This window comes from Jeotgalibaca sp. A127 (assembly GCF_052266745.1).
Classification (GTDB): domain Bacteria; phylum Bacillota; class Bacilli; order Lactobacillales; family Aerococcaceae; genus Jeotgalibaca.
On sequence record NZ_JBQPRC010000003.1, the window covers coordinates 1 to 115,343 of the forward strand.

General features: G+C 41.2%; 98 protein-coding genes, 3 pseudogenes and 1 CRISPR repeat array (1 of these 102 running past the window's edge). Of the genes and pseudogenes, 29 read left to right on the forward strand and 72 right to left on the reverse strand.

What is annotated here, in order from left to right; genetic code table 11:
- The 4 genes and pseudogenes from tnpA (ACTVAI_RS04075) to ACTVAI_RS04090 form a co-directional block, all read right to left on the reverse strand.
- Positions 1–263 (reverse strand): annotated as a pseudogene (gene tnpA / locus ACTVAI_RS04075) (IS200/IS605 family transposase); the annotation flags it as partial.
- 170 nt (positions 264–433) lie between these two features.
- Positions 434–952 (reverse strand): type 1 glutamine amidotransferase domain-containing protein, encoded by a 519-nt coding sequence (locus ACTVAI_RS04080; protein ID WP_443472902.1) that lies wholly within the window; start codon positions 950–952, stop codon positions 434–436.
- Positions 953–1,014: 62 nt separating this feature from the next.
- Positions 1,015–3,177 carry a Tex family protein gene (locus ACTVAI_RS04085; RefSeq protein ID WP_443472901.1) on the reverse strand — a complete coding sequence of 721 codons (2,163 nt, stop codon included), beginning with the start codon at positions 3,175–3,177 and terminating at the stop codon, positions 1,015–1,017.
- A gap of 17 nt (positions 3,178–3,194) precedes the next feature.
- Positions 3,195–3,935 (reverse strand): metallophosphoesterase family protein, encoded by a 741-nt coding sequence (locus ACTVAI_RS04090; protein WP_443485947.1) that lies wholly within the window; start codon positions 3,933–3,935, stop codon positions 3,195–3,197.
- A 237-nt stretch (positions 3,936–4,172) separates the two neighbouring features.
- Here ACTVAI_RS04090 and ACTVAI_RS04095 point away from each other — a divergent pair, with 237 nt between their 5' ends.
- Together ACTVAI_RS04095 and ACTVAI_RS04100 are read left to right on the forward strand one after the other, a co-directional pair.
- Complete coding sequence (locus tag ACTVAI_RS04095) at positions 4,173–5,636, forward strand: NCS2 family permease (RefSeq protein WP_443485948.1); 1,464 nt, start codon at positions 4,173–4,175, stop codon at positions 5,634–5,636.
- A gap of 275 nt (positions 5,637–5,911) precedes the next feature.
- Positions 5,912–8,575 carry a cation-translocating P-type ATPase gene (locus ACTVAI_RS04100; protein ID WP_443473129.1) on the forward strand — a complete coding sequence of 888 codons (2,664 nt, stop codon included), beginning with the start codon at positions 5,912–5,914 and terminating at the stop codon, positions 8,573–8,575.
- A 176-nt stretch (positions 8,576–8,751) separates the two neighbouring features.
- Here ACTVAI_RS04100 and srtB read toward each other — a convergent pair whose 3' ends face one another.
- Entirely contained in the window at positions 8,752–9,516 is a 765-nt protein-coding gene (srtB, locus tag ACTVAI_RS04105) for a class B sortase (RefSeq protein ID WP_443485949.1), read from the reverse strand.
- A gap of 117 nt (positions 9,517–9,633) precedes the next feature.
- Between srtB and ACTVAI_RS04110 the strand changes: the two genes are divergently transcribed.
- Entirely contained in the window at positions 9,634–10,275 is a 642-nt protein-coding gene (locus ACTVAI_RS04110) for a fasciclin domain-containing protein (RefSeq protein ID WP_443485950.1), read from the forward strand.
- Between the two features lie 135 nt (positions 10,276–10,410).
- Here ACTVAI_RS04110 and gorA read toward each other — a convergent pair whose 3' ends face one another.
- Genes gorA through ACTVAI_RS04130 form a run of 4 tightly spaced genes read right to left on the reverse strand, consistent with a single transcriptional unit; the run spans position 10,411 to position 13,453 of the window.
- Positions 10,411–11,760 carry a glutathione-disulfide reductase gene (gene gorA / locus ACTVAI_RS04115; RefSeq protein WP_443472897.1) on the reverse strand — a complete coding sequence of 450 codons (1,350 nt, stop codon included), beginning with the start codon at positions 11,758–11,760 and terminating at the stop codon, positions 10,411–10,413.
- 11 nt (positions 11,761–11,771) lie between these two features.
- Positions 11,772–12,305, reverse strand: a complete 534-nt coding sequence (locus ACTVAI_RS04120) for a dihydrolipoamide dehydrogenase (protein ID WP_443472896.1) — start codon at positions 12,303–12,305, stop codon at positions 11,772–11,774.
- Positions 12,306–12,315: 10 nt separating this feature from the next.
- The gene (locus tag ACTVAI_RS04125) at positions 12,316–12,885 is read right to left on the reverse strand and encodes a chromate transporter (RefSeq protein WP_443472895.1); all 570 of its coding nucleotides are present in this window, start codon (positions 12,883–12,885) and stop codon (positions 12,316–12,318) included.
- Between the two features lies 1 nt (position 12,886).
- Positions 12,887–13,453: a chromate transporter gene (locus ACTVAI_RS04130; RefSeq protein WP_443472894.1), complete on the reverse strand. Its 567-nt coding sequence runs from the start codon at positions 13,451–13,453 to the stop codon at positions 12,887–12,889.
- Positions 13,454–13,632: 179 nt separating this feature from the next.
- Here ACTVAI_RS04130 and dhaK point away from each other — a divergent pair, with 179 nt between their 5' ends.
- The 3 genes from dhaK to dhaM are packed head-to-tail and all read left to right on the forward strand — an operon-like array spanning position 13,633 to position 15,591.
- Positions 13,633–14,625 (forward strand): dihydroxyacetone kinase subunit DhaK, encoded by a 993-nt coding sequence (gene dhaK / locus ACTVAI_RS04135; RefSeq protein ID WP_443472893.1) that lies wholly within the window; start codon positions 13,633–13,635, stop codon positions 14,623–14,625.
- Between the two features lie 11 nt (positions 14,626–14,636).
- Positions 14,637–15,224: a dihydroxyacetone kinase subunit DhaL gene (gene dhaL / locus ACTVAI_RS04140; protein ID WP_443485951.1), complete on the forward strand. Its 588-nt coding sequence runs from the start codon at positions 14,637–14,639 to the stop codon at positions 15,222–15,224.
- A complete protein-coding gene (gene dhaM / locus ACTVAI_RS04145; RefSeq protein WP_443472891.1) occupies positions 15,217–15,591 on the forward strand; it encodes a dihydroxyacetone kinase phosphoryl donor subunit DhaM in 375 nt (124 codons plus the stop codon). The genes dhaL and dhaM overlap by 8 nt, the downstream gene beginning before the upstream one ends.
- Positions 15,592–15,645: 54 nt before the next feature.
- On the opposite strand, the gene ACTVAI_RS04150 is transcribed toward dhaM, so the two are convergent.
- The 10 genes from ACTVAI_RS04150 to gcvT form a co-directional block, all read right to left on the reverse strand.
- Positions 15,646–16,365: an MIP/aquaporin family protein gene (locus tag ACTVAI_RS04150; RefSeq protein ID WP_443472890.1), complete on the reverse strand. Its 720-nt coding sequence runs from the start codon at positions 16,363–16,365 to the stop codon at positions 15,646–15,648.
- Positions 16,366–16,379: 14 nt separating this feature from the next.
- On the reverse strand, positions 16,380–18,032 hold the full coding sequence (locus ACTVAI_RS04155; protein ID WP_443472889.1) for an FAD-dependent oxidoreductase: 1,653 nt from the start codon (positions 18,030–18,032) through the stop codon (positions 16,380–16,382).
- Positions 18,032–19,546, reverse strand: a complete 1,515-nt coding sequence (glpK, locus tag ACTVAI_RS04160) for a glycerol kinase GlpK (RefSeq protein ID WP_443485952.1) — start codon at positions 19,544–19,546, stop codon at positions 18,032–18,034. The genes ACTVAI_RS04155 and glpK overlap by 1 nt, the downstream gene beginning before the upstream one ends.
- 140 nt (positions 19,547–19,686) lie before the next feature.
- Positions 19,687–20,067 carry an SMU1112c/YaeR family gloxylase I-like metalloprotein gene (gene gloA2 / locus ACTVAI_RS04165; protein WP_443472887.1) on the reverse strand — a complete coding sequence of 127 codons (381 nt, stop codon included), beginning with the start codon at positions 20,065–20,067 and terminating at the stop codon, positions 19,687–19,689.
- Between the two features lie 41 nt (positions 20,068–20,108).
- A complete protein-coding gene (locus ACTVAI_RS04170; RefSeq protein ID WP_443472886.1) occupies positions 20,109–20,465 on the reverse strand; it encodes an iron chaperone in 357 nt (118 codons plus the stop codon).
- An 18-nt stretch (positions 20,466–20,483) separates the two neighbouring features.
- On the reverse strand, positions 20,484–21,167 hold the full coding sequence (locus ACTVAI_RS04175) for a hydrolase (RefSeq protein ID WP_443472885.1): 684 nt from the start codon (positions 21,165–21,167) through the stop codon (positions 20,484–20,486).
- A gap of 137 nt (positions 21,168–21,304) precedes the next feature.
- Complete coding sequence (gene gcvPB / locus ACTVAI_RS04180) at positions 21,305–22,750, reverse strand: aminomethyl-transferring glycine dehydrogenase subunit GcvPB (RefSeq protein WP_443485953.1); 1,446 nt, start codon at positions 22,748–22,750, stop codon at positions 21,305–21,307.
- A complete protein-coding gene (gcvPA, locus tag ACTVAI_RS04185) occupies positions 22,747–24,099 on the reverse strand; it encodes an aminomethyl-transferring glycine dehydrogenase subunit GcvPA (protein ID WP_443472883.1) in 1,353 nt (450 codons plus the stop codon). The genes gcvPB and gcvPA overlap by 4 nt, the downstream gene beginning before the upstream one ends.
- Positions 24,099–24,488, reverse strand: a complete 390-nt coding sequence (gene gcvH, locus ACTVAI_RS04190; protein ID WP_443472882.1) for a glycine cleavage system protein GcvH — start codon at positions 24,486–24,488, stop codon at positions 24,099–24,101. Before gcvH ends, gcvPA begins: the two co-directional genes overlap by 1 nt.
- A gap of 12 nt (positions 24,489–24,500) precedes the next feature.
- Positions 24,501–25,595 (reverse strand): glycine cleavage system aminomethyltransferase GcvT, encoded by a 1,095-nt coding sequence (gene gcvT, locus ACTVAI_RS04195; RefSeq protein ID WP_443472881.1) that lies wholly within the window; start codon positions 25,593–25,595, stop codon positions 24,501–24,503.
- 285 nt (positions 25,596–25,880) lie between these two features.
- Here gcvT and ACTVAI_RS04200 point away from each other — a divergent pair, with 285 nt between their 5' ends.
- Positions 25,881–29,312 (forward strand): pyruvate carboxylase, encoded by a 3,432-nt coding sequence (locus tag ACTVAI_RS04200; RefSeq protein WP_443472880.1) that lies wholly within the window; start codon positions 25,881–25,883, stop codon positions 29,310–29,312.
- Between the two features lie 45 nt (positions 29,313–29,357).
- Here ACTVAI_RS04200 and ACTVAI_RS04205 read toward each other — a convergent pair whose 3' ends face one another.
- The 15 genes and pseudogenes from ACTVAI_RS04205 to cas3 all read right to left on the reverse strand — a co-directional run bounded on the left by ACTVAI_RS04205 (position 29,358) and on the right by cas3 (position 52,735).
- Positions 29,358–29,882 carry an acyl-CoA thioesterase gene (locus ACTVAI_RS04205; RefSeq protein ID WP_443472879.1) on the reverse strand — a complete coding sequence of 175 codons (525 nt, stop codon included), beginning with the start codon at positions 29,880–29,882 and terminating at the stop codon, positions 29,358–29,360.
- Positions 29,883–29,927: 45 nt separating this feature from the next.
- The gene (locus ACTVAI_RS04210; RefSeq protein WP_443472878.1) at positions 29,928–30,542 is read right to left on the reverse strand and encodes an NUDIX hydrolase; all 615 of its coding nucleotides are present in this window, start codon (positions 30,540–30,542) and stop codon (positions 29,928–29,930) included.
- 73 nt (positions 30,543–30,615) lie between these two features.
- On the reverse strand, positions 30,616–33,141 hold the full coding sequence (gene mgtA, locus ACTVAI_RS04215; RefSeq protein ID WP_443485954.1) for a magnesium-translocating P-type ATPase: 2,526 nt from the start codon (positions 33,139–33,141) through the stop codon (positions 30,616–30,618).
- A 146-nt stretch (positions 33,142–33,287) separates the two neighbouring features.
- Positions 33,288–34,868 (reverse strand): hypothetical protein, encoded by a 1,581-nt coding sequence (locus ACTVAI_RS04220; RefSeq protein ID WP_443472876.1) that lies wholly within the window; start codon positions 34,866–34,868, stop codon positions 33,288–33,290.
- Positions 34,869–35,304: 436 nt separating this feature from the next.
- Complete coding sequence (locus ACTVAI_RS04225; RefSeq protein ID WP_443485955.1) at positions 35,305–36,561, reverse strand: dicarboxylate/amino acid:cation symporter; 1,257 nt, start codon at positions 36,559–36,561, stop codon at positions 35,305–35,307.
- Between the two features lie 119 nt (positions 36,562–36,680).
- Positions 36,681–37,640 (reverse strand): DNA-methyltransferase, encoded by a 960-nt coding sequence (locus ACTVAI_RS04230; RefSeq protein ID WP_443485956.1) that lies wholly within the window; start codon positions 37,638–37,640, stop codon positions 36,681–36,683.
- 114 nt (positions 37,641–37,754) lie between these two features.
- Positions 37,755–38,579, reverse strand: a complete 825-nt coding sequence (locus tag ACTVAI_RS04235) for a metallophosphoesterase (protein WP_443485957.1) — start codon at positions 38,577–38,579, stop codon at positions 37,755–37,757.
- Positions 38,579–40,351, reverse strand: coding sequence for a DNA helicase RecQ (gene recQ / locus ACTVAI_RS04240; protein ID WP_443485958.1), 1,773 nt, complete (start codon positions 40,349–40,351; stop codon positions 38,579–38,581). Before recQ ends, ACTVAI_RS04235 begins: the two co-directional genes overlap by 1 nt.
- Before the next feature lie 324 nt (positions 40,352–40,675).
- Positions 40,676–44,482: direct repeats of the CRISPR family, unit length 32 nt; unit sequence ATTTCAATCCACGCACTCACGAGGAGTGCGAC.
- A gap of 157 nt (positions 44,483–44,639) precedes the next feature.
- On the reverse strand, positions 44,640–44,930 hold the full coding sequence (cas2, locus tag ACTVAI_RS04245) for a CRISPR-associated endonuclease Cas2 (RefSeq protein ID WP_443485959.1): 291 nt from the start codon (positions 44,928–44,930) through the stop codon (positions 44,640–44,642).
- A gap of 9 nt (positions 44,931–44,939) precedes the next feature.
- A pseudogene (gene cas1c, locus ACTVAI_RS04250) lies at positions 44,940–45,970 on the reverse strand (type I-C CRISPR-associated endonuclease Cas1c).
- Entirely contained in the window at positions 45,954–46,622 is a 669-nt protein-coding gene (gene cas4, locus ACTVAI_RS04255) for a CRISPR-associated protein Cas4 (protein ID WP_443485960.1), read from the reverse strand. Before cas4 ends, cas1c begins: the two are co-directional and overlap by 17 nt.
- Entirely contained in the window at positions 46,612–47,469 is an 858-nt protein-coding gene (gene cas7c, locus ACTVAI_RS04260; RefSeq protein WP_443485961.1) for a type I-C CRISPR-associated protein Cas7/Csd2, read from the reverse strand. Before cas7c ends, cas4 begins: the two co-directional genes overlap by 11 nt.
- A 19-nt stretch (positions 47,470–47,488) precedes the next feature.
- Complete coding sequence (gene cas8c / locus ACTVAI_RS04265; protein ID WP_443485962.1) at positions 47,489–49,336, reverse strand: type I-C CRISPR-associated protein Cas8c/Csd1; 1,848 nt, start codon at positions 49,334–49,336, stop codon at positions 47,489–47,491.
- Positions 49,337–49,351: 15 nt separating this feature from the next.
- A complete protein-coding gene (cas5c, locus tag ACTVAI_RS04270) occupies positions 49,352–50,047 on the reverse strand; it encodes a type I-C CRISPR-associated protein Cas5c (protein ID WP_443485963.1) in 696 nt (231 codons plus the stop codon).
- Between the two features lie 237 nt (positions 50,048–50,284).
- Positions 50,285–52,735, reverse strand: coding sequence for a CRISPR-associated helicase Cas3' (gene cas3 / locus ACTVAI_RS04275; RefSeq protein WP_443485964.1), 2,451 nt, complete (start codon positions 52,733–52,735; stop codon positions 50,285–50,287).
- A 1,024-nt stretch (positions 52,736–53,759) separates the two neighbouring features.
- Between cas3 and ACTVAI_RS04280 the strand changes: the two are divergent.
- Positions 53,760–53,965 (forward strand): annotated as a pseudogene (locus tag ACTVAI_RS04280) (IS30 family transposase); the annotation flags it as partial.
- A 46-nt stretch (positions 53,966–54,011) separates the two neighbouring features.
- Here ACTVAI_RS04280 and ACTVAI_RS04285 read toward each other — a convergent pair.
- The 9 genes from ACTVAI_RS04285 to coaA all read right to left on the reverse strand — a co-directional run bounded on the left by ACTVAI_RS04285 (position 54,012) and on the right by coaA (position 64,376).
- Positions 54,012–54,968, reverse strand: coding sequence for an NAD(P)-dependent oxidoreductase (locus ACTVAI_RS04285; RefSeq protein WP_443485965.1), 957 nt, complete (start codon positions 54,966–54,968; stop codon positions 54,012–54,014).
- A 159-nt stretch (positions 54,969–55,127) separates the two neighbouring features.
- On the reverse strand, positions 55,128–56,264 hold the full coding sequence (nspC, locus tag ACTVAI_RS04290) for a carboxynorspermidine decarboxylase (protein WP_443485966.1): 1,137 nt from the start codon (positions 56,262–56,264) through the stop codon (positions 55,128–55,130).
- A complete protein-coding gene (locus ACTVAI_RS04295) occupies positions 56,264–57,466 on the reverse strand; it encodes a saccharopine dehydrogenase family protein (protein WP_443485967.1) in 1,203 nt (400 codons plus the stop codon). The genes nspC and ACTVAI_RS04295 overlap by 1 nt, the downstream gene beginning before the upstream one ends.
- Complete coding sequence (gene speB, locus ACTVAI_RS04300; protein ID WP_443485968.1) at positions 57,466–58,332, reverse strand: agmatinase; 867 nt, start codon at positions 58,330–58,332, stop codon at positions 57,466–57,468. Before speB ends, ACTVAI_RS04295 begins: the two co-directional genes overlap by 1 nt.
- Positions 58,322–59,173, reverse strand: coding sequence for a polyamine aminopropyltransferase (gene speE / locus ACTVAI_RS04305; protein ID WP_443485969.1), 852 nt, complete (start codon positions 59,171–59,173; stop codon positions 58,322–58,324). The genes speB and speE overlap by 11 nt, the downstream gene beginning before the upstream one ends.
- 2 nt (positions 59,174–59,175) lie before the next feature.
- Positions 59,176–60,633, reverse strand: a complete 1,458-nt coding sequence (locus tag ACTVAI_RS04310) for an aminotransferase class I/II-fold pyridoxal phosphate-dependent enzyme (RefSeq protein WP_443472866.1) — start codon at positions 60,631–60,633, stop codon at positions 59,176–59,178.
- A gap of 1 nt (position 60,634) precedes the next feature.
- Positions 60,635–61,408, reverse strand: a complete 774-nt coding sequence (gene speD / locus ACTVAI_RS04315) for an adenosylmethionine decarboxylase (protein WP_443485970.1) — start codon at positions 61,406–61,408, stop codon at positions 60,635–60,637.
- Positions 61,409–61,880: 472 nt separating this feature from the next.
- A complete protein-coding gene (gene guaA / locus ACTVAI_RS04320; protein WP_443472864.1) occupies positions 61,881–63,434 on the reverse strand; it encodes a glutamine-hydrolyzing GMP synthase in 1,554 nt (517 codons plus the stop codon).
- Positions 63,435–63,452: 18 nt separating this feature from the next.
- A complete protein-coding gene (gene coaA / locus ACTVAI_RS04325; RefSeq protein WP_443472863.1) occupies positions 63,453–64,376 on the reverse strand; it encodes a type I pantothenate kinase in 924 nt (307 codons plus the stop codon).
- Positions 64,377–64,608: 232 nt separating this feature from the next.
- Here coaA and ACTVAI_RS04330 point away from each other — a divergent pair, with 232 nt between their 5' ends.
- Genes ACTVAI_RS04330 through fni form a run of 6 tightly spaced genes read left to right on the forward strand, consistent with a single transcriptional unit; the run spans position 64,609 to position 70,349 of the window.
- On the forward strand, positions 64,609–64,851 hold the full coding sequence (locus tag ACTVAI_RS04330; protein ID WP_443472862.1) for a hypothetical protein: 243 nt from the start codon (positions 64,609–64,611) through the stop codon (positions 64,849–64,851).
- Position 64,852: 1 nt separating this feature from the next.
- Complete coding sequence (locus ACTVAI_RS04335; protein ID WP_443472861.1) at positions 64,853–66,208, forward strand: tripartite tricarboxylate transporter permease; 1,356 nt, start codon at positions 64,853–64,855, stop codon at positions 66,206–66,208.
- Between the two features lie 28 nt (positions 66,209–66,236).
- Positions 66,237–67,187, forward strand: coding sequence for a mevalonate kinase (mvk, locus tag ACTVAI_RS04340; protein WP_443472860.1), 951 nt, complete (start codon positions 66,237–66,239; stop codon positions 67,185–67,187).
- Positions 67,184–68,191: a diphosphomevalonate decarboxylase gene (gene mvaD, locus ACTVAI_RS04345; protein WP_443485971.1), complete on the forward strand. Its 1,008-nt coding sequence runs from the start codon at positions 67,184–67,186 to the stop codon at positions 68,189–68,191. The genes mvk and mvaD overlap by 4 nt, the downstream gene beginning before the upstream one ends.
- 14 nt (positions 68,192–68,205) lie before the next feature.
- Positions 68,206–69,276, forward strand: coding sequence for a phosphomevalonate kinase (locus ACTVAI_RS04350; RefSeq protein ID WP_443472858.1), 1,071 nt, complete (start codon positions 68,206–68,208; stop codon positions 69,274–69,276).
- A gap of 11 nt (positions 69,277–69,287) precedes the next feature.
- The gene (gene fni / locus ACTVAI_RS04355; RefSeq protein WP_443485972.1) at positions 69,288–70,349 is read left to right on the forward strand and encodes a type 2 isopentenyl-diphosphate Delta-isomerase; all 1,062 of its coding nucleotides are present in this window, start codon (positions 69,288–69,290) and stop codon (positions 70,347–70,349) included.
- Between the two features lie 41 nt (positions 70,350–70,390).
- Here fni and ACTVAI_RS04360 read toward each other — a convergent pair whose 3' ends face one another.
- Together ACTVAI_RS04360 and ACTVAI_RS04365 are read right to left on the reverse strand one after the other, a co-directional pair.
- Positions 70,391–70,714 (reverse strand): AzlD domain-containing protein, encoded by a 324-nt coding sequence (locus ACTVAI_RS04360; RefSeq protein WP_443485973.1) that lies wholly within the window; start codon positions 70,712–70,714, stop codon positions 70,391–70,393.
- Positions 70,704–71,450: an AzlC family ABC transporter permease gene (locus ACTVAI_RS04365; RefSeq protein WP_443485974.1), complete on the reverse strand. Its 747-nt coding sequence runs from the start codon at positions 71,448–71,450 to the stop codon at positions 70,704–70,706. Before ACTVAI_RS04365 ends, ACTVAI_RS04360 begins: the two co-directional genes overlap by 11 nt.
- Positions 71,451–71,536: 86 nt before the next feature.
- Here ACTVAI_RS04365 and ACTVAI_RS04370 point away from each other — a divergent pair, with 86 nt between their 5' ends.
- Positions 71,537–72,238: an MgtC/SapB family protein gene (locus ACTVAI_RS04370; protein WP_443485975.1), complete on the forward strand. Its 702-nt coding sequence runs from the start codon at positions 71,537–71,539 to the stop codon at positions 72,236–72,238.
- 41 nt (positions 72,239–72,279) lie between these two features.
- Here the strand turns inward: ACTVAI_RS04370 and ACTVAI_RS04375 are convergent, their stop codons facing one another.
- Entirely contained in the window at positions 72,280–73,581 is a 1,302-nt protein-coding gene (locus ACTVAI_RS04375; protein ID WP_443485976.1) for a pyrimidine-nucleoside phosphorylase, read from the reverse strand.
- Positions 73,582–73,606: 25 nt separating this feature from the next.
- Positions 73,607–74,293 carry a ribose-5-phosphate isomerase RpiA gene (rpiA, locus tag ACTVAI_RS04380; protein WP_443485977.1) on the reverse strand — a complete coding sequence of 229 codons (687 nt, stop codon included), beginning with the start codon at positions 74,291–74,293 and terminating at the stop codon, positions 73,607–73,609.
- Positions 74,294–74,428: 135 nt separating this feature from the next.
- Between rpiA and ACTVAI_RS04385 the strand changes: the two genes are divergently transcribed.
- Positions 74,429–75,109, forward strand: a complete 681-nt coding sequence (locus ACTVAI_RS04385; protein WP_443485978.1) for a serine dehydratase beta chain — start codon at positions 74,429–74,431, stop codon at positions 75,107–75,109.
- Positions 75,110–75,119: 10 nt separating this feature from the next.
- Positions 75,120–76,028, forward strand: coding sequence for an L-serine ammonia-lyase, iron-sulfur-dependent, subunit alpha (gene sdaAA, locus ACTVAI_RS04390; RefSeq protein WP_443485979.1), 909 nt, complete (start codon positions 75,120–75,122; stop codon positions 76,026–76,028).
- Between the two features lie 183 nt (positions 76,029–76,211).
- Here sdaAA and ACTVAI_RS04395 read toward each other — a convergent pair whose 3' ends face one another.
- The 7 genes from ACTVAI_RS04395 to murB all read right to left on the reverse strand — a co-directional run bounded on the left by ACTVAI_RS04395 (position 76,212) and on the right by murB (position 83,426).
- Positions 76,212–77,282 carry an ABC transporter substrate-binding protein gene (locus ACTVAI_RS04395; protein WP_443472848.1) on the reverse strand — a complete coding sequence of 357 codons (1,071 nt, stop codon included), beginning with the start codon at positions 77,280–77,282 and terminating at the stop codon, positions 76,212–76,214.
- Positions 77,279–78,121, reverse strand: coding sequence for an ABC transporter permease (locus ACTVAI_RS04400; protein ID WP_443472847.1), 843 nt, complete (start codon positions 78,119–78,121; stop codon positions 77,279–77,281). The genes ACTVAI_RS04395 and ACTVAI_RS04400 overlap by 4 nt, the downstream gene beginning before the upstream one ends.
- Positions 78,121–78,933, reverse strand: a complete 813-nt coding sequence (locus tag ACTVAI_RS04405; protein ID WP_443485980.1) for an ABC transporter permease — start codon at positions 78,931–78,933, stop codon at positions 78,121–78,123. The genes ACTVAI_RS04400 and ACTVAI_RS04405 overlap by 1 nt, the downstream gene beginning before the upstream one ends.
- Before the next feature lie 11 nt (positions 78,934–78,944).
- Complete coding sequence (locus ACTVAI_RS04410; protein WP_443472845.1) at positions 78,945–80,033, reverse strand: ABC transporter ATP-binding protein; 1,089 nt, start codon at positions 80,031–80,033, stop codon at positions 78,945–78,947.
- 24 nt (positions 80,034–80,057) lie between these two features.
- Positions 80,058–80,600, reverse strand: coding sequence for a helix-turn-helix domain-containing protein (locus tag ACTVAI_RS04415; protein ID WP_443472844.1), 543 nt, complete (start codon positions 80,598–80,600; stop codon positions 80,058–80,060).
- 143 nt (positions 80,601–80,743) lie between these two features.
- A complete protein-coding gene (locus ACTVAI_RS04420) occupies positions 80,744–82,447 on the reverse strand; it encodes an ABC transporter ATP-binding protein (protein ID WP_443472843.1) in 1,704 nt (567 codons plus the stop codon).
- A 34-nt stretch (positions 82,448–82,481) separates the two neighbouring features.
- Positions 82,482–83,426, reverse strand: coding sequence for a UDP-N-acetylmuramate dehydrogenase (gene murB, locus ACTVAI_RS04425; RefSeq protein ID WP_443472842.1), 945 nt, complete (start codon positions 83,424–83,426; stop codon positions 82,482–82,484).
- A gap of 220 nt (positions 83,427–83,646) precedes the next feature.
- On the opposite strand from murB, the gene ACTVAI_RS04430 reads away from it, so the two are divergent.
- Together ACTVAI_RS04430 and ACTVAI_RS04435 are read left to right on the forward strand one after the other, a co-directional pair.
- Positions 83,647–83,898, forward strand: coding sequence for a hypothetical protein (locus tag ACTVAI_RS04430; protein ID WP_443485981.1), 252 nt, complete (start codon positions 83,647–83,649; stop codon positions 83,896–83,898).
- A gap of 12 nt (positions 83,899–83,910) precedes the next feature.
- Positions 83,911–84,672 carry an exodeoxyribonuclease III gene (locus ACTVAI_RS04435; protein WP_443485982.1) on the forward strand — a complete coding sequence of 254 codons (762 nt, stop codon included), beginning with the start codon at positions 83,911–83,913 and terminating at the stop codon, positions 84,670–84,672.
- A 35-nt stretch (positions 84,673–84,707) separates the two neighbouring features.
- On the opposite strand, the gene ACTVAI_RS04440 is transcribed toward ACTVAI_RS04435, so the two are convergent.
- The 8 genes from ACTVAI_RS04440 to ACTVAI_RS04475 form a co-directional block, all read right to left on the reverse strand.
- Positions 84,708–85,235 carry a GNAT family N-acetyltransferase gene (locus ACTVAI_RS04440; protein ID WP_443472839.1) on the reverse strand — a complete coding sequence of 176 codons (528 nt, stop codon included), beginning with the start codon at positions 85,233–85,235 and terminating at the stop codon, positions 84,708–84,710.
- Positions 85,225–85,698, reverse strand: coding sequence for a tRNA (adenosine(37)-N6)-threonylcarbamoyltransferase complex ATPase subunit type 1 TsaE (gene tsaE, locus ACTVAI_RS04445; RefSeq protein WP_443486123.1), 474 nt, complete (start codon positions 85,696–85,698; stop codon positions 85,225–85,227). The genes ACTVAI_RS04440 and tsaE overlap by 11 nt, the downstream gene beginning before the upstream one ends.
- Positions 85,699–85,797: 99 nt before the next feature.
- Positions 85,798–86,778, reverse strand: a complete 981-nt coding sequence (pta, locus tag ACTVAI_RS04450) for a phosphate acetyltransferase (RefSeq protein ID WP_443485983.1) — start codon at positions 86,776–86,778, stop codon at positions 85,798–85,800.
- A 278-nt stretch (positions 86,779–87,056) separates the two neighbouring features.
- The gene (locus tag ACTVAI_RS04455; RefSeq protein ID WP_443472836.1) at positions 87,057–87,746 is read right to left on the reverse strand and encodes a hypothetical protein; all 690 of its coding nucleotides are present in this window, start codon (positions 87,744–87,746) and stop codon (positions 87,057–87,059) included.
- On the reverse strand, positions 87,743–88,756 hold the full coding sequence (locus ACTVAI_RS04460; protein WP_443472835.1) for an LLM class flavin-dependent oxidoreductase: 1,014 nt from the start codon (positions 88,754–88,756) through the stop codon (positions 87,743–87,745). The genes ACTVAI_RS04455 and ACTVAI_RS04460 overlap by 4 nt, the downstream gene beginning before the upstream one ends.
- Positions 88,757–88,848: 92 nt before the next feature.
- A complete protein-coding gene (locus tag ACTVAI_RS04465; RefSeq protein WP_443472834.1) occupies positions 88,849–89,715 on the reverse strand; it encodes a prephenate dehydrogenase in 867 nt (288 codons plus the stop codon).
- 319 nt (positions 89,716–90,034) lie between these two features.
- Entirely contained in the window at positions 90,035–90,757 is a 723-nt protein-coding gene (locus ACTVAI_RS04470; RefSeq protein ID WP_443472833.1) for an alpha/beta fold hydrolase, read from the reverse strand.
- Positions 90,754–91,440, reverse strand: a complete 687-nt coding sequence (locus tag ACTVAI_RS04475; RefSeq protein ID WP_443485984.1) for a uracil-DNA glycosylase — start codon at positions 91,438–91,440, stop codon at positions 90,754–90,756. The genes ACTVAI_RS04470 and ACTVAI_RS04475 overlap by 4 nt, the downstream gene beginning before the upstream one ends.
- A 94-nt stretch (positions 91,441–91,534) precedes the next feature.
- On the opposite strand from ACTVAI_RS04475, the gene ACTVAI_RS04480 reads away from it, so the two are divergent.
- From ACTVAI_RS04480 to ACTVAI_RS04490, 3 genes are all read left to right on the forward strand, one after another.
- Positions 91,535–92,401, forward strand: coding sequence for a Cof-type HAD-IIB family hydrolase (locus tag ACTVAI_RS04480; RefSeq protein WP_443485985.1), 867 nt, complete (start codon positions 91,535–91,537; stop codon positions 92,399–92,401).
- 49 nt (positions 92,402–92,450) lie between these two features.
- Positions 92,451–92,591, forward strand: coding sequence for a YvrJ family protein (locus tag ACTVAI_RS04485; RefSeq protein ID WP_443472830.1), 141 nt, complete (start codon positions 92,451–92,453; stop codon positions 92,589–92,591).
- A gap of 126 nt (positions 92,592–92,717) precedes the next feature.
- The gene (locus ACTVAI_RS04490; protein ID WP_443472829.1) at positions 92,718–93,452 is read left to right on the forward strand and encodes an amino acid ABC transporter ATP-binding protein; all 735 of its coding nucleotides are present in this window, start codon (positions 92,718–92,720) and stop codon (positions 93,450–93,452) included.
- A gap of 146 nt (positions 93,453–93,598) precedes the next feature.
- On the opposite strand, the gene ACTVAI_RS04495 is transcribed toward ACTVAI_RS04490, so the two are convergent.
- Positions 93,599–94,792, reverse strand: coding sequence for a 3D domain-containing protein (locus tag ACTVAI_RS04495; protein WP_443485986.1), 1,194 nt, complete (start codon positions 94,790–94,792; stop codon positions 93,599–93,601).
- 214 nt (positions 94,793–95,006) lie between these two features.
- Here ACTVAI_RS04495 and ACTVAI_RS04500 point away from each other — a divergent pair, with 214 nt between their 5' ends.
- The 3 genes from ACTVAI_RS04500 (at position 95,007) to ACTVAI_RS04510 (ending at position 99,352) form a co-directional block, all read left to right on the forward strand.
- A complete protein-coding gene (locus ACTVAI_RS04500; RefSeq protein WP_443472827.1) occupies positions 95,007–95,492 on the forward strand; it encodes a nucleoside 2-deoxyribosyltransferase in 486 nt (161 codons plus the stop codon).
- 111 nt (positions 95,493–95,603) lie between these two features.
- Entirely contained in the window at positions 95,604–97,178 is a 1,575-nt protein-coding gene (locus ACTVAI_RS04505) for a Ppx/GppA family phosphatase (RefSeq protein WP_443472826.1), read from the forward strand.
- 29 nt (positions 97,179–97,207) lie between these two features.
- Complete coding sequence (locus tag ACTVAI_RS04510; RefSeq protein WP_443472825.1) at positions 97,208–99,352, forward strand: RNA degradosome polyphosphate kinase; 2,145 nt, start codon at positions 97,208–97,210, stop codon at positions 99,350–99,352.
- Positions 99,353–99,539: 187 nt separating this feature from the next.
- On the opposite strand, the gene ACTVAI_RS04515 is transcribed toward ACTVAI_RS04510, so the two are convergent.
- Positions 99,540–100,718 (reverse strand): RNA-guided endonuclease InsQ/TnpB family protein, encoded by a 1,179-nt coding sequence (locus ACTVAI_RS04515; protein ID WP_443485987.1) that lies wholly within the window; start codon positions 100,716–100,718, stop codon positions 99,540–99,542.
- 475 nt (positions 100,719–101,193) lie between these two features.
- Positions 101,194–102,534: a branched-chain amino acid transport system II carrier protein gene (gene brnQ, locus ACTVAI_RS04520; protein ID WP_443473948.1), complete on the reverse strand. Its 1,341-nt coding sequence runs from the start codon at positions 102,532–102,534 to the stop codon at positions 101,194–101,196.
- Between the two features lie 105 nt (positions 102,535–102,639).
- Here brnQ and ACTVAI_RS04525 point away from each other — a divergent pair, with 105 nt between their 5' ends.
- Together ACTVAI_RS04525 and ACTVAI_RS04530 are read left to right on the forward strand one after the other, a co-directional pair.
- Positions 102,640–103,614 (forward strand): hypothetical protein, encoded by a 975-nt coding sequence (locus ACTVAI_RS04525; RefSeq protein ID WP_443473947.1) that lies wholly within the window; start codon positions 102,640–102,642, stop codon positions 103,612–103,614.
- Between the two features lie 83 nt (positions 103,615–103,697).
- A complete protein-coding gene (locus ACTVAI_RS04530; protein WP_443485988.1) occupies positions 103,698–105,323 on the forward strand; it encodes an ABC-F family ATP-binding cassette domain-containing protein in 1,626 nt (541 codons plus the stop codon).
- Positions 105,324–105,375: 52 nt separating this feature from the next.
- Here the strand turns inward: ACTVAI_RS04530 and ACTVAI_RS04535 are convergent, their stop codons facing one another.
- The 3 genes from ACTVAI_RS04535 to ACTVAI_RS04545 form a co-directional block, all read right to left on the reverse strand.
- The gene (locus tag ACTVAI_RS04535; protein ID WP_443485989.1) at positions 105,376–106,053 is read right to left on the reverse strand and encodes a chloride channel protein; all 678 of its coding nucleotides are present in this window, start codon (positions 106,051–106,053) and stop codon (positions 105,376–105,378) included.
- A 372-nt stretch (positions 106,054–106,425) separates the two neighbouring features.
- Positions 106,426–107,175: an acyl-[acyl-carrier-protein] thioesterase gene (locus ACTVAI_RS04540; protein ID WP_443485990.1), complete on the reverse strand. Its 750-nt coding sequence runs from the start codon at positions 107,173–107,175 to the stop codon at positions 106,426–106,428.
- A gap of 25 nt (positions 107,176–107,200) precedes the next feature.
- Positions 107,201–107,989 carry an SDR family oxidoreductase gene (locus ACTVAI_RS04545; RefSeq protein ID WP_443485991.1) on the reverse strand — a complete coding sequence of 263 codons (789 nt, stop codon included), beginning with the start codon at positions 107,987–107,989 and terminating at the stop codon, positions 107,201–107,203.
- Between the two features lie 83 nt (positions 107,990–108,072).
- Here ACTVAI_RS04545 and ACTVAI_RS04550 point away from each other — a divergent pair, with 83 nt between their 5' ends.
- Both ACTVAI_RS04550 and ACTVAI_RS04555 read left to right on the forward strand, forming a co-directional pair.
- Positions 108,073–109,215, forward strand: coding sequence for an exonuclease SbcCD subunit D (locus ACTVAI_RS04550; RefSeq protein WP_443485992.1), 1,143 nt, complete (start codon positions 108,073–108,075; stop codon positions 109,213–109,215).
- A gap of 7 nt (positions 109,216–109,222) precedes the next feature.
- Positions 109,223–112,261: an AAA family ATPase gene (locus ACTVAI_RS04555; protein WP_443486124.1), complete on the forward strand. Its 3,039-nt coding sequence runs from the start codon at positions 109,223–109,225 to the stop codon at positions 112,259–112,261.
- A 216-nt stretch (positions 112,262–112,477) separates the two neighbouring features.
- Here the strand turns inward: ACTVAI_RS04555 and ACTVAI_RS04560 are convergent, their stop codons facing one another.
- The 4 genes from ACTVAI_RS04560 to ACTVAI_RS04575 form a co-directional block, all read right to left on the reverse strand.
- Positions 112,478–113,992, reverse strand: coding sequence for a hypothetical protein (locus ACTVAI_RS04560; protein WP_443485993.1), 1,515 nt, complete (start codon positions 113,990–113,992; stop codon positions 112,478–112,480).
- A gap of 37 nt (positions 113,993–114,029) precedes the next feature.
- A complete protein-coding gene (tnpA, locus tag ACTVAI_RS04565; protein ID WP_443485994.1) occupies positions 114,030–114,455 on the reverse strand; it encodes an IS200/IS605 family transposase in 426 nt (141 codons plus the stop codon).
- A 142-nt stretch (positions 114,456–114,597) separates the two neighbouring features.
- Positions 114,598–115,008 carry a universal stress protein gene (locus ACTVAI_RS04570; protein ID WP_443485995.1) on the reverse strand — a complete coding sequence of 137 codons (411 nt, stop codon included), beginning with the start codon at positions 115,006–115,008 and terminating at the stop codon, positions 114,598–114,600.
- A gap of 85 nt (positions 115,009–115,093) precedes the next feature.
- Positions 115,094–115,343, reverse strand: partial view of a PfkB family carbohydrate kinase gene (locus tag ACTVAI_RS04575; protein WP_443485996.1) — the 3' portion only. The gene runs 881 nt beyond the window's last position; the window shows 250 of its 1,131 coding nt (coding positions 882–1,131); its start codon lies off the right edge, out of view — the gene reads right to left on this strand; its stop codon occupies positions 115,094–115,096.

Genomic DNA, 115,343 nt, shown 5'->3' on the forward strand with positions numbered 1-115,343 from the left:
AGTGACCGTGCGCTGATTCCCTTCAGCCAGCGGACGATATTGGTCACGGACAATTTGGGCGGAGCGCTGACCAGCAGATGGACGTGGTCGTCCAGTCCCACCTCCAGGTGGGCAATATCGAACCCGTATTCCGCCGCAATTTCATGGAGGATACGCTTCAGGGTTTCCTCGACCTCCCCTTGGAGGATTTTGTTTCGGTACTTCGTTCCCCAAACGATATGATAGTTCAGGTTGTAAACAGAAGTCCGACCATGTGTGAGTTTTTTTCTTTATTCATATGCCAATTATATCACTTATTTTTTTACCATGTGTAACGATATCTATTGAAAATAAAAAAGAAAGTGGGCATTCATCACGGCCTTGAAAGACCGTGTTTCCTGCCCACAATCAAAAAAAGACAGTCCTTATTTCAGGACTGCCGTAACTCTTTCATTTATTCTTCTAATGCTTTTACAATCGCTTTATTGAATGCCGGCAAATCTTCGGGTGTGCGACTCGTAATCAAGCCACTCTCATCGATAACTAACTCGCTATCTTCCCAAATAGCCCCTGCGTTTTTCAAATCGATACCGACCTGACTTACCGATGTCATTTTCTTACCTCTCACAACTTCAGCATTTATCATTAACTGTGGACCATGACAAATGGTAAAGATTGGTTTATGCCCGGTATCAAAATGGCGTACAAAATCTAAAAACTTTTCATGTTTACGAAGCGAATCGGGCGAGAACCCACCAGGAATTAATAAAGCATCGAAATCGGCTGGATTGACTTCATCAATCCCTTTATCAATCGTGACTTCAGCTTCGCCTTTTTTTCCTTTGACAACATTGCCAGCTTTGTGTTCGATCGAGACAGTTGTATGCCCCGCTTCTTCAAGAGCTTGAACGGGAGACGTATATTCGGAATCTTCAAATAGATTGGTAACAAGTACAGCAATTTTCTTTGGCATTTCTTATTTATCCCCTTTCTATTGATAGTATAAGTCTAACAAACATCAATAGGTGGAACAAATTATTTGGCTAACATCGTTAGAGCAATTCGTCCTTTTTTAACATCAACAGACTCAATCCAAACTTTGACAATATCTCCTACCGCAACAACATCAGTCGGGTGCTTGACAAATTTATGTGTTAGTTTGGAAATATGTACGAGTCCATCCTGTTTAACACCGATATCAACAAATGCTCCAAAATCGACAACATTCCGTACGGTTCCTTCTAATTCCATTCCTTCTTTTAAGTCTTCCATAGATAATACATCTTGGCGAAGAAGAGGTTGTGAGATATCATCACGCAAATCACGGCCTGGTTTAGTCAGTCCTTGGATTATATCATGCAACGTTTCTCTTCCTAAACCTGTCGCATTAATCGTTTCTTTTTGATCGATTTTAGCCAAAACTTCTCTTGCCTTATCCGTTCCCACTTCTTTAAGAGTAAGACCCGCTAATTCCAGAACTGCTTTAGCTTCTGCATATGTTTCCGGGTGGATATCGGTATTATCCAAAATGTTTTTACCATCCAAAATTCGCAGAAAGCCCGCAGCCTGCTCAAAAGCTTTTGGTCCTAAACGGGGGACTTTTTTCAGTTGGGTCCGCCCTGTGAAAGCACCATTTTCTTCACGGAAGGAAACAATGTTATTGGCAATCGTTTTATTTAAACCGGAGACGTGTTGCAGTAATGGAGCACTGGCCGTATTCAAATTGACTCCGACCTGGTTAACGGCTGTTTCAACGACAAAGTCCAATCTCTCTGTTAAACGTTTTTGCGAAACATCATGTTGGTACTGCCCCACACCCACTGATTTCGGATCAATCTTGACTAACTCAGCTAACGGATCTTGCAAACGACGCGCAATACTGACGGCACTTCTTTCTTCAACCTGGAAATCCGGAAATTCCTGGCGCGCAATGTCGCTGGCTGAATAAACAGACGCACCTGCTTCATTGACAATAACGTAATAAATTGTTTGCTCCAGTAATTTAATTTGTTCTGAAACGAAAAGTTCCGACTCGCGGCTGGCTGTACCGTTACCGATTGCAACCATTTCTACATTATAATCTGTAAGCAATTTTCTAAATGCAGGACCAGCTTCTTTCATTTTTTGTTGCGAAGCTGGTTTATGCGGATAAATGACGCTTTTCGCCAATACTTTCCCTGTTTCATCAACAATCGCCAACTTACAACCCGTCCGGTAAGCTGGATCAAAGCCCATGACGACCTTCCCTTTCATTGGCGGCTGTAGCAATAAATTACGAAGGTTCTCACCAAATACAGAAATGGCTTGCTCTTCAGCAGTTTCTGTTAATTCATTGCGAATCTCCCTTTCGATGGCGGGGGCGATGAAGCGCTGGTAACTATCTTCATATGCCGCTTTGACCAAGGAGGCTGTGATGCTGTTTTTATTTTTGATGAGATTTGACTCTAGATAGCCATATATTTTATCCGTGTCTACCTTAAAAGCCACTTTAAGAATATCTGTTTTTTCCCCTCTGTTAATTGCCAGCATGCGGTGGGGTTGAACAGAACTAATGGCTTGGCTAAATTCGTAGTACATTTCAAAAATCCCTTTTTCATCTGCTTCTTGGTTTTTGACCGTACTTACAATTTGTCCAAAACGACGCGTGAATTCACGAATTTTTTCACGAAAAATCGGTTCATCACTCACTTTTTCTGCAATAATTTCATGGGCACCCTGTATGGCCGCTTCTTCTGTCGGGACATCTTGGGATAAAAACTTTTGTGCTTCAGTTGAGATTGAGCCCGTAACCGGGAATGTCAATAACCACTCAGCTAAAGGTTCCAATCCTAATTCTTTTGCAATTGCTGCCTTTGTTCGACGTTTTTGTTTATAAGGACGGTATAAATCTTCAATTTTTTGCATTTTTTCAGCTGATTCAATTTCTTTTAGAAGTTCGGGAGTCATTTTTCCCTGCTCTTCGATAATTCGAATCACTTCTTCTTTACGTGTTTCCAGATTGGTTAGATAGTGGTGACGTTCTTCGATTTCTCGAATTTGCACCTCATCCAAAGAACCAGTCATTTCCTTCCGATAACGCGCTATAAAAGGAACAGTATTGCCATCTGCCAATAACTTCAATACTGCTTCTATTTGCCCGCCTTTATATGTTTTCAGTTCTTTTTTTAATAAAGGAATTACTTTTTCGTTTTCTGCCATTTGACCTTGAGTTCCTTTCACTTGAAACTTATCGTTTGAAGCGTTTCATCTGTTTTTTGTATACCATAATGTGCCACTAAACCACTCTCATCAAAGACGAGACCATGAAGAATGCCTCCGTACACAGCTCCTCCGTCTATGCCAATCTTATTGTCTGACATCCACACGTTGAAATTTGAACTGTCTTGATGCAGTATCGGCGTCGGCGTATGGCCGAACACAATCGTTTTTCCGGTTTTATTAGAACCGTGATGGAAGGGTTCCCGAATCCAGTAAAAATCTGATGCCTGGGTATTTTTCCAATCTTCAAGAGATAAATCAACGCCAGCATGCACAAAGATATAATCATGCCATTCGTAATAGAGCGGAAGTGTTTCAATAAAGTTTTTTAGCTTTGGATAGTGTTCTTTAACTAGAGCAGCTATTTCCTCTGGTGTAGCGCGACTCTGTTTCAAATCTGGCAATAGGGAAGAAATAGTATTCCCTCCACCGTTAATGAGATAGTTTCCGAAATAACTGTCGGGGTGACGCAAAAAATTCAAAAATATCTGCTCGTGATTGCCTGTTAGACATATGGCTCCTTCATTTTGAACGAGATACTGCACTAATTCAATACATGATTTGGAGTTGGGACCGCGATCAGCTAAATCACCTATAAATAAAAGTTGTTGGTCGTTTCTATCCCATTTCTTCAATAATTCTTTGAGCATCTCATATTCACCATGTAAATCACCTATAACGAATAATTTCTCTTTCACATCGACACCTCCCGTCTTTCCTTGTTACATTTTACCACATTTAGGGGATTCGTACGGCGCATTTTAATTAAATGGATAAAAAACCGAACATTAATCAAATTATGATATTTTATTGTTAATATTTTAATATTGTATACATATCTTTTATCCGCTATAATTACCTCTGTGCTATGTATAGAGGAACTTTACGCATTTATTCTTTCAGCACAAAACAAATTTTATTAAAGGAGTTTTATCATGGACAAGTTTTTTAAGTTGAAAGAAAACGGGACTACCGTTTCAACTGAAATATTAGCGGGATTTACTACATTTTTTGCAATGGCATATATCATTTTTGTTAATCCAAGCATTTTAGCTTTATCAGGTATGCCCAGCCAAGCAGTTTTCCTGGCTACCATTATTTCTGCAGCAATTAGTACTTTAGTTATGGGATTGTATGCAAATGTTCCTTATGCCTTGGCTCCTGGTATGGGATTAAATGCTTTCTTTACATTTACAGTTGTTTTCCAACTCGGCTTCTCATGGCAACAAGCATTGGCTATGGTATTCCTTTGTGGGATAGTCAATGTCTTGATTACAGTAACAAGAGTCAGAAAAATGATTATTAAATCCATTCCAGAATCTCTTCAACATGCTATCAGTGGCGGAATCGGTATTTTTATTGCTTATATCGGTTTGAAAAATGCTGGTTGGTTACATTTCACATCTGACGCAAGTTCAATGATTTCAATAAACGGAGCACCCTATGATGCTGCTCAAGCGGCATATGAAGGTGGCGTTGGAACTGTTATTACAGGTGGTGGAATCGTCCCTGCCCTTGTTAACTTTACCCAGCCAGATGCATTGCTAGCTTTATTTGGTGTCATTTTAACAATTGTTTTAATGGTAAAGAATGTCCGTGGTGCAATCATGATTGGGATTATTGCGACAACTTTAGTAGGGATTCCAATGAACGTTGTTCAAGTCTCTTCTGAAGTAATGGCAGCTAACTCTTTAGGGGCAGCTATTGATGAACTCGGTGTAACATTTGGTGCGGCTTTCGGGAGTGAAGGTTTACTCTCACTATTCTCTGATGCATCTCGTCTACCTTTAGTACTGATGACCATTTTTGCTTTTAGCCTTTCAGATACATTCGATACTATTGGAACGTTTATCGGAACTGGACGTCGTTCTGGTATTTTCTCATATGATGATGAAAAAGCTCTTGAAGAAGGTCAAGGGTTTTCTTCTAAAATGGATAAAGCATTATTCGCTGATTCCATCGGCACAATTTTCGGTTCAATATTCGGAACCTCAAACACAACAACCTTTGTGGAGAGTGCTGCCGGTATTGGTTCTGGCGGCCGTACTGGACTTACAGCAGTCGTTGTTGCTGGTTTATTCATTGTTAGTGCGTTTTTCGCACCTTTAATTGGCATTGTCCCGGCTGCAGCAACTGCCCCTTCACTCATTATCGTTGGTGTATTAATGATGTCTTCATTCAAGGACATCAACTGGACTGACTTGGAAGAAGCTATACCTGCGTTTTTTGCTTCAGTATTCATGGGCTTAACGTACAATATTTCAACTGGTATCGCAGCTGGATTTATCTTCTTTGTAATTGTAAAAGTGACTTTAGGAAAAACACGCGAAATACACCCTATCCTATGGGGTTCGACAGCACTATTCTTGGTTAACTACGTTATTATGGCGTTTATTTAGGATAATTTAACATTTTTTGGATTATAGCTTGAAAACACTTAAAATAACCTATATAATCTAGTATGTGTTAGATACGAATATCTCCATAGGGGAGTAACTAGCAGCTCCGGCTGTGGTAGCATCAACAATAAGTAGGGTAAGTTTCACGATTCTGCTGGTGTTATCTTAAATAGTGAGACTTATGCATGAGGAAAACTTTCTTTCAAGAGGTTTGCCTGTTTGCATGAGTCTTTTTTCATATCTTGCACGAATAATGCAATTAAGAGAGGGGAAAAATTGTGTCAAAAGAACAATTACGCGAAGCTTTCTACGCTCAAGACATTCAGACAGTCTTATCTAAATTAGATTCGTCTGCAGCAGGTCTTACAAGCGCAGAAGCAAAAAAACGGGTCGAGGAATATGGTCCTAATGCTTTAGAGGAGGGAGAACAAAAATCACTCCTGGCTAAATTCATGGATCAATTCAAGGACTTCATGATCGTTGTACTTTTAGCAGCTGCTTTAATCTCCGGTGTTTTAGGGGAAATTTCTGATGCCTTTATTATTCTTATGGTTGTTGTATTAAATGCTGCTCTTGGTGTTTATCAAGAAGCAAAAGCTGAAGAAGCGATTGCTGCCTTGAGACAAATGGCTTCTCCTATGGCACGTGTTAAACGTGATGGCGAAGTAGTTACTGTACGTAGTGATGAAATCGTACCTGGTGATATTGTATTGCTTGAAGCTGGTGACGTTGTCCCTGCTGACATGCGTTTGATTGAATCCAACTCTCTAAAAATCGAAGAAGCTGCTTTGACAGGTGAATCTGTTCCTGTAGAAAAAGAGCTAGTTGAAGTTGATGCTGACGCTGGTATCGGTGACCGCTTAAACATGACATTCTCAAGTACAAACGTAACTTACGGACGTGCTGCTGGTGTTGTTGTGGGAACTGGTATGAACACTGAAGTTGGTCACATCGCAAACATGTTGGCTAATGCAGAAGAAACTAAAACACCTCTACAAGAAAACCAAGATCAACTTGGTAAATCTCTAACTGTTTTGATTTTAGTAATTGCTGCAATTATGTTCGTCGTTGGTTTGTTAAACGGCCGTCCATGGTTGGAAATGCTACTTACTTCTATCTCTGTTGCTGTTGCTGCTATTCCTGAAGGTCTGCCAGCTATCACAACAATCATTTTGGCTCTTGGTACACAAAAAATGGCTAAGAGAAATGCTTTGGTTCGTAAATTGCCTGCAGTTGAAACTTTGGGTGGTACTGAAGTAATCTGTTCTGATAAAACGGGTACATTAACAATGAACCAAATGACTGTTGAAAAAGTTTTCTACAACGGTAAAATCCACGATGCTGATGAAGCTATCGCATTAGATATACCAGTTATGAAAATCATGAACTTTGCTAACGATACTGAAATCAGTAGTGATGGTAACCTAATCGGTGACCCAACTGAAACAGCTATGGTTCAATATGGTATTGATAAAGGTATGGATCTTAAAGCAGACCTTGCTAAAGAACCACGCGTTGCTGAAGTTCCTTTCGAATCAGACCGTAAATTGATGTCTACTATTCACCAATTGGCTGATGGTCGTTACCTAATCGCTACAAAAGGTGCACCTGATGAATTATTGAAACGTACTACTACAGTTGACTTGAATGGCGAAATTCAACCAATGACAGACGCTATTCGCGAAGAAATCCTTAAAGCAAACACTGGCCTAGCTGTTCAAGCATTGCGTGTTCTTGCTATGGCTTACAAATTCGTTGATACAGTTCCAGCGACAATGTCATCTGAAACTGTTGAGTTTGATTTAACGTATGCTGGTATGATCGGTATGATCGACCCTGAGCGTCCAGAAGCTGCTGCTGCTATTGCAACTGCTAAAGGTGCTGGAATCCGTACTATCATGATTACTGGTGACCACAGAGATACAGCTCAAGCTATCGCTGCTCGTCTTGGAATCATTGAAGAAGGACAAGAAGGTGCTGTTCTTACTGGTGCTGAATTGAACGGACAGTCTGATGAAGAGTTTGCACGTAATGTAGAGAAATATTCTGTATATGCTCGTGTTTCTCCAGAACATAAAGTACGTATTGTTAAAGCATGGCAAAATCATGGTAAAGTTGTTTCCATGACTGGTGACGGTGTTAACGATGCTCCTTCCTTGAAGACAGCTGACATCGGTGTTGGTATGGGTATTACCGGTACAGAAGTTTCTAAGGGTGCTTCTGACATGGTTCTTGCTGATGATAACTTCCAAACAATCGTTGTTGCGGTTGAAGAAGGACGTAAAGTATTTGCTAACATCCAAAAAGCAGTTCAATTCTTGCTATCTGCTAACTTGGGTGAGGTATTCTCCCTATTCGTTGCTACATTCCTAGGTTGGACAATCTTGGAACCTGTACATATTCTTTGGATTAACTTGGTAACTGATACATTCCCAGCTATCGCTTTAGGACTTGAAGAAGCTGAGAAAGATATCATGGAGCAAAAACCACGTGGACGTAGCTCTAACTTCTTCTCAAATGGTGTTGGTGGCGCGATTATCTATCAAGGTATCCTTGAAGGTGCAATCACTCTATTCGTTTACTGGTGGGGTTCTACTAACCCAATGATGGGTCATACTGGTGATTTGGCTCATATGGATGCTGAAACAATGGCATTTATCACATTGGGTATGATTCAATTGTTCCACGCATATAACTCTAAGTCTGTTTACAAGTCTATCTTCCAAGTTGGCGTATTCAGCAATAAAACCTTGGTATATGCAACAATCCTATCCGCTGTATTGTTACTAGGTGTTATCTTGACTCCTGGCTTGAACACATTCTTCGGTGTATCCGAATTGACTGGCCTACAATGGGCAGTGTCTGTTGGATCAGCATTCGCAATCGTTCCGATTGTCGAATTAGTTAAAGCTGTTCAACGTGGAATGGGTAAAAAATAATCAAGTAAACTAAAAAGCAGAACGCTTCGGCGTTCTGCTTTTTTTCTGTAGCTTAAAGCATTTTTTCTCTTTTATAATGGTTCTTGCTTATCTGGTTGTTGGTGAAGGAAATGCCCTTCGGGATTTCCGAGAAGAATACCTACCAACACCATTTATTATAGAGCCTTTATAATTTACTATTCTTCAGCAATTTCAACTACATGCACAAATAATCGTCCATCGTCCACCGAAAAATTGCACGATACAAGTGTGATGATGTTATCTTCAGCTGTCACTTCAACTCCCAAGGGATAATAAGAAAGTTCCTGTATTGTGGACAAATAATTACTATAAGCATCACCCTCAAAATGAACCTTTACAAATTCGGGATCTGGTGGGCCGACATGAACAGAGAAGATACGATAATGTCTTTCCTGATGTGGATTTTCAAAGGTAAACTCTGGATTATCCAAGAGAAAATCCTCGTAGAGGAAATTTTCTAATTCACGGAACATTTGACCATACTGAGTGTAGTGCCCGTAAATAATGGTATGTCTGTCGAAATTCATTCCAATGTTGCGATAATCCATAAATATGGCACCAAGAATATCCGGTTCGCGGTAGAAATTGTGCTCCAGATAGAAGTCGTTGTCTTGTCCGCGAACGACTGGATAATCAATAATGGTTCCATCGACGGTTAACCATCCAACATAATCTGGATTAATCCGATAATATTCTGCGGAAGGATTTGCGGTAAAAAGCAGTTCTTCCATAATAGGTACCGGAAACTCCTCTGATTTCTCCTCCAAGGGGAAGGCGGTTGTAAGAGGTATTTCAGCGACTTGTTCCTCTTTGACAGGCATACGGACGTCTTTTCTCTGTTCGCTTTCCTGGTTTTCGTAGACTAATATTTGGACAAAAAGAAACAATCCAAGTATCAATTTAGCCAGATTTTCACCCATTACTCTTCCTCCTTCTCCACACGCGATAAACTCGATAGCGCTTTCACCTTAATGTTATTATAAACGCAATAATAGAGAATACAACAAATAAAGCTCTATTAAGAAGGAGTTGGCAAAATGAAAAAGGTACTACGCTACATCTTGTCACTTGCCGCTATGCTGACGCTCATGATGAGTATCACACCGTTCACTACCGCCGCTGCCGAAGAAACCGACGATGATATCGTAGAAATTGCCCTCAGCAATGATGACTTTAGCATCCTTGTCTCAGCTCTACAGAAAGCAGAACTCGTAGAGGCACTTCAAGGAGAAGGCCCGTTCACTGTTTTTGCACCTACTAATGCCGCTTTTGAGAAGCTATTAGGCGAACTGGACATTACTGCCGAAGAACTTCTGGCCCAACCAGATTTAGCTAAAGTTCTTACCTACCATGTTGTTTCCGGTAAAGTTCTAGCTGCTGATTTATCTGATGGCATGACCGCCGCAACACTGAATGAAGAAGAACTAACTTTCGACTTGACCGGAACACCAATGGTCAATGACTCTAACATCACAACCACTGATATCGAAGCTAGCAACGGGGTTATCCATGTCATCGATACTATCTTGGTTCCTTCTAACTTCACTTTACAGGAGGTTGATTTGGAAACCGAAGCGGTTGCGGATACCGGTATTGAGGGGAACAGCCTTCTGCTTGTCTCAATCTTGATAACCGGAGCAATGCTTTTGTTGGTTGTCTTTAAGAAAAAAGCTGTTTAAACTTAAAATAAACAAAATTTCTGGACATTTCTAGTCCAAAAAACCTTAAAAAAGCAGCCTTGAAGGACATACCTTCAAGGCTGCTTTATTTTTTTAAACGGGTACAAAAAGATGGTTGTTTTTTTGATATAACGGTTAGCGCATGGTAACAAATTCTTCCGCACCTGTCGGATGAATGGCCACCGTATTGTCGAAATCTTCCTTAGTGGCCCCCATTTTTATCGCCACTGCAAATCCCTGGATCATCTCATCAACTCCAAAACCAATTCCGTGTAACCCGATTACTTTTTCATCTGGCCCTTGGCAAACGAGTTTCATTTTTACAGTTTGACGATGAGCAGTTACAGCCGTATACATCGATCCGAAAGTTGAGGTATAGGTTCGTATATTCTCTTCGCCATGTTTTGCAATTGCCTCTTCTTCACTTAGACCCACCGTACCAATTGGCGGATGACTAAATATAACGGTTGGAATATTGTCATAATTCAACTTCTCATTCGGTTTATTATTGAACAGACGCTCGGATAACCTTCTCCCTGCAGCGATAGCTACCGGGGTCAGCATCTTATTCCCAGTCGCATCCCCCACTGCATAAATATTTTCTGCGCTTGTATTCTGGTAACCATCAACTTGGATGAAACCTGCTTGATTAACACGAACACCAGCCACATCGAGATTAATTCCATCAACATTTGCTTCTCTACCAACTGCCCAAATGATTTTATCAAAATTATCTGCATTGCCGTTTTCAAAACTCAACTTTAAAGTTCCATCAGAATTCTTAGTAACTTCTTTCGGAACAGAAAACGTATGTAAGCTCGGGCCATTCTTCTTCATTTCCTCAACCAGGACATTTACGATTGCCTCATCATACAAACGCAATGGACCCTCGTAGCGTGTGAACAAATGGACGTCTACTCCCAAGGTTTGCATTACTCCCGCCAATTCAACCGCAATATAACCAGCACCGACTACTGCTACTTTTTTAGGTAACTCTTCCCAAGCAAAGAAATCATCAGAAGTCTCCCCTAGTTCTTTTCCAGGTATATCCGGGTACACGGGCCTTGCGCCCGTAGCTATTAAAATATGCTTTGCGCGAATATGTTCACCGTTCACTTCAACAGTATGGCTGTCCACAAACTTCGCATAGCCCTCAATCACTTCTACTCCTCGTCTTTCAAAGCCTGATTGGTAACTATTCCTTGAACGGTCAATGTAGGCTTCCCGGTTTTTTAAGAGGGTTTGGAAATCAAATTCCGTATGACTACTTGTAAATCCGTAATCAGGACCATATTTCATAATTGCATCTTTAACTTCAGCCGCATACCACATGATTTTTTTGGGGACGCAACCAATATTAACACATGTTCCACCTAATAAATTGTTTTCAATAACAGCTGTTTTTGCCCCATACTCAGCAGCGCGGTTCATCGTAGCTATACCACCACTTCCCCCACCAATTGCAATAAAATCAAATTCTCTCACTTATATTCCTCCTATTCACGTTCATCCAGCCACACACAACAGATTGTCTGCGAAGCTGGAACGATCGCTTTATAACGACCGTGATTATCATAACCACGAAAATACAGCTTTCCTTTTTCATTATAACCATAACCATAAACAACCAACCAGTGATTATTATAGTTACTATTTAAGTATTTGGTAGTGCCGACTATAACGGGTCGCGGATTATCACTGCCTAAAATTCGGGGAATAATTCTTTCATTCAAAATCCCCATACGCACATGCCAAATTTTGGTATGGCTAAGCATGCGCCTTAAACCATGGGCAAGATCCCAAAAAAAAGTGCCACGGTAAGGTAACAAATCATCCACAACTGCCTTCATCCCATCTAGTAGCACTTGTTTTGGAAGTGATTTTTTTGTTTTCTGATAAATTGCATCATGCAGTAGAACTGAAGCACAGTAAGTTCCACAAATACCAGGTTTATTCCGGTTTATCCACCCTTTATATTTCATGAATCGTGCAGGCGGTAAACCTGTCCATTTTGTCGGTAATTGGCCCATCAAATTCCCCCTACATTATTCCTATAAAGGATAACAGAACTGTTGTGATACCGCATATGAAGATGACTAGCATGGCGTCTACTTTATATTTACGCAACGCAACAAAAGCAATGACCAGCATTAAAATTGCGATTAAATTAATATTGAAATTCCCCATCTGAATGCCTTCTGTTTGAAATAACGCTGCCACCAATAATGTGGCTCCCGCAGATCCTATCAAAGCAACTACGGCTGGGCGTAAACCGGCAAGAATTCCTTGCATAGTATCAACATTTCGGTATTTATAATACATTTTTGCCAGAATCAGAGCAATGATTACAGAGGGGGCCACGACGCCTAAGGTAGCTGTAACAGCTCCTGGAAAGCCACCCACCTTGGTTCCGACAAAAGTAGCCGAGTTGATGGCAATCGGACCGGGTGTAATCTGGGAAATAGTAACAATATCTGTATATTCCTGTATAGTTATCCAGGCTTTTGCACTTACTATCTCATTTTCTATCAAAGGTAAAGAAGCATAGCCGCCGCCTATGGTAAACAACCCAATTTTGAAAAAGGCCCAAAATAATTCAATAAAAATCATCTTATGCGCCTCCTTTCATGCGGTTATTAATAAACCCAAGCAATCCTGCGACAAATATAATTGCAATAACATTCGTATCAAATACAAAGGCAGCAATAAATGCGCCAATCAAAATAAGGATATTAATGACGTCCTTACGTTTTGCTACATCTTTAACCATGTTATAAACAACATTTAAAATAACCGCCACAACACCTACCTGCATGCCTAACATTAAAGCATCCACGATAGCATTATCACGGAATGACATATAAAAATAAGATACAATCGTAATTATAATTAGCGGTGGACTAACCGTTCCAAGTAACGTAACTAATGCTCCTAGGATACCCGCAATTCGATAGCCGATTAAAATAGAAGTATTGACTGCTAAAGCACCCGGCATTGATTGACCCAAAGCCACTAAGTCCAACATTTCTTCGGAATCAATCCACCCTAATTCCTCTACAAATTTCTTTTGCATCAATGGAACAATAACATAGCCACCGCCAACCGTAAAAGCACTTAATATAAATGTTGATTTAACGAGTGTCCAGTACGTTGCCATTTTCCCCTCATGTTTTTCCATTCTTATCCTCCAACAAACTTTTTTATTCCTATCAACTATTTTAACAGACTTGGAATGCGAAAGGAAAAAAAGGAAACCAATTCGACTCCAAAGCTACAGGTAAGTGTTTTCATTGTCTATCCAATTCTAAATAATTTATACTGTAAATAATACGAAAAATAGTTTTGGGAGGAATAAAAATGAAGAAAATTATTAACCAGCCAGAACAAGTCGTCAACGAAATGCTGGATGGACTTGTATTTGCCTATGAATCTATCGTAGAGCGTGTGCCGGGTACAACCGTTATCCATAGAAAGTTCCCACCTAACGGGAAAGTCGGGTTAGTCAGTGGAGGCGGTAGCGGTCATGAACCTTCTCATGCTGGTTTCGTTGGCAAAGGGATGTTATCCGCAGCGGTAGCAGGCCAAGTCTTTACGTCTCCGACACCGGATCAGGTTTTAGAAGGAATAAAAGCAAGTGACGAAGGTAACGGCGTTTTTATGATTATCAAGAACTATTCCGGGGATGTCATGAATTTTGATATGGCAAAAGAACTTGCGGAAATCGAAGATATAGCGGTTGATTTTGTTATCGTTGATGATGATATTGCGGTTGAAAACAGTACTTATACAGCTGGAAAACGGGGCATCGCGGGAACTGTTTTAGTACACAAGATTTTGGGGGCCGCAGCCGAAGAAGGATTGTCTCTTTCTGAAATCAAATCATTAGCCGATGAGTTGATTCCCCAAATCAAATCAATCGGTGTTGCGCTATCGCCTGCAACCAACCCAGAGGTAGGAAAACCAGGCTTCGAAATTGGTGATGATGAAATAGAGTTTGGTGTCGGCATTCATGGTGAGCCAGGTTATCGACGAGAAAAAATACAGCCTTCGAAAGACCTAGCGAAAGAGTTAGTCGAAAAATTAAAAAAAGAATATCAATGGAACAAAGGTGATGAATTTGCTGTACTGGTTAATGGCATGGGTGGAACGCCTTTGATGGAGCAATTTGTATTTATGAATGATGTGAGACAGTTACTCCAAGACCAAGAAGGATTGACGCTATCATTCCGAAAAGTTGGCGACTATATGACTTCTATCGATATGGAAGGCCTATCCTTGACACTAATTAAGCTTACAAATTCAAAATGGTTAGAATATTTAAACAGTCCCGTCGAAACGATTTCTTGGTAAGGAGGAAAAAGATGACTAAGATTGATAAAATGACCCAGTGGATGTATCTATTTATTGAAAAAGTAGCAGACAATAAAAACATACTCAATGATCTCGATACCGCAATCGGTGACGGCGATCATGGTAGCAACATGAACCGAGGTGTCAGTGCCATTAAAGAAAAATTAGCGGAATCAAACTACGACAATCCTGCTGACTTATTCAAAGATGTTGGCATGACCCTTGTCAGCAAAGTAGGCGGTGCATCGGGACCTCTATATGGCTCAGCTTTTATAAATATGGCTAAGGTCGCTAAAGAAAGCGATAATTTGACTGAAATATTTAATGCAGGACTTGAAGGCATTCAGAAACGTGGTAAAGCGGATGTGGGAGAAAAAACGATGGTAGATGTATGGTCACCTGCCACTGAAGCAATCCAGTCGGGTGAATTAACTGTCCCCTTACTACAAGATGCATTAGAAAAAACAAAAGACATCAAAGCAACGAAAGGAAGAGCTTCTTATCTGGGTGATCGTTCAATTGGACATCTAGACCCAGGTGCGCAATCGAGCGTTTATCTCTTTGAAGCTTTACTAAAAGCAGGTGTATTGGATGAGTAAAAATTATGGTATTTTACTTATTTCTCACGTAAAGGAAATTGCGGAAGGCTTGGCCATGCTTTTAGATCAAATCGCTGCAGATGTTACCATAGTGGCAGTCGGTGGTACAGATGAGGGTGAAATTGGCACGAGTTTTGAACGAATTTCAGCAGGAATTGCGTCCTTTGAAGAATCAACGATTCTAGCTTTCTATGATTTAGGCAGTGCAAAAATGAATTTGGAATTGGCCATGGAAATGACTGAAAAAGAAGTAATCTTAAACGAAACAGCTTTTATTGAGGGGGCTTATACAGCTGCATCTTTAGTCCAGGTGGATGTGGACTTAAGTGCCATTAATGAGCAACTCACACCCTTAATCATTAAATAGCGGATGAGAAAAAGCCTCGTACGCGGTACGAGGCTTTTTCTTGTTTTCTTTCGCTTAAGGTATCAACATATACAAAATAGCAGCCAGTGCTCCACCCACTAATGGTCCTACTACGGGTACCCATGAATAACCCCAATCTGAATCACCTTTGTTGGCAATAGGCAAGATTTGATGCGCAATACGTGGGCCGAGATCTCGGGCTGGGTTGATTGCATAACCTGTCGTTCCCCCTAAAGACATTCCGATTGAAACAATTAACAACCCAACTACCAAAGGATTCAAACTATCAGCAAAAGTTGCGCGACCAAAAGACAATAACCCAAATACTAACATCATGGTTCCGATAATTTCACTAATCAAATTAGAGACAGTATCTCTGATTGCTGGACCAGTGGAGAACACCGCCAGTATCAAGCCAGAGTCATCAGTTTCAGCAAAATGTGGTCTATAATGAATCCAAACCAATGTTGCTCCGATAAATCCTCCCGCCACTTGGGCAAGAACATAAGGAATCACTGATGACCATGGCGTATTTCCGGTAATTGCCATCCCTAAGGTTACGGCAGGATTAAGGTGTGCTGGAGAAAGGAATCCTGAGGAAAAGACGGCAATTGTAACAGCGAGTCCCCAACCAAATGTGATGAGAACCCAGCCGGTTCCATTAGATTTGGTTTTTTTCAATACATCTCCTGCAACAACACCATCCCCCAGTAAAACCAGAATGGCTGTTCCGATAAATTCACCTAAAAGTTCTTGAATGAATGTTGCGTCCATTTATATTACACTCCTCATCTCAATTCCGTTAAATGGGCTTGCTCGATTGCCAAGAGAACTTTTTCCTTTTCTGTCTGCTGTTTCTCCTCATCCCATTGATAGAAAGCTGTCATCTGTTCTAACGCAGGAGTCACTAACACTCTCATGCGGTCAAATTCAAATAGCAAGGTATCAACTCTTCTGAGAAAATAATCTTCCAAAGTGAGAGTCATTTCGTATTCCATCGCATACTGCAAAGACAAAGCATCTTTAACCGGTAAGCGACTATTTTTTATTTTTTCCATACCGCTGAATACTTTTTCAGCATCTGTTCCATACCAGTTCACTAAATCAACTGCATCTCTTTCACTTAAACCTGCTGCTTGCCCTATTCTAACAGCTGGTAGACGATATTCTTCGAACGAATGCCCTTCTTTAATTTCTCCACCTGACAAATGGACTCTTTCTGAATCAACTTCAGGAACAGCATCATCCAGTAACGCATCGATTACCACAAAAGTGTCTTCTGCCATGAGGCGGTAATCCGTTAACTTTCCGCCTCCGATGGTCACAAGCCCTTCTTCTGAAACAAAAATCTCATGTTCACGCGAAATTTCCGATGGACTTTTGGCACCTTCTGGCTGTATTAATGGACGTAGTCCAGACCACGCAGTTTCAATATCATCTATGGTTAAATGTGCATCTGGAAAGCGAAAATTAATTGCTTCCAGTAAATAATCGACGTCTTCTTGGGTAACTTTCGGTTCCAGGAGGTCACCTTTATATGGTGTATCGGTCGTACCGAAATAGGTTTTACCTTTTCTTGGAATGATAAAAATCATCCGATTATCTTCTAAGCCAGAATCGGTATAAATCGTACGTCTGACTGGAAGACGATTACCGTCTACAACAAAGTGTACCCCTTTTGTCGGGAGCATCCGATCAGTCTGTCTGGATTTTTGCATATTTCGTGTTTCATCAGACCAAGGCCCTGTAGCATTCACCACAATTTTTGCATGGATGGAAAACGCTTCTTCAGTTAATTGATCCACTGCCTTGATTCCTTTGATTTGTTTATCATCACCATAAATAAACCCGACTGCTTTTACGTAGTTTGCTATTTTTGCCCCGTTATAATGTGCGGATTTCAATATACTAATCGTCAAACGTGCATCGTCATTTAAGTAGTCCAAATAAAGACCACCTTTGAGTAACCCTTCTTTTCTGAGACCAGGTGCATCTTCCAAAACTTTTTCCTTAGAAATGAAGGAATGACGCCAATCATCCGTCACTTCACCGAGTTTATCATATAAATCAAGAACTATTTCGGCTGAAAAATCATTGAAGGAGGCGCCTGGCTCCTCATAAACAGGTAATAACATCTTTCGAGGCTGTACGATATGCGGTGCATTATGATGAATAATCGCCCGTTCACGCGCCACATTTGCTACCAGCTCTACTTCGAAGTTTTTCAAATAACGTAAGCCACCATGGACGAGTTTTGTTGAACGACTAGATGTACCTGCAGCGAAATCCTGCATTTCAATCAATCCGATTTTCAAGCCTTTTAAACTACCATGAAGGGCAATACCCGCTCCGGTTATACCGCCTCCAATCACAAGAATATCCAACTCATTTTCTTGTAAGTATTTTAGATTATCTAGACGTGTATGTGCCGAGAGTTTCATTATTCATTCTCCTTACGGGGTTTATGACGGAATACCTTCGCAGCTTCTACAGCATTTTTCCAACCGGCATATAAATCCTCTCTTTTTTCTTCTGAAATCTGCGGTTCGAAGGTTGCATCTTTCTCCCAATATTTTTTAATCTCGCTTTGGTCTTTCCAGAAACCTGTAGCCAGACCTGCTAAATAGGCAGCACCCAATGCTGTCGTTTCACTTATTTTAGAACGCTCAATGGTTACATCCAAAATGTCAGCCTGGAATTGCATCAAGAAATCATTCATGGCCGCACCACCATCGACTCGTAAGATAGGGATCTCAATTCCGGAATCTGCTACCATCGTATCCAGGACATCCCGTGTTTGATAAGCCAATGATTCAAGTGTCGCACGAATAAAGTGTTCTTTTGTTGTCCCCCGGGTTAGACCAAAAACGGCACCCCTAACATCTTGGTCCCAGTGCGGTGCACCTAATCCCGTAAAAGCGGGAACCACATATACATTATCGGTTGAATCAACTTTGGTAGCATACTCTTCTGATTGTGGTGATTGGCGGAACATTCTCATACCGTCCCTTAGCCATTGAATAGCTGAACCAGCCACGAAGATACTACCCTCAAGAGCATAATAGACTTTACCATTAATACCATAAGCCAGAGTCGTCAATAAACCGTTATCTGATTTAATCGGTTCTTCGCCCGTATTCATGATAATAAAAGCTCCTGTTCCATAGGTGTTTTTAACCATCCCTTTTTCAAAAGCCGTTTGGCCAAATAGAGCAGCTTGTTGGTCACCTGCCATTCCTGCGACAGGCACTGCGGTATCGAAGAAAACTTCCGGCATCGATTTTCCATAAACTTCCGACGATGAACGAACTTCCGGTAACATTTCACTTGGAATATCCAATAACTCTAAAATCTCTTCATCCCATTTTAAATCGTAAATATTATACATCATCGTTCGACTGGCATTGGAGTAGTCAGTTGCATGAACTTTTCCACCTGTTAATTTCCATAACAGCCATGTGTCAATTGTCCCAAACAAAATTTCGCCTTTTTTTGCTCTCTCTCTAGATCCCTCAACTTTATCCAGGATGAATTTCACTTTTGTGGCAGAAAAATAGGAGTCAATAACAAGACCTGTTTTACTTAATATTTTATCTTTATAACCATCAGAAATAAGTTGATCGGCTATACCTGAGGTTTGCTTTGATTGCCAGACAATCGCTTTGTGAATCGGCTCGCCTGTTTCTTTATCCCACACAACCGTCGTTTCGCGTTGGTTGGTTATTCCGATACTATCAAGTTCGGAAGGTTTTACGCCCCCTTCTATCATTACGCCCGCAATAACTTGCAATGTCTTGATCCAAATCTCATTGGCATCATGTTCCACCCAGCCAGGTTCCGGGAAATATTGCTCAATGTCTTGTTGGGATTGCCATTTAGGGTTACCCTCATGATCAAAAAGAATTGCCCGCGTACTGGTTGTACCTTGATCTATTGCTAATATATAATTTGCCATATCTATTCTTTCCTCCTTCTATATTAGTAAAGATATACTACAATCTCATTTTAGCGTAATCGCTTTCACAGTTAAATTAAAATGGCTTTTTAAAAATAAACTTATAGAAAAAGAGACTGAAATTCAGTCTCTGTCGCTTATTATTCATGTAATTCTAAAGGTAAGCCATCTGGATCACGGAAAAATGTGAATTTTTTGTCTGTGTACGCATCTATTCGAATGGGTTCGCAAGGAACCCCTTTAGCCTCAAGCTCTCTGACAGCAGCCTCAACATCCGATGTGTAAAAACAGAGATGGCGCAAGCCAACAGCTTCCGGTGTCGATGGCCTTTCCGGCGGATTCGGAAAAGAGAATAATTCAATTTCACTATCCCCTAATTGCAAATCTAGCTTATATGAATCGCGTTCCTTGCGATAATTTTCGCGTAAAATCGGTAATTCTAAAATCTGTGTATAAAAGTGTTTCGATTTTTCATAGTCGGAGGCAATAATTGCCACGTGATGTATTTTTTCCAAGAACATGCTATCTCTCCTCAATCTTATCCACATACCATTATTCTAGTCTAATCTTTTATTGATTTGTTCACTTCTTCTAAACGATACTTCACGATTTTTCGAATCAGGTCATACGGAATCGGTTTAGTCAAAGGAAATTGGATTGAACCCTTTGCGTGTTTATAAGGTTTTAACTCTTCATCAAAGGAACGAATACCACTTGGAGTGGGATAGAGTCCAATATGTTCCTTGAACGCCGCAAAGTGAACGAGATTTTCCCCTTGCCAATAGGTAGGCATTTGGTAACTTATTTTCTCTACTGAGTTTGGTGCTTCTTCCAAAATAATGGTCCGAATTTTTTCTAAAATCGCTTGAATATCGGCTGGAAAACCCGCAATATACGTATCTACATTCTCAGTCTTCATAAGTTTCTTTCCTCCCGCTTATTTATCCTTGATTTCGTTCCGATAGATATCCATTTTTTTCTTGAATAACTCTGTCACACTTGGTGGTGTATAGGAAATTGCATTAGCACCGGCTTCAATCGTCGCGAGGATATCTTCATCCGTTTTACCCCCTGTTGCGATTATCGGCACATTAGGGAAATCTTCCCGGATTTTTTTTACAAGATTCACTGTATTAGCGCCGCCACTCACATTTAAAATATCCGCGCCTGCGTCCAGACGGGACTGAATATCATTCGCTTCGGACACAATGGTTGCGATAACGGGAACGTCGACTGTATCATTAATTAATTTAATGGTTGCAATCGGTGTCGGTGCATTCACAACAACCGCAATCGACCCTAGAGACTCTGCAAAAAGGCTAATATTTGCTGAACGAGGACCATGAGTCAAGCCACCCCCTACACCTGCTACTACTGGTACTGGCGCAGCAGACGCAATAGCCTGAATAATACCAGGATGGGGCGTAAAGGAATAAACAGCTAAAATTGCATCTGCATCATTGTTGCAAATAATGGCAATATCCGTTGTGAATAAAAATGACTTTAATTTACGGCCATTGATGTTAATTCCACTACATTTTGTAATAACTTCTGGAACTTCGACGATGTCTTTTCTTAAACTGGAAATAACACCGGGTATATGTTTTTTTTCTCTTGCCATAGGGATCTTCCCTTTCTTCTTTAACGTTTGTATTTATTATATAGATATAGGATGGTTTTACAAAAACTGGAGTTTTTATTTAAAATAGTCATTAAAAGAACCACGACGAACCTCAATCCGTCGTGGTTTAGCCGATATTATTCAGCGAAATAATTTACTTTGATTTGTCTTGCGGCTCGCACTTCATCCAAACGACGGACTGGTTTATTGTGTGGTGCTTCAATAACCAATTCTGGCGTTTCAACTACTTCTTCAGCGATTTTCAGCATTACATCAATAAATTCATCCAGCATTTGCTTGGATTCTGTTTCGGTAGGCTCAATCATCATCGCCTCTTCAACAATCAATGGGAAATAAACGGTAGGTGCATAGAAACCATAGTCCAATAGACGTTTGGCAATATCCAAAGTACGGACTCCCTGTTTCTTTTGTAACTTACCGGATAATACGAACTCATGTTTACATATTTGATTATATGGTAAGTCATAGGCTGTTTTTAGCCGTTTTGCCAGATAGTTTGCATGTAGAACGGCACTTTCGGATACTTTGCGTAGTCCAATCGGTCCCATCGTACGAATATACGTGTAGGCGCGGACCAAAACCCCAAAGTTTCCGTAATAATTCTTAACGCGTCCAATAGATTCTGGATAATCGGAGTTTAACGTGTATCCCTTATCTGTTTTTTCTACCCGTGGAACCGGTAGGAACGGAATAATGTGTTCTTTCACTCCAACCGGACCAGCTCCAGGCCCCCCGCCACCATGCGGTGTACTGAACGTTTTATGAAGATTCAAGTGGACAATATCAAAGCCCATTAAACCTGGGGAGGTTTTTGCCATGATGGCATTGAGGTTCGCTCCGTCATAATAAACCAAGCCCCCTGCTTCATGGACGATATCAGCAATCGCCACGATATCTTTTTCAAACAGCCCAAGCGTACTTGGGTTCGTAAGCATCAAAGCTGCCGTATCTTCCCCCACTTTTGCTCTTAAAGCCTCTACATCAACCAGCCCTTCCGCATTTGTAGGAATACTGATTACATCATAGCCAGCGATATGTGCACTTGAGGGATTTGTTCCGTGAGCACTGTCAGGTACGATAACTTTCGTACGTTTCGTGTCGCCATTTTTCTCATGATAAGCACGTACCATCATTAAGCCCGTCCACTCACCATGGGCGCCAGCTGCCGGTTGCAAAGAAACGGCATCCATTCCCGTAATGACTTTCAAATCATCCTGCAATTCATGCATCAATTGCAGAGCACCTTGCACATGTTCAAGCGGTTGGAAGGGATGAATATTGGCAAATCCATCCAATCGTGCCGTCACTTCGTTAATTTTTGGGTTATATTTCATCGTACAGGAGCCCAGTGGATAAAATCCATTCTCAATACCAAAATTGTCTTGTGAAAGGCGCGTATAATGACGCATTAACTGCAACTCACTAATTTCGGGCAAACGTGCTGGTTCTCTACGCAAGACATGTTCAGGTAACTTTCCTACAGGAACATCTGATTTTGGGAAACTGTAGCCCACTCGGTTTTCGCGACTTAATTCAAAAATAATTGGATTTACTTCGTTCATGCCCAAACACCTCCTAAAGCAGTTACAAACTGGTCAATCTCTTCTTTCGTCCGTTTCTCAGTTGCACAAACGAGAAGATGGTTGGGTAGATTGTAATCATTTGCCAACGAGTAGCCACCGATGATACCTGCATCCAATAAACGTTTATTAGCTTCTTCGGCAGTAACATTCAATTCAACCACAAATTCGTTGAAGAACGGTCCTTCATTAAATACCTTGAGGCCATGAGCCACTAATTGATCAGCTAAATAACCTGCTTTATTTATATTTAACTGTGCCATTTCCCTAACACCTTGTTTACCTAGTGATGCCATCGCCACTGCAGAAGCAAGTGCATTCAAGGCTTGATTGGAACTCATGTAGGATGTTGCCTTTTCACGACGAATATGTTGTTCACGACTTTGTAAAGTCAATACAAAACCACGTTTACCATCCTGGTCAATCGTTTCCCCAACCATACGGCCCGGTACTTTACGGATATCCGCTTTATTAACCGAGAAATAGCCACAATGTGGTCCACCATATGACATTGGTAAGCCAAATGGTTGCGTATCTCCGACAACAATGTCTGCTCCTAAATTCCCTGGCGCTTCCAGTAAAGCTAGCGCAAGCGGATTGGCCATGACGATCAGTTTCGCTTTGGTTCCTTCCAACAAGGCTTTAATGGCTGCCAAATCTTCAATTGTACCAAAGAAATTTGGATATTGAACGACTACCGCAGCTGTATTTTCGTCCAGCTCATCTTGAAGAATATCGAGATTTGTCAGATCTTTTTCGAGTGCAATTTCGACGATTTCATTTCCACGTCCTGGTGACGCAGTTCTCACAACTTCTCGCGCATGAGGATGAACTCCTGCAGAAATGAGAATACGTTTCTTACGCGTTACCGCTTGTGCTAATCCCACAGCCTCACCCAAGGATGCTGCACCGTCGTAAAGGGAGGAGTTGGTTACTTCCATACCCGTTAATTCACTGATCATGGTCTGAAATTCAAAGATGGCCTGTAATTCCCCTTGGCTAGCTTCCGGTTGATACGGCGTATAGGCTGTCAAAAATTCGGAACGCGAAATGACTGCATCCACCACACTCGGAATTTCATGGTCATATGTCCCTGCTCCAAGGAAAATGGGCATTTGCGTACTTGTTGTATTTTTACCTGATAGGCGTTGCATGTGTCGGAGCAATTCCCCTTCAGCCATCGCATCAGGTATTTGCAGCTCCTCTGTCATCCGGATGTTATCTGGAATATCAGCAAACAAGTCAGCTACAGTGTCGACACCAATTTCTTCCAACATTTCAATGATATCTTGTTCGGTATCAGGCAAGTAACGGAAGAACTCTTCAGTCATTAATTTTCCTCCTCAGCAACAAAAGCCTCATATGCTGCTAAATCCATTAATTCTTCTAGTTCAGCCAGGTCGGAAAGTTCCATTTCAATCATCCAGCCCTCGTCTGTTGCAGATTCGTTTACTGTTTCTGGTGCATCGTTCAAGACATCATTTTGTTTCGTAATGACTCCTGATACTGGTGCATACACATCAGAAACGGATTTTACAGATTCTACGGTAACAATATCATCACCTTTTGATACTTCACCTAACTCTGAAACAAAATCAATAAAAACGATGTCTCCCAGTTGTTCCTGAGCATGCTCTGTAATACCAATACGAACAGTATTACCTTCAACCACCTTTACCCATTCATGTTCTTCTGTGAAATATGTTTTTGTTTCTGCCATCTCCATTACCTCCTACGCTTTTTTATAAAATGGTTTTTCTACAACTTGTGCTGGGACGTTTTTGTTACGAACAGCAATTTGAATGTGTGTACCAATTTGGCTGTGTTCAGTTTTGACCAATGCCATCCCGATACCTTTTTGTAAAGTTGGGGATTGTGTACCGGATGTAACGATGCCTATTTCTTCGCCTGTTTCGGAAAGGACTTTGTAATCATGGCGGGGAATGCCACGTTCCAACATTTCAAATCCGACTATTTTATGAGTCGTTCCTTCTTCACGTTGGCGTTTCAATGCTTCTTGTCCCAAAAAAGGCATTTGTTTTTTTGTTTTAACTGCAAAACCAACACCCGCCATAATTGGGGAAATATTTTCGCTTAAATCTTGCCCATATAGGGGCAAGCCAGCTTCCAGACGTAAAGTATCGCGGGAGCCCAAGCCACAAGGTGTTGTCCCAATCTCCAACAATGCCCGCCAAACTGCCTCAGTATCTTCAGCAGGTATATATAATTCAAAACCATCTTCACCTGTATAACCGGTTCGAGAAATCATAATATTATTGACATCAGAAACCGTCACTTGTTGATTGAATTTATGACGTCCAATGGTTGCTAAATCAAAATCCGTTAATTTTTGTAGAGATTCTTCAGCTTTTGGTCCCTGTATTGCTATTAGACCGATATGTTGAGAGATATTATCAAGCTCAGTGTCTTCAGTATTTTTGTGATCTAGCATCCACTTCCAAACTTTATTTGTGTTGGATGCATTACAGACAACCCAGAATTTTTCACTATTAAAACGGTAAATCATGACGTCATCAACCGCTCCGCCGTTTTCCGTACAAAAAACGTTATATTGAACAGAATCGTCCGTCATTCGCGAAACATTGTTGGAAACCAAACTATTCAAATAGGACTCCGCATTTGGACCCGTCACTAAAATCTCGCCCATATGAGAACAGTCGAAAATCCCCACAGATTCACGAACTGCTTGGTGCTCTTTCATAATTCCGCTGAATTGAATCGGCATTGCCCATCCACCAAAATCAACGAGCTTTATTTTTTGTTCTTGATAAAACCCGAATAGCGGTGTTTGCTTTAATTCACCCACAACCTCACTCCTTTTTCTCATGTTACTGTCATTTTAGCATAATGGATTAAATAAGCACTATCCATATGGTGACAATCTTCTATTGCGACTTTCGTAAAATACTGTAAAATACGTAAGTAAGAAAACACTAAAAAAACAATGAGAATTAAGCATATAGTGTTAGCATTGCATTCCCTATCACTTTTTCAATATCTATACGATTTATTTTGAAAACTCTTTTTAAAACCATTGATAAATATAGAAAAATTGTTTTTGGGAATGATTAAAATTTACGGAGGAGATCCTATGAAAAAAGTACTTGTTGCCAACCGTGGTGAAATTGCGATACGTATTTTCCGTGCTTTGACTGAACTCGAAATAGCTACAGTCGGAATTTACGCGCAAGAAGATGAAGGATCCGTTCACCGCTTTAAGGCAGATGAGGCCTATTTGGTTGGTAAAGGCAAAAAACCAATTGATGCTTATTTAGACATCGAAGGCATTATTACAATTGCAAAAGAAGCTGGTGCGGACGCCATCCATCCAGGATATGGTTTTCTTTCAGAAAATATCCACTTTGCGAGACGTTGTCAGGAAGAAGGCATTAAATTTATTGGACCTACATTGCACCATTTAGATATCTTTGGAGATAAAATTAAAGCAAAAACAGCTGCCATTGCGGCTGGCATTCAATCTATCCCAGGTTCAGATGGCCCTGTATCGAACGTTGACGAAGTATTAGCTTTTGCTGATCAACATGGTTATCCCATTATCATGAAGGCTGCTTTAGGTGGTGGTGGCCGCGGCATGCGAGTGGCGCGGAATGTGGAAGAAGCTGTTGAAGGATTTAAGAGAGCTCGGAGCGAAGCCTTGTCAGCGTTTGGAAATGATGAACTTTATGTGGAACGCTACATTCAAAATCCTAAACATATTGAAGTCCAAATTTTGGGTGATGAACATGGCAATTGCGTTCATCTATATGAACGGGATTGTTCAGTTCAAAGGCGCCACCAAAAAGTTGTCGAAGTCGCCCCTTGCATTAACATGCCTGATTATTTACGTGAGCAAATCTGTCAAGCAGCATTACGTTTGATGCAACATGTTGGTTATGTTAACGCCGGAACGGTAGAGTTCTTGGTCGAAGGTGAGCGCTTCTACTTTATTGAAGTAAATCCGCGCGTACAAGTTGAACATACGATTACAGAAATGATCACAGGTGTTGATATCGTGCAAGCACAAATCGAAATTGCGCGCGGGAAAAAACTGCATGAAGATATTGGTATTCCTCAACAAGCGGATATCCCTTTGATAGGTGCGGCAATCCAATGTCGTATTACCACGGAAGATCCTTTGAATAATTTCTTCCCAGATACGGGGAAAATCAATACCTATCGTTCGCCAGGTGGGTTTGGAATTCGTCTGGATGCGGGAAATGGATTCCAGGGAACTGTTGTTTCACCTTTCTTTGATTCTTTACTAGTAAAGATTTGCGTTCAAGGTCCTGATTTCGATCATGCCATTAAAAAAATGACACGATCATTAACGGAATTTAGAATTCGGGGAGTAAAAACAAATATTCCATTTCTGAAGAATGTCATTCAACATCCGGAATTTATTTCGGGCGATGCTAAGACGACCTTCATCGATGAGACGCCTGAACTATTTGTTTTCCCTGAAACATTAAACCGCGGGAATAAAATGCTTGCCTACTTAGGCAACATTACTGTAAACGGGTTCCCAGGGATTGCACGAGGAACGAAGAAATTTTATGAGAAGCCGCGTCTTCCGCAACATTTAGATTTGCCAGAAAAGCAATTAGTGACAGCAAAAATGGTGTTGGATAAACAAGGCCCTGAAGCAGTCAGTCAATGGATTAAAGATCAAAAAAACGTGCTATTGACAGATACAACTTTTCGGGATGCTCACCAAAGTTTATTGGCGACACGTGTCCGTACCCATGATTTGCTAAACATTGCCGAAGCTACACAAGAAGGCATGCCACAACTATTTTCGAATGAATTATGGGGAGGAGCTACTTTTGATGTGGCTTATCGCTTCTTGAATGAAGACCCGTGGGAGCGTCTGCGTAAATTGCGCCAGAAAATGCCTAATACGCTATTCCAGATGCTCTTTCGTGGTTCAAATGCTGTTGGTTATCAAAACTATCCTGACAACGCCTTACAACGTTTCATTGAAGGTGCAGCTGAAAATGGAATTGATGTCTTCCGCTTGTTTGATAGCTTAAACTGGACAGACCAAATCGAAAAAAGTATTCAGTATGTTCGGGATGTCAATAAAATTGCCGAAGCAGCCATTTGTTACACCGGTGATTTAAATGACCCCAAACAAGCGAAATATACAATTGATTATTATAAACAAATGGCTAAAGAATTTGAGAACATGGGTGCTCATATCATTGCCATTAAAGATATGGCGGGATTGTTAAAACCCCAAGCTGCCTATCGTTTGGTCAGCGAATTGAAGGATACTGTTTCACTTCCTATCCATCTTCACACACATGATACAAGTGGAAATGGAATCTTTACGTTAAGTGAGGCAATCAAGGCCGGTGTGGATATTGTTGACGTTGCACAAAGTGCCATGAGTGGAACAACAAGTCAGCCTTCTATGAGTAGTCTGTATTTCGCTTTAGAAGGAACTGAGCATGCTCCTGATTTAAATATCGAAAATGTTCAGAAAATCAACCGCTATTGGGAAGATGTCAGGGCTTATTACGAGGACTTTGAAACGGGTATTCATACCACTTCCACAGAAGTTTACCACCACCAAATGCCGGGTGGTCAATATACCAATCTCCAACAACAGGCAAAATCGGTGGGTCTTGAGGAAAGTTGGGATACTGTTAAAGACATGTATGCCACTGTAAACAAAATGTTCGGTGACATCGTTAAGGTAACCCCTTCTTCTAAGGTAGTTGGCGACATGGCATTGTTCATGGTTCAAAACAAATTAACAGAGGACGACGTCTATGAACGCGGGCGTGATTTCGATTACCCACAATCCGTCGTAAATTTCTTTAAGGGTGATTTAGGTCAGCCAACTGGTGGTTTTCCAGAAGAACTCCAAAAAATTATTCTTAAGGGTGAGGAACCGTTAACAGTTAGACCCGGCAGCTTAAGAGATCCAATTGATTTTGAGGCTTTAAAAATGGAATTGTCTGATAAAATCAAGCGGGATTCTTCAGAAGAAGATTTATTAGGATACTTGATGTATCCAGAAATATTCTTAGGCTACGCAGAAAACTTCAATCAGTTTGGTGATGTTACTAAATTGGATACACCTAGCTTCTTCCATGGTATGCGGACAGGTGAACAAATTGAAGTGGTTATTGAAAAAGGTAAAACACTGATTATTAAACTTAACCAAATCGGTGAGCCAGATTCTGAGGGTGTCCGTGTTCTTTATTTCGAATTGAACGGTCAAGGTCGTGAAATCGAAGTGAAGGATGCAAGTATCACTGCAACTACTGCCATTCGCAAAAAAGCTGAACCAACTAACAAAGAACATGTCGGGGCTTCAATGCCAGGTTCCGTGCTGGAAGTCCTGGTCAAAAAAGGCGATCGGGTTTCTAAAGGAAATCCGGTTGTTGTCACAGAAGCGATGAAGATGGAGACGACTATTCGTTCGAACATCAACGGTGTTGTCGACCAAATTTATGTGGTTGACGGTGACCGAATCGATGCAGGCGATTTGTTGATTGAAATTGATTCAAAATAAAAAAATGCGAACTTCAAGGGATTTATCTCCTGAAGTTCGCATTTTTCATTGTTCCCAAATAGGATTTAATGAGATGCTTTCTTGAATCATTTTATTGTGTTCTCTTTTTTCAAGGTTAATTTTACGACGCATATCATAATCGCTACAAATTGCGATTTCTTCATCCGATTCTGGCACCAACTTTGGCATGATAAAATCAGGATTGTCGCGGTCCTGTATAACATAAGTTAAAAAAGAATAAGCTGCCAAACGTTTTTCAAAAGTTTTTAAATCTGTTGCAACCAATTTTGTAAAAACCTCAACCGAAGATTTACCTGCCCCTGATACAAAAGCCTCTACATATATTTGCTCGGATTTGTGGACGGGACTTAAAAAAGTTAAATTATCTACCGTTGCAGTAAAAGATGGTTTTCGCAAAAATTTATAAACCGTTCCTCCTCCGGCACTATCAAAATGTGCCATTATATCCCCACCATAGTAGGTATCTTTATCATTTAAGTGTCGGTTTACTACAATTTCTGAACGGACTGTCCGCGTTTCATTACATGTACGCGTCGGTTGTTGAGACATTCTCTTTCCTCCCAGTTTTTAATAAATATCTATATTAAGATATTATCATAATAACCCATCTGGAGCAGTAATGAGTTCAATAAAATGATCCGTCATGTTGGCAGTATAGCCCCAAAGAGAATGACCGTTCAATTGGTAAAACGGGATTAGATGCTCCCCAGCTTTAAATCGATAGTCCCTTCCATTAGGAATCAAGTGATATGGGAAATCCTCTGGATGCTCCATCAAGAGTTTGGTAGCGTAGTAAGTCGGACGATGATCAATTAAGTACCGGACTGGAACCGTAAAGAGCGAGGCAACTTCTTCATTGAAATTAATTTCTTCAAAATCTAAATCTAATTTACTCACGAAACAATGAATGACCGCATACTCATTAACAATATAGTCAATTTCGCCCATAACATGTATGCATTCCCGTGTCACATTCAGTTCTTCCATGGTTTCGCGAATAGCTGCTTCCTGGAAATTTTCTCCTTCTTCTACTGCACCACCTGGAAATGACGTTTCCCCTGGTTGAGAAATCTTTTTGCTCCTTACTTCATACAAAATATGCCACTCGCCGTCACGCTGGATCAGGGGTAGCATGACGGAAAACTTACGTTTTTTCCCGAGCGGCTCACTCGAATGACGGTTTATTATCTCTTCAATTTTATCGATCATACTACCACCTCTTTTCTTTGTATCCTTATTTTATCAGATAAATGAATATATTTCAAATTCGAAATAATTTGTTTCACATTTTCTGAGCGTGTTGATAAAAAATTTTTTTTATAATTTCCATGGAAAAAACATAGAGGATTAAGAGTCCGCCCAACATGAGTAGTATTGACAATGGGATAGGTTGAAGGCTGAAGACCTTTGCGAGAGGTGTATAAAGAAGTATTAGCGTAAATATACCAAGAAACACCGAAAAAAATGCCAGCATCTTACCAGGTTTGCTCAAATAGAAAGGTTTTTTGGTTCGCATTACCATCAAGGTTACAAGTTCGGTAAATATTGAAAAGACAAACCATCCACTTTGGAATTGACCTTGGGATTCTCGAAAAATAGTGAAAAGGAGGAAAGTTGTAACATAATCAAAAACTGAACTTAGTAGCCCGAACGTCAGCATGAAATTCCTGATAAAACGCATGTCCCATTTTTGTGGTGATTTAAGTACGTCATTATCAACGTTATCACTGGATAACGCCAGAGCGGGAAAATCCGTCATAAAATTCAGTAATAAAATTTGTTTAGTCAAAAGTGGAAAGAAAGGCAAAATCATGGAAATACCAGCGACACTGAACATATTTCCAAAATTGGCACTCGTCGTTACCCATATATACTTCAGCGTATTACTAAAAGTCGTCCGCCCTTCTTCAATCCCTCGACTCAAGACCGCCAAACTTTTTTGCATCAATACAATATCCGCTAACTCTTTCGCCACATCCACAGCATTATCAACTGTTATGCTGACATCAGCTGCATGAAGTGCTGTTACATCATTAATACCATCGCCCATATAACCCACCACATGGCCTTTTTTCTTCAATGCTATAATAATCCGTTCCTTTTGATTTGGATCGACTTCTGCAAAAACTGTCGTTTCCTCAATTTTTTTCCATAAAACTTCATCACTCATGACGGCTAATTCTTTTCCAGTAATAATACCTGTTACTTTGAGTCCCACGGTTTCAGCGGTATGCAACGCGATGAATTTATTATCTCCCGTAATAATCCTTACTCCAACGCCTTTACGCTTTAATTCTGCGAGTGTAGTTGCTGAATCAACTTTTGGTGGATCATAAAAGAGAAGAAAACCCGTGAATATCATGTCTCTTTCATCCGAAACAGAAAGTGAGGCTGGGAAACTACCCGCCTTATAAGCTAATCCAAGCACTCTGATACCTTGATCGCTCCAGTCTTTATAACGTTTTTCAATGGCAGCAGTCAAAACAGCATCTTTTACCTGTATCTTGCCCTCAACGGTAACATACTTACTGACTTCTAAGACACTGCTGAACGCTCCCTTGGTCACTAAACTGGAAATGCCGTCTTCCCGGTATAAAACACTCACCCGACGACGGGTGAAGTCAAAACTAATTTCATCTAGTTTTTCCACATTTTCGATATTGATTTTGCGAGAATTATGAATAATTTCGTCTAAATTGTTCTTCATCCCTTTTTGCAAAGTGGCATTTAAGTAAGCGAGCCGAAAAACCTCTTCAGACTCTTCCCCCTTCCAATCAACAGCACCTGATAATTGGAGATCACCTTCTGTCAATGTTCCGGTTTTATCCGTACATAATGTATCCATACTTCCAAAATTTTCGATTGAATTAAGACGGCGGATAATAACGCCATTTTTTGCCATCACTCTCGCACCAGATGATAACGTAATACTCGTTATAGCAGGCAATAATTGTGGGGTAATGCCAACTGCCAATGCTACCGAGAAAAGCAAAGCATCTATTGCTGGTTTACTTAATAAAACATTAATGGCAAATACTACTAAAGTTAAAATCAACATAATTTGACTTAAGAGGTAACCAAAATGGCGCACCCCTCGTTCGAATTCAGTTTCCGGCATGAGCGCTGTTAATTGTTCGGCAATATTGCCATATTCGGTGCGCGATCCAGACTCCATGACCACCATCAAACCTGTCCCAATGAAGACACTTGTTCCCATAAATACACAATTTGATCTTTCTTCTAGGGAGCTATCCCTTTCTACAAGATTCGCGTGTTTTTCAGAAGCCATCGATTCTCCAGTTAGAACGGATTGATTTACAAATAAATCATCGCTAACCAAAATAAGTCCATCAGCCGGAATTAAACTACCAGTAGAAAGTTGAATAATATCACCCGGAACAATGTACTGCGAAGCTATATCAACAAAGGAACCATCTCTTTTTACTGAACATTTCACCTGTACATTGGATTTCAGCTTTTCTATGGCTTGATTGGCGCTATACTCTTGATAAAAACTCAAAATAGCACTGATTAAGACAATTAACAGAATGATTTGGGCATCAAACCAATCACCCGTTAACCCTGAAACTATGGTCGCGAAGAGGAGAATCAAAATGATTGGGTTTTTGAACTGATTCAAGAAAGCACGAAAAGTTGAATATTTTTCTTTTGTTTTCAGCGCATTTTCTCCATAAATGTTTAACCTTTTAGCAGCTTCTGTTGAACTTAAGCCTTCCATGCCAGATTGCACTGCTTCCAAAGCCTCTGGCAAGGGAATACTCCAGTACGACACCATTTTAGGTTCCATTCTAATCGCCCCTATTTTTTTAGATACCTCACTAAAATAACTCTTTCTGCGATTAGTATAGTCCATTCTGTTTAAAGATGAAATGAAAAAGGTAAATAAAAATAAGCAGCTGAAACCAAACTAGTTGGTTTCATGCTGCTCTATCTTTATTCGATTGTGATGCTGATAACGGCTTCTTGTTGTAATTCCAGATTAATTTTATCTCCGGCTTGTAAAAACGGCAAAGCTTTGTTCAGGCTGACCGGGACAGTGTAAATATCTGCGTCATTTCCTTCCAGTGTTAGGTAATAAACAGTTTCACCCTTTACAACCACTGCCTGAATTAAGTTAACAGTGCCATCGACGGTGGCTATTTCGCCTTCCAAGATCGGATCCTCATCTGTAATAATGACTTCTCCTCCGTTATAAGCTTGCCATGCTAGTTGCAAGGAGTTGCCAATCCCTACACGTTGATAATTTAATGCATCCACGAAAGCATATAATTTAATCAAGCCGGCAGAATCCTTCAAGGATAGTTGATAGACAGGTTTTCCGTTCATATTAAAGAGTAATGGGAATGTACTTGTATAATCCTTTTCCTGGACAGAACCTTCCGCACTATCCATCGCACTCCATTCAGTCGCAGTACTGATGTTGTAACGATTTGATTCTTTTGTTCGGGAGTTGACTAATACAAATCCAATATTAGATTCATCAGATGCAACCGAAGTCAGTCCGGTATAAAGGTACAAATCATCTTCGATTACAATATAGTTGTAGCCTTCAGCATTTTGAATGACACCTCGTTTTGTGATCATACTATTCCAGAAACCACTTTGATACTGGCCATTGTAGTTAATCTGATCCATTATCATATCCGCTGGGAAAATCCGATCTGCCCATCCTGGGATATCTTCCAATTTATAGCGTGTGATTTCACCAGTAACAGCATCCACGATAAAGGCTCCAACAACATCTTTTGGCCCCAAGAAACTGAATTGACGTTTAACGATCGGAGCAACATAGAATGGATGCCCTTCTTCGTCAATTTCAAAAACGGGATGTTCGAACAAGGTTGTGGGATGTTGCAAGAAAATATGACGCGTAATGTCATCATTCAAAAAGCCTGAATGAGAGTAACGAATATTTTCGTCGGGATTAATTAAATCAGCTTCACCCGTAACCATATCTACCATGACATAATGAGGAATCCCTTCACTACGGTTACTAAACCAGCGCCACACATTTACATATTCAAGAGGGGAAACACGAACGGAATCTCCATTGTAAACAATTTGGGTAAATTCATCAGAGACATTGAATTGCGAAACCAAATCCAATACTTCCCCGATTTTACGACTTCCCAAACGTTCCGCCATATCGCGGTCTATGGTTGGAATCTCACTTGGATTCGTTACTACCACATCTTCAGCGAAATCTCCCTCTTGATGTGTAATAAGGTCGGCGTAACTTCTTGAACGAAAAATTGGCAAACCGATAATCAATCCAATAATCAACGCCAGGATTCCAAAACCTATGATGGTGCCATTAACCTTTAGTAATTTTGCATCTTTTCGCGCATCAAGTAAATACGACAACCCAGCACTAGCCACGAAGTAAAGTAGAAAATTAAACCAAAATTCTAAAGATTGAAACGTTAATGGTGTCAAGGAAAAATACCAATAAACCATGAGAATAATCAAGGGCAAACCATAAGAGATTGCCAGATTCTTCCATCCTTTAATCATAATAAAACCTCCTCCAGTCTTTCTGAATTTATTATACCATTCCTTCATGTCCTAATTGTAAGACCAAAGGATGAATATTTAATACGCTTCTCACAGCAAAGCTCATCATTTTTCCAGTAAGTCTCAAGCAATAGTCCAACAGAAAATCCGCTGCAATAACCACCACCTAGTTAGTGCGGCGATTAGCGTGGTTAAAACGTACGAACGCCGCACTTGAGCTACTAAGTGCGGCGTTCAGGATATAGATGGTTGCGGAAAGCCGCATTTTTCTATTAAATGCGGCTCTGTGAGAATAAAATAATTCTAAACGCCGCACTTTTTAGAAAAATGCGGCGTTCAGGATTATATGGACTGCCGGAACGCCGCACCTTTTCTTCGATACTCAGCCAAAAAAATCAAAAACACCTTTCAAACCAAGTTGAAAGGTGTTTTTGATTTAGGCTTCGTTTTGAGCCACTATTGGTTGTTCCACAAAAACTTCTGATTCTTCTTCCTCTGCAATACCGAAGCGACCTTTGATTTTATCAATTATCAAGGCAATTGCGTTGTCACCAGAAACATTACACGCTGTACCAAAGCTGTCTTGTGTTAGGTACAAAGCAATCATCAAACTCGCCAATGGTCCATTTGAAGCAATACCAATAAGTGGTAGGAATGGGAGAGCACTCATAACTGCCCCACCCGGAGCTCCTGGAGCTGCAACCATACTGATACCTAGGATCATAATGAATGGTGCAATTATTGTGAATCCAATTTCCATGTTGTTCATCATCAGAATAGCCGTTGAAAAAGCAACCAGGGAAACCATACTTCCAGAAAGATGAATCGTTGCACCTAATGGTACTACAAATTCACGTATACTCTTTGAAACGCCATTCTTTTCAGCAACTTTGACGTTAATCGGAATCGTTGTCGCAGAGGATTGTGTCCCCGCAGCAGTCAACCATCCCGGAATTTGATTTTTCAAATATGGAAATGGATTGGTTTTTGTTACCGCACCAGCTACACCAAATTGGAAGATCAAGATCAAGAAATGCATTGCGAAAATGATTAAATAGACGCGCCAGAAGATACTCAATACTCGCCATACTTCACCCGTATAACTCATCAACGAAAATGTTGCAGCAATGTAATAAGGTAATAAGGGGATTATCGTTTTCTCTAGAGCCATTTGAATGATGTATTGGAAACCATTGAAAAAGTCTCCCATCATATCGCCAATTTTACTTGTTTTCTCATTTCCACGTAAAGCAGAAATTCCTAACCCCATCATAAATGCAAATACCAACGCTGACGTCACATCCAACAATGGTTCCAGTGGAATCGTAAATAACGGTGCCACTGTTTCCGTATTCCCATTCATTATAGCTGCAGTTGCGGCCTCATTAATGAAAGTAGGGAAAATTAAGCGTGATACGGTGTAAGAAAATGTTCCAGAAATCAACGTAAAACTATAAGCTAAACTTAACGTTAATCCCAGTAATTTCCCTGCTCCAGATTTTAGTTCCCCAATTCCAGCTGTTACAAAGGCAACAATCATAAGTGGAATAATAAATGAGATATATGCTGACACAAAGGAACTAAATGTTACAAAAATACCCATGATGGATTCGGATACGAAGGACCCTAATACAATACCTGATATAATACCAATAATCAATTTGGGAACTAAGCCAAGCTTTTTCTTCTCCATAATACATCCTCCGTTTAAATTAAAATTAGATTAAAACATGCTCCTTATCATACAGAGTCAGATTGCCTTTGTCAATCATTATTTAAAACAAAAAAACACAGATTACTCAATTCTGTGTTTTATTTATTATATTTGTTTTGTTCAACCATTGTATTGCGTTCCCAAAATACTTGATTGCGGTATCCTTGAATATTAGCATCCTCATTTGCCATTTCCAATCGTTTTTCTGTCCAAATACAGTATCTTTCATTCTGCTCTATCCCTATATATTTTCTGCCCAGTTTTTTGGCCACTACACTGGTCGTGCCCGATCCCAAAAATGGGTCCAAAACGATATCTCCCGGGTTGGAACTGGCTAATATAAGCTTAGCTATTAATTTTTCAGATTTTTGAGTGGGATGGGCTGTATTTTCTGTCATGGACCAAAAAGGAATAGTAATATCATCCCAAAAATTTGACGGGTGGGTATCGCGGAAATTCCCTTCCCTCGTTTCTTCCCAATCTTTGGGAATGCCATTCGTTGTATAAGGAGCCCAAACTTTTTTCCTTACCTTTACATCATTGACATTAAAAGTATATTTTTCACCTTTGGTACAAAACCAAATGTCTTCCATTCCATTTTTCCAATTAGAATGTGATCCGCGCCCTTTTTCACGTTGCCAAGTGATGCGATTTTTGATATTTAAATGATTGGCTAGTATCGGGCCGATGATTAAACTCGATTGCCAATCACAGCATACATATAAACTCCCGTTTTCTTTCAAAACAGGCAACAAAGACATTAGCCATTTTTCAGTATAGTCTTGATAATCTTTCGTTTTTTGTTTAGGAAAATGATGACCATGATAGTTTTTTGCTAAATTATAAGGAGGGTCAACGATAATTAAATCGACGCTTTCTTTGGGAAGTAAAGGCAATACCTCGAAGGTATCTCCAATAATAGTCTGGTTTAAGATTTGTTCTTTAGTTGGTGGTTCCGTTATCCTGGAACAACGTGATAAATAGGCTTGGCCTTCTTCTATTTTCGTAGCTAATGTTTTATTACGCTTCGATTTTTCAGCTTTTTCCAATGCAATCACCCACCTTCCCTTCTATTATATAACGCTTTCAATAATTAAGACAATTATATTTTAAAGCGGTTACATTATCTGGAAAATAAAAATCATGAGGCCAAAAATTCCAACCTCATGGTTTTATTTTGATTCGAGCGATATTATTATTACCTCTGGTCGATTCATAAAACGGAACGGTATCCCACTGTTTCCTAGTCCGCGATTCACAACCATAGTGGTATTTTTCTCAGTATATGTTCCCAACGAGTACTCTGGGAAAAAGCCTTGTCCGGGTGCAAACAGAGCTCCAAGAATTGGCAAACGAATTTGCCCGCCATGAGCATGCCCACTCAAAACAAGATCAATCTCTTCCTCGACGTAACTCGACATCTCTTCAGGGCGATGGGATAACAAAATTTGGTACCCTTCATCGGTGACTAATTTCTTTAGTTCTTGATGCATTCTTTCATATTTATCTTCAAAGGAAAGTGCTGAATTAATAAAATTAGGATCTTCAAGCCCCAGGATTCGTATGGATTCGTCATCTTTTTCAATCTTAATCTGGTGATTGTCCATCATTTTAACGCCGGCTGCTTCCATCTGCTTAGCCAATTTAGTGAATAAATCGAACCGACTCGCTTCGTGATTGCCCGTCACATAGTAAACCGGAGCAATTTCACATAACGATTCAATAACACCCATAGCAATATCTAAATCAGGAAACGTGCTGTCAATGAGGTCCCCCGTCACGGCAATCATATCTGGATTTTCTTCAGCAATCTTATCAATTAAGTCGGAACCAAAATCCTTATTGTGTAAATCCGAAACTTGAGCAATTTTAAATGAATCGAATGAATCTGGTATTTCGTCATCTCTGATTGTTAGATGATTTATTTCTAGTGCATTGGTACCCCAAAAAATGTAGCCGATGAGTATCAATAATACGATTCCTATCTTCTTACGCACTACTTTGACTCCTTATAAATTTTAATTATTTCCATAAATGCTTCACCATAATTGACAAGCTTACTTTGTCCAACACCATGAACAGCAAGAAACTCTTGATCTGTGGTTGGTAGTTTATCAGCCATGTCGATTAAACTCTTATCTGTGAAGACCACAAAGGGTGGTTTTCCTATGTCTTGCGCAATTTCCAAACGTAATTGACGCAGTTCTTCAAACAAACTTTCATCATAATCGACTACTTCAGCCATGGTATGCGGCTGTTCATCCAATATTTTCCGTGTCATCAACAATGTATCTTTTGCCTGCAATAATTCGTTTGTTTTCTGAGTGAAAACGAGGATTGGATACTTATCACCTGACAAAGCCAGATAGCCTTCACTCAACATCAAAGAAATAATATCCTTGATACTGCTATCCGTGTATTTTGCCATGATACCATAAGTTGAAAGATGGTCAAATTTAAATTGGCGAATACGTTCATTTTTTTTACCGCGTAAAACATCGGTGACCATTCCAGTACCAAAACGTTGATCCATACGATAAATACAAGACAAAATCTTTTGACACTCTACCGTTACGTCTACCGTTTCTGTATGACCGTCACAGTTTGAGCAATTTTCACAGCGGGTCCAGCTCGTTTCTTCATCAAAATAATTCAATATAAAACGACGTAAACATTTTCCCGTTTTGCAATAAGAAATCATGCGGTTTAATTTTTCCTTGGCATGTGGTTGATTTCCTTGTTCGATCAAAAAAGTATTCGTTATGATATCCTGCCCTGAGTACAAAAGTATAGCCTCGGCAGGTGCGCCATCACGTCCAGCCCGCCCTGCTTCTTGATAATAACTTTCCATATCCAAAGGCATATTATAATGGATCACTTTACGAACATTTGATTTATCGATACCCATTCCAAAGGCATTTGTCGCAACAATAATTGATTTGCGATCATAAATAAAATCGTCCTGATTCTTGTTACGTTCGTGCGCAGAAATACCAGCATGATAGTAAGTTACGGGAAGTCCTTTTTTGGCTAAATTATTATAGACGGTTTCGACATTTTTGCGGGTATTACAATAGATAATGGTCGAACCTTCTTTGTCAATGAAGCGTAAAACATCCTTGCTTTTTTGCTTGGAAGAAATAACCGAGAAATACAAATTCGGTCGGTCAAAACTCGCTACAAATTCGTGAGGTGACTGCAGACGCAATTGCTGGATGATATCATTTTTAACCAGTGTAGTAGCCGTCGCAGTAAAACCAGCGAAAGGAACACCCGCCCCGACTACATCCCGCAACTGGGGAATGGTCTGATAGCTTGGACGAAAGTCTTGGCCCCATTGCGAAATACAATGGGCTTCATCTACTGCAATAAGATTTATATTCATATGTTGAATGGTATTTAAAAAGTGCTCGCTCCCTATCCGTTCCGGCGCGATATACAATAAGTCATAATAGCCGAATAAAGCTTTATCCATTGTTTCGCGGTAAGCAGCTGTGTCCAATTGACTATTTATATACCCTGCCCGTACCCCCATCGTTTGCAAAGCGTCAACTTGATCTTTCATCAAGGAAATTAACGGGGAAATGACTAGACCAGTTCCTTCTTGGGTGATTGCTGGAATTTGGTAGCACAAGGATTTACCGCCACCAGTCGGCATAATCCCCAAGACATCCTGACCGTTCATCAAGGATTCAATTAATTCTTTTTGTCCAGGCCGAAAAGAATCATATCCATAAAATTCTTTTAATACTGTTTCTATTTTCTTCATGACATCGCTCCATCAAAAATCTCTTTTATTAGTATACACGAATTTTAAGAGCTTTGTGTTATTCAACTTCAGAATTAGGAACTTCTTTGAATCCTTCTGGCGTCCTTTCATAGATAATGTCATAAACTTCCTGTAAGAATAGACGATCATGTGAAATGGTAACATTTTTTTCTCCTATCTAAATTAAAATAGACCACCCGCAAGTTTCTGCGAGCAGTCTCTAGTCTCAGTGATAGAAAGACTGAATAGGTCCTGGGTGTTCTATCTAATTTAATCGTTGCAAAGGATTGTATCATTAAGGCAACATCGTTCCTTGTATGATTCATTTCAATCCACGCACTCACGAGGAGTGCGACTCACGCAAGACCAAATTAAAGCAATGTTGCTATTATTTCAATCCACGCACTCACGAGGAGTGCGACATGCTGATGCGGTTGAAGCGATTGAAAGACATATATTTCAATCCACGCACTCACGAGGAGTGCGACCCGTAATTTGTTCACGTTCAAGTTGGCTGAATACTATTTCAATCCACGCACTCACGAGGAGTGCGACGCATTTTGTTAATTGGCGAATCAACTGACGGATTATTTCAATCCACGCACTCACGAGGAGTGCGACCTTAATGCCACGAAAACAAAGTAGTCGCAACTTTCGATTTCAATCCACGCACTCACGAGGAGTGCGACTGGACGGTGTAGTCCCACTGCCCCTTTTCGAATGGATTTCAATCCACGCACTCACGAGGAGTGCGACACCTGATCACACCTGTGAGAAAGTATTAAAAGGAGATTTCAATCCACGCACTCACGAGGAGTGCGACCATATCGCGTCACTACACTGGTGGACGAAATGCGAATTTCAATCCACGCACTCACGAGGAGTGCGACCATCACACTGGCAAAACTACTGGACACGCTATCCAATTTCAATCCACGCACTCACGAGGAGTGCGACGTCAATACCATGTGACACGTCATCTGACTGACCTATTTCAATCCACGCACTCACGAGGAGTGCGACATCAAAAATTTCACGATTAAAAACGCTTTGGAAGTATTTCAATCCACGCACTCACGAGGAGTGCGACATTGTTTCCGACCCACTGGACACATACCTATCCCAATTTCAATCCACGCACTCACGAGGAGTGCGACTTGAAGAGTGGTCGTATCATTTCCTGGTTTAACGATTTCAATCCACGCACTCACGAGGAGTGCGACCGTGTTTCTTGCAAACGTGGTAAATGTTTCACGTATTTCAATCCACGCACTCACGAGGAGTGCGACATGATTTTCCTTATTGCTAAAGAATTCCACTGTTATTTCAATCCACGCACTCACGAGGAGTGCGACGTCACGCTTTACTCTAAACACACGCGTTGTATAGCGATTTCAATCCACGCACTCACGAGGAGTGCGACGCGACCTACAACACAATCTTCACCGGGAAGGCGGATTTCAATCCACGCACTCACGAGGAGTGCGACTGGAAATCGCTTATGACGAAATTAAAGGACGTACTGATTTCAATCCACGCACTCACGAGGAGTGCGACGGTATTTCATTCAGCGAGAAAGAATTGCTGATCGATTTCAATCCACGCACTCACGAGGAGTGCGACAAGACCTTCTAATCAAGATAAACGACCTTCTATATATTTCAATCCACGCACTCACGAGGAGTGCGACAGCATCGGTTTATACATTCAATAATGTTCCACGTATTTCAATCCACGCACTCACGAGGAGTGCGACTTCGGACGCTACAGTGACCGGTTCAACTACGCCGAATTTCAATCCACGCACTCACGAGGAGTGCGACTTGCAACGTAGTCAAAGCAATAAAGCAGACGCATTTCAATCCACGCACTCACGAGGAGTGCGACGTATAACCTACAGGTAAATCAGTTGCTGGGGTGATTTCAATCCACGCACTCACGAGGAGTGCGACCAGATAAGGAGTGACCCCCATGCGACCAGATAAATTTCAATCCACGCACTCACGAGGAGTGCGACACGATCCATTTTAAAAACGGGTATGTGTGGTTGATTTCAATCCACGCACTCACGAGGAGTGCGACCCAAATATTGTCTTTGTTCCAAATGTGTTGAATTATTTCAATCCACGCACTCACGAGGAGTGCGACACAGACCAGCCACCAGTGTTCGCCCTGAAGTCAATTTCAATCCACGCACTCACGAGGAGTGCGACAGCAACGCTAATTGGATATTTCTTCGACATCACAATTTCAATCCACGCACTCACGAGGAGTGCGACCGCAACGCCAAAGGGACCGTTATAGCCTGTATTGATTTCAATCCACGCACTCACGAGGAGTGCGACAATATTTCCGATCCGTCGATTTTCACAAATACAGATTTCAATCCACGCACTCACGAGGAGTGCGACGATAAACAACGTGGTATTAACAGGCAGATTGACATTTCAATCCACGCACTCACGAGGAGTGCGACTTTTTCCATGTAAAGTTTTTTGGCTGGATTGCACGATTTCAATCCACGCACTCACGAGGAGTGCGACGCAAGAGACGTTTAACAAGACAAAGGAAGAGTCTATTTCAATCCACGCACTCACGAGGAGTGCGACCGTTAAGAATAGAGCCGATATCACCTGTTTCCAATTTCAATCCACGCACTCACGAGGAGTGCGACCGCCTGTATCGGACACGTTTGCCCACACGTGTAATATTTCAATCCACGCACTCACGAGGAGTGCGACCCGGTCACTGTAGCGTCCGAATACCCGTGTCCAATTTCAATCCACGCACTCACGAGGAGTGCGACCATCATGCCTTCTGTGGGTTCAACCTCACCACGATTTCAATCCACGCACTCACGAGGAGTGCGACTTGTTCCTGTGTAAGTACGTGGGTTCGCATACTTATTTCAATCCACGCACTCACGAGGAGTGCGACCGTCGCGACTGCCGATTTGCTTGTTCCCCACTTGATTTCAATCCACGCACTCACGAGGAGTGCGACATTAAAAGTAACGCCTACCCCCTCCAATTGAACCAATTTCAATCCACGCACTCACGAGGAGTGCGACTTATAACCCACTGTGATAACTTCCCCAGTCATAACCATTTCAATCCACGCACTCACGAGGAGTGCGACTATAACCAGACAGAAAATTATGAAGTAGATTCATTTCAATCCACGCACTCACGAGGAGTGCGACCCTGATAGCCTGGTCTTCCTGGTCAGTGAGTGCTGATTTCAATCCACGCACTCACGAGGAGTGCGACCTATAGTAGTAATCTGTCTTTGTCTTCAGGGAAATTTCAATCCACGCACTCACGAGGAGTGCGACGGTTAGTCTTCTTATTTCATCTTTCTGTTGTGCTATTTCAATCCACGCACTCACGAGGAGTGCGACGAAACATACTTCAATGTAGCTAAGGACAGGATCGAATTTCAATCCACGCACTCACGAGGAGTGCGACTTACAGTTGGGGCAAATGATGTTTGACAACTCACTATTTCAATCCACGCACTCACGAGGAGTGCGACAAATAACGTTGTGATTTTAACTTGCATCGATATGATTTCAATCCACGCACTCACGAGGAGTGCGACGTCTGGTTTTGGAATCGGGATATTGTAGGTTGACAATTTCAATCCACGCACTCACGAGGAGTGCGACTCGCGCCGACCAGGTCGACAGTGATGTTCGTACCATTTCAATCCACGCACTCACGAGGAGTGCGACAAGACCATGGCTTTGGCAACTCTAAGATTCTATAAATTTCAATCCACGCACTCACGAGGAGTGCGACGATAAGCGGTAATCGTCATAATTGATAGAAGACATTTCAATCCACGCACTCACGAGGAGTGCGACAAGTACATTCCAGTCAAGAACAAGAAAGCAATCCTATTTCAATCCACGCACTCACGAGGAGTGCGACAGCATGATTTTTCGCTCTCAGCAATCTCGTATTATTTCAATCCACGCACTCACGAGGAGTGCGACGTTTCAAATTGTGCTGTTGTCATGGCATCATCTGTTATTTCAATCCACGCACTCACGAGGAGTGCGACTCAAATTCTCAAACGTATCACTGACAAACGTCTTATTTCAATCCACGCACTCACGAGGAGTGCGACAGCGAATTATATCTATAATCGTCCAATATATTATTAAATCTATAGAAAACGATAGTTCAATCCGCTAAAAAAGCAATATTATAGCAATGGACAGCAACAATATTACATAAAAGGTGTGCGAACCTCCCAGATTTTTTATGTCCGCTTATGGTTCGCACTAGAACAATAATACATCTTCTAAATCCAAAGCTTTTTTTGTTCCGAAGTGTTCAACTTTATTTTTGTGATTGTTACCTATATTATACACTCTTAAGCTGTCCACGTTCGTATCAATAATTTCCAACAACTTAATCTTAAGCTCTGTAAGCTGCGTGTTATCCACAATACATTCAAATACAGAATTTTGTACTCTTTGACCATAATTCTGACAGACCTTCGAAACCTTTCGCAATCTGGTCCTTCCAGCTTTATCTGATACACTTACATCATAAGTTACTAATGCTAGCATCTATTCCACCTACTTCCATAAAAAAGGAGGATATTGATCAAGGTCTCCTCTGATCAGCCTTGCCAGTAAAAGACTTTGCGCGTAAGGAGCTAACCCCCAAGATATCTTTTCATCTAAAAATGGATGTGTAATCGTTTCTTGTTTTTTTTTTGCCAAGCAGTAATAAATTTTTTCCTGCCTTCATCAGTCATGATTACCGAGCCATTTTCTTTACTAACGAAATCCTGATCATTAATCACTTTCAAATTGATTAACGAAATCACAAACCTGTCAGCCATGATGCCTCGAAATTCTTCCATCAAATCTAAAGCCAAGGATACCCTTCCAGGGCGATCACGATGCATAAATCCCACATAAGCATCTAACCCCACTTGCTCTAATGCTCCAGCAAAATCGATAGACAGAAGTGTGTACGCGAAGGACAGCATAGCATTTACATTATCCAGAGGTGGTCTTCTATTTCTCCCGTTGAAATAAAAGTGATCTTTTTGTTTTAAAATCATCTGGTTAAACATACGATTATAGACGACCGCAGCTTGTCCTTCAAATCCTCTTAAGGATTCGAAATTATCACAAGCCCTTATGTCTTTTAGTAGGACAGTTAATTGTTTGGAAGCAGTTCTCATTTCTTCTGCATCCACCAATAATGAATGATCCCTAATAGTCCTCTCAATTATCCACTTATGATTATAGACTTTGCCTATAATGAAGTTTCTAGCGATTGCTAAAGATTCACATACATCATCAGAAATCTGATATTGCCTTTTTCGAAGGGTTACATTACCTTTGGATGGACCAATTACCCGTGCCATAAATTTCCCGCTCTGTCGCATAAAAGTCAATGATACATTGTGTTCAACACAATACCTCATTAACGCGGGACTCGCACCTGTATATCCAAATGTAACAATGGATTCAAGATTGTGCATCGGGACCCGGCCAATTCTTGTATCGTTATTTAAAACTACAAGGTTATCTCCATCCAGAGAAAGATAGGAATCAGGTGTCGTCACATAAATAGTATTAAGTAGTTTCTTCAAATTGTAGTCTCCTATCCAAATAAGAACTGACAGTTTCCTTATTCATGAGTTTTGGTAAACATACATCTTTTAAAGAGCAACGTTCGCAATGTGGCCCAGTCTTAACTTTTGGAGTATATCTTTTGGAATATAAGTCATGCATCTCAGAAATTTTTTTTCTTACACTTTCCCGTAAATCTAAAGTGATTGGTATTTCTGTTCTTCTTTTTATTTCATTATAGAATAGAAACCCCACATTTATCGTACAAAAGAGCATTTCCTCCAAACACATGGCTTGTGCAACCATCTGAAAAACGTCAGCATCATTTTTTTTTGGTTTTCCGTGTTTGTATTCAATCGGAATAGGAAGATATAACCCATCTTCACCATGAATCGCTACGCCGTTTTTATCTTGAATAAATTCAACAACATCACATACTCCAGATATTCCTAAGGAATGAGATTTTACCGGCATTCCGCGTATGATAAGTTTCTCTTTTCTTTTTTCTCGTATAAAGGGTTCATCTGCTTTTTTATGCAGATTTTGCCCCGCAATCGTTAAATAATTTTCTTCCCATTGTTGTTCGATGTGAATCAGAGCCCATTGTCTCTTGCAAAATTCAAAATGTTGAATACCAGATAGCAAGAGAAAGTCATCTTCATTATAACCCATCCAATATCTCCACATCTAAATTATCCAGAGTTTCAAGTGTCACCTTGTAATCATCAAAAGAAGATGGATGCTCAGTTTTCTTCTCTAGGCTTAGCAAGCGATGTACTTTTGCTGAAGAATACTGACCTAACTTAGAATTATGATTCCACCAATAAACCTTATTAACTTCCATACTACCATCCGGTCTTGCTGATGACACATCATTTGCGAATAACGTTTGAAGTGCCATTTTTATTTTTTCGGCATCTTCATTTGTGAAACCGGTTTTTTCCGCAAGTTGCGTATTGATACTACCCTTTAGAACGTATACACCAAACTCAACAAAATGCTTCATCCCCATTGTGTCGGATCCTTTTGTATCTGAAGTGGTCGAGTTAACACTCTTAGTAATCTGCATACTGGTAACGTCAACTGGATCAACACTCACTGCCGTTTGGATAGAAACCGGACCTCGAACACCAACTGAAAGTTCAGAACCCTTGAATGCGAATACTTGGCCAAAGCTACGGACATCTGTCCATTCCGAGCATGCAATCGAAGCAAATTCATCAGATGAAATCTTAGATTTTTTATCAGTTAGTGCTTTTTTCAATGTTTCATTCGAATCAGCCCGGTCTCTCAAAGAAGCAAATCCATCGTCAGAGCGATCTTGCGATTGCACAAATATGGATTCACCCGTATCCTGAAGTCTATTCCGGATTTTTCTTTTTAGACACACATCCGATATTTCACCTTTTCCATCATAATTTTGACGTGGTCTATTTCCGTTCAGAGGGTCTCCATTTGGGTTGGCTTTTGTCACCGAAATGATTGCTGCAAAATCGATTTTGTGATCTAATACTGACATGTTTGTTTCCTCCTTTTTATTATTCGGCTGATGTTGTTACAGTTAAAGCATCGGTTTTCTGTTTTTTAGTGTACAATTCTTGCCTTTGACTCGAATAACCCAATAAGTAGACACTTTTCAATGGTTTGTTATTGAAATCTTCAAATTCGATCTTGGAAAGTATTTCATCAATCATTTTTGTATAAAATACAGATTTGTCTCCGAGTCTTGCTTTATAAGGCTGAATTGCTTTTTGAATGATTTCCCAAGTTCGACTCGGGTGCTGTGAAAATGCAGTCATATACCTCTCTGCATTTGTAATCCGCTTTTTCTCATCGCTCCGCAACGCAGTATTTTCAAGGACATCGGCTACAGCCAGTAACCTCCCGAAAAGATAGCTCCTATCCCTAATGCTATTATCTAATCCCACACCACTCGCTCCCTTCTCATTTACCAAGGCACAGGCAACACCCAAAACTTTCTCCCATTCCCATCTCTCCATAGCAACCGGATTACTTGCTCTTCTGACACAGGATTCAATGATATCCCTAGGAATGTTTCTTCCTTCAATTACGCACGGAAGGAGCCTCTCTACAACAGACTTAATCACTTTGTTGTTTGCCCTCTCGCCATGAGCTGCAATTGCAATATTCTTTATGGATGGTGCACCAAAAAATATTTTTTTCTCTTCACCTATTTGCCGCCATGTATGTTTTGAGTGCCATTCTTTAATTTTTTCGAGATACTCCTCCGCATCTATCTTTCTGTAATATATAACTGCCATTCTTCCTGTAGTCGCAGCATCCAGGACCATGACGATAACTTTAGAATCAGTCTTTAAATCATGTTTATACCCATCAATGGCTTTGGAGAGTTCAATAGAAAATGCTTGTTGGGTTTCTGCGTCCCCAGCTACAGTTTCTCCGCTCCCAAGAGGATCAACGTATTCTAATCTATCATTTCCCCATACCAATATGACTCTTCCGTCTATATCTTTCCCTTGTCTATTTATGAGCCATTTCAATGCATTATGCGATTTTTGGGACGCTTCGTAGCTGATTCCTGCAACTTCATTTGAAGTGCTGAATCTTCCTCTAAAAGTAAATCCACTTGTATCATTTCCTGATATCAATTTAGCTTTGTCAGCTGGATTGCGGATTTTATTGGCATGTTTCTCTGTGGCTGGCTGCATTTCTCCAGTCACAAAACACAAATCACTGTCCTTTAATTTCGTATTATAATAAGCGATAAAACTATTTTGTACTTCGGGATCCATCCAAACCTTATTGCTGACTTGATCCGGGTAATACACATCAAATCGGACAAACGCGGCGTCCTGATTGCCGGCCACTACACCAAAAATTTCCGGTCGCTCCCCTAATGTGCTATCCCATTTGCTCAGCAATTGATGTTTTTCATTGGACCATAACTTTTTATCTTTTATAAGATCTTCAATCAATGTTCCCTTTAACAAGTAAGAGTATATGCTCTCAATTTTAGGTACTGAAAAAGATGATTCTCTCCATCCTTTCAATTGCTTTATGTATTCGGAATAATCATTAACTTTTTTAGGATCTCCGCCGTACGAATTATAATCTCCAGCTACATAACTTAATTTATCATGAATAGGATATGGTGCGGTTTTCGCTCCGGCGCGGCTCGCTGATTCTTCTGTAGCTGGAATTACTGTCGTTGCGTCCTCTTTGGGTATGACAAAAGCAGAATGGAATTGACCGTCTTCCGTAACATGAACTTCTATGTGTGCAGATTGAGTGGTATGCGATATGGGTAGCAGCATAAACGCTTGTCCATTCCTTTTATATTCTGTAATGCCTATAGATGACTCGTTTTGGTTGTACGTCTCGTATAAGTCCATTAACCAACTCATCGCTTTCTCCTTTCGTTATTCATCAGCGTTCAATTCAAAATCCACATTTGTTTCATCAAAATGTTTTGCCTGCATTTTTTTGATTGGTCTAATATTTTTGCAATCCTCTGGCCTCTCAAACCGTACTATTCCGTTTTTCATAACAGGATTCCACAACCGGACTTCAAGCATGTTTTTCCCTGTTTCATCAGGATAATTCAGACCATGAACCATGGTCCCAAAATGCGTTTCATCGTAATCATCATAATGTCCTGGTGCCTCTCCAAAAGTAACAGGTTCTACATACGCTTGGCACTCTCTTGTTCCCAAAAAGATATCCCGTCTCCCCCCCATTTCGAGGGATCTTTTTAAGATATTATGATGCTTATGCTCGTTCCGATCCGCCGCCAAATCCGGGCGATGTGGATTGAATTCAAAGTGCGCTTTGACCTCATATTTCACCTCTCTAAGATAGGTGTAATTTGCGAGCGTATTACCTCCCCCATAATTTATCGGTCTAATACCTTTCGATTCCATCCGAATTGGATTCATGATTCTGACTTCGTCAATATAATAGATGATTGTTGGCTTCCAGTAAACGCTTTCAATAATTCCTTTAAGCGACTGATAGGTCGGTATTTGATAGGACAGTTTTTCACCTCCCATCTTGGTTAATGGATCTGTGAACAAGGCATACGGTCCATACAAGACAAACTCAACACTGTTTCTCATAACTACCCTTCTTTCTTTCTATTTGTGTTCATTATATTACTCAATTATTTTTTAGTCAAATATAATACATAATACATGAAAGGTAAATATCAATTATTTTAACGTGAGAAAATAATATGCTATAATGTACTTGTCGCTTAATGCGTGGATTGAAAAATGTAATATGTGTTATAAGAGTTGGGCTTATCCTTTTGTGGATAAGCCTTTTTCTTTTGGCTATGCAATAAATCGTTTTTTTTAAATTTGGCAGTCCTGCATTTTACTGTTGTTCTCATAATCGATCCCATAGAATTCATTGTATGCAGTTGGAAGGATTGTATATATGGAGCCATCATAGAGATATTGCAATGCTCCACTTTCTTTCAGCTTCGCGAAATCATTCGCATAAACATTGACCGTGTATTGTTGTGCCTTCTTTAACAGACCGGTCAAATCTGCTATCCCATGTCGCCGATTTAGATCAGCTATCAGCTCTCTGCCCTCATCTTCAAAAGGAACAATGATAGGCTTTGTATTTTCATCAATTACATAAAATTGTTCGGCCGCGTATGTATGAGCAGCTTGCAGCAAAGTCACATTGTTAAAATTCTCTTTAGATTTTCCCATATATGCCTTTTGAAAAGGACACTCCAGCAAGACTTTCACCATTGTTGATCTCGTATTCCCGCCAATAATTTGAAGTGGATAATCAATCAATGACTCGATTTCGTTGTAATATTTTTCAAAATACAACTTGATCACATCAGGTGACAGTAAATCGGTTCTATTATCTTCGTGTTCTTTCTCCAAATCCAATAATTTTTGTCTGGTAACCTTCTGACCTTTTTCGATTTCGATTAAGCTGCCTATTTTTTCTTCTCCGTAATCAATTACATAAACCTGCCCAATATTTTTTTCTGCGTTTCTATTGCATCTTCCTGCGGCTTGAGCAATCGAATCTATTCCCGCAATCGACCTGATTGCGCATTCGAAGCTTATATCCACGCCCGCTTCAATCAATTGTGTACTCACGCAAATAGTCTTCTTTTGATGATAGAGGTCATCTTTAACTTTCTCCAGTATAGCAGTCCTGTGTTTTGCACACATGGATGTACTCAGATGATAGACATTCGTATCAGCAATCATCGCATCAAGTAAAATAAACAGATCCTTTGCAGCTTTTTTTGTGTTCAAAATGATGAGTAAACTCTGATTTTCTTGCATTAGCCCTTCCACAAAAATTGTCAAATCCTCTTTGCTCATCTTACCTTCTTTTACTTTGTCTATTATTTCAGTTCTTTTAAAAGCTTTTACCACTTCCGGTAAATTGTTGACAATTTCATCTTTCACACAGATTTTTCGTTTTATGGACTCTAGCCCTGGTTGCGTAGCTGTGCACAACAGAATGGATGAATTCCCCATCTTATCCAGAAAATTAACTGACTCAGAGAATAGCGAAAGACACTTAGATGGAACTTTTTGAACCTCATCAAAAATGATGACAGCATTCGTGAGATTATGTAATCTTCTGGTGTGTCTGTTTCCCTTCGCATAAAAGGCATTCAAGTACTGTACCATCGTAGTAAAAATGATAGGAGCATCCCAGTTGTCAGTTGCTAATCTTATTTTCTCTCTTTTGTTCATCAGCATTTCATCAAGTTCATCATCCTGTTCTTTTTCATTCGACGACCCGAAGTCAACGTTGGAATGGTGTTCAATGATGTTAGTATCATCATCAAGTATTGCTTTAACCAGTTTAGCATTCTGATCGATGATGGAGGTGTAAGGTATCACATAGATGATTCTTTCTTTGCCATGCTCTAATGCGTGGTTGAGAGCGTATCTGAGGCTCGCCAACGTTTTTCCGCCGCCGGTTGGAATCGATAACGAGTAGATTCCACTTTCATTTTTTGCGAACTTCTTGCATTCCTCTGACATGTCCATTCGCAACTGATTGATAGCTGTTCTTGAAGCATGTGGTTGCTGTAAGCCGATTAAATGCATCTCTAATTTCGTATTATATAATTCGAACAAATCATGTGTATTTTTTCCAATATGCTCATTTCCCTCTTCAAATAGCCGCGTGTTAGTTCGATCTGCATCCACCAAGGCACTGAAAATAAAAGTAGTCAAATAATACAAACTAGTCCGTAAAGGTACTGGGGTAGATTGTATTATGTACTCTCCAATTTCAGCTACAGCTTTATTGATATAATTCGCAAAAGACGACTCATCCATAACTTTACTGTAGAAGTAGCCGCTAAATTCTTCGTAATTTACATAAACATCTTTTTTTTCTTCTTTATTTACCCTGCTCAAGTATTTGGAATCAAGTGACGGATTATTGAAGTCTTTTAAAAATCCATGATGGGAAATGATTGCATTACCAACCAATTCAGCAAGGATTTTTTCATTTGTGGAAGAACCGTTTTTATGCAGTAATTCGTAAAGAAACATTCCTCCAGCAGTAGAATGATCTACACTTCCACGTTTCGGTGGGTTATCCGGATTTTCTACAGCCTTCTTAATATAAGTTGAAAATTCTTCTGTGAATTTCCCCAAGTCGTGAAGCATTCCTGCTAATCCTGTTACATGTGCCACATTAACACGCTCTCCATACGATTCTGCCAATTTTTTGACTTCCAGAAGATGCTGCTCAACGGTTTGGATTTTATTATCGGACTTTCTGATGTGTGCAATCGATTCCATTAACATAGCCACCAATCTGTATTGTAAGTTTTCTATCGATTATTTAAATTAATTAAATATTCCTAAATTTAATTAATTAATATTTATGCATTAATGATATAGTTTTTTACATCTTATTACAATCATTTTTCATTAAAAATTGTCAAAAAATCATAGTTATCGTATTTTTATTCTGAACTTCATTTCCTTAACCATATACACTAGCCCTACAGCAGACTAACTTCTAATCGCTTTTCTGAATGTTTTAATCGAAATATTTAAATTTTGCACTACACTCTTTTCGACTTTAGGGAATCAAAAATAGAATATGTCAAATATCCTCTCTCGGAATCTGAGTAATACTCATTCAGACATTGAAATGCTAATTTTCCAGAAGATTCCAGTCTGCTTTGAACGAGTGTGATTCTACGGATGGTTTGTTGAGTTTTTACTGTAGTTACACCGATGCATAACGACAATGATTGTGCGCATTTTATGACCTAAAGCACTCATTTGTTCCGTTGGCATAGGTATGCAATAAACCATGTCAACCACTATATGTTGGAAAACTATAGTACGCAGCCACATTCTAAATGGAACTAAAGTGAATTACTTTAGTACAAACCCGCTGAAAAGAAAAAAATCGTGCTTGAATTAGGTGTAAACGATCTGATGCAATCCGAATGAATGATGGACTTAGCCCAGCTTCCTCCTATTTTGGATTTCGCTACCGCTCTGCAGACTATGCGATAAATAGTTGGGATTTCTGTATTGTGACTTATCAAAATACAGAGAAGGAACAACCACCTCCGCAGGTGACTGTTCCTTCTCTGTATTGTTTCTGTCCAACTAAAGGCCAAATAACGGATTATGGGATAATCAATCTATTGGCGGGGCTCACTTAACCCCTTCTATATTTTGGCCAGTTCGTGTTATTTTTCCAAAGCTATTTTTGCTTTTCTTATAGTCAATGAACGTGGTGGTTCTAATGTAGGTAAGTGAATAGCGGTGAATTAAATCGGCACACTGAAGTACCGAGCTTCTGGGACCACCCTTAAAGCGCGCCCTGAACGAAAACTCCAAGGGCTTGCTGCAAAAAGAAATGGACTTCAATCAAGTCGATCAAGCGTCAGTTTCTTAGGTCTCCAACGAGCGAAACAATATCCAGCGCGAAATTCTTGGCTTACCAGACACCGCTAGAGTTATTTTTTGAGTTACCTAAATGAATCCATTTTGTCTAGCTTACACTGACAAATCAAACATTATAAAAAAGTCAATCATGCTTTATCAAATATTTCTAAATATTTACGATGTTTCGAGGCTCACCTTTTAAAAACGCCAAGGCATTTTCAAAAACGATTTGCGCCCTCAGTACCATGGCTTCATCAGTCAGGAAACCAACATGAGGCGCTAATACAGCATTTTTGGCATCCAATAATGGATAATCCAACGGTAGAGGCGGTTCCATATCAAACACATCAATACCTGCCCCAGCAATAGCACCCGCATTTAAAGCCTCAGCAAGGGCTTTATTATCAATAACTGGACCTCTAGCAGTGTTGATAATGATTGCAGTCTTTTTCATTTTGGAAATCATTTCTTTAGAGATAATACCGCGTGTGTCCTCCGTCAATGGCAAATGAACGGAAATGATGTCACTTTCTGCCATTACAGTCTCCAAGTCGTGATAAGTCAAACCTAATTGTTTCGCCTCTTCATGCTCGGTGCGGTTATAGCCTATCAGTGTTCCTCCGAAGGCCTTATAAAGTTCCGCTGTTTTCGTTCCTAGTTGCCCTGTCCCGATGATACCGATTGTTTTCCCTTTGATTTCACGACCTTGGAAAGGTCCCGGGAAATTTGCTTGGCGAATGGCTGCATCCCCTGCGGTAAGTCCACGATAAACATCCAACGTCAAGCCAATAGCGAGTTCCGGAACAGATTGAACCGAATAGCCTGCCGCATTGGCAATTTTAATTTCTTTATCTTTTGCAGTTTTTGCATCAACGTGATCCACACCTGTGAAAGCAACGTTGATAAGTTTTAGATTATTAGATGCTTCAATAACCTCAGCCGGATAAGGGTTATTGGCAATCATGACAATATCCGCATCCTTACTGCGCTCTATTAATTCTTTTGTATCTGTTGTTTTATTATCATAGTAGACAAACTCATGCCCCATATCAATGAGAGGCTTTGCCAGTTCATCAATCATTTCCTTTGAAACACGTAATGGTTCTAATAATTTAATAATCATTCCATCCACCCTTTCAACGTACTACTTCCATTGTCCGCAAGTTTCCCTTTTTTTGCAAGCGCGATAACTCCCAAGGTTGATGACAATCGTAATTCTTTTCGGATAAACATGGTATATGCAAAAAAACCAGCCCAGGAATTCCCGGAACTGGTTCATTTATTAAGACAATCTTTCTTTGAATTCCTCATAACCGAATTCTTTGATTGTTTGGACTGTACCATCTGTTTTCAACAAACGAATGGAGGGCAAGGCGATACCATTGAAGGTATTGTTTTTAACCATCGAGTAAATGGCCATGTCGGTAAAGACGAATTTGTCGCCGACCTTCAAAGGTTCATCGAAGGAGTAATCCCCAATGATGTCTCCTGTCAAACAGGTATTACCGCCAAAGCGATAAGAGTAAGTTTTTTCTCCGATTTCCCCACTGTCAATAATGACCGGACGGTAAGGAACTTCCAGGACATCAGGCATGTGACAAGTTGCGGATGTATCCAAAATCCCGATATTGATATCATTGTGGACGACTTCTAATAAGGAAGAAACCAGGTAGCCTGCATTAAGGGCAATTGCTTCTCCAGGCTCTATATAGACTTCCAGCCCAAATTCATTTTGCATGCGTTTAATGCAACGCTCCAACTTTTCAATATCATATCCATCGCGGGTTATATGGTGTCCGCCCCCGAAATTGATCCATTTCATTTGGGGTAAATACTTACCAAATTTTTCAATGATGATATCCAGCGTTGATTCTAAATCTTCTGAATCCTGTTCGCATAAGGTATGGAAGTGGAGACCTTCTATTCCATCCAGTGAATCTTCTCTAAAATTATCAATTGTTACGCCAAACCGAGACCAGGGTGCACAGGGGTCATATAAAGCGTGATTACCCTGGGTGGAATGTTCAGGATTGATACGAATCCCGCAGCTTGCTTTCCCTTTGATTTTGTTCTTGTATTTCTCCCATTGGGCAAAGCTATTGAAAACAATATGATCACAAATTTCCAAAATTTCATCAAATTCATGTTCCATATAGGCTGGGGCGAAAATGTGATTCTCACCCTGCATCTCTTCATGTCCCAAACGCGCTTCGTACAACCCGCTAGCAGTTGCACCACTAATGTATCGGCGAATCAGCGGGTATGTGGCAAAGGCGGAGTAAGCTTTTTGTGCCAACAAAACGTGGCAGCCGGTCCGCTCTTCCAAGCCGCGTAGAATGGTCAAGTTATCGATTAACTTCTGTTCGTCAATGACATAACTTGGCGTTTGAACTTGTTGTAATATATCTAGTCGGTTCATTAATCAACCAACACCGGATTGAAATCTTCTTGCCATGGCAGACCCCACTTGTTCAAGGCATCCATGAATGGATCTGGATTAAATTCCTCGATGTTATAAACACCGGCGCCTTGCCAAGTACCAGTCATAATCATCATGGCGCCAATCATTGCCGGTACACCAGTTGTATAGCTGACTGCTTGCGAACCAACTTCTTTATAAGCTTCTTCATGGTCGCAAACATTGTACACGTAGTAAGTAACATCTTTGCCATCTTTTTTCCCTTGCATGATGCAACCAATGTTGGTCTTCCCTTTCGTGCGAGGTCCCAAAGAAGCTGGATCAGGCAAGACAGCTTTCAAAAATTGCAATGGCACAATCTGTTTGCCTTCGAATTCGATGGGCTCAATACTCGTCATGCCAACATTTTCCAAACATTTTAGATGTGTCAAATAACTTTCTCCGAAAGTCATGAAGAAGCGGATTCGCTTGATGCCTTTGATATTTAAAGCCAGCGATTCTAGTTCTTCATGGTGTAAGAGGTACATATCTTTTTCACCGACCTGGTCGAAATTGTAGCTACGCTTAATTTCCATTGGTTCAGTTTCAACCCACTCACCATTCTCCCAATAACTACCATTTGCACTGACTTCGCGGATATTAATTTCTGGGTTGAAGTTGGTCGCGAATGGATAACCATGGTCGCCACCGTTACAGTCCAAGATATCGATGTAGTTGATTTCATCGAAATAATGTTTCATCGCATAAGCAGAGAACACTCCCGTTACACCAGGGTCAAAGCCACTTCCCAACAAAGCCGTAATGCCCGCTTCTTCGAAGCGTTTTTTGTATTCCCATTGCCATTTGTATTCAAATTTCGCTATATCGGTAGGTTCATAATTTGCTGTATCCACATAATGGGTCTTCGTTTGTAAACAGGCTTCCATGATCGTTAAATCTTGATATGGTAATGCCAAGTTCAAGACAACTTCAGGTTGGAATTCATTGATCAATGTGACCAATTCATCAACGTTATCCGCATCCACTTGTGCTGTGTGGATAACGGTTTTTGTTTTACCTTCTAAATCTGCTTTGATTTTGTCGCACTTTGATTTTGTGCGGCTTGCAATCATAATTTCCTCAAATACTTCACTGTTTTGTGCACATTTGTGCGCTGCTACAGAAGCAACGCCGCCTGCACCGATAATCATACATTTACCCATTATTTCATCTCCTTATTTGTATTTAAAGCGAGTAGTAACTCACGTAACGTTTTACATGCCGTTGCAGTGGAGGCCCCACTTGCATCCAGTTTTGGTGATAATTCATTGATGTCTGCCCCAACTATGTTCAACGGCGCCACTGTCAAAATTCCTTTTAACAATTCATTGAAGGTAATGCCACCTGCTTCCGGTGTTCCCGTTCCAGGGAAAACGGAAGGATCTAGCACATCAAAATCAATCGTCAAATAAACGGGTTTCCCTTCCAACTGGGAAACGATATCTTCCAAAGTATCCAAAGTGAATTTTTCCGTGTAGACATGGTCCTTACCCCATTCAAATTCACTGCGGTCACCGGAACGAATCCCGAATTGGAAAATGCGGCCATCCCCGATAATATCCCAGCAACGATGGATGACGCACGCATGGGACAACTGTTGTCCCAAATAATCATCTCGCAAATCGGCATGGGCATCAAACTGGATAATATGCAAATCCGGGTATTTTTCCGCAACAGCACGCACCGCTCCCAAGGTAACCAAGTGCTCGCCTCCGATCATGACCGGCAGCTTGCCATCCACCAATATACGGGCCGTATAATCCGTAATCATATCCAATGCTCGTTCAGGTCCACCAAATGGTAATTCTAATTCACCACCATCAAATACATGGATATCCAACAAATCCTTATCCTGATAAGGACTGTACGTTTCGATACCAAAACTCTCAGAACGCATTTCCTTTCCGGCAAAGCGAGTACCCGGACGATAGGATGTCGTACTGTCATAAGGAGCACCGAAAATGACAAGTTCTGCTTCTGAGTATTCACTTTCACAACCAATAAAGGTTTCGATATTTCTATTCAACATCTGTCAATAAGTCCTCCACATAGTTCGGCAATGCAAACGAACCGCAGTGCAGAGCCGGATTATAATATTTCGTTTTTAGTCCCAATGCATCCCATTTTGCGCCATCCAAATCTTTCAACGGATGGAAAGATTTAGATGCAAATCCAAACAACCAGTGCCCGGAAGGATAAGTAGGAATATGTGCTTGATAGACTTTAGCAATCGGAAAAGATTCTATGATGCGTTTATGTGCACGTTGCATGGCAATGGCATCATTTTGGTAAAAGGGACTCTCATGTTGATTCACCATGATACCCGCTTCATTCAGGGCTTTGAAACAATTGCCATAAAATTCTTTTGTAAATAACCCTTCGCCCGGTCCAAACGGATCTGTCGAATCGACAACAATCAAATCATATTCATTTTCAAACTTCCGCACGAACTTCAAGCCGTCTTGAAAGTGTAAATGGACCCGGGGATCATCAAAAGCACAGGCCGTTTGTGGCAAATATTTTACACATACGTCCACAACTTCTTCGTCGATTTCAACCATATCGATATGTTCGATTGTTTCATAGCGCGTTAATTCGCGAATAACCCCACCATCGCCGGCACCGATGACCAGTACTTTTTTAATAGCAGGATTTACTGCCATCGGTACATGGACAATCATTTCGTGATAAATAAATTCATCTTTTTCCGTTAACATCATGAATCCATCCAAGGTCAAAAAACGTCCGAATTCCGGTGAATGAAAGACATCAATGCGTTGAAATTCACTTTGACCGCTATACAACTGTTGGTCCACTTTAATTGATAATTTTACGTTTTTCGTATGAAACTCGTTGTACCATAAATCCATTCTCATACCTCCTCCAACACATTCAGACGTTCAATATTCATATCTTCTGCACCGGTCATAAAACAACCTTTTGCTTTGGCATAGACGATATAATCAACAATTTCTTGGGTAATTTCTTCTCCTGGAGCCAAGACTGGTATTCCGGGCGGATAAGCCATCACAAATTCATTGCAGACCCGTCCGACTGTTTCGGCTAAAGGTAAAGAAACGATTTTATCGGCATAGAAAGCTACTTGTGGGGTGGTCTTCACGATCGGATTGATATAGTCATGGTCAATCATACCCGCTTTATCTTTTTTGTAACGACGGCGGATTTCAGACAAAGCACCGACTAAACGCTCTAAATCGCGTTCCCGGTCCCCAACTGAAACATAAGCCAACAGGTTGCCCATATCTCCGAATTCGGCCTGTATGTCATATTCATCCCGCAGCAAGTCATACACTTCAACACCGGCCAATCCGGTCTCAAACGTGTTGATGGATAGCTTGGTGCGGTCAAAATCATAAATGGTGTCACCATCGATAATTTCGTCGGAGTATGCGTAGTAATCACCAATTTCGTTGATTTCTTTGCGGGCATATTCGACAAGTTCAAGCACTTTATCAAAAATCCCCTGACCGTTCAGAGCCAGATTTTTACGGGATAAATCCAGACTTGACATCAGCAGATAGGAACCACTTGTTGTCTGGGTCAAGTTGATGGTCTGGCGTACATGACCGACATTCATTTTTTCACCAATCAATAAGAAGGAGCTTTGTGTCAACGACCCGCCCGATTTATGCATCGATACGCTGGCCATGTCCGCCCCTACCTCCATAGCTGTTGCAGGGAGTTTATCACTGAAATAAAAATGGGTGCCGTGCGCCTCATCCACCAAAACCAACATTCCTTTGCTGTGCGCATAGTCGGTAATTTCCTTCAAGTTGGAGCAAATGCCGTAATAGGTCGGATTGTTGACAAAAACGGCTTTTGCATCCGGATGTGCTTCAATCGCTTTTTTTACGTCTTCAACCGCCATCCCTAAAGATATTCCCAAACGTTTATTGGTACCAGGGTTCACATAAACGGGCTCAGCACCATTCAACACCATGGCATTGATCACAGAGCGATGGACATTACGTGGCAAAATGATTTTTTCGCCACGTTTTGTGGCCGCAAAAACCATGGCTTGAACAGACGAAGTTGTACCCCCCACCATCAAGAAAGCATGGGCTGCCCCAAATGCATCGGCTGCCAGTTTTTCGGATTCATGAATAACCGAGACCGGATGAGTCAAGTTATCAAGTGCCTTCATCGAGTTGACATCAATGCTCATGGTTTTCTCACCCAAGAACTTTGTCAATTCGGGATTGCCTCGGCCACGTTTGTGCCCGGGAACATCGAATGGGACTAAGCGATTATGCTTCATTTCGTTTAGAGCTTCCATGATCGGTGCTCGTGATTGGTCAAGTTTGTACATTTCAACCTCCTAAATAAATGTTGCTGCCACTAAAAATTTCTATCATTTCCTGGCGCAAATTGGTCATAATTTCCATGCGTTTTTTTGGATCAATTTCATAAACATCGGATTTGAATAAATAATTTTGTAAATCCATTTCTTTAACCAACATTTTGGTGTGGAAAATATTATTTTGATAGACATTCACATCAACTGTGTCATATTTTTGCAGGATTTCATCGTCGATATAGTCCTGGATTGAAGTTATTTTGTGGTCGATATATAGTTTTTGACCGGTTACATCTCTTGTGAATCCTCTGACTTTATAATCCATGGTGATGATGTCAGAATCAAAGCTACCGATTAAAAAATCCAACGTACTGAGCGGAGTGATTTCACCGCATGTGGCAACATCAATATCCACTCGGAAAGTAGCAATACTTTTTTCCGGATGAAATTCCGGATAGGTGTGGACTGTCACGTGGCTCTTATCAAGGTGCCCGACAATTGTTTCGCCATCCATATTTGCCCGCATGCTCTCTTCAGCAACCAGAATTGTGACACTCGCGCCTTGCGGGTCATAATCCTGCTTCGAGATATTCAAAACGGTTGCACCAATCATCTCTGTCAGCTGAGTCAAAATATGTGTCAAACGCTCTGAGTTATATTGTTCATCAATATAAGCGATATAGTCGCGTTGTTCGCGTTCGGTTTTTGCGTAACAAACGTCATAGATATTAAAACTTAATGACTTTGTTAAATTATTGAATCCATACAGCTTTAATTTCTGGTCCATCTCACTACTCCATCCACAAAATTTTTACATAAAAAAACACAAGTGCGCTGGTAAAGTACCGTTCACACTTGTGTTATCCGTTTCAACATTTCACAAATAGACCGACAGGCAGAAAATATGCGTGTCGTTATATTTGGGATCAGAGTCTATATAGCAAGAATTACTTTTACTACTCTTATTGATTTCACAAGTGGGTATGCTAGCAGCACACGGTTTATAGTAACCAACTTATAAAAGTTCAATAAGGCAACAGAAGTTGCCGTTAACCGGCATTTGACCGAGCTGTCCGTATGGCTATAATTTCTTACGAAATGGTCAAAAATTCTTGGGAGATTAATTTCCTAATCTCGAGTTTTTATTTTACATTTTTTTTGGGGGATTGCAATACATTTTTTTATTTTTTGTAAGGATTTCTGAAAATTCCAAATAAAAAAACAGAGAGCCAATGCTCTCTGTTTTTGTATATCTTTAATTATTCCCACTCGATGGTTGCTGGTGGCTTGCTCGTAATATCATACACGATACGGTTAACGTGTTTTACTTCGTTAACGATACGGCGTGAGATAAGATCCAATACTTCGTAAGGGATACGTGCCCACTCTGATGTCATACCGTCTACTGAGTTTACTGCACGAATACCAATAGTGTAGTCATAAGTACGGCCATCGCCCATCACGCCAACACTTCTGATACCTGGCAGAACTGTGAAATATTGCCAAACATCGCGGTCTAAACCAGCATTCTTGATTTCTTCCCGAAGAATGAAATCAGACTCGCGAACGATTTCCAATTTTTCTTCCGTGATTTCACCAAGGACACGAATCCCTAGACCTGGTCCTGGGAATGGTTGACGCCAAACGAGACTTTCAGGCATACCTAATTCAATACCAAGCGCACGAACTTCATCCTTGAACAAGGTATTCAAAGGTTCGATTAATTTAAATTGCATATCTTCTGGCAAACCACCCACGTTATGGTGAGACTTGATAGTTTGCGCTGTATCAGTACCGCTCTCGATGACATCAGAATAGATTGTTCCTTGAGCCAAGAATTCAATACCATCAAGTTTAGTTGCTTCATCATCAAATACATTGATGAATTCAGAACCGATAATTTTACGTTTTTTCTCTGGATCAGCAACGCCTGCCAATTTAGACATGAAGCGGTCTTTGGCATCCACTTTAATGATGTTCAATCCAAATTTACCAGAAAGACTTTCCATTACCGCTTCTGCTTCGCCCTTGCGCAATAAACCGTGGTCAACAAAAATACATGTCAATTGGTCTCCAATCGCACTGTGTAACAATACCCCAACTACTGAGGAATCCACACCACCAGAAAGCGCCAAGAGCACCTTCTTGTCCCCAACTGTTTCGCGAATTTTATCTACTTCGAAATCGATAAAATTAGCCATAGACCAATCGCCTTTACAGCCACAAATGTCAAACGCGAAATTACGCAACATTTCGTTGCCATGAATAGAATGGCGTACTTCTGGATGGAATTGAACGCCATAAAATTGACGTTCTACATTCGAGAATGCCGCTACTGGACACTGCGCATTTGTAGCAGTAACTTCAAAACCAACAGGAATATCGGTAATCAAATCACCATGGCTCATCAAAACAGTTTCAGTTCGTTCTAACCCCGAAAATAGTGGATCAGTCGTCCGTAAAATTTCAATATCTGATTTACCATATTCACGTTTAGCAGCTTTCTCTACTGTTCCACCAAATTGAGTAGTCATTAATTGCATACCATAACAAACGCCCAGTATCGGCAATCCTAAATCATAGATTGCAGGATCGACTGCAAATGAACCTTCTGCATAGACACTATTCGGTCCGCCTGAGAAAATAATCCCTTTCACGTTTCCTAATGCCATGATTTTTTCAGCACTTGTCTTATGAGACAGTAACTCTGAATAAACGCCGAATTCGCGGATACGACGTGTCAACAGTTGGTTATACTGGCTTCCAAAGTCCAATACAATTATTTTTTCAACACTGCTAATTTCTGTAGTCATGAATATGTTTCCCTCCAGTTAATACTTTTTAATATTCAAATAATCAATATGATGGTTATCTGTTTTATGGATAATCAAATCTGCTCGGGTCATGGTTGGTGCAATAAACTCTTGTAAGTTTTTCAAGTTCACACTTTTCCAAACACCACGAGCCATTGCAATTGCTTCTTCCCTATCGCCAATGGCATAATTATAGTAATAATTATCCGGTTGCCCTTGGGCCAAATCCATCAACATTTCGAACCTTTCAATGTACCATTTTTCGATATTCTCGACTTCAGCATCCACGTAGATGGAAAAATCAAAAAAATCGCTCGCATAGATTTGTTGATTGGAAGGAAGTTGAAGAACATTTATTCCCTCCACAATTAAAATATCGGGTTCGTGAATAACATTGAATTCATCAGAAATGACGTCATAAATTCGGTGAGAATAAACCGGGTACTTGACGTTGGGCTTACCTATTTTAACATCTAAAAGAAACTGAATCAATTTCTCCATATCATAACTTTCTGGAAACCCTTTACGATTCAAAATACCCCGCTTGATCAATTCAGCATTGGGATAGAGAAAGCCGTCTGTTGTCAACATCCCAATTGTCTTGTCAGGGTAGAATTTTCCAAGCAAATTTTGTAACACACGGGCAGTTGTACTCTTTCCTACAGCTACACTACCAGAAACGCCAATAATCATCGGAGCTGGTTCATATGGGCGATCTAGAAACAAACTTTTCACTCGTCTTAGATTACGATAATTTTTTGCATACAGATCAATTACCTCGACCAATGGCAAGTAAATGTCTTTCACGTCAGCGAGTGACAACTTATCATTCAATGAAATAAGACTTTCCAGTTTGTCTTCCGACAAAATTGGCACATCTTCTTGATGAAAGTTTTTCCACTCATTACGATTGATTTGGTAATAATTACTATTTGGAATCATCCTGAATCCTTTCCGGCAATTTGAATTTTTGCTTATTGTATCATAGATTGGGATATAAAAACTATAAACTTTAGTCAATCTCCTACTTTTTCATACACAAGTTTTTTATATTAAATTTTCCCAATATTGCGGTTAAGTTTTCTTAAATTAGTACAAGTTTTGTTTACTTTGTGTTGTTCTTTGCTAGAATTAGGATATAAAAACAGAATATTAAGAAGCGGTGGAGATGATATTGAATAATAAACAAAAATATCTTGAACTTTGGGGAGACTTGGTCAGCTCCAAGGACTTGATCCAAGCTATTATCCTATCAGGCGGGCTAACAATGGTCGGCTATTTTGTTGCGCCATCTGGTGATACGACTAGACAGTTGTTTTTTGGTCTGGGCGGTGCTGTATTGGCTATGGTAATTAACTCCATTACGATTAAGCCCAAACGAGATATCCAACAAAGTAAAAATCGGGAGGGAAAATAGAATGGATATGATCGTATTATTTCAGATGATACTTGCTTCAATTGGAGCGACTATTCTATATACAATCATCGGGTTTATACCTGGCACGGATGAAACTGCAGTGTTGATGCCTATAACTTTGGCGGTTGTTCTGTCTGGCGTCCACCCTATTGTGGTCCTGACTTTCTTTATATCGGCGATTATATCTTTGAATTTGATGAATGCCATGCCAACATTGGTCGTTGGTTTGCCGGGCGGTGTTTTATCAACGCCAATGATTGAGCATGCGATGACCATGAAAAAAGCTGGTTTGACCCATGAGAACATTCGTAAATCTGCTGCTGGGTCATTGATTGGGGTTGCAATAGCCGTTCCGACCAGCTTATTGATTGCGAACCTCATTGCGCCACATGCTGAAATCATCAAACAATACGCAAGCATATTGTTCGTGATTGGTGCCATTTTCCTATCTTTAATGGGAAAAGCAAAGCTTCTATCAATTGCCATGATCATTCCTTTGGCTATGTTGTTTCAAAGCTTGCGTACCATTTACTGGGACTTGGGGATAGTATCACCAGATAAAAATGTGACGACTTCATTTTTCCTGGGCATCACAGTAGGACCCTTATTAGTGAGTCTACTTTCATTCCTAACGAAAACAACACGTGAGGGTGCTGAAACAAGTTCGCTCAAAGAAACATTGATCCCATCATTATCAAATGCTGGATTAACCTTTAATCCCTTCAAAATTATTAAAAAAGATGAGTCCATCAGCGCGGCCTTATCTTCTTTATTTTCAACTTTCCTATTTGTTCTAAGTCCTGTTGGCATCATTATTTTATTTGGTGAAATAGTAGGAAAACGGAAAAAAGATTCTTTGGAAAAAGCAAGTACATCCATTATTACAATGAGTGCTTTAGCGCAGTCAACCTATTTGTCGGGAATTATCATTTGTGTGGTTGCTTTGGGAATTCCGTTATCCCCAGCTGCGATTGGACCTGGTGGCGCGTTGTTCACTGCCCCACCTGTATTCTCAATGGAAAACAATATCCACCACACACTGACACAAGGTGAATTCACGCTGGCGATTCTTTTAGGTGCCGGCCTTTCTATCGGTTTGGTTTATTATCTATCTTTACGCTATGCAACCCAAATCACAACATTTGTCTTGACTAAGATTCCCCATGAGGCCGTGCTTGGTCTGTTTATTGGCTTGGTACTCCTATTGGCTTATATGGATGCTGGATTATTGAATGTTTTCGGGGTTATGCTAATTGGTTTTATCTGTGGGAATCTGAATCGCCTCGGCATGAACTATGGGATTCAATTCATGACGTTATATGCTGCGCCATTTATTTTGTCATGGTTTATGCGCTAACAAATTTTAAGTTAAAGGAAGATGTCACATGTATGAAAAACACGCAAAAGGTTTGTCCCATGGAAAAATAATTCTCATGGGCGAACACGCGGTTGTCTATGGGGAACCTTCAATCGCTCTTCCCTTTCCAGCTGTCGAAGTTGTTGCAACGGTTGCACCTGCAACTGACGCGACAATTATTGATTGCTCTTATTACAGCGGGATAGCAGAAGATATGCCTGAAATTCTTCAAAGTTTAAAAACGGCTATTGAGACGGCCCTGAAAAGCATTGGTAAAGAAAAAGAAGCTTTAGCTATTTCAATTTCAAGCTCCATTCCTCCAGAAAGAGGCATGGGTTCGAGTGCAGCCGTTTCAGTAGCTGTTACACGTGCTATTTACAATTATTTCGATAAAGATTTAACACACGAGACACTATTAAAATTAGTAGATGTTTCTGAAAAAGTTGCGCACGGAAATCCGAGTGGTCTGGACGCTGTAACCACAAGTGGTGAGCACCCTGTATTCTATCGCAAAGGGCAACCTTTTACGGAATTTGAATTACAACTAGATGGCTACTTAATTGTGGGCGATACGGGAGTTACCGGTCAAACGAAAGCTGCAGTTGGAAGTATTGCTGAACGTCTTAACACAGACACCAAGTTACAGACGGAAAATGAAATTCACCAATTAGGCAAATTGGCAGAAAAAGCCAAACATTATCTAGAAACAAACCAGCCACAAAAATTAGGTGAAGCAATGGATAACGCTCATCTCCTATTAAATGATCTTGGGGTATCCAGTAAAGAATTAGACCAGTTAGTGGCTGCAGCAAAATCAGCGGGTGCTCTCGGTTCTAAATTAACGGGTGGTGGCCGCGGTGGTTGTATGATCGCCCTAGCAGCTACTGAAGCGGAAGCAAAAAACATCGCTCGTATTTTGGAAGAAAAAGGTGCTGTTAAGACCTGGATTACTTATTTAAATCAGGAGGTGACTGTGTGAGTAAAGCCGCAGTAAGAGCACATACCAACATCGCCCTGATCAAATATTGGGGAAAAGCAGATGAAGAACTTTTCCTCCCCATGAATAGCAGTCTGTCATTAACTTTGGACGGTTTGTATACCGATACATTTGTTGAAATTTCAGATGCTTTCACCGAAGATCAATTCAGATTGAATGGACAGCTGCAGTCAGAAAAAGAAACGGCTAAAATATCACATTTCCTGGATTTGTTTCGTAAAGAAGCGAATAGGAATGAATTCATCCATGTTGATAGTGTGAACCACGTCCCCACCGCAGCTGGCCTCGCCTCGTCAGCATCTGCTTTTGCTGCATTAGCAGGTGCACTAAATATGGCCATGGGATTAAACATGGATCTGCAGACATTATCTACTTTTGCCAGACGTGGCTCTGGAAGTGCAACCCGCAGTTTGTTTGGCGGTTTCGTCGAATGGCAAAAAGGATCCTCTTCAAAGGATTCAATGGCTATTCCTGTAGATGATGCTGATTGGGATATCGGTATGGTTATCGTCGCAGTCAATAAATCTGCAAAAAAAATATCCAGCCGCTTAGGAATGAAACAAACGGTTGAAACCTCCCCCTTCTATCCAGCTTGGGTAGAATCTGCAGAAAAAGATTTAGTCGCCATAAAAAAAGCGATCCAGGTACAAGATTTTGAGAAATTAGGCCAAATCACGGAACACAGCGCAATGAAAATGCATGGGTCAATGATGGGCGCAGCGACCCCTATTATTTACTTTGAACCGGATAGTATAAAAGCGATACAAGCGGTTCGAGAGTTGCGGGAACAAGGGATTTTATGTTATGTTACCATGGATGCTGGTCCAAACGTGAAGGTATTATGCCGTTTGTCAGAAGCTGAAAAAATTAAAGAAAAACTAACTGCGTATTTTTCAACCGAACAATTATTAATCAGCGGTCCGGGAAAGGGAATTCGTTCCTTAACTCCTGAAGAAGCTGCTGAGTATGATTGGTCGCTCACGTAGAAAGGAAGAGAACATTGATAAAAGCTAGTGCACCGGGGAAATTATTTATTGCAGGTGAATATGCCGTCGTAACAAATGCTCACCCTGCTATCCTTGTAGCCGTTAACCAATTTATAACGGTCTCTTTAGAGGAAGCAATCGGTGAAGGGTCGATTCACTCCACGTTGAATGGTGGATTGCCTGTTCCGTGGACAAGGCAAGATGGCGCACTTTATATCGATGAACGTGAAAATCCTTTTATTTATATTACACAGGCAGTGAAAGTAACCGAAGAATATATAAAAGAGCAACAAAAGGAATTAGTCTTTTTCCACCTTTCGGTCGAAAGTGAATTGGATAACGCCAAGGGAAAAAAATACGGACTTGGTTCTAGTGGTGCTGTAACGGTAGCTACCATTAAAGCACTCTTGAAATTTTATGGCGTTCCATTCACTCCGGAATTCGTCTACAAATTAGCAAGTTTGGCCCATCTTTCTGTTAAGAGCAATGGTTCTTTCGGGGATATTGCTGCAAGCTGTTATACAGGCTGGATTGCTTATACTTGTTTCGATCGAGAATGGGTGAAGCAAAAATTAGAAGAAGTCACACTTACAGAATTATTAGCAATGGATTGGCCGGATTTGATGATTCGTCGGCTATCAGTACCCACAAGTTTAAAATTGCTGATAGGATGGACTGCGAGCCCTGCTTCTACTGCGCACTTGGTCGATAAGGTAAACAATAAACGTCAAGATATGGCGGATTTTTTTCCACAATTTTTACGTGAAAGTAAAAGTGTTGTTCAAAAATTAATTGAGGCATTTGACCAAAGTAATGTCAGCGCCATTAAAGATGGGATTCGCAAAAACCGTGCTCTCTTGCGCTCTTTAGCGGAAAAAACGGGTATTTCCATCGAAACTCCTTTGTTGGAGAAATTAATCGAAACCGCTGAGAAATTTGGCGGAGCTTCCAAAAGTTCCGGTGCTGGGGGCGGTGACTGTGGAATTGTATTAATTGATAACCCAGGAGCGATACCACTGTTGTTCAGTGAGTGGGAAGCAGATGGAATTCATCCATTGCCATTAGAAGTTTATCAAGAAGATTAAGGGGGTTCTACATGAACATCGATTCAAAACGTAAAGACGAGCATGTTGAATTGGCGGAGAAGCAATATCAAACTGCCAGTCAATCAGATTTCCAGAAAATACGGTTCGTTCATCACTCATTTCCACAAATTAAAACAGATGATGTTTCTTTGGCTTCACATATGCTCGGGCATGACATGCCCCTTCCCTTTTACATCAATGGGATGACTGGTGGAAGTGATAAAACCAAAGACATCAATGCGCGACTGGCTGAAGTGGCCAAAGAGTTAAATTTAGTGATGGCTTCAGGTTCAGTGAGTGCCGCCATTAAACATCCGGAATTATCTGATAGCTTCCGGGTTATTCGCGAAGTAAACCCGAATGGCTTCGTATTGGCTAACGTGGGGGCACATCATTCGGTCGAAAATGCCAAACGAGCAGTTGCCATCCTGGAGGCAAACGCCTTACAAATTCATGTAAACGCACCTCAGGAATTGGTCATGCCCGAAGGAGATCGGGACCTTTCAATGTGGCTAAACCAAATCGAGCAAATCGTTGCGAACGTTGGTGTTCCTGTTATGGTCAAGGAAGTTGGTTTCGGAATGAGCCGTGAGACCGTTCAACAATTAATTAACGTTGGTGTTGAATGGGTGGATGTTTCCGGCCGTGGCGGAACAAACTTCGCAGCCATCGAAAATGCGCGCCGTACCACTTTCTCCTACGATGATTTAGAAAATTGGGGCCAATCCACAGTGATTTCCTTACTAGAAGCACATGACATGGCTGATGATGTTCATCTCCTTGCTTCTGGTGGCGTTAAGTCCCCTTACGATATTATTAAAGCATTGAGTTTGGGTGCAGAAGCTGTTGGTCTATCTGGACAATTTCTCCATATGGTCGTAAATGACGGCCCAGAAAAAACAATTGAAACAGTGGAAGCCTGGAAAGAAAAGATGATTGCCATCATGACTTTGTTAGGCAAAACTTCAGTTAAAGAATTACAAAAAACTGATTTAATCTTCCAAAGAGATATTATCGATTGGTGCGATATGCGCGGTATTGATTATCGCAAGTTCAGTAAACGCTCAAATTAAGAAAACGCGAACCTCATAAAGCGGTTCGCGTTTTTTTGTATTTAAGTAAGCCAGACCAATAAGGCAATTGACAAAACGCCACCCAAGATAGAATAAATCATGCTTTTGGTTTTATAAGCTATGATGACTGTTACGACGGAGGGAATAAGTTTTAGATTAGACAAGCTATCAAGGTTTAAATAATCTTCCCAAAAAAATACATCCGTTGCAATAAGGGCAGCAAAAATTGAAATAGGTAGATACCCCATCCATTTCTGGAACCAAGTCGGTAATTGTGCATCTTTAAAAGCTAGTATCGGTAGAAAACGCGGGAGATAGGTTACGATGGCCGATCCCAAAATAATAATAAGGATATCACGACTCATGAACGATACCCTCCTTTCGGTTCTTAATGATTTCCAGTGCAAGACCAAACAAAGAAGCCAATATGGAAGCAATTAAAATAGCAATTCCATTTTGTAGCAACATCTTCATCAAAACCGCAATAACGAGTCCAAACAACCCGGTCCAAACCATGATTTTATTCTCCATTTGAGAAACCAATAAATATATAAACATCGCAGTTAAGACATACGTCATGACAACCGTTGAAACTTCGAATGCATTACCTAGTAGCGAACCAGCGACTGTACTTACCACCCAAGCCAACCAAGCCGTAATACTCGCGGCAACTCCTTTTTGTGGCGTCCATTTTGGATCCAACTTGAATTTGAGCGTATTAACCGCAAAAGATTCATCAGTTATCACGTGGGCAAACATCATATTGAAAAGTGTTGATTCTTTATTCAGCCTCTGTGCAAAGGTGGAACTCATTAATAAATGCCTTAGATTAATAAAAAATACCATTGTTATGATTTCAAAAACGGCTGCTCCGCTCAAAGTCATGGAAGCAATCAAAAATTGAGAAGCCCCTCCATAAACAAGCAAACTAGCCAAAAAAACTGCTATTGCATTAAAACCGGATTGTTGAAGAACAATGCCACATGCTAATCCCAAAGGAATATAACTGATGCTAACTGGAAAAATAGTTTTTATTCCGGCTAGCCACTCCTCTTTTTTCAAAGTGATAACCTCCTCATTAAAATTTAATATTTCTATCATAACATATTATCATCCATTTAATAGAGCTGTTTTTTTACTTTTCAACTGTAATCTCTTACAATTGAGTTAGGAAAGGATGTGGGATAATGTATGATTTAGATAATCTGGAAATTGCCCTGCGCTTACTCGTAGCGGTGGCTTTAGGCTTTGCGGTGGGTGTGGAGCGTGAACGGAAAAACCAATCAGCAGGAATTCGTACAAATATCATTGTCTGTGTTTCTGCTTGCATCCTTACTATCATTCAAGTTGAATTGTCCTATATTATTATCAGAATGGTTCTTGATAATCCTGAATTAGCGGGAAGCATAAGTACCGATTTTTCGCGGATTGTAGCTCAAATCGTAAGTGGAATCGGATTCCTGGGCGCAGGAGCGATTATCACCACCCAGGTTGATAAAGTTTCAGGACTCACGACCGCCGCAACTATTTGGGCCGTTTCTGGATTAGGAATTGCGGTAGGGTTTGGTTATTATTTTTTGGCAGTCACAACGACCATGATTCTCGTAGCGGTTTTATATTTACTTAAATTAGTAACTAAACCAGGCGATAAATATATCTTAGATATCAAAATGACTAATCGGGAACAAATCAAAGAAATACGGGAACTTTTTACCTTATACAATCTCCGAACAACAGATGAAGATTTTGAAATGACACGCGTAAATGATGAACCCGTTTATCATTTTACATTTACCGTTTATATTCCTAAAAAAATTGAACCCAGTGATTTGATTACTGAGTTCTTGTCAATCGGCGAATCAATTGTCGGAATTTCATTTAAAGATTAAAAAGGATGTGCCTGCGAACTACTCGGGCACATCCTTTTTTACTATTTTGTTATGATCTTATGAACGAGGGTTGGTTCTACACGGTTTTGACCATAGTGATATGCTTGTTGGACCATTTCCTCTGCTTCAGCTGTTTTTTCACTATTGGCATAAAGGGTTACAATGCTCTCGCCTTTTTCAACGAAGTCTCCCACTTTTTTATGCAATATGAGTCCTGCCGCCAAGTCAATCACCGACTCCTTAGTCGCTCTACCTGCTCCCAGTTTCATGGCCGCAACACCAATATCATCTGCAGTAATTTCTGTCACATAGCCCGTTTCAGTAGCCAATACCTCTTTCTTAAAGCTAGCTTGAGGCATTAATGCATAATTATCCACTACATCTGGATTACCATCTTGTGCGGACAAAAACACCTTGAACTTTTCTAATGCTTCACCATTCGTTAATTTCTCTTTGAGTAATGCTTTCGCAGCCTCCAGGCTCTCAGCGCCCCCACCCAGGTAGACCATCTGGGAACCAAGCTCAAGACAAAGTTCCTCTAAGTCTTCTGGACCATTACCTTTTAAGGTTTCAATGGCTTCTTCTACTTCCAAAGCATTCCCGACTGCACGTCCTAAAGGTTGGCTCATATCAGAGATAATAGCCATGGTTTTTCTGCCCGCCAGATTGCCTATCGAAACCATAGCGTGGGCCAAGTTTTCAGCATCTTCAGGTGTCTTCATGAATGCCCCTGCTCCAACTTTTACATCCAATACAATCGCGTCAGCTCCAGAAGCGATTTTTTTACTCATGATTGAACTGGCAATTAATGGAAGTGAGTTAACCGTTCCCGTTACGTCACGCAATGCATATAGTTTCTTGTCAGCGGGAGTCAAATCGCCTGACTGACCCACAACCGCAACCTTATTTTCATTTACAAGTTCCATAAATTTCTCTTCCGATATTTCAACATGGAACCCCGGTACAGACTCCAGTTTATCGATAGTGCCACCAGTATGACCCAAGCCACGACCACTCATTTTAGCGACTGGGACCCCGGTACTTGCCACAAGTGGTGCCAAAACTAAAGTTGTTGTATCACCAACTCCGCCAGTAGAATGTTTATCGACTTTTATACCTTCGATGTCAGAAAGATCAATTTGATCGCCTGACTCTGCCATTGCCATAGTCATTTCCATTCGCTCATTATCAGTCATGTCCTGAAAATAAACAGCCATTGCAAAAGCACTCATTTGATAATCCGGTATGGTCCCGTCTGTAAATCCTTCAATCACAAAGCGAATCTCTTCTTTTGATAATTCCTTACCTTGTTGTTTTTTTACAATTAAATCAACCATACGCATACATATCAGCTTCCTTTCAGAATATTTATCTCGCTACCGCAATATCTTGAACGCCATCATTTCTTCCGACCAATACACGGGTTACCATGTCCAAAAACAACCCATGTTCGACAACGCCGACCATTTGGTTTAGCTCACGTTCAAGAGCGTGTGGGTCTTCAATCTTATCCATGTGCAGGTCGATGATATAGTTATCTTCATCAGTCAAATAAAAACTATCATCTTCATTTTTACGGAAAGTTGGTTTATAGCCTTTACCTGCAAGTTGATTAAATACTTGTTGGGACCCATATTTAATGACTTCCAGCGGTAATGGGAATGCCCCTAATTTTTCTACCATCTTGCTGTCATCCACAATCCAAATAACTTCTTTCGAATTTGAAGCAACGATTTTTTCAATCAGGTGTGCACCACCGCCGCCTTTAATGCCTTGGAAGTCGCTACTGATTTCATCTGCACCGTCTACGGTAATATCGATGTGATCAACATCGTCGATATTTTTTAAGGTAATTCCCAAGCCCAATGCTTGTTCTTTCGTGCGTTTCGAAGTCGTAACACCAATTATATCCAGACCTTCATCCTTAACACGGCGACCGATTTCCTCCACAAAATAATAAGCCGTTGATCCAGTTCCTAAACCAACAACCATTCCTGATTCAATGTATTCAGCTGCCTTTAAACCTACTGCCTTTTTTAGTTCCATGTTATCCATTCCCCTTAAACTTATTGCTTTCATTATAGCATAGCGCTTTCGTGCCAGAATAAAATATAGATTAGAAATGCGACTATTCGCCGGATTTTTGATATAATCAATGATGAGTTTATTCATAGATCGGGAGGAAAAGGTATGGCAAATACATTTCGTAGCGTTTTCGATATAATCGGACCCATCATGGTAGGGCCATCCAGTTCCCATACTGCTGGTGCATTGGCACTTGGAAAGGCAGCAGCCCAATTATTCGGCATGTTGCCAAAAAAAATTACAATCCAATATTATGAATCTTTTGCGGATACCCATTTAGGTCATGGCACTGATTTTGCAATTTTGGGAGGTATATTGGGACTTAACGCGGATGATCCCATGCTCCCTAATGCAGTGAAAATGGCTGAATCACAGCAAATAGAGGTACATTTCATAGAAGAGAAAGTCCCTTCTCCGGTCGGCCATCCTAATACAGCCCGGATGACGCTGGAGCGGGATGATTTGCGCATTGTCGCCACCGGTAGTTCAGTTGGTGGTGGAACCATTGCGTTGAATCAAGTGGAAATGGCAGAATTTCCAATGACAATAGATGGTTACCTCCCGCTTTATTTCATCAAACAAAATAGCCATCATCTTGGTTTATTCAAGATGGAAGATTGGGAAGATTTTTTTAAAAAACACGGCTATCATTTAACAGATATCCGCATCTTCCGTGAAGACGAACTTGAATGGGTCATCCTCTACATGGAAACCACCCCTTCAAGTCTGATGATTTCAGAAATAAATAATATGCCGTTTATAGAACAGGCGATTTTAATCAAGTAGGAGGATGAAGATGTATCAATCGGTTGAAGAACTTGTAAATGATGCCTTGGAAAAAAAATTACCCATTTCAGAATTAATGGTTCGACAAGAAATGCTTACATCCCACCGTTCACGCGAAGAAATTTGGGAACAGATGCGTAAAAATTATTTGGTCATGAAAAATGCCGTTGAAAAAGGACTGGCTGGAGATGGGGTCTTTTCACCTACCGGTTTAACCGGTGGTGAAGCAGTTAAATTAAGAAATTACCGTAAAAAAGGTAAATCCTTGGCAGGTAACGACTTATTAGTAGCGGTCGAAAATGCGATTGCTACAAACGAAGTAAATGCCTCACTTGGCATCATTTGTGCCACACCTACTGCTGGATCATCTGGCACCTTGCCTGGGGTAATGTTCGGTATAAAAGATAAATTGGAACTGACTGAGGATCAGATGGTTCAAATGCTCTTTTGTGCGAGTGGTTTTGGTATGGTTATTGCCAATAATGCCATGATTTCAGGGGCTGCAGGCGGGTGTCAAGCGGAAGTAGGAAGTGCCTCTGGAATGGCAGCGGCAGCCGCGGTCGAAATTTCGGGTGGTACGCCTAGTGAGAGTGCCGAAGCATTGGCAATGGCTTTGAGTAATCTTCTCGGTTTGGTATGTGATCCAGTAGCTGGTTTAGTTGAAATACCTTGTGTAAAACGGAACGCAATTGGTGCCGTAAACGCGCTCATTTCTGCTGACATGGCCTTAGCTGGCTTGACGAATAAAATTCCCGCTGATGATGTTATCGAGGCTATGCGTCGCGTTGGTGAGAACCTCCCCCCTTCCCTAAGGGAAACCGGTTTGGGTGGTTTGGCTGCAACGCGCGAAGGCGTGCGGCTGAAGATGAAGATATTTGGTACAGAGTTGGAAATTGGCGGGACTAATGTAGAAGAATAAAAATGGAGGGCTGGGAAATAACTCCCAGCCCTCATCTATTTACGAATACTTCAACGCAAACGTGCTCAAAAAGGCAGCCCCGACGCCACTTCACGAATAATGCTCAGATGGTCTGCGACCATCCTGTGCTTATTCGTTCCAGTGGTTCGGGGCTAAACGCCTTTTTGAGCACTTTCCATTTTTTTAGTTTCTATACATTTTGACTTCCAGGAATAAATCATTGTAAATACCCAACAATTCTGGTCCCAGGTTTTCATATACTTCCATATTTTCAATAGCCTTGTCAGAAGGATAAAATTGCTCGTCGGCAATTACTTCTGGGTCCATCAGTTCCATGGCAGAAGCATTCGGTGTTGAATAGCCGACATAATCAGCATTGATAGCTGCATTTTCCGGATCCAACATGAAGTTGATGAACGCATAAGCTCCTTCGACATTATGAGCTGTTTTGGGAATAACAATGTTATCGAACCATAAGTTCGTTCCCTCTTCTGGAATTACATAATGCAGATTCTCATTTTCCCAGATCATTTCACTTGCTTCTCCTGAGAAAGTAACAGCCATGGCGGCTTCTTCCTGAATCATGTACATTTTTATTTCGTCCGCAATTATGGCTTTGACGTTTGGCGTCATTTCTTTTAATTTCGCAGCTACATCAACCAAGACTTCGGGATTCGTTTCGTTCAAGGAATAGCCTTCGCTTTGCAAACCAATTCCCATTACCTCTCGCGCACCATCGATTAGCATCAAATCGTTGCGATAAGAATCATTCCAAAGATCATTCCAGGACGTGGGTGCTTCATCAATAAACTTATCGTTATAGATAATTCCCAATGTCCCCCAGAAATAAGGGATAGAGTAACTGTTCCCTTCATCAAAACTCAAATCGAGGAAACGCGGATTAATATGGTCCAAACCTTCTATTTTTGAATGGTCCAGCTTCAATAGCATATTCTCTTCAATCATCCGGGAAATCATATATTCAGAAGGAACGGCGATATCATAGGATGTTCCGCCCTGATTTATTTTCGTATACATGGCTTCATTCGAATCGAAAGTTTCGTAGGAAACTTTGTAACCTGTTTCCTCTTCGAATTTTTCAATTAAAGAAGGTTCAATGTAGTCTCCCCAGTTATAAATCGTCAAGGTATTTTCACCAGTGAAACCTTGTGCTTTATTCAAATAATCAATTCCAAATGCCAGTAACAAACAAACCGCTAAAACGGAAGCTGCTGCCCAGACTAATTTCTTCATGGCTTAACCACCTCATTCTGCGTAAAACCAACTGCTTTTACTGATTTATCACGTTTCTTTTGACCATACATTTGAATCGCGTTATAACCGAGTATCAAGACAAGTGTGAACAGGAACATTAAGGCACTTAAGGCATTGATTTCCAAACTTACGCCACGACGAGCCCGCGAATAAATTTCAACAGCTAACGTACTAAAACCGTTACCTGTAACGAAGAATGTTACCGCAAAATCATCCAGTGAATACGTAAAGGCCATAAAAAAGCCACTCAAAATCCCTGGGGTAATACTTGGCAACAAAATACGGGAAATGACTTGCCATGAATTGGCTCCTAAATCCTGTGCGGCGCTAATCATCGAATCTTTCATTTCGTATAAACGAGGCAAGACCATCAACACCACGATTGGAATAGAAAACGCAACATGTGCAAACAATACAGAAGCAAAGCCTAAACTGAATCCAATCAGAGTAAATAAAATCAATAAGCTCGCTCCGATAATAACATCAGGAGATACCATCAATACGTTATTCAAGCTTAGCAAAATTCTTCTCGTTTGTATTTTTTTGGTGTAATAAATGTAAATCGCACCGAATGTCCCAATTACGGTTGCAATTAATGCCGATAACAAAGCGACGAGGAGTGTGTTCAGCACAATCCCTATCAAACGTTTATCTTCAAAAACGGCTTGATAATGTTCCCAGGTAAATCCCGTGAACTCATTCATGGTTCCACCAGCATTAAACGAATAGAAAATTAAGTAGAAAATCGGCAAATATAAAACCATAAAAACAAGCACCAGATAAATATTACTCCACTTTGAATTAGCTGTTAATTTCATTATCTGCTGCCCCCTTTATCTTTTTTTTCGCCAGTAAGAAGCATGATAACAATCATTGCCACAATTAGGACGACTCCGATTGTTGATCCCATCCCCCAGTTTTGCGTAACCAGGAAATGTTGCTCCACAGCTGTACCCAACGTGACTACACGATTTCCACCAATCATCCGTGTTAACATAAACAATGATAGAGATGGAATAAAAACAGCCTGGAACCCACTGCGGACGCCGCTCATGCTGAGTGGGAAGATAACACGTTTTAAAGTTTCCCAACGATTAGCGCCTAAGTCATAACTAGCCATTTGCAATGAGGGATTGATTTCCATTATCGAGTTATAAATGGGTAGAATCATGAAAGGCAATTCAATATAAGAAGCAACAAATACAAAACTAAAGTCAGTAAATAATAGTTGTTGTGATCCGATTCCCAAAAACTCGAGGAATTGGTTCACAGAACCACTCTGGCTGAAAATCCCAATAAAAGCATAGGCTTTTAGCAACAAATTCACCCAAGTCGGCAGAATAATAAGCGACAGCCACAATTGTTTATTCTTTGTTCGACTCAAGAATAATGCGGTTGGATAGCTGATTAAAAACGTCACTAACGTAATTAAGAATGCATAGAAAAATGAATTAAAAGTCATTGCTAAATAGTTGCCTGATGTAAAATAAGCCGTGTAATTAGCAAATGTAAAATTACCAGAAATATCAAAAAATGATTGATATAAAATCAACAAAACCGGAATGATTACAAATAGTCCCAACCACAATATATAAGGGGCTGAGAACCAATATTTAGAACGTGTCGTCATTTTGGCCCTCCTTACTCTTCGTAGCTTTCGAGACGCGCATCGAATTCTTCTTCGGTTTCACCGAGACGCATAACGTGGATATCTTGCGGGGTAAAGTACAAGCCGACTTCTTTACCAATTTCTGCCTTTTTCGTTGAATGAACCATCCACTCATTACCATCAGCATCGTAACCAATAATTTCGTAATGTACCCCACGGAATAATTGTGTGTCTACTTTAACAATCAACTTTCCTTTTTCAACCGTCGTTAATTCCAAATCTTCCGGACGAATAACAATTTCAATTTTTTCTCCAGGAGTGATTCCAGCATCCGCACATTCGAACTCTTTGCCTACAAAATTGACACGGTAATCATCAACCATCGTTCCGGGTACGATATTACTTTCCCCGATAAAATCAGCTACAAAACGACTAATCGGTTCATCATAAATATCTACTGGCGTACCACTTTGAACGATATGTCCTTTATTCATTACAAATATCCAGTCGCTCATTGCTAACGCTTCTTCTTGGTCATGCGTCACGAAAATAAAGGTAATTCCCAAACGTTGTTGAATTTCCCTTAGTTCATATTGCATTTCAGTACGTAATTTTAAATCAAGGGCAGAAAGTGGTTCATCCAGCAACAATACTTCCGGTTCATTCACAATCGCACGGGCAATCGCAACCCGTTGCTGTTGTCCACCCGACATTTCACGAATTTCACGTTTTTCATAACCCGATAACTGAACCATTTTTAAAGCCTCTTTGACTTTTTGTTCAATTTCGTTTTTAGGTAATTTTTTTAATGACAAACCAAATGCCACATTATCAAAAACATTCATATGTGGGAAAAGTGCATAATCCTGAAACACGGTATTTACTTTCCGTTTATTTGGTGGGACATCGTTGACTACTTGATCATTGATCCGGATTTTGCCGTTTGTCGCATCCGTAAAACCTGCAATAAGACGTAGTATCGTCGTTTTCCCACATCCTGATGGTCCTAGTAATGTATAAAACTTACCTCGTTCTACCTCAAAATTAATATCATGCAATACAGTTTCATCATCATATACTTTATTTACATTTTCCAAAGTAATGATTGTTTCATTTGCCATTCCTTACACCTACGCTTTCATTATTTATAAATATGAATCTGTCACCACTAACAAAATGCGCGATTGCATACTACTTGCATTTCGTAATTGATGAAATTCAGAAGCTTCAAAATAAAAAGACTGTCCTTTTTTTATGGGATAGACATCTTCCCCCACCTGTAACTCGACTGCACCTTTCAAAACATAGCCAAATGTTTCGGATAAGGAGGGTGGGTATTGTTTAAACTCACCTTCTGGTTCTAATGTTAACATAACTGGTTCCATTTCTTTGTCATTTGAATCCGGAACTAACCAGGAGGTGGAGAAACCTTTATCATCATCCTTAAAAATTGTGACATCTTTTTTTGTGTAGACAATTTGTTGTGCTGTACTCTCTGGGTCAAAAAAATCTTTCGGCGTCGTTCCAAGCACCTCCAAGATGTCAAAAAAGGTTTCCATAGAAGGTGAGCTGAAACCATTCTCAAGCTGGGATATGTAACCCTTTGTTAAATCAGTCCGTTCTCCCAGCTCTTCTTGCGTCAAATTCTTTTGAAGTCGCAACTCTTTTAATTTTTTCCCAATATCCATAGGACTACCTCTTTTCATCATAAAGTTTAGTAAAAGTAATCTTTTAGTTTAGGTCCGAATATGATTATAATAGTCTTTCAGAAAAAGACAAGACTTTTAATGAAAAAAACCTTATTCTTTTTCAGAATAAGGTTTCTCTATAACTAAAACAATCTGGCAACGCGATCATAATGAATAAACTTATCTGTAAACGCATAAGGATCGGTCATATTGATTTGTTTGGCAAAGGTTAGGAGATTTGTTTCTTTTAAGGAAGCAGCCGCTACAATTTCGGGTGTGGCAAGGACCATGACAGGACTAGCATCCGCGATGACCTCCCCTTCTGCCATCACGATTGCGCGTTTGGTATATTCAAGCATCAAATGAATATCATGGGTTACTAAAAGAACGCTGACGCCTCTTAAATTTATGGATTGAAGAAAATTCATAATTTCAATGTAGCTATTCAAATCCTGACCAGCTGCCGGTTCATCGACAATAATGAGCTCGGGATCCAAGACCAAGACGGAACCAATCGCTACCCTACGCAATTGCCCGAAACTTAAAGCAGCGATAGGTAAATCACGAATGTATTGTAAACTACAAATTCGGATAACTTTCTCAATACGTTTACTGATTTCTTGTTCAGAAAAATTACGGTTACGCAAACGGTAAGCCAATTCATCGACAATTGTTGGTTGGGAAATAGATTCCAATGGATTCTGGGGAACGTAACCAATACAAACAGCTAATTCGTCTGCATTATACGAAGAGACATCTTCCCCTTTCCATAACATTTGGCCTTCTTGAACAGCTTCTTCCCCGGAAATCAACTTTGAAAGAGTTGTCTTACCAGAACCGTTCGGTCCCACCAAACTCACCATCTCACCTTGATTTATTTTGAGACTAACATTTTTGAGTATTGGTCTTTCGTTCCACGGATATTGGAAATTAATATCACGCAGTTCCATCAAAGGCTTCAGTTGTTCGCGATATTGGAATTGGGGAAGATAGGACAGCCACAACTCCATTTGTTCTTTTAAATTGGGTCCATTTATTTTGTGGACATCGTCCAAGTTATTAACCGTATCGAGATTGACCCCAGCATAGCGCATCGCGGTTATGTATAATGGTTCTCTGATACCAATTTCACCTAGGACATCTGTCTTAAGAATATCAGAAGGTTTTCCGTCTGCCATTAAACGACCTTCAGAAAGTAAAATCAATCTTTCAATTGGATAAGCTAATGCATCTTCCAGACGATGTTCGATAATGATAATGGTTGTGTCCGTTTGTTTGGCTAATTCATCAATAAATTTCATTGCTATATCACCAGATTTTGGATCAAGATTGGCAAGTGGTTCATCCAAAATCAAAACAGGTTTATCATCAATAAAGAAGCCAGCTGATTTCATTTTTTCAAACTGGCTGTCTGAGATCATGTTATAACTTTCTTTTAAGGAAGGATATTTACTTAAAAACCATTCCATGCTTGCTAATTTCTTTTGTTCAAGATACGTTTGAAACGGTTCAACTGCAGGTTGAACCGTCTGCCCTTTATTTTTCTCATGAATAGTCGCAGCACTTTCCAGCATACTGATGGCAAGTTCATTGGGCAGAAAATTGGAGATAATCGGATTATTGATATCTTCTCCAATTATAATTTTCCCCGAAAAATCATTGTTGTCCTTATTCGGCAAGACCCCAGACAAACAGCGTGCAAAGGTTGATTTCCCGGATCCGCTTGGCCCGATTACCAGAATTTTTTCACCTTCATTAATTGTTACATTTAATTCATTTAAAATTGGAACAGTTTGATCAGAATAGGTAAATGTAAAATTTTGAAAGGTAATAAAAGGCTTTTTCAAGAAATCTCCTCCTCTACTTATTTGAATGTCTGTTTCATGAAGTTACTTCCTCCATGACTTTACTCGGGTCTTCGCCAATGATGCGTACTTCTGTTTCTAATTCAACATCATAAACTTCTTTAATTACTTTTTGAATATACCCTATCAAGTCAATATAATCCGTTGCAGTGGCCCCGTCAATATTAACAATGAAACCGGCATGTTTCAGGGAAATTTGTGCTCCACCCCATTGTTTACCTTGAAGGCCGGCGTCCTGGATTAGTTTCCCCGTAAAGTAACCCGTTGGGCGTTTGAATACACTCCCACATGATGGGTATTCTAACGGTTGCTTAGATTCACGTAGTTCTGTGAATTCTGTCATTTTTTCTTGTATTTTGTCTTCTTTACCTTTTTCCAGAGTAAAAACTGTTTCCAGCACAATATCTCCGGTATTTTGAACGACACTGTAGCGGTAACGGAATTCCATTTCCTTGTGAGTGTATATTTTACGCTCGCCGCTCAGTGTTACAACCTCGACCGTTTCAATGACAGATTCAACTTCACCGCCATAGGCTCCTGCATTCATGTAGACAGCACCGCCCACACTCCCTGGAATACCACAAGCAAATTCAAGTCCAGTCAGTTTTTCACGTAAAGCTACCCGTGAAGTTTCAATTAATGCTGCTCCGCTTTGGACAATTAATTGATTTTTATTGACAAGAATATCATCCATATGAGTCAAAATCATTACAACGCCACGAATACCGCCATCACGGATAATAACATTACTGGAATTGCCAAGAGTCGTTAAAGGAATTTTATTGTCAAATGTCCATTTTACGATATTTTGCACTTCGTCTTTTGTTTTTGGAAAAACAAGGGCATCCACTGGTCCACCTGTTTTCGTATATGTATAATTGCTGAGGAATTCATTTTCCTTAATGATGATCGACGGAAAAAGTTTTCGCAATTCCCCTGCCACCTGTTTGTATTCTTGCACGTTTTTCGCCTCACTAAATATTCATTATTCAGACAAATAAATGTTTTATAATTTTTTATTTGCATCGCATTAGTTATTGTAGCATATCTTACCTCGATATTAAGCTATTTTTTGTTAGTTAGTCAACTTGTAATCTTTGTCATCTAACATTCAAAGTGAATAATCGCAATTTCAAGTGAAAATATGCTAAAATATTCCGGAGAGGAAAGGAGAATGACAGATGAAAAATAAACAACTACGAAATGCGACGGTTTTTACATTGCTTGCTATTCTTTACCCCGTCTATCTTTTCGGAACAAAAGATCCTGATTCCATTGCAACCGTTTCTGTATTATTAGCACTATTTTTCCCATTAGTCGGTGTTATATACGGCCTAAATGTGAAAGAAACAAAATTTAAATGGGCTTTTGTAATAATAAACTTAATTGTTCTTGGTATTTTCAGTAATTTTGCTTTAGGAATTTTATTCTAGGAGTGAGCGAGTATGCCATTAAAATTTGTATCATGGAATGTGAATGGTCTCAGAGCAATCGTGCAGAAAAATTTCTTGGAAGTATTTTCTGAATTAGATGCGGATTTTTTTTGTATTCAAGAAACAAAATTACAAGAAGGTCAGATTGAATTAGAGTTTGAAGGATATCAATCTTATTGGAATTATGCTGTCAAAAAAGGCTATTCCGGAACTGCCATTTATACTAAGCATCCACCAATTTCCGTTAGATATGGGATGGGTATAGATGAACACGATCAAGAAGGTCGACTGATCAGTCTAGAATATCCAAACTTCTGGCTTGTAACGGTTTATACACCAAATTCCAAATCTGAATTAGCACGACTGGATTATCGGATGACATGGGAAGAATCATTCCGTCATTATTTAAAATCCCTTGAAGAAACGAAACCAGTGGTTATATGTGGAGACTTAAACGTCGCACATACTGAAATTGATTTAAAAAACCCAAAGTCTAATCGTAAAAATGCAGGCTTCTCGGATGAAGAACGGAATAAATTCTCGCTGTTGTTAGAAAATGGTTTTATCGATACATTCCGGTTCTTTTACCCTGATGTAACAGGTCGCTACACTTGGTGGAATTATCGCTTTAATGCCAGAAAAAATAACGCTGGATGGCGCATTGACTATTTTCTTACTTCGGAAGCTTTAAAAAATAAGTTAGTGGCTGCTGAAATTCACGATAAGATTCTAGGAAGCGATCATTGTCCCGTTTCATTAACATTGGACGCTTAAAAACCGTTGGAGCAGATTGCTTCCAACGGTTTTTTCTAATCCACCAATAAACTCATCATGACACCATCTACAAACTCTCCGTCAATAAACATGACGCGGGGCATAATGCCTTCTCGTTGATAGCCCATTTTCTCATAAAGTGCTATGGCACGCTCATTGTCAGCGTGAACGGTTAATTCCAGGCGACGGATCACGCCAGACTCTTTCGCCCAAATTTCTACTTCTTCCATTAAAGCTGTTCCAAGACCATATCCCCAGAATTCTTTGGAAACTGTAATACCGACTTCTCCCACATGTTTCGTTTTTGGTTTATCATTGGATCCGACAGAAGCAATCCCGATTAATTCTTCATTATTAATGGTTGCTACCAGCATGATGGCATTATCCTTTTCCATCAAACCTTCTAAATACATCTCTTCAAACGCTTCAGATAGCTCCAACCCTTCTGGTCCGTAAGTTAAATAATCTGTTTCTGCACCTGTTTGCTCACAGAATGCAATAATATCTTTTGCATCTGAGGGTATTGCTTCACGGATAATGATTTCAAGTTTTTCAGTTTTCATTTAAATTTTTCCAATCTATTAATAGTTTGTCATAACGTTCTCCGACTGATTCAATCGTAAACGTACGATTTTGTAGATATTCCCCTGTTTTATCTATTTGGACAAGCAGATAATTATTAGGTAATTCATCCGCAATAAACTTGGACCATTCAACAACGCTTACCCCATCACCGTAAAAATATTCTTCCAAACCCATTTCATCACTACCTGCTTCTTCAAGCCGGTAAACATCCATGTGATATAGCGGTAAACGTCCTTTGGTATATTCCCGGATAATGGTATAGGTGGGACTTTTGATAACTTGTCCTATTCCCATCCCTGTCGCCAATCCTTTTGTAAAAGTTGTTTTACCAGCCCCTAAGTCGCCTTCCAACAAAATAACATCGCGTGCTTGAACTAAGTTCCCCAATTTTTCGGCTAAATCGAGTGTTTCTTTTTCATTGTTGGTATTAATTGTATAAATCACCATTCAACCCCCACTTCAATCTCTGCTCTATTATATCGCAAAAAGAAAAAGAAAAAAACAGCCCCAGCATATGACTGGGGCTGTTATACGGATAAATTATTTTACCAATGTTTGATTTGCTGTGATAATAGCTGTCTTGAAGACATCCTCTTCCACACAACCACGAGAAAGGTCAGAAATCGGTTTATTCAAACCTTGCAAGATTGGTCCAACAGCTTCAAAAGCTCCAAAACGTTGTGCAATCTTGTAACCAATGTTTCCTGATTGGATTTCAGGGAATACAAATACTGTTGCTTGACCAGCAACTGGGGAATCTGGTGCTTTTTGTTTAGCTACTGCTTCAACAAAGGCAGCATCAAATTGCAATTCGCCATCGATATTATATTCCGGCGCTAATTCTTTAGCAATTCTTGTTGCTTCGGCAACTTTTTCTTGTTCTGGGGATGATGCAGATCCTTTAGTGGAGAAGCTTAACATTGCCACATTCGGCTCAATATCGAACATTTCAGCTGTTTTAGCTGATTCCACTGCGATTTCTGCCAATTCTTGTGCAGTTGGGTTAATGTTAATAGCACAGTCAGAGAACAAATATTTTTCTTGGCCACGACCACGAAGCATGATAAAAGCTCCAGAAGTACGGCTAACGCCTGGTTTTGTTTTGATGATTTGTAGAGCTGGACGCACAGTATCACCTGTTGAGTGAACGGCACCACTTACTAAGCCATCAGCCAATCCCATATATACAAGCATTGTTCCGAAATAGTTTTCATCCAATAATGTTTTGCGTGCTTGTTCTTCTGTCGCTTTTCCTTTACGACGTTCAACAAAAGATGCAACCATTTCGTCAAATTCAGCATAGTTAGCTGGATCTAAAACAGAAACGCCTTCAATGTTGAATCCACGGTCTTTAGCAGCTGTTTCAACAGCTGCTTTGTTACCAACTAAAATTGGTTCTACTAAATCCTCTGCTTTAAGACGTACTACGGCACCTAAAATACGTGAATCTGTTGCTTCCGGGAAAACGATTTTAATTTTTTTACCTTTAATCTTTGCTTCTAAACTTTGGAACATGTCCATGTGAGAGTTCCCTCCTCGGATTTTTTACTACACACCTATCATAACGCAATTTCAAAAAAATATCAGCTATTATTGATAGAAACAGCATAAAAAACTGTTTCATAATCTATAAGTCAAGATTATTGATATCAAAAATAACATTTTATTGGTAATTTATGAATTTACTGCACATAGAGTGTACGTGTTGTAAATGACATCATACTAGAAATTATTTGTTCATTTTCTGTTTTGAAACAGATTAACGTGTGTATCACTTCGTACGGTTTTTAAGTAAATTATTAATAATATCTAAATGTCCAATCGAGAAATATATCTTTGAGTGTGGGAACCAGAAATTCATCTTCTGGAGAATACGTTTTACCGGTATCATCCTGTGCTATCACGACATGGTCATAAAAAATATAGTGGGTGTCATTAAATCCAATCGTTTCAAATTCAGAATCCTTCAGATGATGAAGCGTTCCTATTATAGCCGTCTGAGATTCAGACGGTTCAAAAACAACACTTGATTCATACTGTTTGAATATTTTCCCTTTATACTCAAAATAATGATGACGGTGTTTTTTCCCCAGATAATTTACTGGTTCTCTAACAATTTCTTCATCATACAACCCCGTTGCCATCACCCCGTCAGGATCATGATAACGGGCATAGGCTGCCACTGTTGATGGGGTCATGGGTTGATAACCTTGGAATGCTTTATACTGCATATGCCGAATAACTGGCGTCACGTGACTTGCAGGCTCTAAATACGACTCATACCGTTGATTATTAAACAAAATCGCCACCGCAAATATGCCAACGACAATAGCGGCTATTTTCAAAACGTTTTTCCCAATGCTTGTCTTTCTTTTTGTGAAAGCAAAAGCCATAACCAGACCAGAAAACATTATTATCCCCAGTGAAACTGGTGCCCAAAATTGATACCATTTTTCGGCTGCCATCCAGAATGATAAGGTCACGTTCAACTTCCACCCTTCACAATCCCGAATTCTTCCGCCAACAAGCGGTAGGAGTTATGTCTTACATCCTGAGGGTCTGCAAAAGTAACGATCATCGCTTCATCTATGTGATATTCCATCTCATATTTTTTCAATTCGGCTGCTACCGTTTGAGCAGTCCCAATTAGCATCCCTTCACGAAGCTTCTCAATAATCATGCGGTCCATTTCGGATAAAGGATGATTTACGGCTTCTTCGGGTGTTAACATCTTCTCCATGCGATGACCGCGCATCAAATTCATTTTTGATAGCAGGTAAGGAAGAGTATAGTAGTTAGCTTCTTCCTCCGTTTCGCAGACCATTGCATAAAACGCAACCGATAATTTTTTCTCGGCCATAAAGCGGGAGGGTTTAAATCGACTGTTATAAATTTCAAAGGCTTCGGGGTTCATCTTGCCGCTAAAAAATTGCGCATAGGAATAACCAATACCTCTATTTGCAGCCTGCATGGCACTGTCACCACTCGAACCTAATAGCCACATGGTAGGAACTGTTTCGGTTTGTGGTGTTGCAATAGTATGTTGATATACCTCGTATTGCGGTTGCTCATCTAATATCAAATCTTGGATTACTTCTAATTTGTCATACATGTTATTTAAGTTCGGGGCTTTTCCCTGTGACAAAGCAAAGATTGCATTGCGGTCGCCACCAGGTGCCCGCCCTATTCCCAAATCTATTCTGCCTGGATGCAGGACTTCCAATGTTTTGAAAATTTCTGCAATTTTTAAAGGCGAATAATGCATCATCATGATGCCGCCTGTCCCAACATTAATGGTCTTTGTTTTTGCTGCCACGTGTGCCGTTATAATCTCGGGTGCTGAACTAGCTAAATTAGTAGCCCCATGATGTTCAGAAAACCAAATACGTCGATAACCAAGTTTTTCTGCAACTTGCGCTAAGGTGACAGCATTATTCAAAGCATCTCTTGAGCTACTTGCAGTAGATATTGGCACTTGATCTAAAATACTTAATTCCATATTAAGACTCCTTTCCGGGTGTCCATTTCACCATCAAGGATACCATAAAATATATGACTATTCCGCATTTATACATAGAGCTTTTAAAAAAATCATTTACCTTTTAAATCGGATGCTTCAAGGCTGATGCGTCGCTCGGTGGATTCGACAAATAAGGTTTCCAAAGCTTTGCTATCATCGGTTAAGACTGCTTGTTTGATAGCATGAAACTGCATCTCAAAACTTGTCATGGCATCCAGTAATGCTGCCTTGTTTTCCAGGAATAATTCTGACCATAAGGATTCATTTATTTTGGCAATACGCGTTAAATCACGGTAACTATCTCCGATAAATCGCACGGTCTCACGATGAGGATCATCACTATTAATCAAGGCAACTGCAATCGCGTGACAAAGTTGGCTGGTAAAAGCAATCATCTCATCATGTTCCTGTGGGTTCACGACTGATATCCTTTTAAAACCAAGCTTTTTCAATAAATCGATCAAGATATCTACATTCTCTTGTTTATTTTCACTGGTTGGAGTTATCAAGTAATTTGCACCCTGGAAAATAGTACCAGTCGCAAATTTATAGCCGCGACTCTCGCGTCCAGCCATTGGATGGCCAAATATAAAATCCACTTGTTTCGGGAGATCAGCTTGCATATTTTCAATTAAAGCACCTTTCACGCCCGCAGTATCCGTCAGGATAGCACCTGTTTTGAATTCTTGCGCGTGAGTTTTCACAAATTTTTTCATTGCCTCTGGATACAGTGCAAAAATTACAATATCCGCTCTTTGGAGAATCGTTTTATTTTTGGTTTCCCCGCCTTGAATTGTTCCTTCTTCCAATGCCTGTTTAAGTGTTTCGGAATCAAGATCGATTGCCAAAACCTCAACATCCTTTATTTCATTTAACTTGATCGCTTTGGCAAATGAACCCCCAACAACTCCTAAGCCTACAATTGCAATTGTTTTCATATTTCAGTCCCCTTTCTATTCAAAAAAATAAACCCCGCCGAGTAATAACCTCAGCAGGGTTTATATTAAATTTTCCAGTTGGGGATCAACCAGAGTGTTTAAATTTACCAGCCGCTATTATTACAAGCGGCTGAACAGACATGTCAATATAGCCACTCTAGATATGAATGTTTATCACAGTTCACATCCAAAGTTGGATATGAATACTATCTATAGTAGCCATAATATTCATTTTCTTTTTGCCATACCCAATTAGTCATTGTCTGTCCTCGATTCTTTTTGTAAACCTATCATAATTCAAAGAAAAGAATATTTCAAGTTAAATCTCATTGTCCTCTAATTTTTCAAAAAACAGATTGACTGCTTCTTGAAAACTCCCTGGATCCGTTACAAAGAAATCATGGCCGCCTTCCGGGACAATAAAAACTTCTCCATTCGGTATCAGTGCGGCCATTTCTTCAGTGTGCTCGCGCTTAATTAAATCAAATTCACCAGCCATCACCAAAACCGGAACTTGTAAATTCTTCAAATCATTTTCAGATAAATCCAATTCATCCAACATCAAATTCACAATATTCAATTGCCTTTTAACTTCTTCATTTTGCTCCTGAGTCAAAAGTTCTTCCCTGTGCTCAACAATCTCCTGGTAAGTTGTTTTCTCAATCGCATCTGCCTTATAGTTGGACCCCATCGTTATAACACAACGGACACGTTCTGGATTATGAGCCGCTAAATATAAGGCAATATTTCCGCCATCACTGTAACCAACGATTATAATTTTTTCGATCGCCAGTTCATCAAGCAGTGTTAAAATATCATCAGCAATCAGCCTGAAGGTCAGAGTGTCAACGCCTAAATCGGACCGCCCATGCCCACGGGTGTCCATAGCAATAACAGTATGTGTGGGCTGAAAATCTTCAAATTGGATACTGAAAATATCAGAATCCTCTCCATTACCATGGATGAACAACAGAGGTTCCCCTACTCCCCCCATCTGATAATAAAGGTTTCCCCGGGAAGTTTCTAAAATGTAACTTTTCATTCGGTCACCTCATCCGGCAATTGCCAGTCAATGGGCTGTTCGCCTAATTCTTTTAGTGCCTGGTTAGTCTTGGAAAATGGTTTGGATCCGAAAAAGCCTCTGTGAGCCGATAACGGACTTGGATGTGGGGAGGATATTACAATATGCTTGGATGTATCGATAAATGCTTTTTTAGCAATGGACGCATTTCCCCACAAAATAAATACAACTGGTTTATCACGCTCATTTAGGGCGCGGATAACGGCGTCCGTTAATAATTCCCACCCTTTTCCACGATGGGAATAAGCTTCCCCTTGGCGGACAGTCAAGACACTGTTTAAAAGGAAAACACCTTGTTTTGCCCAGGCAGTTAAATTACCATGGGTCACAGGTTTAATACCTAAATCAGATTCCAATTCCTTATATATATTTCGCAATGATGGTGGAATTCGGACTCCTTTTTGGACAGAGAAACTAAGCCCATGTGCCTGGTTTTCTCCATGGTAAGGATCTTGACCGATGATAACCACTTTCACATCATTATAAGGTGTTAATTCGAATGCATTCCATATATCATGCATACTGGGATAAATAGTTGCTTGTCCATACTCTTTTTTCAAAAATTCACGTAGTTGTAAATAATAAGCTGATTTGAACTCAGGCTCCAAAACTTCTTGCCACTCATTGTGAATAATCTGCTTCATTCTAATCTCCTCACTTTAGTATATAGTGTACCAAATTAGTAAAAATGTTACACTGGAAAGGTAATATTCAAATATGATTTCAGGAGGATGTATAGTGATTCAATTAATCGTATCTGATATGGATGGAACGCTTTTGAATAATAAAATGGCTATCTCGGAAGCAAACCAACAGGCTATCAAAGAAGCTGAACAACAAGGCATAAAATTCATGGTCGCAACGGGCCGTGGTTATACAGAAGCAGTCCCTGCTTTAAAAGAGGTGGGTATACGTTGTCCCATGATTACGGTGAACGGGGGCCAGATTATTGATGAAGCAGGAAATTTAGTTGAAAATGTCGGGATAGACAAAGATCGCATCCGATACATTCTAGATGCTGCACGTGAAAAAGGATTATATGCAGAAGTTGTAATGGCAGACGGCGTTTATTCTGACAATAAAGTGAAACGTGTAGAAACAATGACGAGTTTATTACATACTACCAACCCGGATACGACTTTTAAAATGGCATTAGTTCTTGCTCTCGGTCGTCTGGAGTTGTTAAACATCAATTATATAGACGATTACGAGGAAATACTTACAGATGATCGACTTGCTTTGAAGGTTCTGGTATTCAGCAATAGCGGTCAACCAGAGCTACAGCCTCTCCGGGAAAATCTGGATAAAGATAAAGAACTCGTCGTCACTTCCTCTTTCTTTAATAACTTGGAGATTAACCATGTAAATGCACAAAAAGGAATAGCACTTGAACGCGTTGCTAAAAAAATGGGAATCCCTCTTGAAAATGTAATGGCGATCGGTGATAATTTCAACGACGTATCCATGCTTGAAAAAGCTGGTGTCAGTTTTGCCATGGGAAACGCAGAGGACGGCGTAAAAAAAGTGGCTAAATATGTGACCGCAACAAATACCCATGATGGTGTTGCGCAAGCGATTTACCGAAGTATCCACGAAAAATTGTAACATTTTGACCAAATAAAACGTCTTTGTAAATAGAAAGGAGGCGTTTTGGATGGAAGTTGAATTGTTATCCTATATAGAAGTCATTAGCAATACTGGCTTTCCCATCGTTATCTCCATGTATCTGTTGAATCGCATGGAGAAGAAATTGGACACGTTAGTACAGGCTATTGAAAAACTTGGCAGGATATAAACAATACCTTGATTTCAAATTCCTGTCTTAAGTAGTTTTTTGTCAAGACTCATTATCATCTCATACACTTTTAATATAGCCATTTTTTTGGTAGAATAAGACAACGATGCCGAAAGGAGTCCACAAATGGCTAAGATTAAAGTAAAAGTAACAGATCTCAAGAAGAATTTTGGTGAAAATGAGGTCCTAAAATCAATTAATGCAGAAATTGTTGAAGGTGAAGTTGTGTGTATCATTGGTCCTTCTGGTTCAGGAAAAAGTACGTTTCTGCGTTGTTTAAACGGGTTAGAAGAAATTTCTGGTGGACATGTTGAAATCGATAATGTTGATTTAACTGATCCTAAAATCAATATAAATAAGGTACGGGAAGAAATTGGTATGGTATTCCAACATTTCAACCTATTCCCCCACTTAACAGTGGCACAAAACATTACGCTTGCACCCGTGGAATTGAAGCGAATGACAAAAGAAGAGGCGCACAGCAAAGCCGCTGAACTGTTGGAAATAGTTGGATTAAGCGAAAAAATTGATGTCTATCCAAACTCATTATCAGGGGGACAAAAACAACGTGTTGCTATTGCACGCGCGTTGGCTATGAATCCAGATATTATGTTGTTTGACGAACCAACTTCAGCGTTAGACCCAGAAATGGTTGGTGAAGTTTTAGAAGTAATGAAACGCCTTGCCCGAGAAGGTATGACCATGATTGTCGTTACACACGAAATGGGCTTTGCCCGCGAAGTTGGTGACCGTGTCATTTTCATGGATGGCGGATTCATTGTTGAAGAAGGTACACCGGAAGAAATCTTCAAAAACGCAAAACATCCACGTACACAAGATTTCTTGAATAAAGTATTGTAAACAAATAGGAAACCGAGACTATCAAAGTCTCGGTTTTTTTCATTCTATAAGGTTATTCGGTGTTGGTGAAGGAAATGCCTAGCAACACCATAAATAACAGATCCATATAAAAAAACTGGGTGAAATCACCCAGTTTTTTCCTAGTATTAATTTAAGATTGTTACAGTAAGTTGGCGTCTTCCGAATGCCCAGGCGCTATCCAGATTTTCCATATGGATATCAATTCGATTTCCGATAATGGCGCTTCCCGTGTCTCCTGCTAAATAGATTCCATATCCTGGAATTTCCACTAATGACCACAATGGAATAACAGACGGATCTACAGCAATAACCATTGGATTTTCACGTAAATCAATACCTGTGAAAGTATGATTACTTAGACTCGGTTGATTGCGTGAGTATGCTGTGGCATTGACCGTTACTTGACGACCTGATGGTGCTGGCGTCTCAGTTACTACTGGAGCAGAAATATTCTGTACAACCGTATTTTCTACGACTTCTGTTTCTGTTTCTACAACCAATTCTGTCTTAGCAGCTTCCTCGGCAGCAATACGTTCTGCTTCTTCAGCTGCAGCATTTTCGGCTGCCAGTTTATCGGATGCCGCTTTTTCGGCTGCAATTTTATCTGCTTCAGCCTTTTCTTTAGCAGCTTTTTCGGCTGCTACTTTTTCAGCTTTGGCAACTTCAGCTAAACGGTTTTCTTCCGCTGTTTTGTCTGCCATAATTTTTTCTAGTTCGGCTTGATTCTCGTTTAAGATTTGTTGCAAGGAACCAAGTTCGCGCGCCAAAATCTCAGATTCAGCATCCACAAGTAGTGATTTTTCTTCAATTAGTGCAATTTCTTCACTCAACTGCGTTTCTAAATCTTCTAATTTTTGTTCTTCTTCGATTGCCAATTCGATCCGATCATTATCGGCACTTTGAAGTTGACCAAGAATCAACAGCAAATTAAGAAAATCACCAAAGTTTTCTGCTTCCATAAGCATTAACATCCGGCTATTAGTTGAAGATGAAGTTTGCAATGCCACCAAACGTTCTTCCAATTGTTCTTTGCGTGCTGCAATTAGCGCTTTTTGTTCTTCAATCTCTGCAAGTGTTTCGGTTTTTTGACCTTCGACATCTTCAATCTGTGCATTCAGTTCTTCAACCTCAGCTTTTTTATTGTTAACTGAAGTCAATTTGTCAGTTACCAATACCTCTATTTCTGAGATTTCATTCTGCTTGGATTGTTCTTGCTTTTGAATTTTATCTAATGTACTCGCTTGAATCGGTGCTGCAAATAGCATTTGTGCTGCTAATGCCGCTACAAGTAATTTTCCGAGCTTTCTTTCTTTAACCAATTAGGCTCGCCTCTTTCCTTTGGAAATACTATTTGTATTATACGATTCAAATTTGTGAGAGAGGTTTCAAGCATCTTACGATTATGTGTCAACTTCTATTCGTCTGTAATGTAACTGTAACATCTTACAGAAAATAGCACTTTGCATCCTAAGAGTACTATTGCTATGATAGTTTTAGTAAAATTGATGAATAATTTCAAAAGGAGAATATACAATGACTCTAAAAGGCTACTATGCAGCTCCCCTTTTTTCACATATGGAATTACAGTACAACGAATTCTTGGTTGGTAAAATTCGGGAAGCTTATCCCGATTTAAATCTTTATGTACCTCAAGAAAACGGCGAAATTAATGATAAGAACGCTTATGCAGATTCAATTTTAATCGCTAAACAGGATACGGATCAATTACTGGCTTCGGATATTTTGATTGCTATTCTGGATGGCCAAACGATGGATGTAGGAGTGGCCACTGAAATTGGTGTTGCTTATCAAGCAGGTATTCCTATTGTTGCCCTTTATTCAGATTCAAGGCAACAAGGTGCCACAAACGAAAAAAAATTGGCTGCCTTACAAGAAGTGGCTGAGTCACAATTTCCGTATGTTAACTTGTATACAGTCGGCTTAATTAAAACAAACGGTGTCGTTGTTAATAACGTCGACGCATTAATCGAAAAAATCGCAAATTATATTAATATATAGATTTAAATGAGGACGACGCCAAGTTGGCGTCGCCCTCATTTTGTTTTTTGTGACAAATGACTATTTGTTCTATAAAATAGAGATAACGTCCGAACATTGAGGAGAATATATATGAAACCTGAAAAAATTGCTCTAATTGATATTGGATCGAATACGATTCGTCTCGTTATTTTCGAAATCACGGAAGATTATAACCTCTATGAACTACAAAATATCAAAACGCCTGCTCGACTAAGCCAATACCTTAGCGAGGATAAGACGATGTCTCAAGATGGAATTGATTCTTTGGTGAATGTATTGAAAACCTTTGTTGCGGTTACTGAGCAATATGATGTTTCGCAATTATTACCAATGGCAACGGCAGCCATTCGCCAATCAACCAATCGGGAAGATATTGTTCGTCAAGTAGCAGAAAAAGCAGGAGTCAATTTACAAATTGTTCCCGAAGAAAAAGAAGCTTTTTATGGTAGTTACGCAGTAACTTTATCGACAGAGACCAGTGAGGGTGTAACGGTCGATATTGGTGGGGGAAGTACCGAAATAACCTACTTTGAAAACAAGGAAATCGTCCGCTATCATAGTTTCCCTTTTGGTGTTGTAACCCTTAAGCAAATGTTTTTTGATGGCAAAGAGCATAATAACGAAAAAGCCATCAAGAAAATGACGTGTTTCATTCAGGAGCAGTTCAAGAGCCTTAAATGGTTGAATAAATTACGCGTTCCCGTTACTGCCATTGGTGGTTCAGCCCGTAGTATCGCCAACGTGCATCAACGCCAAACCAACTATCCCCTAGCTGGTGTTCACGGCTATCGCATGTCTCGCGATGATTTAGCTTTGACTCTTGACCTTTTTAAAAGTTTGTCCATACCGGAATTGCAGGAACTGGATGGTTTGAGCCAGGACCGTGCTGACATTATTATCCCGGCAAACGTTGTCTTTCAAGCGTTATTTGATGAAGTAAAAGCTTCGATGTTCATTTTTAGCAATAAAGGTTTGCGCGAAGGAATTATAATGGATTATCTGAACCAACTATCTGATAATCAAGCGTTCACTAAGGAAAATACGAGTACACAAAGCATTTACAAACTTGGGTTGAGTTATCACACCCAAAATAGAGTAGCAGATCAACGCGGAAATCTAGTCAGCATGTTATATGAAGAAATGTGTAAGGTTGATATTTTCGAAAAAGATCGCTATATCGCCCGTCTTCTTCAATATGGGAGCTACCTCTATTACCTGGGAGTCTATGTAGAAAGTGGTGCCGTTTCCCAGCATACCTTCTATATTATTTCTAATAGTGAATTAAATGGCCTTTCTCATCGCGAACGTGTTGTTGTCGCTTTGCTGGCAAGTTTCAAAAACCGTTCTTTATTCAATCAATATCTGGAACCTTTCAACGAATGGTTTAACGTCACCTATATCGATCAAATCAGGGAATTGGGGGGCATTATAAAGTTCGCTAACGCTCTCAATGATTCACATCTGAATGTTGTAAAAAACATAGAACTTAAACCCAAGAAAAATGGGTTTGATTTATTAATATACTATAAAGGCTCAATTATTGCCGAAGAATACCGGGCTATGCGTCAACGCAAACATATTCAACGCATAATAAAAGGAAATCTGGATATAGTTTTTGTAGATGTGGCTACTGGAAAAAAGAAGATTTTGGGTAAAGCTTACTAATTATTGATGCGTACAAGGACGGTGCCGATATGAGAAACAATATAACAGTTAACTTGGATGATCCAAACTATTACTATAACCGAGAGCTAAGTTGGCTGGAATTCAATAAACGTGTAATTAAAGAAGCGGATATGGATGCCAATCCTCTCTTGGAACAAATAAACTTCTTGGCTATTGGCAGCTCTAATTTGGACGAATTTTTTATGATTCGTGTGGCCGGACTTCAAGATCAATTCAAATTCGATCCGAGCCAACGCGACTCCAAAACCCAGTTGAATGCTGAACAACAGCTTGAAGCCATTTCCAGTAAAAATCGTCGCAATAACGAAATCCAATATGCCCTTTTCCATAAAAGAATTAAAGATTTAGCGGTTCATAATATCTATTTTCCCAAAATATCTGAATTGACAGAAGCAGAACAAAAAGAAATTGAGAGCTATTATCAGGAAATGATTTTTCCTGCCCTTACTCCGTTGGGGATTGATGCTTATCGTCCTTTTCCCAATTTGAATAACAAAGTGCTTCATATTTTTGTTAATCTATCAAAAGGCGAAGAAAAACACATTGCGGTTGTTCCAATCTCAACCTTCTTGAACCGATTCTACATTTTAAGAGACGGTGATATCACGAAAATCATAATGATTGAGGATATTATTCAGAGACACTTAGCTAGTTTATTCATGGGGTACCATGTCTCCGAAAGTTTCACTTTCAGAATCACTAGAAATGCTGATTTTGAAGTACAAGAAGAAGGGGCGGAAGATTTATTATCGGTGATTGAAGATTATGTCAAACGTCGTAAAAATGGTGTGGCTGTGCGGCTCGAAGTTCGTACAACTGATTCGGGCGATTTACGAGCCAATAATGTCGCCTTTTTGATGCAAGAACTAGACCTCTTGGAACGGGATCTTTATAGTTTTGATGGGCCTTTAGATTTAACCATGTTGGCGGAGTTAGCCGATGCCCTGGAGAGTGACTACCCTGAATTGAGATACGCACATTTCTCCCCAATCATACCGAAAGAACTCTTGGGAAAATCCATATACGCTGTTACAAATAAAAAAGATGTTTTCTTGCATCACCCTTATGACTCATTTACACCAGTTATCGATTTTATTGAAGAAGCATCACGGGATAAGAACACCCTGGCAATCAAACAAACGCTTTATCGTGTATCAAGGGATTCACCGATTATTGCTGCCTTAAAAGAGGCCGCAGAGAATGGGATTCAAGTTACTGTTTTGGTGGAATTAAAAGCTCGGTTTGACGAGGAAAATAATGTACACTGGGCAAAAGAATTAGAAGACTCCGGTGCTCATGTTCTTTACGGGGTAACAGATTTAAAGACGCACAGCAAAATTACGCTTGTTGTAAAAAAGGAACAGAATAAGATAAAGCGGTACATCCATCTGGGGACCGGCAATTATAACGATAAAACGGCACGCGGCTATGAAGACATGGGGATTTTTACCACTCATCAAGAAATTGGCGAGGATGCAACAGCCTTCTTTAACTACCTTAGTGGGTATTCGGAAATCCCCGAGTACAAACAATTATATGTCTCTCCTTATGAAATCCGCCTTTCTTTCCTTGAATACATTGAAAAAGAAATGGATTTCCACCGCGAATACGGCAATGGTCAAATTATCGCAAAAATGAATTCTTTGACCGATAAAAAAATTATCATGAAACTCTATGAAGCGAGTCAAATCGGGGTTAAAATCGATTTAATTATTCGTGGTATTTGCTGCCTGAAACCAGGCGTATCTGGAGTGAGTGATAACATTCGTGTTATCAGTGTTATTGGCCGCTTCCTTGAGCACAGTAGAATTTACTATTTCCATCAAAATGGTGCAAAAAAACTCTTCTTGTCTTCAGCTGACATGATGACACGTAACATGATCGGCCGGGTAGAAATTGAATTTCCTATTTTGGATAATGCCATCAAAACAGAAATCCTGGATATTTTAGATGTTTATCTTCGTGATAACCAAAAAGCCCAGGCGTTAAATACTGATGGAGACTATATCCATATCGAGACAAATGAAGAACCTTTAAATGCACATCAACATTTTATTGATTTGTCATTAGCTGAGAAAGCCTTGACACGTGAAGAACAATTAAAGGAAACTTGGTTTTCCCGAATTCGGGGTCGTATGCGGCGGAATAAATGAACACTCCCCCACTTAAATCCTGACGGATTTTGAAGTCGGGGTTTCTTTTTGTCTAAAGTGACGCTGCAGCGGAACTCGACAGTTGCCGAGAGGCTTCCCTTTGGGAAGTGGCTGTTTCTTCTCTCCACAAAAAGCAACGCAAACAGTTTTTACTGTTTGTGGGCGGTGACGCGCCATCTACTACTCCCTAACATGGTCGTAGATACTTTGTCTGTTCCGCGACTGCCCACGGCAGGAAGTTCCCGTACAGTGTCTTGCTGAGGATGTTCTTGGCTCCGTGAATGTCGCGGTGGCTGGTGTAGCCGCACGCACAACGGACATTGCGACCGGTATGTTTCTTGCGGTTGTGGCAAACAGGACATGTTTGCGTACTGTAGGCTTCGTCCACCTTTTGGATGGCGATGCCGGTGGCTCTGGCTTTATACGTCAGGTAGCTCATCAGCTTGCCGAAGCTCCAATTGGACAGCTTTTGCGTCACTTTTTTTCGTTTCTTCCCTTTGGTGTTGCGTTGGACGCCGTCCACATCACCGACATAGACCGTCGAAACCTGCTGTGCGACGCACCAATCCACAAAGTTTTTGGTGGTCTTATGCAGGGCATCCTGTAGCTGGCGGGCGCTCTTGGTGCGGACGAAGTTTTTGGCTTTTTGGTATTTCTTCCACTGGCACGAGCCTTTCTTGCACTTCGACTGCAGCCGTTGCAGTTCAGCCAGCTTCTTGTTGCGCAATTGGTGGATACTGCGTGCCTTGCGTCCGCTAATCAGGACGGAAGAACCGTCTTCCGCAAAGGAAGCAATACTGTGGATTTCGCCCAAGTCAACAGAAGCCGCCTGTTGTTGCCCCAAGGGCGGATTTTCTATCCCATCGTCGTAAGTAACGGACAAATAATAATGGGTGTCGTGGCATAGCTCCACTTCCTTGATGGTTTCGACAGGAATGCCGTCTAATCCGGATACCCGCAACTTCAGTGGCGGTTGTCTTTTGCCGTTGCGGATGCCCAATGAGAGGGTGACGACATTACCTTCTATGGAAAAAGCCTGTCCGACCCATTTGGTGTTGAAGAAGAACTTCTCCTTGTAGGGGTAACGGACATCCTTGCGCCCTGCGATTTTGGCTTCCTTCGCCGCCAGACGGGCGTTCAGGTATTTGTGGGCGACGGCTTGGATGCTTTGACTATGCAATGCGACCGTTTGCTTGGTTTCGCTTTGCAGTTGCGTCTTGCCTATCCACTTGCCGGTGGCAAGATGATGTGCCTTGGACTTCCGCAAGCACAGGTTCCACACTTCAGCGGAAGCTTTGTTGCAGGTATCCAATGCCGGTTTCAGCTTCGCTTGATTTCGAATCATCAATCGTTTTCCGTGGTACATAACCTTTCCTCCTTCCTTGATTATAAGGATATTATATAACATGCCTTCGTCTTAAGTCGATTTTTATTGACGTAAATAGGAACTATCGTTCCCCATTGGGGAACCGAAATTCATCTCCCGCTTTCACTGGTGCCATGCACCGAAACGTTTAGAAGCGGGAGACTTCTTTCGGAAGCCGTTAAAAAAAGAGGTTCTTGGTTATCTGGTGTTGGTGAAGGAAATGCCCTTCGGCCTGCGGGGTTGCTTGTGTACTGCCGTGGGACCGCCCTGAGCCTGTAGTCTCCGGGCTTGCAAGCCTCAAAGGGACCGTAGACGCTGAAGCATCAACGGTCCCTACTTTCGCATTGCATCCTTGACACGGCCACAAGCAACCCCACCGTCCTTCGGGATTTCCGAGAAGAATACCTACCCACACCATAAATAATAGAACCAAAAAAGAGACAAAAGCTGTTTATGATAGCTTTTGTCTCTTTTCTTATTTAGTTCTTCTAGAAAGTATTAACCCAATAACAAAACCAATAAATGATGGGATCAGCCAGCTCATTCCGTAATTAAATAACGGAACCGTAGCTTTCGCCCAAATAGATACTTGCTCCAGAATGAGCCCACTTCTCCACTCTTCTGGCAAGGCTTGGATAAAATCAAGCAAGGCAAATGGGAGGGTAAAAATCGTGGTCATTCTGTAAACAATATCCTTATCCTTAAATAGCGGACTCAGTATCGCTGTAAAGATAAGCGTAATCGCTAATGGATACAGGAACATCAATACAGGAATAGACAAAGTGATGATTTGTTGCAATCCCAGGTTTGCTACTCCAAATGAAATACCTGTAAAAAGATATACAAATTGGTTGTAAGTTAACTTATTAGGGAACAAGGTCACGAACATCTCACTGATGGCAGTCAGTAACCCTACTGCTGTTTTGAAACAAGCAACGGTAATAATAACGGCAAGAACCACTGCTCCAAAAGCTCCGAAATAATGATCAGAAACGATTGCTAAAGCAGCTCCCCCGTTGGCACTAAGACCAAAAATACCTTGACTTGTTGCTCCGACATAAACCAGACTTGCATAAATGATGGCCATCAATGTTGTACTGAACAATCCAGCAATCACGGTGTCTCTTGCTATTGCGGATGGTTTTGTTACCCCTAAACTTTTGATGGTACTGATAACAATAATACCAAATGCTAAAGCTGCCAAAGCATCCATCGTGTTATACCCTTCTAGAAACCCACGAAAAAATGCTCCTGCTTGGTAAGTCTCCTGAACAGGAATCGTCCCTACCTCTCCCATAGGTTTTAAAACGGAAAAGATGACTAGTCCTGTTAATGAGACCAAGAATATCGGATTTAATACTTTACCTACCCACGTTAAAATTCCTGAAGGTCGTAATGTAAACCACAAGGAAAAACCGAAGAATAAAGCTGAAAAAATAAGAAGTGCCAGTTGCAAAATCCCTTTATCTAAATATGGTGCAAATGCTGCTTCGAATGATACAGTCGCAGTTCTGGGAATCGCAAAGAATGGCCCAATCGTCAAGTACAAAGCGATGGTATAGAATAATCCATAACCAGGTGAAATCTTGCTGGCTAATTCGTACAAACTGTCCTTGCGTGCTAGCCCCATTGCCACGATGCCAAGGAATGGTAGCCCCACAGCCGTGATGATGAATCCCAATGTTGCTTCCAGCATATTCGATCCGGCTAGTTGTCCCATTTGGACAGGGAATATTAAGTTCCCAGCTCCAAAGAATAATCCGAACAACATCGAACCGATAAACAGGTAATCTTTGAACGTTAATTTTTTGTCCATGAAATTCTCCATTCCTAATAATTTTTGTCTATTCTATCATGAATTGATGTGAACCTCCATATGGTATAATCATATTGCGAGATTTTTTCCGAAAGGAGGATGTTTATGGATAAAGCAGACATATTATTAACTAATTTAACGATAAAGGGAAACTTTTATGATATTTCGTTATATAGTGGTTTTTTATATTTATGGAAGGATAGATCAAATGTTTCTATTTATCATTGGCGAAAATGGATTGAACACTTAGGCCTTCAGGATTTGCCTATTTACCAAGAACCAATTGTAAATCAGTCACTTTTTCTGGACGAAGCGGATCTACAACCTTTTTTGTTCAAAGCACTACATTTTGATCGGCCTATTCGGGGGAATTATATTTATCGCCATCGTCTCTATTTTATAGATGAAACAGGATTTTATGTCCGGTACCCCGAAAAAGCAAATACATCTGAAACACTATTGATGAAAGGTGATTTCCATAGTCTAGATATTAGTTCATCCAACCGGATAATTTTGGTATCAGAAACGGATGGTATTTTCGAATGGCATATGGAAACAATCATTCCCTGGGATGATACACCAACTGCTTCAATCGTTTTGCGAGGTAATGATATCCTTCAGTTAGATGAAAATGATGAGCCTATCCAGCTAATGGTCTTTGGCATGAAAAAGAGAGAGCCCTATCTTATTGAAAAGATAGCGAAAAATAAGTTACAAATAAACACAACATATTATAAAACATCATTAAACTTCGATAGTGATGCAGAAGCCGTTCAGGCCATCAGTCTCTTCCACTTTTTACCTGATGTCGATAGAACCACAACCCAGATAATTGGTGATCCAATTAAGATAAGAATGATTCCTCATCCTAACTTAGCCAGTGAAACACTTGATGACCAGTATCTTTCGCTCTCTGAAAACAGTAAGGGTTTAACGATGCGATTGGGAAATGATACTTATTTTTCTTATGATGAGTACCTTTCATATCGCCTGTATCCCAAATCACTTGATTATCAGAATCATCTTCATCTCATTTCGGATGAGCAAATAAGTTTATTTATGTTTAATAAACTGCTTTAATCATGGTTCGAAATGCTTTCAATTTGAAAAGATTGTGTTAGAATGTGAAAGGACAATATTAAATGAATTGAGGAATGCCAAGAATGATTACTGTATCAAACGTCAGTTTACAATTTTCTGATCGTAAACTTTTTGACAATGTAAATATTAAATTCACTCCCGGCAACTGCTATGGTGTAATTGGAGCAAATGGTGCTGGAAAATCCACTTTCTTAAAGATTCTTTCTGGTGAAATTCAACCTTCAACCGGTGACGTTATTCTAGATCCAAATGAACGTTTATCTGTTTTGAATCAAGATCACTTTGGTTTTGAAGACAAACAAGTACTCGACACCGTTATCATGGGTAATAAACGCCTTTATGCAGTACGTCAAGAAAAAGACGCTATTTATATGAAGGAAGAATTTACTGATGAAGATGGCATTCGTGCTGGTGAACTTGAAGGTGAATTTGCGGAACTAAATGGTTGGGAAGCTGAAGCAGATGCTGCGAGCTTGTTGCAAGGTTTAGGAATTTCCGAAGATTTGCATTACAAAAATATGAGCGAACTGATTGAACCACAAAAAGTTAAGGTTCTTTTAGCACAAGCTTTGTTCGGTCAACCAGACGTTTTACTTCTGGATGAGCCTACTAACGGTTTGGATAAGCAATCAATTGATTGGTTATCTGAGTTTTTAATTAACTTCCCTAACACTGTTATTGTTGTATCCCATGACCGTCACTTCTTGAATACGGTTTGTACACATATGGCAGACGTTGACTTCGGTAAAATCCAACTTTATGTTGGTAACTACGACTTCTGGTTGCAGTCCAGTCAATTAGCTTCTAAACTGGCAGCAGACCAAAACTCTAAAAAAGAAGAAAAAATCAAGGAATTACAAGATTTTATCGCCCGCTTTAGTGCGAATGCTTCTAAATCGAAACAAGCAACGTCCCGTAAGAAAATGTTGGATAAAATTACCTTGGATGATATTCAACCATCTTCACGTAAATATCCATTCGTTGGTTTCTCACCGGAACGTGAAATTGGAAATGATTTATTGATTGTTGATGGTCTATCTAAGTCTATCGATGGTGTGAAAGTATTGGATAACATTAGTTTCACATTGAACCGTGAAGATAAAGTGGCTATTACAAGTCGTCGTGATATTGCAACAACTACCCTATTCCGTATTTTGATGGGTGAAATGGAACCAGATGCTGGTACTTTCAAATGGGGTGTTACAACTTCACGTAGCTACTTGCCTAAAGACCACTCAAGCGAGTTCCCAAATCCAGACATCAACATTCTGGAATGGTTACGTCAATTTGCTGGTCCAGAAGAAGACGATAATACTTTCTTGCGTAGTTTCTTGGGTCGTATGCTCTTTACTGGTGACGACGTTATGAAGAAAGTATCTGTATTATCCGGGGGCGAAAAAGTCCGGGTTATCCTTTCTAAAATGATGTTCTCCAAAGCAAACGTTCTAATTTTGGATGATCCAACAAACCATTTGGACTTGGAATCAATCACTGCTTTGAACGATGGTATGATTGCATTTAAAGGCGCTTTGTTGTTCTCATCTCATGACCACGAGTTTATCAATACAACTGCAAACCGCATTATTGAAGTAAGTGCCAATGGTGTGGTGGACCGTATGGATACCACCTACGAAGAATTCCTGGAAGACAAGAATGTGCAGGCACGTGTGGCTGCATTGTACGAATAAAAATAAAGCAGGAAACAGCATATCACAACATGCTGTTTCCTGCTTTTTTGGCTTAATTCAACCGCTGCAATTCCTCTTGTACGGATTTCAACAATCCCTCGTCCGTGATCACCAGTAAAATAAATAACCCGATCAGGACACCCAACGAAAGGTGCCATTGTTCCAAGTTCAGGACAATGCCACTGCCCCCACCTATGAGATGGGGCAGGAACCATCCAATCGGAATGACGGCTAAGAAAGGGATAAGTCCGTATAAATGACTCGGAAAAAAGGACAATTTGCTATACCAATCAGATACAGACAAAAGCACACGGCTGTAGCCCCACCCGGCAACTGCCAACAAGACGCCCAGTAATACTACCGCCCCGTAATATTTCACCGGTAATGAGGTGATGGCTCCGATATCGAGTGCCGGTGTTAATCCAAATACATTCAGTGAAACAAAATTGGCGGTGACCGTCGCAATGAACGTCGTCAAGGCGATGAGTGGCGAGAAATTGTGATGGATTTCCTCCAACACAAACATGAGCCCGGCGACTGGGGCGTTGAATGCTGCCGCCAACCCCGCCCCGGCACCGCTGGAAATCAAGATTTTATCGGAAATTTCGTCCCCGCCGGAAATGTCACTGACCCCCCGGCCCACCATGGCACCCAACTGGATGGATGGACCTTCTCTTCCCAAGAACAAACCTGATCCGATCGCCAAAATTCCGCCACAAACTTTTTCCAAAGAACCGGCCACCATTCAAGTGTCATCAACCCCTGAACCTGCCCTTCCACTTGAGGAATGCCGCTCCCTTTTATGTCGGGCTCGCTTTTGATCAATTTACCAAGGAAAAACGCCACCAAAACCGATAGCACTATCCATCCGATTAAAGCAGGCGGACTTTCATGGAAATAGTGATAGCGTTCCACTATCGTTTCCAAAAGCTTTTCAATCCCCAGACGGAATAAACTGACCGTTACCCCTGCTATGGTCCCAACTACAATCCCTTTAGCAGCATAAGCAATCCTTCGATCCCTTGACACTATTTCTTTTACTCTTTCCAACAACTAAATCCTTCTCTCTGACTCATCAAAATACTTGATCCTTCTTTTATCCTTATCTTTTTTCCCAGAAGATATTCGCAACACAGGCATTGCCGCCGCCATTTTCGATTACATGGGCGGTGCGGAGTGCGCCATCTTCCATTTCCTCGAAGGACACACGGCTCTCAATGACATTTCCATAGCCGACTTCCTTCTCATACTTGATGGAAATGGATTTCATTTTGTAGTTCCGCAAAATGTCCACATCGACCGAATTGATGATCCAGTCAAAATACTTGGCATTATTCACGTGCATATTACCATCGATATCCAAATAACGTACCCGGAATGGCATACTGGTGGCCTTTTCAGGGTTAACCGGCTGTATTTTCGGTGAACGCCGCATCGTCCTGATTTCTTCTGCCTGGTACGGTGCCACCAATTCTTGGGTAACGGTTGTCAGTTTACGGGTTTCCACTGCCATCACCCCGAATGTCGTGATGGCCTCCGCCAACAAGTTTTCCGCCTCATCAAAAGCCCTGAATGCACGGTAGGTAAAGAAGCGGTTATAGCTCAAAGCCTCTGTTTCCAGCGTGATTTCCTCCCTACGGGTCGGCATGCGGTTTATCGTTATGTCATACTGGATGATGATCCAGGCCAAGCCGAGATCGTTCATGAATTCATTCGTGTTTCCCAGTGCATGGCTTTGTAATCCGGATGTTTCCACCATGGCGTTGATCAATGCCGGTAGCGTCATCTCTTTTTGGACATCACATTCATAGGTTTGAACGACGTGTCTGTTGCGATATTTTAATCCACTCATAGTTGCTTCCTTCACCTTTTCATTTTTAACTGATTACTTTTGCCATGCCGCCATCAACGAGGAGCGTCGATCCGGTGATGTACGTGTTCGCATCGGAAAGTAAAAACGCGACCGCTTTACCAAACTCCTCCGGTCTCCCCATGCGTCCCAGCGGGATTTTGGCGGTCGTTTCCTTTTCAACCTCTTCAACAGAAACGCCTTTTTTCTCGGCATTGTCACGATTCAACTGCTCGATCCTGCCTGTCCCGATCGTCCCGGGAGCGGCAACATTGACCAAGATGTTATCCGGTCCCAGTTCCTCGGCCAGGGATTTCGATAACCCGACAATCCCGTTCCGGAATGTGTTCGATAAAATCAGGTTCGTCATCGGCATTTTCACCGAAATGGAGGCGACATTGACGATTCTTCCGCCGTGTTTGCGCAAATCAGGCAACACTTCCCGGATGACCCGGATGTAACTCAATAAATTCAGTTCGAACGCTTGTTGCCAGGCTTCATCGTCGAAGTCATCGAAAACCCCGCTTGGCGGACCACCGGCATTGTTCAATAAAATGTTGATGGTACCCAAACGTTTCCGTGTTTCCGAAACGAGTGCCTTGATGTCTTCCGGTTTGGTGATATCACAAGGATAATAGGTCACCCTCCCGTCACCCAGCAATTCAAGTTCAGCTTGCACATCGCGCAGGGTATCCTCGCTCCGGCTCGTCAACATGACATTGGCCCCTTCTTTCACCAGCTCAGCGGCAACGGCTTTTCCGAGCCCTTGGCTGGATGCGATAATCAATGCATTTTTTCCTTTCAGACCTAAATCCATCAAAAATCCTCCTTTTCCGAACAAACGTTTGATATAATGAATGAAAAGTACTGACTACATTTTAACATAAAGGAGGAAGGCAAGTGCGACTATTGCATACTGCCGATTGGCATTTGGGTAAAATCGTCAACGACTTCTCGATGATCGAAGACCAACGCTATCTGCTGAACAAACTGATTGAACAAGTGAAAACTTTATCTGTCGATGCCGTCGTCATGGCGGGTGACCTCTATGACCGTTCACTTCCGCCCAAAGAGGCAGTGGCCTTGGCGGACGAAATCCTGACCCGGATCGTGAAGGAACTCGGTGTTCCGGTGCTGGCCATTTCCGGGAACCATGACAGCAGCGAGCGCCTCGAATACGGTTCCCGCCTATTCACCCAAAACAATCTCCATATCGAGGGGACCCTCAAGGAAAAGACACGGAGAGTCACCATCGGTGATGCCAATTTCTATTTGGTGCCTTTCGCCGATCCCGCTTTCGTTCGCGAAAAAATGCAGCAACCGGAAATCCGGACGATGGAGGATGTCGCGCGGTACCAAATCGAGGCAATCAAGGCCGAATGGAATCCGGCCGAAATCAACGTCCTGGTCGCCCATGGTTACGTCATCAACGGTAACGTCGAATCCGTTGAAACATCCGCTTCGGAAAGACCGCTCAGCATCGGGACAGCCGAATACGTCCCGGTCGGTTTACTGGAGGGATTCGATTACGTCGCTCTGGGACATCTCCACAAACCGCAAAAGGTCAAAGAGGACCATATCCGCTACAGCGGTTCCCTGCTCAAGTATTCCAAATCCGAAGCAGACCACAGGAAGCAAGCCACCCTCGTCGATCTGGAGAAAGGAAAGGTTTCCTTGACGCCCCTGCATATGGAACCTTTGCGCGATATGAAAATACTGCGCGGCACATTTGCCGAGTTGCTCGGCCAACGTTCAAACGACTATGTCTTCTTCGAGCTGTTGGACCAGGAAATTGTTTTCGATCCGATGAATCAGTTGCGCAAGAAATTCCCGAATGCGATGGGCTTGGAATATTGTAATCGTCAAGCCAACGCGGTTTCGAGCATCGCGCTCACCCAAGCCGATCTGAAAGCCAAGAAACTGCCTGATCTGTTTACCGATTTCTATGAAGATGCCACAAACACGACGCTCTCCCCGGAAGCGCGAAAATTCATCAGCCAAGAATTCCAGCTGGCGGAAAGGAGCACCCATGAGACCCATTAGATTGGAAATGACCGCTTTTGGACCGTATAAAGAACGTACGGTCCTGGACTTCACCGAGTTCAACAACCAATCCTTGTTCTTGATCAGCGGACCGACCGGCTCCGGTAAAACAACCATTTTCGATGCCATCGCCTACGCGCTCTACGATGATGCCAGCGGTGCCAGCCGCAACAAGGATTCTTTCAAATCAGACTTCGCCACGGACGAAGATCTTTGCCAAGTCGCTTTTACTTTCGAGGTGAACGGGAAGGAATACTACATCGAACGCAGACCCGAGCAAAAAGGTCCCGGCAAGCGCGGCATCATTTCCCACAGTTCTTCCGTCGCCTTCCACCATGACGGCCAGGTAACGACCAAAATCATGGATGCCAACAAGGAAATCGCCCAACTGCTGGCGTTGACTTATGACCAATTCAAGCAAATCGTGATGCTCCCGCAAGGCGAGTTCAAACGGTTGCTGGAATCGGACAGCAAAGACAAGGAAGCGATTTTCCGGAACATTTTCGGGACGGAAGTCATCCTGACATTCCAGGACAACCTGAAAAAACAAGTCTCCCGATTGAACAAGGAAGTCGAGGGAAACCGTACAGAACTGCGGGCGTCATTCACTTATTTGTCAAGATTGGAAGATGAATCTTTGCAGAAAAGCCAGGAGGAAGAAGATACCGAGGCTGTCCTCGAGCGGTTACGGGAATTGCAGGCTGATTACCTGCAGCTGGCCGCCGGGATTACCGCGCAGCAAAAAGAACAAGCACTGGAGCTGACAAAAGCCGGGAACCAATTAGCGCAGTTGCAAAAATTGGAAATCCTTGTCCAACGCGAGGCGGAATTGGCGGAACAAAAAAAGCACTTTGACGTTTTGGAAAAACAAATCATCCAATACGAAAAAGCCCAAACCTGCCTGGAAGCAAAACGGATCCTCCAGAAGGAAGTGCAGACCAGAGACGAGCTGGAAAGTGAACTGAAAAACAAAAAAGAACAGTTCGCCGAAACCGGGGCTGTCTTGGAAGAAGAGCGCGTGAATTTCCTGACTTTGGCCGCCGCCCATCAAAACCTTCCCTTATGGCGTCAAGACTTGAAAGAGCTCGATAAACAAGTCGAGACATTCGCTTTGATCGGGAAGCTGGAGCAAAACGTGCGTGTACTGGAAAAGGTCCAGGCGGAAGCTCAAGAAGAATACTCTGACCTCGCCACCAAGGCGGAACAACTGATAGAAGAAAAAACAGTCGCATCGACCCAGTTGAAGGAAAGTCAAACGGCCCGAGTTGATGTGGGAACCAAAAAAGATGCGGTCCATGAGCTGAAACACTATCAAGCGGGACTTGATGTGCAATTGAAAGAACTGACGGCCATGCAGAAGCTGGTGGAAATGCACCGAGAAGCACGGGCCGCATTCATGGAGGCGCAAGCAAAAGCCGAAACGCAGCACCAAGTATCGGTGCAGGCCACACGTTTGTTCAATCAAAACATGGCAGGACTATTGGCAAATGGCCTTGAAGACGGTTCCGCTTGTCCGGTATGCGGCTCGCTGGACCATCCCCTCCCCGCCCCTTTGCTGGCAGAAGCGCCGACCGAGGAGGAACTTGAAGCCATTCAGGATAAAACGAGTGAAGCCGACAGGCTCCACTCGCAGGCGGCCGAACGCGTCGGCAATATCAACAAGCAGCTGGAGGACCTGGAAAAGCTGCTTGGCTTCAACCGGGAAGACTGCTCCGTCCATTTTGAAAAAGCAAAAAAACGCCTATCCGACACGCTGGCACAACTATTGGAATCGGAAACGCAGATTGCGGCGCTGCAAAAAATCGCTGACCAGCAGGAACAGCGTAATCAGCTACTGGAAGCCATCCAGGAACAGGAAAAAAATACGCACTTGCGCCAGAAAGAATTGGAAACGCTCATGCAGACACGGGAACAACAGCTGCGTGACGAGAATGCAACTCTGCAGGAACAGCTTGCCCTTGTAAAAGGGCTGACGCAAAGCAAAGTGAAAGCCGATCATGATTCGTTGGCGGAAAAAATCGAAGCGACAGAAAAAGATTATCCTTTGGTGCAGCAAGAAATAACCGCATTGGAGAAGGAAATCGCTGTCCTGGCGACTACCCAAGGTTCGCTGGAAAATCAGATCGCCTCCGCCCTGACGCGCATCGCCGAAGCCAGAGAGAGTTATCATGGGAAATTGGCCGCTGCGCAGTTGTCGGATGATTTTGAAGCGCAACTGATGCCGCGCGCCCAGGTCGAAGCAGCCAAAAATGACTTGGGCAACTACCAGGACGAGGTCAAAGTCACCGCCCGGAATTTGCGGGACCAAGAGAAACTCGTAGCCGCATTCCCGGAAAACCTCGCTGTCGCTACGGTGCTGGCCACAATCGACAGCTTGGAGGTAAGGGGGGAGAAACTGGCCCAGGAAAGCAAACGGCTTTCCAACCATATCCAAAGCATTGAAAGTGGGCTGGAAAACATCAGCACAACCTATGAGCGTGGAAAAGCACTCCTGCAAGAATTCGGCCGCATGAAGCGCATCTCCGAAATAGCCAATGGCCAGTCGAGCGAAACCGGCCGCCTTTCTTTCGAGCGTTATGTGCTGGCCATTTATTATGACGAGATCGTCCAAGCGGCAAACAAGCGCTTGACGCAAATGACCGATAACCGTTACTTGCTGCTCCGTTCAGAAAGAGAGGCAAAAGGTGCCGGCGCGAAAGGCCTGGAACTGGATGTCTTCGACCACTATACCGGCCAAATGCGCAGCGTCAAAACCCTTTCCGGAGGAGAAAGTTTCAAGGCATCCTTGGCGTTGGCTTTGGGGTTGAGTGATGTCATGCAGCAACAAAGCGGTGGTATTCAAATCGATACGCTCTTTATCGATGAAGGTTTTGGGACGCTCGATCCCGAATCGCTGGAACAAGCCATCCAGACATTGTCAGAGTTGAACGCCAACGGCCGGATGGTGGGCATTATCTCCCATGTGGACGAATTGAAGGCCCGGATACCCGCCCATATCAAGGTGACCCATTCCGCATCAGGAAGCCATGCGGAAATTGTGGTCTAGCTCTGACTGCTCCCCATGGATAAATCCAGGGGGTTCCAAGGGCAGTTGGGGCGTCACGGACCGTACTGGCGACGTCCTCACAAAAGTGTGGATGTCGTTTTTCTATTCCCGTTCTATCCCCAAAAGCCCGTGGACTTTCTCAACAAGGCACCCGGTGGCACCATTGGCGTTGAAGGCTCGCAGCTGAACCTGTTGGTTGTTTCGGTCTTTTAGTTGCTATGCAAACTGGAAGTCCGGCAGCCCGAAGTTGCGGGACTGGCGTGTTGTTGCTTGGCGGAGTGTCTGGATGCAGGTGTCGTGGTGCGTCAGGAAGGTGGCGAAGGTGGCGATGCAGCCGGCTCGGTCGGTTTCTTTCAGGGATGGCTGGCTGTTCCGGAGCAGGAACGCACTGTACAGGTCCCGCTGGACCCGTCGTCCACCCACGAGGGTCGTGCGTTCGGCGCGGGTCTTCTTGATATAGGTGTCAGCGACATGGTTGTATTGGCTGGCACGGAAGGTGACGGTGTCCACTTCGTGCACGGCGCCCCCTTCTTGGGGGGCTTTTTGTTTCAGGATGGCGACCAGCATGCCGGGGGCATGGTAGCCGATGGAGGTGCCGTAGCGTTTTTTAGGGTTCATGCGCCCGTCCTTGTTGACGGTGGTCTCCTTGGCGCGCTTCATCAGCGCCCGGAAATCCATCCGTTCCACATAGACCCGATTGCCCATCGCCAGGATGGCGTTGGCGGTCTTGTTGTGCGCCATCTTCAATGCCGCCGCCCGCTTGCGGTAGAGGTCTTTCAATCGGAACAGGTTTTTCAGGTAGTTGTTGCTGCGCACCCAGGTCAGTTTGACCCCGCGCTTGGCGGTGCCGTCCGGGTTGAAGTTGGCGGGGTTGGTTGCCCGCCGGCTGCGGTCGAGCTTACGTTGCAGCAGGCGGATGGCGCGGTCGTAGGACCGTGCTTCCGGGAACAGTTCCTTCAGGAGGACGCCGTCCACTCCCGCCACCGCAACGGTGGAGGTGCCGATGTCCACGCCCGCTTGCGCATCCGGTGCGGGCTGGCGGCGGGGCATGCCGGTGTCGTTGTTGCGTTTCACCGGCGGTGTGCCTTCCAGGACCAATTGCAGGAAGTAGCGGTTGCCGCCCTTGAAGGCCCGACGCACGAGGCGGCAGTACTTCACCCGATGCAGGGCGAGGGATTCCTGTACGAACAGGTCGTTCTCCCGTATTTTGACGGGCAGGACCAGCTTGTTCCATTCCACACGGTCGCCCTTGAAGCGGATGCCGGAGCCGTTCGTTTTGCCCTCCACGGAGTCCAATTGGCCGAATTTCTTGAAACGGACCTGCCTGCCCTTGCCATACAGGAGGGAGGACACGCTGACCCAGACCGTAGAAGCGATTTTTTGGGCGGTGAAGCTGTCGATGTGCTTCTCATAGGCAGGACGCATCCGACCGATACGGGAGTGGAGTGCGTACTCCGTTAGACCAAACATCTTTTGGATGTCCCGAAGCTCCTTGTTGCACGCCGTCTCGCGCTTCTTGTCCTTCGCTTGGATGGCTTGGCGGCGCTCGGCCAACACCGCTTGGTAGCGGCGGTTCTTGTACAGTTCAGTCAGTTGTGTCCGCGCATGGTGCAGGACCTTGTTGTAGAGGCGTTCCGCGATGGTGAACCGCTTGTCCAAGACGGCTTGCTCGTTTTGGTGCGTGACAAGCCGTAGCTCTACCACGAACGAGGGTGTTTTGCTTCTTGCCATGGGTGTCCCTCCTTTCTGATGGGCTTGGTTTTCGTGCTTACTGGCGTTGTGAGGTCTTTTGGCTTTGGATGTATTGTTTAATCGTTTCGAGTGGTGCGCCACCCACGGTGGAAACGAAGCAGCTGTTCGTCCAAAGGGTTGGCAATTTTGTCGTTAATTCCTTAAATTCCTGTCTGAGCACGCGGGAAGATGCCCCTTTGATGCGCTTCACTGCTTTGTGGACCCCGAATTGCGGGTCCACGTCCAAAAGGAGGTGCACGTGGTCCGGCATGATTTCCATTTCAAGAATTTCGACGGATAAGGCAACACACGTTTCCTCAATCAGCTCCTTTAAGCGTGCCGCTATTGGTCCGACAAGGACCTTTCGCCGATACTTTGGACACCAGACCACATGATAGGTGCAAGAATAAGTGATGTTATTGTTTGATTTGTAGTTTTTATTTTCCCTATGCGTATTATACATCATCTGCCTTTATAATACACCTAAAAGCACATCTTATATCCCCATAGCTAAAGCAAGGGGCTTTACGACGCTATTTGGTAAAATGAAAAATCACCCCTCCACAGCCGTTCACATGGCGTGGAGGGGTGATTCATTATAAGGATCAGCGTGCAATCAAGACATCGCAACGGGCGTGTTTGGTCACATGTTTTGTGATGGAGCCAAGCACCATTTTGGCAATATTCCCTTTTCCGGTTGCGCCCATGATGATCAAGTCAATATTCCAATCCTTGACGAGTTCTTCCGCAATCAATTTCTTGGCATTGCCGAATTTGACCTTTCTTTCCACGTGTTGATTTTCATGTTTGGCATAAGCTTCCAAGGCTGCAAAGAAACCTTCGCGATCACGTTCGATTTGTTCCGCTTCTTCTGGATTGTCCACTTTATCAACGACCGTCACCAAGTATAGATTTGCACCATTCCGCTTGGCAATATGGACGGCCTTTTTGAAGGCTTGAATGGATGGCTCGGAGCCATCAACGGGAACCATGATATTCTTATAATTACGGACCATGATAAATCAATCTCCTTCCAAGAACCAAAATGGAAACGCTTCCTACACTGATATTGTACAAGAAAATTGCCGAAAGTGAAAGGAATTATGGTTCCAATTTTTTGAATTCAATTTCACCAAATGCCTTGATGTCTTTCTCAAGGGTAGCCTGGTTCAAGTCCTCCCGAACTTTCTTGATGGAAGCAGCTGTCATTGCCGCATTGACAATTCCTGTAGTCAACACATCCACCAAGTTCTTGGTGTGAAGATAGCGGTAGACGATTCCCGAAATCAGGGCTTCATGCGTTCCCCAGACATAATGTTTCGACTCCTTGTTGTCAAGGTCGAACCGGATC

Coding starts and splice junctions, on each gene's coding strand:
- ACTVAI_RS04430 (WP_443485981.1), top strand. CDS start 83,647: ATGAAAAATAAACAACTACGAAATGCGACGGTTTTTACATTGCTTGCT.
- ACTVAI_RS04475 (WP_443485984.1), bottom strand. CDS start 91,440: ATGAAGCAGATTATTCACAATGAGTGGCAAGAAGTTTTGGAGCCTGAG.
- mgtA (WP_443485954.1), bottom strand. CDS start 33,141: ATGGAACCTAAAATGGTGTCGTACTGGAGTATTCCCTTGCCAGAGGCT.
- dhaM (WP_443472891.1), top strand. CDS start 15,217: ATGAGTAAAAATTATGGTATTTTACTTATTTCTCACGTAAAGGAAATT.
- ACTVAI_RS04175 (WP_443472885.1), bottom strand. CDS start 21,167: ATGGCAAGAGAAAAAAAACATATACCCGGTGTTATTTCCAGTTTAAGA.
- ACTVAI_RS04225 (WP_443485955.1), bottom strand. CDS start 36,561: ATGGAGAAGAAAAAGCTTGGCTTAGTTCCCAAATTGATTATTGGTATT.
- glpK (WP_443485952.1), bottom strand. CDS start 19,546: ATGGCAAATTATATATTAGCAATAGATCAAGGTACAACCAGTACGCGG.
- gcvH (WP_443472882.1), bottom strand. CDS start 24,488: ATGGCAGAAACAAAAACATATTTCACAGAAGAACATGAATGGGTAAAG.
- ACTVAI_RS04395 (WP_443472848.1), bottom strand. CDS start 77,282: ATGAAGAAATTAGTCTGGGCAGCAGCTTCCGTTTTAGCGGTTTGTTTG.
- ACTVAI_RS04440 (WP_443472839.1), bottom strand. CDS start 85,235: ATGAAAACTGAAAAACTTGAAATCATTATCCGTGAAGCAATACCCTCA.
- speD (WP_443485970.1), bottom strand. CDS start 61,408: ATGGACCAGAAATTAAAGCTGTATGGATTCAATAATTTAACAAAGTCA.
- ACTVAI_RS04310 (WP_443472866.1), bottom strand. CDS start 60,633: ATGTACAAACTTGACCAATCACGAGCACCGATCATGGAAGCTCTAAAC.
- ACTVAI_RS04525 (WP_443473947.1), top strand. CDS start 102,640: ATGGATAAAGCAGACATATTATTAACTAATTTAACGATAAAGGGAAAC.
- ACTVAI_RS04210 (WP_443472878.1), bottom strand. CDS start 30,542: ATGATCGATAAAATTGAAGAGATAATAAACCGTCATTCGAGTGAGCCG.
- ACTVAI_RS04205 (WP_443472879.1), bottom strand. CDS start 29,882: ATGTCTCAACAACCGACGCGTACATGTAATGAAACGCGGACAGTCCGT.
- ACTVAI_RS04110 (WP_443485950.1), top strand. CDS start 9,634: ATGAAAAAGGTACTACGCTACATCTTGTCACTTGCCGCTATGCTGACG.
- ACTVAI_RS04500 (WP_443472827.1), top strand. CDS start 95,007: ATGACTCTAAAAGGCTACTATGCAGCTCCCCTTTTTTCACATATGGAA.
- fni (WP_443485972.1), top strand. CDS start 69,288: ATGAACATCGATTCAAAACGTAAAGACGAGCATGTTGAATTGGCGGAG.
- ACTVAI_RS04085 (WP_443472901.1), bottom strand. CDS start 3,177: ATGGCAGAAAACGAAAAAGTAATTCCTTTATTAAAAAAAGAACTGAAA.
- ACTVAI_RS04490 (WP_443472829.1), top strand. CDS start 92,718: ATGGCTAAGATTAAAGTAAAAGTAACAGATCTCAAGAAGAATTTTGGT.
- ACTVAI_RS04365 (WP_443485974.1), bottom strand. CDS start 71,450: ATGATAGAAATATTAAATTTTAATGAGGAGGTTATCACTTTGAAAAAA.
- ACTVAI_RS04295 (WP_443485967.1), bottom strand. CDS start 57,466: ATGGGTAAATGTATGATTATCGGTGCAGGCGGCGTTGCTTCTGTAGCA.
- guaA (WP_443472864.1), bottom strand. CDS start 63,434: ATGACTACAGAAATTAGCAGTGTTGAAAAAATAATTGTATTGGACTTT.
- gcvPB (WP_443485953.1), bottom strand. CDS start 22,750: ATGAACGAAGTAAATCCAATTATTTTTGAATTAAGTCGCGAAAACCGA.
- rpiA (WP_443485977.1), bottom strand. CDS start 74,293: ATGGATAACATGGAACTAAAAAAGGCAGTAGGTTTAAAGGCAGCTGAA.
- cas8c (WP_443485962.1), bottom strand. CDS start 49,336: ATGAGTTGGTTAATGGACTTATACGAGACGTACAACCAAAACGAGTCA.
- mvk (WP_443472860.1), top strand. CDS start 66,237: ATGTATGAAAAACACGCAAAAGGTTTGTCCCATGGAAAAATAATTCTC.
- ACTVAI_RS04570 (WP_443485995.1), bottom strand. CDS start 115,008: ATGGTCCGTAATTATAAGAATATCATGGTTCCCGTTGATGGCTCCGAG.
- ACTVAI_RS04510 (WP_443472825.1), top strand. CDS start 97,208: ATGAGAAACAATATAACAGTTAACTTGGATGATCCAAACTATTACTAT.
- srtB (WP_443485949.1), bottom strand. CDS start 9,516: ATGGGTGAAAATCTGGCTAAATTGATACTTGGATTGTTTCTTTTTGTC.
- ACTVAI_RS04400 (WP_443472847.1), bottom strand. CDS start 78,121: ATGAAATTAACAGCTAATTCAAAGTGGAGTAATATTTATCTGGTGCTT.
- pta (WP_443485983.1), bottom strand. CDS start 86,778: ATGGACATGTTCCAAAGTTTAGAAGCAAAGATTAAAGGTAAAAAAATT.
- ACTVAI_RS04435 (WP_443485982.1), top strand. CDS start 83,911: ATGCCATTAAAATTTGTATCATGGAATGTGAATGGTCTCAGAGCAATC.
- speE (WP_443485969.1), bottom strand. CDS start 59,173: ATGGATTTATGGTACAACGAGTTTCATACGAAAAACGTAAAATTATCA.
- ACTVAI_RS04360 (WP_443485973.1), bottom strand. CDS start 70,714: ATGAGTCGTGATATCCTTATTATTATTTTGGGATCGGCCATCGTAACC.
- cas4 (WP_443485960.1), bottom strand. CDS start 46,622: ATGGGTTATAATGAAGATGACTTTCTCTTGCTATCTGGTATTCAACAT.
- ACTVAI_RS04155 (WP_443472889.1), bottom strand. CDS start 18,032: ATGAAACTCTCGGCACATACACGTCTAGATAATCTAAAATACTTACAA.
- tnpA (WP_443485994.1), bottom strand. CDS start 114,455: ATGTATAATACGCATAGGGAAAATAAAAACTACAAATCAAACAATAAC.
- ACTVAI_RS04515 (WP_443485987.1), bottom strand. CDS start 100,718: ATGTACCACGGAAAACGATTGATGATTCGAAATCAAGCGAAGCTGAAA.
- ACTVAI_RS04415 (WP_443472844.1), bottom strand. CDS start 80,600: ATGGATATTGGGAAAAAATTAAAAGAGTTGCGACTTCAAAAGAATTTG.
- ACTVAI_RS04485 (WP_443472830.1), top strand. CDS start 92,451: ATGGAAGTTGAATTGTTATCCTATATAGAAGTCATTAGCAATACTGGC.
- ACTVAI_RS04220 (WP_443472876.1), bottom strand. CDS start 34,868: ATGATTAAAGGATGGAAGAATCTGGCAATCTCTTATGGTTTGCCCTTG.
- ACTVAI_RS04370 (WP_443485975.1), top strand. CDS start 71,537: ATGTATGATTTAGATAATCTGGAAATTGCCCTGCGCTTACTCGTAGCG.
- ACTVAI_RS04120 (WP_443472896.1), bottom strand. CDS start 12,305: ATGGGCCAATTACCGACAAAATGGACAGGTTTACCGCCTGCACGATTC.
- dhaL (WP_443485951.1), top strand. CDS start 14,637: ATGACTAAGATTGATAAAATGACCCAGTGGATGTATCTATTTATTGAA.
- ACTVAI_RS04095 (WP_443485948.1), top strand. CDS start 4,173: ATGGACAAGTTTTTTAAGTTGAAAGAAAACGGGACTACCGTTTCAACT.
- ACTVAI_RS04150 (WP_443472890.1), bottom strand. CDS start 16,365: ATGGACGCAACATTCATTCAAGAACTTTTAGGTGAATTTATCGGAACA.
- gcvPA (WP_443472883.1), bottom strand. CDS start 24,099: ATGACTGAAGAGTTCTTCCGTTACTTGCCTGATACCGAACAAGATATC.
- cas2 (WP_443485959.1), bottom strand. CDS start 44,930: ATGCTAGCATTAGTAACTTATGATGTAAGTGTATCAGATAAAGCTGGA.
- coaA (WP_443472863.1), bottom strand. CDS start 64,376: ATGATTCCAAATAGTAATTATTACCAAATCAATCGTAATGAGTGGAAA.
- ACTVAI_RS04545 (WP_443485991.1), bottom strand. CDS start 107,989: ATGGATTTAGGTCTGAAAGGAAAAAATGCATTGATTATCGCATCCAGC.
- sdaAA (WP_443485979.1), top strand. CDS start 75,120: ATGTATCAATCGGTTGAAGAACTTGTAAATGATGCCTTGGAAAAAAAA.
- brnQ (WP_443473948.1), bottom strand. CDS start 102,534: ATGGACAAAAAATTAACGTTCAAAGATTACCTGTTTATCGGTTCGATG.
- ACTVAI_RS04130 (WP_443472894.1), bottom strand. CDS start 13,453: ATGGAAAAACATGAGGGGAAAATGGCAACGTACTGGACACTCGTTAAA.
- ACTVAI_RS04125 (WP_443472895.1), bottom strand. CDS start 12,885: ATGATTTTTATTGAATTATTTTGGGCCTTTTTCAAAATTGGGTTGTTT.
- ACTVAI_RS04385 (WP_443485978.1), top strand. CDS start 74,429: ATGGCAAATACATTTCGTAGCGTTTTCGATATAATCGGACCCATCATG.
- ACTVAI_RS04470 (WP_443472833.1), bottom strand. CDS start 90,757: ATGAAAAGTTACATTTTAGAAACTTCCCGGGGAAACCTTTATTATCAG.
- ACTVAI_RS04285 (WP_443485965.1), bottom strand. CDS start 54,968: ATGATTATTAAATTATTAGAACCATTACGTGTTTCAAAGGAAATGATT.
- recQ (WP_443485958.1), bottom strand. CDS start 40,351: ATGAAGAAAATAGAAACAGTATTAAAAGAATTTTATGGATATGATTCT.
- ACTVAI_RS04200 (WP_443472880.1), top strand. CDS start 25,881: ATGAAAAAAGTACTTGTTGCCAACCGTGGTGAAATTGCGATACGTATT.
- ACTVAI_RS04505 (WP_443472826.1), top strand. CDS start 95,604: ATGAAACCTGAAAAAATTGCTCTAATTGATATTGGATCGAATACGATT.
- dhaK (WP_443472893.1), top strand. CDS start 13,633: ATGAAGAAAATTATTAACCAGCCAGAACAAGTCGTCAACGAAATGCTG.
- ACTVAI_RS04530 (WP_443485988.1), top strand. CDS start 103,698: ATGATTACTGTATCAAACGTCAGTTTACAATTTTCTGATCGTAAACTT.
- ACTVAI_RS04405 (WP_443485980.1), bottom strand. CDS start 78,933: ATGACGACACGTTCTAAATATTGGTTCTCAGCCCCTTATATATTGTGG.
- ACTVAI_RS04560 (WP_443485993.1), bottom strand. CDS start 113,992: ATGGCAAGAAGCAAAACACCCTCGTTCGTGGTAGAGCTACGGCTTGTC.
- ACTVAI_RS04555 (WP_443486124.1), top strand. CDS start 109,223: ATGACCGCTTTTGGACCGTATAAAGAACGTACGGTCCTGGACTTCACC.
- ACTVAI_RS04410 (WP_443472845.1), bottom strand. CDS start 80,033: ATGGCAAATGAAACAATCATTACTTTGGAAAATGTAAATAAAGTATAT.
- speB (WP_443485968.1), bottom strand. CDS start 58,332: ATGTTGAATAGAAATATCGAAACCTTTATTGGTTGTGAAAGTGAATAC.
- ACTVAI_RS04375 (WP_443485976.1), bottom strand. CDS start 73,581: ATGCGTATGGTTGATTTAATTGTAAAAAAACAACAAGGTAAGGAATTA.
- nspC (WP_443485966.1), bottom strand. CDS start 56,264: ATGAACCGACTAGATATATTACAACAAGTTCAAACGCCAAGTTATGTC.
- cas5c (WP_443485963.1), bottom strand. CDS start 50,047: ATGAGAAACAGTGTTGAGTTTGTCTTGTATGGACCGTATGCCTTGTTC.
- ACTVAI_RS04460 (WP_443472835.1), bottom strand. CDS start 88,756: ATGGAATTAAGTATTTTAGATCAAGTGCCAATATCTACTGCAAGTAGC.
- gloA2 (WP_443472887.1), bottom strand. CDS start 20,067: ATGTTCTTGGAAAAAATACATCACGTGGCAATTATTGCCTCCGACTAT.
- ACTVAI_RS04335 (WP_443472861.1), top strand. CDS start 64,853: ATGGATATGATCGTATTATTTCAGATGATACTTGCTTCAATTGGAGCG.
- ACTVAI_RS04080 (WP_443472902.1), bottom strand. CDS start 952: ATGCCAAAGAAAATTGCTGTACTTGTTACCAATCTATTTGAAGATTCC.
- cas7c (WP_443485961.1), bottom strand. CDS start 47,469: ATGTCAGTATTAGATCACAAAATCGATTTTGCAGCAATCATTTCGGTG.
- cas3 (WP_443485964.1), bottom strand. CDS start 52,735: ATGGAATCGATTGCACACATCAGAAAGTCCGATAATAAAATCCAAACC.
- ACTVAI_RS04170 (WP_443472886.1), bottom strand. CDS start 20,465: ATGAAGACTGAGAATGTAGATACGTATATTGCGGGTTTTCCAGCCGAT.
- ACTVAI_RS04465 (WP_443472834.1), bottom strand. CDS start 89,715: ATGAAAACAATTGCAATTGTAGGCTTAGGAGTTGTTGGGGGTTCATTT.
- ACTVAI_RS04540 (WP_443485990.1), bottom strand. CDS start 107,175: ATGAGTGGATTAAAATATCGCAACAGACACGTCGTTCAAACCTATGAA.